Annotated in this window: 115 protein-coding genes and 2 pseudogenes (2 of these 117 cut by a window edge); 59 read left to right on the plus strand and 58 right to left on the minus strand. The window is 65.0% G+C overall.

Going from position 1 to position 111002, the window contains the following annotated elements:
• Together AC3IT0_RS19175 and AC3IT0_RS19180 are read right to left on the minus strand one after the other, a co-directional pair.
• A protein-coding gene (locus AC3IT0_RS19175) for a hypothetical protein (RefSeq protein WP_489321242.1) crosses the window boundary here: on the minus strand, positions 1-125 show its 5' end (the start). The gene continues 142 nt to the left of window position 1, outside the view; only the first 125 of its 267 coding nucleotides appear in the window; its start codon is at positions 123-125; the stop codon falls past the left edge of the window.
• Between the two features lie 268 nt (positions 126-393).
• Positions 394-966, minus strand: a pseudogene (locus AC3IT0_RS19180) (carbohydrate ABC transporter permease); the annotation flags it as partial.
• 57 nt (positions 967-1023) lie between these two features.
• Here AC3IT0_RS19180 and AC3IT0_RS19185 point away from each other — a divergent pair.
• Positions 1024-1518 (plus strand): annotated as a pseudogene (locus AC3IT0_RS19185) (IS1595 family transposase); the annotation flags it as partial.
• A gap of 278 nt (positions 1519-1796) precedes the next feature.
• On the opposite strand, the gene fmdA reads toward AC3IT0_RS19185, so the two are convergent.
• From fmdA to AC3IT0_RS19200, 3 genes are read right to left on the minus strand one after another with little or no spacing between them, the layout of a single operon-like run.
• Positions 1797-3053, minus strand: a complete 1257-nt coding sequence (gene fmdA, locus AC3IT0_RS19190; protein WP_489321243.1) for a formamidase — start codon at positions 3051-3053, stop codon at positions 1797-1799.
• Positions 3054-3088: 35 nt separating this feature from the next.
• Positions 3089-3376 carry an FmdB family zinc ribbon protein gene (locus tag AC3IT0_RS19195; protein ID WP_489321244.1) on the minus strand — a complete coding sequence of 96 codons (288 nt, stop codon included), beginning with the start codon at positions 3374-3376 and terminating at the stop codon, positions 3089-3091.
• A gap of 34 nt (positions 3377-3410) precedes the next feature.
• On the minus strand, positions 3411-4049 hold the full coding sequence (locus AC3IT0_RS19200) for an AmiS/UreI family transporter (RefSeq protein ID WP_489321245.1): 639 nt from the start codon (positions 4047-4049) through the stop codon (positions 3411-3413).
• Between the two features lie 265 nt (positions 4050-4314).
• On the opposite strand from AC3IT0_RS19200, the gene AC3IT0_RS19205 reads away from it, so the two are divergent.
• Together AC3IT0_RS19205 and AC3IT0_RS19210 are read left to right on the plus strand one after the other, a co-directional pair.
• Complete coding sequence (locus tag AC3IT0_RS19205; protein WP_489321246.1) at positions 4315-4980, plus strand: hypothetical protein; 666 nt, start codon at positions 4315-4317, stop codon at positions 4978-4980.
• A gap of 56 nt (positions 4981-5036) precedes the next feature.
• Positions 5037-5258, plus strand: coding sequence for a hypothetical protein (locus AC3IT0_RS19210; protein ID WP_489321247.1), 222 nt, complete (start codon positions 5037-5039; stop codon positions 5256-5258).
• A 239-nt stretch (positions 5259-5497) separates the two neighbouring features.
• Here AC3IT0_RS19210 and AC3IT0_RS19215 read toward each other — a convergent pair whose 3' ends face one another.
• Together AC3IT0_RS19215 and AC3IT0_RS19220 are read right to left on the minus strand one after the other, a co-directional pair.
• On the minus strand, positions 5498-7813 hold the full coding sequence (locus tag AC3IT0_RS19215) for an FdhF/YdeP family oxidoreductase (RefSeq protein WP_489321248.1): 2316 nt from the start codon (positions 7811-7813) through the stop codon (positions 5498-5500).
• 411 nt (positions 7814-8224) lie between these two features.
• On the minus strand, positions 8225-9514 hold the full coding sequence (locus AC3IT0_RS19220) for a LuxR C-terminal-related transcriptional regulator (protein ID WP_489321249.1): 1290 nt from the start codon (positions 9512-9514) through the stop codon (positions 8225-8227).
• A 39-nt stretch (positions 9515-9553) separates the two neighbouring features.
• On the opposite strand from AC3IT0_RS19220, the gene AC3IT0_RS19225 reads away from it, so the two are divergent.
• From AC3IT0_RS19225 to arr, 3 genes are all read left to right on the plus strand, one after another.
• Positions 9554-10366 (plus strand): class I SAM-dependent methyltransferase, encoded by an 813-nt coding sequence (locus AC3IT0_RS19225; protein WP_489321250.1) that lies wholly within the window; start codon positions 9554-9556, stop codon positions 10364-10366.
• Positions 10367-10820: 454 nt separating this feature from the next.
• Entirely contained in the window at positions 10821-11300 is a 480-nt protein-coding gene (locus tag AC3IT0_RS19230) for a helix-turn-helix domain-containing protein (RefSeq protein ID WP_489321251.1), read from the plus strand.
• 68 nt (positions 11301-11368) lie between these two features.
• Entirely contained in the window at positions 11369-11794 is a 426-nt protein-coding gene (arr, locus tag AC3IT0_RS19235) for an NAD(+)--rifampin ADP-ribosyltransferase (protein ID WP_489321252.1), read from the plus strand.
• Between the two features lie 22 nt (positions 11795-11816).
• On the opposite strand, the gene AC3IT0_RS19240 is transcribed toward arr, so the two are convergent.
• On the minus strand, positions 11817-12734 hold the full coding sequence (locus AC3IT0_RS19240; protein WP_489321253.1) for a helix-turn-helix transcriptional regulator: 918 nt from the start codon (positions 12732-12734) through the stop codon (positions 11817-11819).
• Between the two features lie 171 nt (positions 12735-12905).
• Here AC3IT0_RS19240 and AC3IT0_RS19245 point away from each other — a divergent pair, with 171 nt between their 5' ends.
• On the plus strand, positions 12906-13100 hold the full coding sequence (locus tag AC3IT0_RS19245; RefSeq protein ID WP_489321254.1) for a carboxymuconolactone decarboxylase family protein: 195 nt from the start codon (positions 12906-12908) through the stop codon (positions 13098-13100).
• 116 nt (positions 13101-13216) lie between these two features.
• On the opposite strand, the gene AC3IT0_RS19250 is transcribed toward AC3IT0_RS19245, so the two are convergent.
• The gene (locus AC3IT0_RS19250; protein ID WP_489321255.1) at positions 13217-13885 is read right to left on the minus strand and encodes a metal-dependent transcriptional regulator; all 669 of its coding nucleotides are present in this window, start codon (positions 13883-13885) and stop codon (positions 13217-13219) included.
• Positions 13886-13964: 79 nt separating this feature from the next.
• Here AC3IT0_RS19250 and AC3IT0_RS19255 point away from each other — a divergent pair, with 79 nt between their 5' ends.
• From AC3IT0_RS19255 to AC3IT0_RS19270, 4 genes are all read left to right on the plus strand, one after another.
• Entirely contained in the window at positions 13965-15023 is a 1059-nt protein-coding gene (locus AC3IT0_RS19255; RefSeq protein ID WP_489321256.1) for a multicopper oxidase domain-containing protein, read from the plus strand.
• The gene (locus AC3IT0_RS19260; protein ID WP_489321257.1) at positions 15020-16252 is read left to right on the plus strand and encodes a ZIP family metal transporter; all 1233 of its coding nucleotides are present in this window, start codon (positions 15020-15022) and stop codon (positions 16250-16252) included. The genes AC3IT0_RS19255 and AC3IT0_RS19260 overlap by 4 nt, the downstream gene beginning before the upstream one ends.
• Positions 16253-16555: 303 nt before the next feature.
• Positions 16556-16780 (plus strand): hypothetical protein, encoded by a 225-nt coding sequence (locus tag AC3IT0_RS19265; RefSeq protein ID WP_489321258.1) that lies wholly within the window; start codon positions 16556-16558, stop codon positions 16778-16780.
• A gap of 117 nt (positions 16781-16897) precedes the next feature.
• A complete protein-coding gene (locus AC3IT0_RS19270) occupies positions 16898-17470 on the plus strand; it encodes an MOSC domain-containing protein (RefSeq protein WP_489321259.1) in 573 nt (190 codons plus the stop codon).
• Between the two features lie 15 nt (positions 17471-17485).
• Here AC3IT0_RS19270 and AC3IT0_RS19275 read toward each other — a convergent pair whose 3' ends face one another.
• Positions 17486-18382 carry a LysR substrate-binding domain-containing protein gene (locus AC3IT0_RS19275; protein ID WP_489321260.1) on the minus strand — a complete coding sequence of 299 codons (897 nt, stop codon included), beginning with the start codon at positions 18380-18382 and terminating at the stop codon, positions 17486-17488.
• A gap of 79 nt (positions 18383-18461) precedes the next feature.
• On the opposite strand from AC3IT0_RS19275, the gene AC3IT0_RS19280 reads away from it, so the two are divergent.
• From AC3IT0_RS19280 to AC3IT0_RS19295, 4 genes are read left to right on the plus strand one after another with little or no spacing between them, the layout of a single operon-like run.
• Entirely contained in the window at positions 18462-19142 is a 681-nt protein-coding gene (locus AC3IT0_RS19280; protein WP_489321261.1) for an RraA family protein, read from the plus strand.
• Positions 19142-19807: an RraA family protein gene (locus AC3IT0_RS19285; RefSeq protein WP_489321262.1), complete on the plus strand. Its 666-nt coding sequence runs from the start codon at positions 19142-19144 to the stop codon at positions 19805-19807. The genes AC3IT0_RS19280 and AC3IT0_RS19285 overlap by 1 nt, the downstream gene beginning before the upstream one ends.
• The gene (locus AC3IT0_RS19290) at positions 19804-20394 is read left to right on the plus strand and encodes an RraA family protein (protein ID WP_489321263.1); all 591 of its coding nucleotides are present in this window, start codon (positions 19804-19806) and stop codon (positions 20392-20394) included. The genes AC3IT0_RS19285 and AC3IT0_RS19290 overlap by 4 nt, the downstream gene beginning before the upstream one ends.
• A 16-nt stretch (positions 20395-20410) precedes the next feature.
• Positions 20411-21220: an alpha/beta fold hydrolase gene (locus tag AC3IT0_RS19295; protein ID WP_489321264.1), complete on the plus strand. Its 810-nt coding sequence runs from the start codon at positions 20411-20413 to the stop codon at positions 21218-21220.
• A gap of 7 nt (positions 21221-21227) precedes the next feature.
• Here the strand turns inward: AC3IT0_RS19295 and AC3IT0_RS19300 are convergent, their stop codons facing one another.
• Both AC3IT0_RS19300 and AC3IT0_RS19305 read right to left on the minus strand, forming a co-directional pair.
• Positions 21228-21599, minus strand: coding sequence for a VOC family protein (locus AC3IT0_RS19300; RefSeq protein WP_489321265.1), 372 nt, complete (start codon positions 21597-21599; stop codon positions 21228-21230).
• 14 nt (positions 21600-21613) lie between these two features.
• Positions 21614-21766 carry a hypothetical protein gene (locus AC3IT0_RS19305; protein ID WP_489321266.1) on the minus strand — a complete coding sequence of 51 codons (153 nt, stop codon included), beginning with the start codon at positions 21764-21766 and terminating at the stop codon, positions 21614-21616.
• Positions 21767-21828: 62 nt separating this feature from the next.
• On the opposite strand from AC3IT0_RS19305, the gene AC3IT0_RS19310 reads away from it, so the two are divergent.
• Positions 21829-22149, plus strand: coding sequence for a zinc-binding dehydrogenase (locus AC3IT0_RS19310; RefSeq protein WP_489321267.1), 321 nt, complete (start codon positions 21829-21831; stop codon positions 22147-22149).
• A 15-nt stretch (positions 22150-22164) separates the two neighbouring features.
• Here the strand turns inward: AC3IT0_RS19310 and AC3IT0_RS19315 are convergent, their stop codons facing one another.
• Together AC3IT0_RS19315 and AC3IT0_RS19320 are read right to left on the minus strand one after the other, a co-directional pair.
• The gene (locus tag AC3IT0_RS19315) at positions 22165-22404 is read right to left on the minus strand and encodes a hypothetical protein (protein ID WP_489321268.1); all 240 of its coding nucleotides are present in this window, start codon (positions 22402-22404) and stop codon (positions 22165-22167) included.
• Positions 22405-22504: 100 nt separating this feature from the next.
• Entirely contained in the window at positions 22505-22780 is a 276-nt protein-coding gene (locus AC3IT0_RS19320; protein ID WP_489321269.1) for an SDR family oxidoreductase, read from the minus strand.
• Between AC3IT0_RS19320 and AC3IT0_RS19325 the strand changes: the two genes are divergently transcribed.
• Entirely contained in the window at positions 22766-23167 is a 402-nt protein-coding gene (locus AC3IT0_RS19325) for a substrate-binding domain-containing protein (RefSeq protein ID WP_489321270.1), read from the plus strand. The genes AC3IT0_RS19320 and AC3IT0_RS19325 overlap by 15 nt on opposite strands.
• A 39-nt stretch (positions 23168-23206) precedes the next feature.
• On the opposite strand, the gene AC3IT0_RS19330 is transcribed toward AC3IT0_RS19325, so the two are convergent.
• On the minus strand, positions 23207-23719 hold the full coding sequence (locus AC3IT0_RS19330; RefSeq protein WP_489321271.1) for a GNAT family N-acetyltransferase: 513 nt from the start codon (positions 23717-23719) through the stop codon (positions 23207-23209).
• Entirely contained in the window at positions 23716-24156 is a 441-nt protein-coding gene (locus AC3IT0_RS19335) for a GNAT family N-acetyltransferase (protein ID WP_489321272.1), read from the minus strand. The genes AC3IT0_RS19330 and AC3IT0_RS19335 overlap by 4 nt, the downstream gene beginning before the upstream one ends.
• Before the next feature lie 30 nt (positions 24157-24186).
• Between AC3IT0_RS19335 and AC3IT0_RS19340 the strand changes: the two genes are divergently transcribed.
• Both AC3IT0_RS19340 and AC3IT0_RS19345 read left to right on the plus strand, forming a co-directional pair.
• Positions 24187-24585: a GNAT family N-acetyltransferase gene (locus AC3IT0_RS19340; RefSeq protein ID WP_489321273.1), complete on the plus strand. Its 399-nt coding sequence runs from the start codon at positions 24187-24189 to the stop codon at positions 24583-24585.
• A 90-nt stretch (positions 24586-24675) separates the two neighbouring features.
• Complete coding sequence (locus AC3IT0_RS19345; RefSeq protein WP_489321274.1) at positions 24676-25176, plus strand: hypothetical protein; 501 nt, start codon at positions 24676-24678, stop codon at positions 25174-25176.
• A gap of 173 nt (positions 25177-25349) precedes the next feature.
• On the opposite strand, the gene AC3IT0_RS19350 is transcribed toward AC3IT0_RS19345, so the two are convergent.
• The 3 genes from AC3IT0_RS19350 to AC3IT0_RS19360 form a co-directional block, all read right to left on the minus strand.
• Entirely contained in the window at positions 25350-25661 is a 312-nt protein-coding gene (locus AC3IT0_RS19350; RefSeq protein WP_489321275.1) for a thioredoxin family protein, read from the minus strand.
• A gap of 273 nt (positions 25662-25934) precedes the next feature.
• Entirely contained in the window at positions 25935-26561 is a 627-nt protein-coding gene (locus tag AC3IT0_RS19355) for a type 1 glutamine amidotransferase domain-containing protein (RefSeq protein ID WP_489321276.1), read from the minus strand.
• Entirely contained in the window at positions 26554-27879 is a 1326-nt protein-coding gene (locus AC3IT0_RS19360) for a phosphoribosyltransferase family protein (protein ID WP_489321277.1), read from the minus strand. Before AC3IT0_RS19360 ends, AC3IT0_RS19355 begins: the two co-directional genes overlap by 8 nt.
• Positions 27880-28142: 263 nt before the next feature.
• On the opposite strand from AC3IT0_RS19360, the gene AC3IT0_RS19365 reads away from it, so the two are divergent.
• Positions 28143-29129: a CapA family protein gene (locus tag AC3IT0_RS19365; protein ID WP_489321278.1), complete on the plus strand. Its 987-nt coding sequence runs from the start codon at positions 28143-28145 to the stop codon at positions 29127-29129.
• Positions 29130-29251: 122 nt separating this feature from the next.
• Here the strand turns inward: AC3IT0_RS19365 and AC3IT0_RS19370 are convergent, their stop codons facing one another.
• Positions 29252-30601, minus strand: coding sequence for an MFS transporter (locus AC3IT0_RS19370; protein ID WP_489321279.1), 1350 nt, complete (start codon positions 30599-30601; stop codon positions 29252-29254).
• Positions 30602-30815: 214 nt separating this feature from the next.
• Here AC3IT0_RS19370 and AC3IT0_RS19375 point away from each other — a divergent pair, with 214 nt between their 5' ends.
• The 10 genes from AC3IT0_RS19375 to AC3IT0_RS19420 all read left to right on the plus strand — a co-directional run bounded on the left by AC3IT0_RS19375 (position 30816) and on the right by AC3IT0_RS19420 (position 40614).
• Complete coding sequence (locus AC3IT0_RS19375; protein ID WP_489321280.1) at positions 30816-31547, plus strand: GntR family transcriptional regulator; 732 nt, start codon at positions 30816-30818, stop codon at positions 31545-31547.
• Between the two features lie 135 nt (positions 31548-31682).
• Positions 31683-33029: an enolase C-terminal domain-like protein gene (locus AC3IT0_RS19380; protein WP_489321281.1), complete on the plus strand. Its 1347-nt coding sequence runs from the start codon at positions 31683-31685 to the stop codon at positions 33027-33029.
• Positions 33026-34513, plus strand: coding sequence for an aldehyde dehydrogenase (NADP(+)) (locus AC3IT0_RS19385; protein WP_489321282.1), 1488 nt, complete (start codon positions 33026-33028; stop codon positions 34511-34513). Before AC3IT0_RS19380 ends, AC3IT0_RS19385 begins: the two co-directional genes overlap by 4 nt.
• Entirely contained in the window at positions 34510-35715 is a 1206-nt protein-coding gene (locus tag AC3IT0_RS19390) for a fumarylacetoacetate hydrolase family protein (RefSeq protein WP_489321283.1), read from the plus strand. The genes AC3IT0_RS19385 and AC3IT0_RS19390 overlap by 4 nt, the downstream gene beginning before the upstream one ends.
• Entirely contained in the window at positions 35712-36554 is an 843-nt protein-coding gene (locus tag AC3IT0_RS19395) for a fumarylacetoacetate hydrolase family protein (protein ID WP_489321284.1), read from the plus strand. The genes AC3IT0_RS19390 and AC3IT0_RS19395 overlap by 4 nt, the downstream gene beginning before the upstream one ends.
• A 14-nt stretch (positions 36555-36568) precedes the next feature.
• Positions 36569-37318, plus strand: coding sequence for an SDR family NAD(P)-dependent oxidoreductase (locus AC3IT0_RS19400; protein ID WP_489323849.1), 750 nt, complete (start codon positions 36569-36571; stop codon positions 37316-37318).
• 280 nt (positions 37319-37598) lie between these two features.
• Positions 37599-38438, plus strand: coding sequence for a transporter substrate-binding domain-containing protein (locus tag AC3IT0_RS19405; RefSeq protein WP_489321285.1), 840 nt, complete (start codon positions 37599-37601; stop codon positions 38436-38438).
• Positions 38439-38523: 85 nt separating this feature from the next.
• Positions 38524-39195: an amino acid ABC transporter permease gene (locus AC3IT0_RS19410; protein WP_489321286.1), complete on the plus strand. Its 672-nt coding sequence runs from the start codon at positions 38524-38526 to the stop codon at positions 39193-39195.
• The gene (locus AC3IT0_RS19415; protein WP_058931152.1) at positions 39188-39877 is read left to right on the plus strand and encodes an amino acid ABC transporter permease; all 690 of its coding nucleotides are present in this window, start codon (positions 39188-39190) and stop codon (positions 39875-39877) included. Before AC3IT0_RS19410 ends, AC3IT0_RS19415 begins: the two co-directional genes overlap by 8 nt.
• Positions 39878-39885: 8 nt before the next feature.
• Positions 39886-40614 carry an amino acid ABC transporter ATP-binding protein gene (locus AC3IT0_RS19420; protein WP_489321287.1) on the plus strand — a complete coding sequence of 243 codons (729 nt, stop codon included), beginning with the start codon at positions 39886-39888 and terminating at the stop codon, positions 40612-40614.
• Positions 40615-40743: 129 nt separating this feature from the next.
• Here the strand turns inward: AC3IT0_RS19420 and AC3IT0_RS19425 are convergent, their stop codons facing one another.
• On the minus strand, positions 40744-41088 hold the full coding sequence (locus AC3IT0_RS19425) for a DUF3846 domain-containing protein (RefSeq protein ID WP_489321288.1): 345 nt from the start codon (positions 41086-41088) through the stop codon (positions 40744-40746).
• Positions 41089-41548: 460 nt separating this feature from the next.
• On the opposite strand from AC3IT0_RS19425, the gene AC3IT0_RS19430 reads away from it, so the two are divergent.
• The gene (locus AC3IT0_RS19430; RefSeq protein ID WP_489321289.1) at positions 41549-42340 is read left to right on the plus strand and encodes an IclR family transcriptional regulator; all 792 of its coding nucleotides are present in this window, start codon (positions 41549-41551) and stop codon (positions 42338-42340) included.
• Positions 42341-42361: 21 nt separating this feature from the next.
• On the opposite strand, the gene AC3IT0_RS19435 is transcribed toward AC3IT0_RS19430, so the two are convergent.
• Genes AC3IT0_RS19435 through AC3IT0_RS19455 form a run of 5 tightly spaced genes read right to left on the minus strand, consistent with a single transcriptional unit; the run spans position 42362 to position 48052 of the window.
• Positions 42362-43333, minus strand: coding sequence for a glycerate kinase (locus AC3IT0_RS19435; RefSeq protein WP_489321290.1), 972 nt, complete (start codon positions 43331-43333; stop codon positions 42362-42364).
• Positions 43330-44319 (minus strand): 2-hydroxyacid dehydrogenase, encoded by a 990-nt coding sequence (locus AC3IT0_RS19440; RefSeq protein ID WP_489321291.1) that lies wholly within the window; start codon positions 44317-44319, stop codon positions 43330-43332. The genes AC3IT0_RS19435 and AC3IT0_RS19440 overlap by 4 nt, the downstream gene beginning before the upstream one ends.
• Positions 44320-44321: 2 nt before the next feature.
• Positions 44322-45308: a beta/alpha barrel domain-containing protein gene (locus AC3IT0_RS19445; protein WP_489321292.1), complete on the minus strand. Its 987-nt coding sequence runs from the start codon at positions 45306-45308 to the stop codon at positions 44322-44324.
• Entirely contained in the window at positions 45305-46555 is a 1251-nt protein-coding gene (locus AC3IT0_RS19450; RefSeq protein WP_489321293.1) for a CaiB/BaiF CoA transferase family protein, read from the minus strand. The genes AC3IT0_RS19445 and AC3IT0_RS19450 overlap by 4 nt, the downstream gene beginning before the upstream one ends.
• 48 nt (positions 46556-46603) lie before the next feature.
• Positions 46604-48052 (minus strand): GntP family permease, encoded by a 1449-nt coding sequence (locus AC3IT0_RS19455; RefSeq protein ID WP_489321294.1) that lies wholly within the window; start codon positions 48050-48052, stop codon positions 46604-46606.
• Between the two features lie 222 nt (positions 48053-48274).
• Between AC3IT0_RS19455 and AC3IT0_RS19460 the strand changes: the two genes are divergently transcribed.
• Positions 48275-49501 (plus strand): NYN domain-containing protein, encoded by a 1227-nt coding sequence (locus AC3IT0_RS19460; protein ID WP_489321295.1) that lies wholly within the window; start codon positions 48275-48277, stop codon positions 49499-49501.
• Between the two features lie 110 nt (positions 49502-49611).
• On the opposite strand, the gene AC3IT0_RS19465 is transcribed toward AC3IT0_RS19460, so the two are convergent.
• The 3 genes from AC3IT0_RS19465 to AC3IT0_RS19475 form a co-directional block, all read right to left on the minus strand.
• Positions 49612-50214, minus strand: a complete 603-nt coding sequence (locus AC3IT0_RS19465; protein ID WP_489321296.1) for a TetR/AcrR family transcriptional regulator — start codon at positions 50212-50214, stop codon at positions 49612-49614.
• 116 nt (positions 50215-50330) lie between these two features.
• Positions 50331-51125, minus strand: a complete 795-nt coding sequence (locus tag AC3IT0_RS19470) for a strictosidine synthase (RefSeq protein WP_489321297.1) — start codon at positions 51123-51125, stop codon at positions 50331-50333.
• The gene (locus AC3IT0_RS19475; protein ID WP_489321298.1) at positions 51122-52024 is read right to left on the minus strand and encodes an alpha/beta fold hydrolase; all 903 of its coding nucleotides are present in this window, start codon (positions 52022-52024) and stop codon (positions 51122-51124) included. Before AC3IT0_RS19475 ends, AC3IT0_RS19470 begins: the two co-directional genes overlap by 4 nt.
• Positions 52025-52211: 187 nt before the next feature.
• On the opposite strand from AC3IT0_RS19475, the gene AC3IT0_RS19480 reads away from it, so the two are divergent.
• A complete protein-coding gene (locus tag AC3IT0_RS19480; RefSeq protein ID WP_489321299.1) occupies positions 52212-52643 on the plus strand; it encodes a DUF309 domain-containing protein in 432 nt (143 codons plus the stop codon).
• Between the two features lie 135 nt (positions 52644-52778).
• Positions 52779-54215, plus strand: coding sequence for an MFS transporter (locus AC3IT0_RS19485; protein WP_489321300.1), 1437 nt, complete (start codon positions 52779-52781; stop codon positions 54213-54215).
• Between the two features lie 56 nt (positions 54216-54271).
• Here the strand turns inward: AC3IT0_RS19485 and AC3IT0_RS19490 are convergent, their stop codons facing one another.
• Positions 54272-54910 (minus strand): GOLPH3/VPS74 family protein, encoded by a 639-nt coding sequence (locus AC3IT0_RS19490; RefSeq protein ID WP_489321301.1) that lies wholly within the window; start codon positions 54908-54910, stop codon positions 54272-54274.
• A 144-nt stretch (positions 54911-55054) separates the two neighbouring features.
• On the opposite strand from AC3IT0_RS19490, the gene AC3IT0_RS19495 reads away from it, so the two are divergent.
• The 6 genes from AC3IT0_RS19495 (at position 55055) to AC3IT0_RS19520 (ending at position 62589) form a co-directional block, all read left to right on the plus strand.
• Positions 55055-55951 (plus strand): MurR/RpiR family transcriptional regulator, encoded by an 897-nt coding sequence (locus AC3IT0_RS19495; RefSeq protein WP_489321302.1) that lies wholly within the window; start codon positions 55055-55057, stop codon positions 55949-55951.
• Between the two features lie 50 nt (positions 55952-56001).
• Positions 56002-56913, plus strand: coding sequence for an NAD(P)-dependent oxidoreductase (locus AC3IT0_RS19500; protein WP_489321303.1), 912 nt, complete (start codon positions 56002-56004; stop codon positions 56911-56913).
• Between the two features lie 47 nt (positions 56914-56960).
• Entirely contained in the window at positions 56961-58508 is a 1548-nt protein-coding gene (locus AC3IT0_RS19505) for an aldehyde dehydrogenase family protein (protein ID WP_489321304.1), read from the plus strand.
• 41 nt (positions 58509-58549) lie between these two features.
• Positions 58550-59776 (plus strand): amidohydrolase, encoded by a 1227-nt coding sequence (locus AC3IT0_RS19510; RefSeq protein WP_489321305.1) that lies wholly within the window; start codon positions 58550-58552, stop codon positions 59774-59776.
• On the plus strand, positions 59773-61149 hold the full coding sequence (locus AC3IT0_RS19515; protein ID WP_489321306.1) for a DUF3100 domain-containing protein: 1377 nt from the start codon (positions 59773-59775) through the stop codon (positions 61147-61149). Before AC3IT0_RS19510 ends, AC3IT0_RS19515 begins: the two co-directional genes overlap by 4 nt.
• Before the next feature lie 183 nt (positions 61150-61332).
• Positions 61333-62589 (plus strand): amidohydrolase family protein, encoded by a 1257-nt coding sequence (locus AC3IT0_RS19520; RefSeq protein ID WP_489321307.1) that lies wholly within the window; start codon positions 61333-61335, stop codon positions 62587-62589.
• On the opposite strand, the gene AC3IT0_RS19525 is transcribed toward AC3IT0_RS19520, so the two are convergent.
• The 5 genes from AC3IT0_RS19525 to AC3IT0_RS19545 all read right to left on the minus strand — a co-directional run bounded on the left by AC3IT0_RS19525 (position 62570) and on the right by AC3IT0_RS19545 (position 67790).
• Positions 62570-63331 (minus strand): GntR family transcriptional regulator, encoded by a 762-nt coding sequence (locus AC3IT0_RS19525; protein WP_489321308.1) that lies wholly within the window; start codon positions 63329-63331, stop codon positions 62570-62572. The genes AC3IT0_RS19520 and AC3IT0_RS19525 overlap by 20 nt on opposite strands.
• A 180-nt stretch (positions 63332-63511) precedes the next feature.
• Positions 63512-64297 carry an ATP-binding cassette domain-containing protein gene (locus AC3IT0_RS19530; protein ID WP_489321309.1) on the minus strand — a complete coding sequence of 262 codons (786 nt, stop codon included), beginning with the start codon at positions 64295-64297 and terminating at the stop codon, positions 63512-63514.
• Positions 64294-65382, minus strand: coding sequence for an ABC transporter permease (locus tag AC3IT0_RS19535; RefSeq protein WP_489321310.1), 1089 nt, complete (start codon positions 65380-65382; stop codon positions 64294-64296). Before AC3IT0_RS19535 ends, AC3IT0_RS19530 begins: the two co-directional genes overlap by 4 nt.
• 116 nt (positions 65383-65498) lie before the next feature.
• Positions 65499-66521: a substrate-binding domain-containing protein gene (locus tag AC3IT0_RS19540; protein ID WP_157768982.1), complete on the minus strand. Its 1023-nt coding sequence runs from the start codon at positions 66519-66521 to the stop codon at positions 65499-65501.
• A 246-nt stretch (positions 66522-66767) separates the two neighbouring features.
• Positions 66768-67790, minus strand: a complete 1023-nt coding sequence (locus AC3IT0_RS19545) for a LacI family DNA-binding transcriptional regulator (protein ID WP_489321311.1) — start codon at positions 67788-67790, stop codon at positions 66768-66770.
• Positions 67791-67965: 175 nt separating this feature from the next.
• Between AC3IT0_RS19545 and AC3IT0_RS19550 the strand changes: the two genes are divergently transcribed.
• The 4 genes from AC3IT0_RS19550 (at position 67966) to AC3IT0_RS19565 (ending at position 72389) form a co-directional block, all read left to right on the plus strand.
• Complete coding sequence (locus tag AC3IT0_RS19550) at positions 67966-69300, plus strand: cytochrome P450 (protein ID WP_489321312.1); 1335 nt, start codon at positions 67966-67968, stop codon at positions 69298-69300.
• Positions 69293-70267: an NHL repeat-containing protein gene (locus AC3IT0_RS19555; RefSeq protein WP_489321313.1), complete on the plus strand. Its 975-nt coding sequence runs from the start codon at positions 69293-69295 to the stop codon at positions 70265-70267. Before AC3IT0_RS19550 ends, AC3IT0_RS19555 begins: the two co-directional genes overlap by 8 nt.
• Before the next feature lie 56 nt (positions 70268-70323).
• Positions 70324-71316: a PDR/VanB family oxidoreductase gene (locus tag AC3IT0_RS19560; protein ID WP_489321314.1), complete on the plus strand. Its 993-nt coding sequence runs from the start codon at positions 70324-70326 to the stop codon at positions 71314-71316.
• Positions 71317-71489: 173 nt separating this feature from the next.
• The gene (locus tag AC3IT0_RS19565) at positions 71490-72389 is read left to right on the plus strand and encodes an alpha/beta fold hydrolase (protein WP_489321315.1); all 900 of its coding nucleotides are present in this window, start codon (positions 71490-71492) and stop codon (positions 72387-72389) included.
• A 10-nt stretch (positions 72390-72399) separates the two neighbouring features.
• On the opposite strand, the gene AC3IT0_RS19570 is transcribed toward AC3IT0_RS19565, so the two are convergent.
• The 5 genes from AC3IT0_RS19570 to AC3IT0_RS19590 all read right to left on the minus strand — a co-directional run bounded on the left by AC3IT0_RS19570 (position 72400) and on the right by AC3IT0_RS19590 (position 77916).
• A complete protein-coding gene (locus tag AC3IT0_RS19570; protein ID WP_489321316.1) occupies positions 72400-73182 on the minus strand; it encodes a GOLPH3/VPS74 family protein in 783 nt (260 codons plus the stop codon).
• A gap of 106 nt (positions 73183-73288) precedes the next feature.
• Complete coding sequence (locus AC3IT0_RS19575) at positions 73289-73852, minus strand: cysteine hydrolase family protein (protein WP_489321317.1); 564 nt, start codon at positions 73850-73852, stop codon at positions 73289-73291.
• Positions 73849-75360, minus strand: a complete 1512-nt coding sequence (locus tag AC3IT0_RS19580; protein ID WP_489321318.1) for an NAD-dependent succinate-semialdehyde dehydrogenase — start codon at positions 75358-75360, stop codon at positions 73849-73851. The genes AC3IT0_RS19575 and AC3IT0_RS19580 overlap by 4 nt, the downstream gene beginning before the upstream one ends.
• Positions 75361-75442: 82 nt before the next feature.
• Positions 75443-76873: a purine-cytosine permease family protein gene (locus AC3IT0_RS19585; protein ID WP_489321319.1), complete on the minus strand. Its 1431-nt coding sequence runs from the start codon at positions 76871-76873 to the stop codon at positions 75443-75445.
• Positions 76874-76977: 104 nt separating this feature from the next.
• Positions 76978-77916, minus strand: a complete 939-nt coding sequence (locus tag AC3IT0_RS19590) for a flavin reductase (RefSeq protein WP_489321320.1) — start codon at positions 77914-77916, stop codon at positions 76978-76980.
• Positions 77917-78055: 139 nt separating this feature from the next.
• Between AC3IT0_RS19590 and AC3IT0_RS19595 the strand changes: the two genes are divergently transcribed.
• From AC3IT0_RS19595 to AC3IT0_RS19625, 7 genes are read left to right on the plus strand one after another with little or no spacing between them, the layout of a single operon-like run.
• Positions 78056-78739: a GntR family transcriptional regulator gene (locus tag AC3IT0_RS19595; RefSeq protein WP_489321321.1), complete on the plus strand. Its 684-nt coding sequence runs from the start codon at positions 78056-78058 to the stop codon at positions 78737-78739.
• Positions 78740-78794: 55 nt separating this feature from the next.
• Entirely contained in the window at positions 78795-79403 is a 609-nt protein-coding gene (locus AC3IT0_RS19600; protein ID WP_489321322.1) for an amino acid synthesis family protein, read from the plus strand.
• Entirely contained in the window at positions 79400-79954 is a 555-nt protein-coding gene (locus AC3IT0_RS19605; protein ID WP_489321323.1) for an amino acid synthesis family protein, read from the plus strand. The genes AC3IT0_RS19600 and AC3IT0_RS19605 overlap by 4 nt, the downstream gene beginning before the upstream one ends.
• A gap of 12 nt (positions 79955-79966) precedes the next feature.
• Entirely contained in the window at positions 79967-80707 is a 741-nt protein-coding gene (locus AC3IT0_RS19610; RefSeq protein WP_489321324.1) for an alpha/beta fold hydrolase, read from the plus strand.
• Positions 80697-82184, plus strand: a complete 1488-nt coding sequence (locus AC3IT0_RS19615) for an aldehyde dehydrogenase (RefSeq protein WP_489321325.1) — start codon at positions 80697-80699, stop codon at positions 82182-82184. The genes AC3IT0_RS19610 and AC3IT0_RS19615 overlap by 11 nt, the downstream gene beginning before the upstream one ends.
• A 30-nt stretch (positions 82185-82214) precedes the next feature.
• Entirely contained in the window at positions 82215-82430 is a 216-nt protein-coding gene (locus AC3IT0_RS19620) for a tautomerase family protein (RefSeq protein WP_489321326.1), read from the plus strand.
• A complete protein-coding gene (locus AC3IT0_RS19625) occupies positions 82430-83497 on the plus strand; it encodes an LLM class flavin-dependent oxidoreductase (protein ID WP_489321327.1) in 1068 nt (355 codons plus the stop codon). The genes AC3IT0_RS19620 and AC3IT0_RS19625 overlap by 1 nt, the downstream gene beginning before the upstream one ends.
• A 92-nt stretch (positions 83498-83589) precedes the next feature.
• Here AC3IT0_RS19625 and AC3IT0_RS19630 read toward each other — a convergent pair whose 3' ends face one another.
• From AC3IT0_RS19630 to AC3IT0_RS19645, 4 genes are all read right to left on the minus strand, one after another.
• Entirely contained in the window at positions 83590-85236 is a 1647-nt protein-coding gene (locus tag AC3IT0_RS19630) for a serine hydrolase (RefSeq protein ID WP_489321328.1), read from the minus strand.
• Positions 85237-85437: 201 nt separating this feature from the next.
• Positions 85438-85686 carry a hypothetical protein gene (locus AC3IT0_RS19635; protein WP_489321329.1) on the minus strand — a complete coding sequence of 83 codons (249 nt, stop codon included), beginning with the start codon at positions 85684-85686 and terminating at the stop codon, positions 85438-85440.
• Positions 85683-86486: a putative hydro-lyase gene (locus AC3IT0_RS19640; protein WP_489321330.1), complete on the minus strand. Its 804-nt coding sequence runs from the start codon at positions 86484-86486 to the stop codon at positions 85683-85685. Before AC3IT0_RS19640 ends, AC3IT0_RS19635 begins: the two co-directional genes overlap by 4 nt.
• Entirely contained in the window at positions 86483-87838 is a 1356-nt protein-coding gene (locus tag AC3IT0_RS19645) for an MFS transporter (RefSeq protein WP_489321331.1), read from the minus strand. The genes AC3IT0_RS19640 and AC3IT0_RS19645 overlap by 4 nt, the downstream gene beginning before the upstream one ends.
• Positions 87839-88117: 279 nt before the next feature.
• On the opposite strand from AC3IT0_RS19645, the gene AC3IT0_RS19650 reads away from it, so the two are divergent.
• The gene (locus AC3IT0_RS19650) at positions 88118-88441 is read left to right on the plus strand and encodes a hypothetical protein (RefSeq protein WP_489321332.1); all 324 of its coding nucleotides are present in this window, start codon (positions 88118-88120) and stop codon (positions 88439-88441) included.
• 19 nt (positions 88442-88460) lie between these two features.
• Here the strand turns inward: AC3IT0_RS19650 and AC3IT0_RS19655 are convergent, their stop codons facing one another.
• On the minus strand, positions 88461-88859 hold the full coding sequence (locus AC3IT0_RS19655; RefSeq protein WP_489321333.1) for a RidA family protein: 399 nt from the start codon (positions 88857-88859) through the stop codon (positions 88461-88463).
• A 236-nt stretch (positions 88860-89095) separates the two neighbouring features.
• On the opposite strand from AC3IT0_RS19655, the gene AC3IT0_RS19660 reads away from it, so the two are divergent.
• Together AC3IT0_RS19660 and AC3IT0_RS19665 are read left to right on the plus strand one after the other, a co-directional pair.
• Complete coding sequence (locus AC3IT0_RS19660) at positions 89096-90460, plus strand: type I glutamate--ammonia ligase (protein WP_489321334.1); 1365 nt, start codon at positions 89096-89098, stop codon at positions 90458-90460.
• On the plus strand, positions 90460-91602 hold the full coding sequence (locus AC3IT0_RS19665) for an amidohydrolase family protein (RefSeq protein WP_489321335.1): 1143 nt from the start codon (positions 90460-90462) through the stop codon (positions 91600-91602). Before AC3IT0_RS19660 ends, AC3IT0_RS19665 begins: the two co-directional genes overlap by 1 nt.
• Before the next feature lie 91 nt (positions 91603-91693).
• Here the strand turns inward: AC3IT0_RS19665 and arfA are convergent, their stop codons facing one another.
• The 5 genes from arfA to AC3IT0_RS19690 all read right to left on the minus strand — a co-directional run bounded on the left by arfA (position 91694) and on the right by AC3IT0_RS19690 (position 97688).
• Entirely contained in the window at positions 91694-93232 is a 1539-nt protein-coding gene (gene arfA, locus AC3IT0_RS19670) for an arabinosylfuranosidase ArfA (RefSeq protein WP_489321336.1), read from the minus strand.
• Between the two features lie 56 nt (positions 93233-93288).
• Positions 93289-94185 carry a carbohydrate ABC transporter permease gene (locus tag AC3IT0_RS19675; protein WP_489321337.1) on the minus strand — a complete coding sequence of 299 codons (897 nt, stop codon included), beginning with the start codon at positions 94183-94185 and terminating at the stop codon, positions 93289-93291.
• Positions 94186-94187: 2 nt separating this feature from the next.
• Entirely contained in the window at positions 94188-95144 is a 957-nt protein-coding gene (locus AC3IT0_RS19680) for a carbohydrate ABC transporter permease (protein ID WP_489321338.1), read from the minus strand.
• 27 nt (positions 95145-95171) lie between these two features.
• Positions 95172-96503, minus strand: a complete 1332-nt coding sequence (locus tag AC3IT0_RS19685) for an extracellular solute-binding protein (protein ID WP_489321339.1) — start codon at positions 96501-96503, stop codon at positions 95172-95174.
• Between the two features lie 183 nt (positions 96504-96686).
• Entirely contained in the window at positions 96687-97688 is a 1002-nt protein-coding gene (locus AC3IT0_RS19690; RefSeq protein ID WP_489321340.1) for a LacI family DNA-binding transcriptional regulator, read from the minus strand.
• Positions 97689-97866: 178 nt separating this feature from the next.
• Between AC3IT0_RS19690 and AC3IT0_RS19695 the strand changes: the two genes are divergently transcribed.
• Together AC3IT0_RS19695 and AC3IT0_RS19700 are read left to right on the plus strand one after the other, a co-directional pair.
• Positions 97867-99126: a D-arabinono-1,4-lactone oxidase gene (locus AC3IT0_RS19695; RefSeq protein ID WP_489321341.1), complete on the plus strand. Its 1260-nt coding sequence runs from the start codon at positions 97867-97869 to the stop codon at positions 99124-99126.
• 102 nt (positions 99127-99228) lie between these two features.
• Entirely contained in the window at positions 99229-99513 is a 285-nt protein-coding gene (locus AC3IT0_RS19700) for a hypothetical protein (RefSeq protein ID WP_489321342.1), read from the plus strand.
• A gap of 193 nt (positions 99514-99706) precedes the next feature.
• On the opposite strand, the gene AC3IT0_RS19705 is transcribed toward AC3IT0_RS19700, so the two are convergent.
• Positions 99707-100111 (minus strand): coiled-coil domain-containing protein, encoded by a 405-nt coding sequence (locus tag AC3IT0_RS19705; protein ID WP_489321343.1) that lies wholly within the window; start codon positions 100109-100111, stop codon positions 99707-99709.
• Positions 100112-100826: 715 nt separating this feature from the next.
• Here AC3IT0_RS19705 and AC3IT0_RS19710 point away from each other — a divergent pair.
• Genes AC3IT0_RS19710 through AC3IT0_RS19720 form a run of 3 tightly spaced genes read left to right on the plus strand, consistent with a single transcriptional unit; the run spans position 100827 to position 103219 of the window.
• Positions 100827-101381, plus strand: coding sequence for a TnsA-like heteromeric transposase endonuclease subunit (locus AC3IT0_RS19710; protein WP_489321344.1), 555 nt, complete (start codon positions 100827-100829; stop codon positions 101379-101381).
• A gap of 36 nt (positions 101382-101417) precedes the next feature.
• Complete coding sequence (locus AC3IT0_RS19715; RefSeq protein WP_489321345.1) at positions 101418-101630, plus strand: hypothetical protein; 213 nt, start codon at positions 101418-101420, stop codon at positions 101628-101630.
• The gene (locus tag AC3IT0_RS19720; RefSeq protein ID WP_489321346.1) at positions 101618-103219 is read left to right on the plus strand and encodes a hypothetical protein; all 1602 of its coding nucleotides are present in this window, start codon (positions 101618-101620) and stop codon (positions 103217-103219) included. The genes AC3IT0_RS19715 and AC3IT0_RS19720 overlap by 13 nt, the downstream gene beginning before the upstream one ends.
• Here the strand turns inward: AC3IT0_RS19720 and AC3IT0_RS19725 are convergent.
• From AC3IT0_RS19725 to AC3IT0_RS19755, 7 genes are all read right to left on the minus strand, one after another.
• Positions 103107-104468, minus strand: a complete 1362-nt coding sequence (locus AC3IT0_RS19725) for an MFS transporter (protein ID WP_489321347.1) — start codon at positions 104466-104468, stop codon at positions 103107-103109. The genes AC3IT0_RS19720 and AC3IT0_RS19725 overlap by 113 nt on opposite strands.
• 24 nt (positions 104469-104492) lie before the next feature.
• Positions 104493-105542 (minus strand): 4-hydroxy-2-oxovalerate aldolase, encoded by a 1050-nt coding sequence (gene dmpG, locus AC3IT0_RS19730; protein WP_489321348.1) that lies wholly within the window; start codon positions 105540-105542, stop codon positions 104493-104495.
• Complete coding sequence (locus AC3IT0_RS19735) at positions 105539-106483, minus strand: acetaldehyde dehydrogenase (acetylating) (protein ID WP_489321349.1); 945 nt, start codon at positions 106481-106483, stop codon at positions 105539-105541. The genes dmpG and AC3IT0_RS19735 overlap by 4 nt, the downstream gene beginning before the upstream one ends.
• Positions 106480-107316: a 2-keto-4-pentenoate hydratase gene (locus AC3IT0_RS19740; RefSeq protein WP_489321350.1), complete on the minus strand. Its 837-nt coding sequence runs from the start codon at positions 107314-107316 to the stop codon at positions 106480-106482. The genes AC3IT0_RS19735 and AC3IT0_RS19740 overlap by 4 nt, the downstream gene beginning before the upstream one ends.
• A 97-nt stretch (positions 107317-107413) precedes the next feature.
• On the minus strand, positions 107414-108358 hold the full coding sequence (locus AC3IT0_RS19745; protein ID WP_489321351.1) for a 3-carboxyethylcatechol 2,3-dioxygenase: 945 nt from the start codon (positions 108356-108358) through the stop codon (positions 107414-107416).
• A 9-nt stretch (positions 108359-108367) separates the two neighbouring features.
• Positions 108368-109282 carry an alpha/beta fold hydrolase gene (locus tag AC3IT0_RS19750; RefSeq protein ID WP_489321352.1) on the minus strand — a complete coding sequence of 305 codons (915 nt, stop codon included), beginning with the start codon at positions 109280-109282 and terminating at the stop codon, positions 108368-108370.
• Positions 109260-111002: the 3' portion of an FAD-dependent monooxygenase gene (locus tag AC3IT0_RS19755; protein WP_489321353.1), read on the minus strand. It continues 66 nt past the right edge of the window; only the last 1743 of its 1809 coding nucleotides appear in the window; its start codon lies off the right edge, out of view; it ends in the stop codon at positions 109260-109262. Before AC3IT0_RS19755 ends, AC3IT0_RS19750 begins: the two co-directional genes overlap by 23 nt.

Genomic DNA, 111002 nt, shown 5'->3' on the forward strand with positions numbered 1-111002 from the left:
CCGCCGGCGGCCCGGTCAAGAGCGTCGAGTATGTCGCGGTCCAACTGCTGGTCGGGGCCGCGCTCCTGAAGTGCTGCCAGGGCATCCGGCGCGAGGGAACTGATGAGCCCTTGGATATTCGTCATTTCATGCACATCCTCGCCGGCACCACTCGGGACATGGTTGTTCGCTTCCCCCGAGGGCGTATCCGGGGGTGCCTGCGCCGGCTGCGTCCATCCCCCGATTGTAGGACCGGGGCTGGACGCTGGATAGATGGGGTTCTGCGCAACAAGGAGGTCCCGCCGTCGTCCGCTTCCGTGCGGTTGTGCAGCGCCAATCTCCCGGTTGCCGTCAGGTTTCTGGATTCATTCCCGGCAAGCGGACGACGGCGGGACTGACGAGAGCGGACCGAGTTCAGCCGAGTGGGGTGGGTTTGCCCCTGCCGGCGAACAGCACCGGGAGGGAGATCACGACGGCGGCGGCGCAGACCTTGGCGAGGAAGAGGCCCTGGCTGGAGACAAACCCGGTGAGGAAGACCGGCGCCGTTCCGGCCATGACGCCGGTGAGGACACGGGCCAGCAGCAGTTCGTTCCAGCTGAAGATGAAGCAGATCAGGGCCGTCGCGGCGATGCCGGGCATGGCCACGGGCGCGATGATCTTCCGCAGCGTCAGGAGCAGGCCGGCGCCGTCGATCTGGGCGGCTTCCAGCATTTCCACCGGCACTTCGGCGAGGAAGGAGCGCATCATCCAGACAGCAATGGGCAGGTTCATGGACGTGTACATCAGGATCAGGAACCAGATGTGGTCCAGCGCGCCCACCGTCTTGGCGAACAGGAACAGCGGCAGGATCGCCGCGACCACCGGCATCATTTTCGTGGAGAGGAAGAAGAACATCACGTCGGTCCACTTCTTGACCGGCCTGATGGACAGTGCGTACGCCGCGGGGATGGCCAGGACCAGGACAAGGACCGTGGACAGGAAGGGCGCGGCGAAGAGCAGGGCGACGAATGCGAGGTCGGCGGCCGCGAGGCCGGACGCCGCAGCGGCAGGAGCCTCACCGCCAAGGCCGTGCAGGTAGTGGTCGCAGTCGAGGTACGTGGGCAGGGGTCCGGACGGGTGCGGATGAGGATAATCCCGAACGCATCCGGCGACACGCTGGGCACCTTCGTGAAGGAGACTGTACATGCCGGCGCCATCGTCCACACCGACGGTTGGATGGGATACGCGCCGCTAACCAAGGCCGGCTACGAGCACCGGCCACGCTCCCAGCGGGCCGCCAAAAAGGCCGGCGACACTGACCCGGTGCTACCGCGCGTGCACCGCGCCATCTGCAACTTCAAGACCTGGTTACGGGGCACCCACCGCTCCGTGGGTAATGAACACCTGCAGGTCTACCTTGACGAATTCACGTTCCGTTACAACCGGCGCGGCACCCCGATGGCGGCGTTCCAGTCGCTGCTCGGCCTTGGAGCCCGGCAGGCCCCCGCCACCTACCGCCAGATCGTCTCGCACAGTTCGAATCCGAACCTCACGACCTGAGCTAACCGGATACCCACTACGGGTCTTTACGGGAATCGGACGGCCGCGGAAACGCGGCGACCGTGATTCGGAAATTTTGGGTGGCGCTTGCGCCGCTGGACGACCGGTTTACGGGACATTCAAAGAAGTTCTTGGATTTCCCTGAAAGGACGATCATCCCTCACCCCTTACAACAGGAGAGTCTGTTTGCTGTTCATCGAGGGGGCCGCCCGGCCAGCACAGTGCTGTCCGGACGGCCCCTGGATGGTTTGCCGGTCCTGGTCGGGGTTAGCGGTGGTCTATCTGTTGCTTGCCTTCGGCACGCCGATGCCTGGGTCGATCTTGTGGGGGCCGGCAGCCGAGGGTCGTACATCGAAGTCGAAGATGGCTGTCGGAATGTAGACCGTGGAACAGGAGTTCGGGATGTCCACGACGCCGGAGAGGCGCCCTTCGATGGGCACGGCACCAAGGATTATGTATGCCTGCTCCCTGCTGTAGCCGAATTTGCTCAGGTAGTCGATGGCGTGGAGGCATGCCCGCTGATAGGAAAGGTGCGAGTCGAGGTAGCGTTGTTCACCGTCCAGGGTCACCGACGTGCCGGAGAACGCCAGCCATTGACTGAACTGCGGGTCGACGTTGCCGGGCATAAAGATGGCGTTCTCGCTCACCCCGTACGTCTCCATGCCGCCCTTGATGAGCTCCACCCTGAGATCCATGAAACCGCCCATCTCGATGGCGCCGCAGAACGTGATCTCTCCGTCGCCTTGCGAGAAGTGGAGATCGCCCATAGAGAGGTTGGCTCCGTCCACGAACACGGGGTAGAAAATGCGGGTGCCCTTGGACATGTTCTTGATGTCCTGGTTCCCGCCGTTTTCCCGTGGAGGTGCGGTCCTGGCCGCTTCCGCGGCCACCCTGTCGAATTCCGACGGCGCCAGGTGCCCCAGAACCGCGTGCCCGGCCTCGGGCGGCAGCGCCAAGGGCGGGACCCTGTTCGGGTTCGTGGCGATCAGGTCGCCTTCGCGCTTGTTCCATTTCGCCAGCAGCTGGGCTGAGGGGGCCGTCCCCATCAGCCCGGGGTGGATCAGCCCGGTGAAGGAAACACCCGGTACGTGCCGGGATGTTGCGATTTGTCCGGTGAAGTCCCAGATGGCTTTGTATGCGTCGGGAAACTGCTCGGTGAGGAAGCCGCCGCCGTTGCTGGTGGCGAAGATGCCGGTGTAGCCCCAGCCCTGTCCGGCAAGTGGGCCGGAATCCTCCTGCGGGATGGGGCCGACGTCCAGGATGTCGACAACCAGCAGGTCGCCGGGCTTGGCGCCCTCGACGGCGAAGGGACCGCTGAGTTTGTGAACGGTCAGCAGCGGGGCGTTGAGGACGTCGTCGGCGGAGTCGTCGTTAACGATCGCGCCGTCAAACCATTCCCGGCAGTCCACCCGGAAGGAATCCCCCGGTTTGACCGTCGCGACGGGCGGAATCTCGGGGTGCCATCGGTTGTGCCCGATCTTTTCCTGATCCTCGAACTTCTTGCTGGAGTCCAGGGAAAATATCTTTGCTGGCATTTCATCTCCTTTGACTGGGCGCCGCGTTTTGCCGGTTAGGGTCGCGGCAGTGTCCGATGTAACGGGTTGGATGAATACTGCTGTACACGCCTGGGGCTGCCCGGAATCCGAGAGTTCACGACCTCGGGTTCGACTGCACTGCGTTTTGTGGAGTCAATGAGTCGGAAGGCTGGCGAACCGGCCCTGGAAAAGTGCGGTGCGCTGAATACCCGGCGGGATGGTTCACCGCAGGCGGGGCACGGAAGGGTGTCCGGTGCGTCCCCTATCGGGTGGGATGCTTCGAAAAGCGAACCATCGGAGCAGCGGTACTCATAAGTGGCCATGGATCGGTTCCTCTCCGTTCCCGGTGCGGGTATGTCAGGCGGGCCGGGTCACGTTCGAGACTTGGGCAGGTTGGGAACTGCTTCGCATCGCCTTCCGGCCGAGGAAGTAGGCAGCCGCCAGGGAGACCACGGCCAGCGCCCCGACCAGGGCCGCATAGTCGTTGTTGGTCTCGTAGCGGCCGAGCAGCAGGAAGAACGCGGGAATCGTGCCTGTCAGGTGGCTGATGAACACCGTGAACCAACCCGTCATCCGCGTCAGTGACTCCTTGTGCAGGCCGAGGACGAGGAAGAACAGGAACCAGAGCACGGCCCATACGAACCAGATGACGCCGAAGACCGGATCGGCGACCAGCGTGAACTGCAGGACCCCGATCGCCAGGGCGCAGGCGGTGACAAAGATGGAAAACCATCCCAGGCCTTCGCCGCTGATGCCGGTCATCTGCAGGACTCCGACATACAGGTACGTGAAGCCAAAGAGGTAAAGTCCTGCCGCGCCGAAGATGACCGACGGGTCGTTATTGGCCTGAAGGATGATGAGCGTCGGGAAGATCACCTGCATCGCACCGACGAAGAAATTGAGAATAGCGGCCGATTTACCCGGGATCACCCCTAACAACATCAGCCCGTTGATAAAGAGAACAGCCCCTACATACAGCAAACCCACACTGCCCATGTCAGCTCCATCAGGAAATACACGGCGACTACCAATGTTTGTCCGTTTCCTCTCCGCGGAAAGCGCCGTGGGAGGAAGTCGCGAGCGAGCAAAAGCTCTGGAACAAAGTACTGCCAGAATAGGCCGAGCCCCGGAACAGGGTCAAGGGCTCGACGAGACTCACCAATAGTGCTCGCGAAATGGGGTGCATGCCTCATTTGAGAAACGCTCGCGAAATCACGGGCCGCTACGGGCATGGCGGTGACGATGAGGGATGGACCTGTCGATGGCAACGCGTAGGGAAATCACGAAGAAGTACGCAAGCGATTATGCGAAGTCCTCAAAGCTCGCCAAGGGGTTGATTCTGGACGAGCTCGTCGCGGTCACAGGGTGGTCCAGGGCCAACGCCCGTCGGGCTCTGTCCACCGCCCGCAAGCGGAAGGGCCCCGCGAAGGCTTTGGTGCGGAAGCCGCGGGGGCGGACGTACGGCTATGACACCTTGACGGTCCTGATCAGTGTGTGGCGGCTCGCCGGGATGCCCTCGGGTAAGTATCTGGCCGCGACCATGGGCCTCTGGTTGCCGAAGCTTCAGGCCTTCGGGGAGCTGGACGCGAGGCGGCTCACCCCGGCTGTGAGGGCGCAATTGCTGAAGATCTCAGGGGCGACGATCGACCGGTTGCTCAAGCCCACCAAGGATGCAGATAGGCCCAAGGGCCTGTCTGCGACCAGGGCCGGGCCGCTGCTACGAAACTCGATCACGGTCCGCAAGGCAGGGGACGAACACGAACAAGCACCCGGGTTCGTCGAAGCGGACATGGTCGTCCACTGCGGCCCCACCCTGGCCGGGGAATTCGTCAGGACACTGACCGCCACCCGGTCGGCTACCTCCGTTACGACACCCCCGCGGAGCTGGAGAAACTCAACGAAATCTGGGAACTGGACCGGATCCTGACCAACTACCTGCTGCCCCAGCAGAAACTCATCCAGAAGCAACGGCACGGCGCGAAAGTGACCAAGAAGCACGACGCACCAGCCACTCCCCACCAGCGCGCCATCCGCCACGAGAGGATGCGTAAACGCCCGATCATCCGGATGAACGCCGCCTTCAAACAGATCAAACCCGGCGCACTCTCACGCCAGATCCTGGCCCTCACCGGCCAGCTGGAAACACTCTCCCGGGCAAAACAGCCCGCCGCCGCGAAGCCCGTCAACAGGGCATGGAACAACTGAAACCCGGAGGATTTTCAATGAGGCAACGAAGCCATCAACCGGAGGTTTTCAGATGAGGCAACGAATCACCCTTTCCTGAGGTATTGCAATGACGCAACAGGGGGCTTTAGGCCCTTCCCCAGGCCGGCACTGTCGGCCCTTTCCAGGCCTCCGTGACCGGCACGTCCGGAAAGGCTGGTGGCGCCGGGGCGGACTGCTTTCGCCGGGCTCCGGGCTGCCACCAGAGATGTACCGCGTGGTCAGAGGACGGCTTCCAGCCGCACGATCACCGACTTTGACGTCGGCGTCCCGCTCACATCCGCCACGGAATCCAGCGGTACCAGAACGTTCGTCTCCGGGTAGTAGGCGGCCGCGCAGCCTACCGGGGTCGGGTAGGCAACCGTTCGGAAATTCTCCGCGCGGCGTTCCACGCCGTCGCTGAACTCTGAGATCAGGTTCACCATCGTCCCCTCGCGCAGGCCAAACGCGGTCAGATCCTGCGCGTTCACCATCACCACGCGGCGGCCGTGATAAATTCCGCGGTACCGGTCGTCCTTGCCGTAAATGGTGGTGTTGAACTGGTCGTGGGTGCGGATGGTCTGCAGCAGCAGGCGCCCCGGCGGGACCTTCGGATATTCCAGCTCATTCGCGGTGAACACCGCCCTGCCCGAGACGGTCTTGAAGCTTCGGCTGTCCCGCGGCGGGTGAGGCAGCACGAACCCGCCGGGGTGGTCGATCCTGGCCTCATAGTTGTCAAAGCCGGGGATGACATGCTCGATGTGCCGTCGGATCAAGGAATAGTCCCCTTCCATGGCCGTCCAGTCCGCCCGCGGCGCGGCGGCCCCGAAAGGTGAGCTGCCGCCGTCGAACAAGCGCCGGGCGAGCCGGCAGACGATGGCCACCTCGGAGAGCAGGTCTCCGTCCGGCGGTTCCAGCCGGCCACGCGAGGCGTGGACCGCGCTCATGGAGTCTTCCACTGTGACGCGCTGGTCCCCGCTGGCCTGGGTGTCCCGGTCGGTGCGCCCGAGCGTGGGCAGGATCAGGGCCCGCCGGCCGGTGATGGCGTGGGACCTGTTGAGCTTGGTGGAGACCTGCACTGTCAGCCGCGTGTTGGCGATGGCCGCCTCGGTGACATGGGTGTCCGGGGTGGCCCGGACGAAGTTGCCGCCCATACACATAAAGACTTTGGCCTTGCCATCCCGCATCGCCCTAATGGCGCCGACGGTGTCGAAGCCGCGCGTCCGCGGGGAGATGAAGCCGAACTCCGCGTCCACAGCGTCGTGGAACAACGCCGGCATCCCCTCGAAGATGCCCATTGTGCGGTCCCCCTGCACGTTCGAATGCCCCCGCACCGGGCAGACTCCGGCACCGGGACGGCCGATATTTCCCTGCAGCAGGAGCACGTTGACAATGTCCCTCAATGTGGCCACCGCGTGCTTGTGCTGGGTCAGGCCCATCGCCCAGGTGACGATCGTGGCCTTGGACGCCAACAGCCGGGCGGCGAGGCCGCGGATCTGCGCCTGGTTCAGTCCGGTGCCGGCGAATACCTCCGACCAGTCCAAGCCCCGCACGTGGTCCAGGTAGGCGTCCAGCCCGGTTGTGCGGGCGTCGAGGAAATCCCGGTCAAAGACGGTTCCCGGAACTGCCTCCTCGGCCTCCAGCAGCAGCTTGCCCAGCGCCTGGAACAGCGCCTGATCCCCGCCGATGCGGATGGGCAGGTAATCATCGGCCAATTGGGTGCCGCTGCCGGCAAGCCCGTGCACGGTCTGGGGGTTGTGGAATTCCTGCCAGCCGGCTTCCGGCAACGGGTTGATCGCCACGATGCTGGCGCCGTTCTGCTTTGCCTTCTCCAGCGCGGTCAGCATGCGCGGATGGTTCCCGCCCGGATTCTGCCCGGCGATCAGGATCAGCTCGGCGTGGTAGAGGTCCTCCAGGCTGACCGAGCCCTTGCCGATGCCGATGGTAGCTGTCAGGGCGTAGCCGCTGGACTCGTGGCACATGTTGGAACAGTCCGGCAGGTTGTTGGTGCCGAGGCCGCGGACCAGCAGCTGGTAGGCAAACGCGGCCTCGTTTGAGGTCCGGCCGGAAGTGTAGAAAATAGCCTCGTCCGGGCTGTCCAGACCGCGCAGCTCCTCCTCGATCACGCCGAAGGCTTGATCCCAGCTGACCGGGCGGTAGTGCGAGCCGCCGTCGTCGAGCAGCATGGGATGGGTGAGGCGGCCCTGCTGGCCCAGCCAGAAATCATCCTTCTCCCGCAGCTCCGCGACGGAATGCTCGGCAAAGAACGACGGCGCCACCCGCCGCCGCGTCGCCTCCTCGGCTACCGCCTTGGCGCCGTTTTCACAGAACTCTGCATGGCTTCGATTCTTCGGTTCCGGAAAGGCGCAGCCCGGGCAGTCGAAGCCCTTTACCTGGTTGACGGCGAGCAGCGCCTTGGCGGCACGGACCGGGCCCATCTGCTCCTGGGCGATCTTCAGGGCATGGACCACAGCGGGCACGCCTACCGAGCTGGTTTTCGGCTTGCCCACCTTGAGTCCAGCCTCGTTGATGCCTTCCCGTGGCGCCTTGCTAGCCATGATGATCACATCCGTCCAGTCACATTAATCCATCGCCGTTGACAGTCGGTGCTTCCATCTTAGAAACGACGCGGCGTTGAGGGAACGGTGGAGGAAAATCTGTCCTTCTTGCTCGGTTGCAGCTCAGAGGCAGCACGCGAAGTGCGGCACCTTTCATTGGACTGACTTCGCCCATACAACGTCCAGCGGATGAGAGACGATCTTCCCCTCCTGCGGGAAGCTGCCGCCCGCCTGCCGGAGGGGTGACCCGTTCAAGGTTCCCCTTACGGGCTTCGACGGGTTGAGGTCGACGTCAATGGGGACGGGAGGGACCGCGCACGCTCAGCGGCATAACCGGCGCATGCCGCTGCGCGTGACGGTGGCAGCAGTACCGGATGGGGCAGTGCGCGGTCACGTCGTCGACATGGGTCGTCAGACGGGATGGCGCGGTGCGGCAGCCTGGCGGGACGCAAATGCGGCGGCCTCGGATCTGGACCGCAGACCCAGTTTGCGCAGGATGCTGCTGACGTGGTGCCCGACGGTGCGGGGGCTGAGGTAGAGCCGTTCAGCGATCTGCGGGTTGGTGAGCCCTTGCGCGAGGAGGCTAAGCACGTCGCGCTCTCGCGCCGAGAGCAGCTCCGCTCGTCGGGGACCAGGTGGTGGGGTCACGCCGAGCGAGCGCAGGACGGCCGCCGCCTCGGCGGCTTCGCGTCGAGCGCCGAGCGCCTCGTGCCGCGCCAGGGCAGAGCGCGCCCGGGCCGACGCGGCGTCGGTGTCGAAGGGCTGGAACAGCCGGGCCAGGTCGAGCTCGGTGCGGGCGGACTCAAAGGGCAGCTCCAGCCGCGTAAATACGTCGAGTGCGAATCCGAGGTGCCGGCGGGCGGTTTCCAGATCGCCCTGTGCGGCGGCCACCAGTCCGGCGGCGCGGGCGAGGAGTCCTGCGGCACGGGGGAATGCGGGCGCCGCCCACACCGGGGATTCGGGTCCGACCAGCCCGGCGGCGTCGCCGTGTCGGCCGGACGCCAGCTCCGCCTCCGCCAGGGTGGCCACGAGCGCCGGGAACGTGGGGCTGTCGTGTTCATGCACGGCCAACTCGCTCCTGAGGATCGCGCGCGCCTCTGCGGGCCGGCCGAGGCGGAGCAGGCAGTGGGCCCGGACGACCGCGCCGGACGGTGTGGCGTCGGCGTCGTCCAACAGCACAAGTGCGGCATCCGGGTCGCCTTGGCGCAGCCGGAGTTCGGCCAGCGCGGTCAGCGCCTCCGTCCGGGGACCGCGGCCGGTGTCGGCGGACATCGAGAGCGCATGTGCAAGCTCGCGCTCCGCCTGGTCCCAGTGTCCGGTCGCGACCAGGACGCGGCCGTAATGTGCACGGCACCGGGCCTGGAGGAACGGGCACCCGTAGGTCTGCATGAACCGGTCTGCCGCACGGCACCATTCCGTGGCACGTCGGAGGTCGTCCACCAGGCTGCACGCCGCCAGCATGTTGCAGCTGGACCAAACCACGACCTCGAGCATCCGACGTGGCTCCGCGAAGCTGGCGGCCATGGCTTCGTCCAGCATGGCCAAGCCCTGGTCTGCGTCACCGTTCCTCACATGCCACAGGCCGAGGTCCGCCAGGGCCATGGTGGACAGATCCCGATCCGAGAATGACGCTGCGCTCGATGCCGCGGCCTCGATGAGGCGCCGGCCTTCGTCTTGATCGGCGGCGACATATCCCGACACCAGGGTGACCCACCCATACGGAGCACAGGAGATGACCCGATGACCGAGACCTTCAACCTCAGCCTCGAACAGGCCCACGCCTACGAAGACCTGTTCGTACCCGCCCTCTTCGCGCAGTGGGTGCCGACCCTGCTTCAGCACGCAGCCGTAACCCAGGGCCAGCACGTCCTCGATGTTGCCTGCGGCACCGGCGTCGTCGCGCGGGCCGCCGCCGAACTGGTCGCCCCTTCGGGCCGGGTGAGCGGAGTCGACCTCAATCCCGCCATGATCCAAGTGGCGCGCGAACGCGAGTCGGGGATCGACTGGCAGGTCGGCGACGCGGCCAATCTGCCGTACGACGACGAGTCCTTCGACGCCGTGGTGTGCCAGTCCGCCCTGTTCTTCTTCCCAGACCCTGCCCAGGCCATCCGGGAGATGGCGCGTGTGTTGCGCAACGGCGGGACTGTCGCCCTCCAGACCTACGCCAACCTGGGGGACCAGCCCGGATACGGTCCGTTCGTCGACACCGTCGTCCGCCATGCCGGTGCCGAGGCCCGCAGTCTCTTGGGCACCTACTGGTCGATGGGCGACGTCGCGGAGTTGCGGTCACTGCTCAGGGAGGCGGAACTCGACCCGACCATGGGCCAGAGTGTGCTGGGACAGGTCACGTTGCCCTCCGTCGACGCGCTGGTGCATACCGAGATTCAGGCCACCCCGCTGGCCGAGCGGATCGACGAGTCGGTATACCTCTCCATCGCCCGGGACGCCCGGGCCGCCCTCGCGGACTACGTCGATGCGCAAGGCACGGTCAGGCTGCCCATCCGAGCGCAGTTCATCGCCGGCCGGAAGGCTGCGTCCTTCACGCTGAGCTGACGGCGAGACGACATGGGGAAGGTAAGTCCGTCCGTCTCGGCCCACCAGTACCTGTCAAAAGTTTGCATGGGCCTGCTGTCAGCTTCGGGATCTACTGCTATTGCTGCCGGCGACCCGAAACAATTCGCCAGCGCCTGACGGACGCTTACTCGCAGGTGTCGGGCTCCCGATGGGAGCATAAGTTCCCACCGTTGACATTCCCATTCAAAGTCCCTCATGACTTTGCCGATGTCAGCACTGGACGGGGATCGCACGTCAGCATGCTCGATCAGAATGTAAACCGGTCGCAAGGCATCAGCGACCTTGTCCACGGCCCGGTGCTGGGCCTCATTCGAGGCTCGGCGACGCTGATGAAGTTCTCCGCGGACCAAAGCCACAGCCGAGGCCGGCCACGTCTCCCTCGTCGGATCTGGAGCAGTCGGCGCGGGGGATTGAGTTCCTTGGCGGTTCAGCCGTGGCGGCGGCCGCAGCCATCGAGGCGATGGGCGGCAACAGCGGGCTGCAGCAGTTGCAGCACCTGTTTGCGCTGTTCGCGATCCTGACCCGGGCACCCCAGGAGGAGCGGCGCTACCTTGCCGACGAATGGTTCCGGCCGCAGCTGGACGGCCAGGCCGCCGCCGTCGTCGACCTTGTCCTGGAGTACGTGTTCAGCAACCATGCCGGCAGCGTCTCGATGGCCGAGGCCGCCGCGCTGGTAGGGATGTCCGAGCCGACGTTCTCGAAATACTTCAAGCGCGCAACCGGCCAGAACTTCAGCGACCTGGTCCGCAAACTCCGCCTGGCCCATGCACGGCGGCTGCTCGAGCGCAGCGACAAACCCATCTCGGACATTTGCTACGAAGTCGGGTTTTCCAACCGGTCCAACTTCAACCGGCATTTCCTGAACGACGCCGGCGAAACGCCCCGGAGCTACCGCCAACGAATGCAGGGGTGACCCCGCTTCCGGCGTGCCCAAAGCGCTGGGCGAGCTAGAGTGGAAGCCCGCATTCGAGGAGGCTGTGCATGGAGACCGAACCAGTGTCGCCGCAGGCCAAGGACCCCGGGCCGTTTTACCACGGCACCAAGGCCGGCCTGAAGCCCGGGGACTTGCTGAAACCCGGCTACACATCGAATTACGGGGAGCGGAAGACCGCGAACCATATCTACCTGACCGCTACCCTGGATGCGGCTACCTGGGGAGCGGAACTCGGCGTGGGCGAGGGGCCGGGCAGGATCTACCGTGTGGAACCCACGGGCCCCTTTGAGGATGACCCCAATCTGACGGACAAGAAGTTCCCGGGGAACCCCACCAGGTCCTACCGCACCCAAGCGCCGCTGCGCGTCGTTGACGAGATCCTGGACTGGCAGCCCCATTCCCCCGAGGTGCTTCGGAACATGCGGAACCACCTTGAAGGACTCAAACGGCTGGGCATCGAGGCCATCAACTAAACGCCCACGCAGGGTCTGGCCGTCAGAGCCGGGTGTCAGCTTCGGGCAGGGTGATCGTTGGTGTGTTGGAGTCACCGTGAGCCGATTCAACCGGGCGCTTGTTGGTGGAGCTCCACATGATGAGGAAGTCCAGTTTTTCCTGTGATTCGCTGCCCGGTTCGGCCGTGTAGGCGATGAGCGTCAGACCTTCTCCGGGGAGTTCAAGTGAATCGCCCGTGAGCTCGAGGTCGCCGGCTAACGGGTTGTGCAGTGTCTTGCGGGCTGAGCGGTGGAAGCGGACGTTGTGCCGGGCCCAGCGTGTCGAGAATTCCGTGCTTCCCGCGGCCAGGTCACCGATGAGGATGTTCAAGGCGCGGTCGCGGGGGTTGCGGCCCGATTCGGTGCGCAGTGCTGCGGCAAGGTCATCGGCGATGGTCTCCCATTCGAGGAAGAAGTCCCGGGATCGGGGGTCCAGGAACATGAACCGTGCGAGGTTCAGTGGCAGCGTGTCGGCATTGAGGATGTCCGCGTACAGGGCGAAGCAGAGGTTGTTGGCGGCCACGATGTCCATGCGCGAGTTACGGACGTAGGCGGGCGTGCCGGTCATACCGGCCAGGATCCTTTGCACACTGGGGCGGACTTCCGCCCGGACCTTGCCCGTTCGTGATGTTTGCGCGGGTGCCGCCGCGTTGGCCAGGTCAAGCAGGTGGGCTCGCTCGGCCTCGTCGAGTTGGAGCGCGCCGGCGAGGGATTCGAGGACACTGTCCGAGACTCCCCGCAGGTTTCCCCGTTCGAGTCGGGCGTAGTACTCCGTGCTGACGCCGGTTAGCATGGCCACTTCCTCGCGTTTGAGGCCAGCCACTCTCCTGGTCCCGCCATAGGCGGGCAGCCCGGCTTGGGCCGGGGTGATTCGCGACCGCCGACTCATGAGGAACTCGCGGACGTCCTTGCTGTTCTGCATGGCCTCTACGTTACGACGGCGATGGGCTGGCCTAACAGGAACTGGCAGTACACCGCACAGCAGAGACTCCCCCGCGCGGGAAAGAGCCGGTTTTCTTGAATGCAATGGACCCGCCGCAGCGGTCCCAACGCCTCGAAATCAATGCCGGGAAAGCCCATCAAGGACGACAGAATGCAACTCATACCCTCTGCCCCCACCGTCAAGGCCCCTGAGGACAGGTTCACCGGGGACGTCTACCTGGACATCCTTCACAACGGCCTGACCGAAGCCGAACTCAAGGAAACCATCATCCACCTTGCCTTCTACGCCGGGTGGCCCAAAGCAATGTCCGCCATCACGGTAGCCAAGGAAATCTTTCGCTCCTGAGTGCGCGCCCCGCCACGGGCGGACGACGGCGGCACCTCCCGCCGTCGTCCGCTCTCCGTTTCAGAGGGGTGCTTTAGCGGCGATGAACTGCCGGATCGCCATTGCTGCTCCAGGCCTTAGCTTGCCACTACCCAGATGGCTTCTGCGGCGGAGGGGCCCAGGTCGACGTCGCGGTCCCCGACCCGAATCGTGGTCACGTCCGCATACGGGCGGTGTGCCAGAACTTGAAGCCGGGTGTCCGGTCCCAGCCCGAGATGGGTGAAGTACCGAAGCATGTCCGGGTCCGCGTCCGAGATTCTTGTGATGGTGACCGTCCGTTCCGGCTCCACGGATGTCAGCGGATCCCCTTGAGGGCGGTGCGGTAGCCCGTTTCCCGAGGGGATCGGGTCGCCGTGCGGATCCCTGGTGGGGAAGCCGAGCTTCTCGTCGATGCGCTGGATCATGGTGTCGGAAACAGCGTGCTCAAGGATCTCGGCCTCGTCGTGCACCTCGTCCCAGCCGTACCCCAGAACCTGCACGAGGAATGTTTCCAGGAGCCGGTGTTTGCGCACCATTTCGACGGCGTGTGCCCGGCCGGCGGGCGTCAGCTCGATGCTGCCATAGGGGGCATGGGTGACCAGGCCCTGCTTTGCCAGCCGACGGATGCCGTCCGAAACGGTTGACGGTTTAACCGCCATCCGCTCGGCCATGGCGCCAACGGTGATGGTAGCCTCGGCCCATTCCGTTGAGGACCAGATCATCTTCAGGTAGTCCTGTGCGGAAGCTGTCAGCTCGGAAACGGTCATATTTTCATATTACCCGCCGAACATGAATGTTAGACTGGCCTAACAAAACTGTTTGATCACTGGAGATGAAATGGATGGCGTGCCGAAACCAGCGGAAACGACACTGCCGACCCGGCGTGCCATGCTCACGGGCGCGGCGGCCTTCGCGGCCGCGCCTGCGCTTGCCGGATGGGTGCCGTCGGATTCCAAGGATCCCGGGCAGCACGCCGGACACGGCGGTCCGGACCTTGGCCGCGTGACCAACCATGCCGGCCACGCTGGCTTCGCCGGCGGATCGGTCCTTCCGGACCGCGCCGGAATCGACCCGACCGCGATCCTGCACGATTTCGACCGGGGCAAAACCAGCACTCTTCCGGACGGCCGCACTCTCCGGGAATGGGACATTGTCGCGGTCGATCAAGACTTCGAGATCGCCCCCGGCGTGACATTCCCGGGCTGGAGCTACAACGGCCGGATACCCGGTCCCACACTCTGGGCGCAGGAAGGCGACGCCCTCCGGATCCACTTCACCAACGCCGGCGCGCACCCCCACACCATCCACTTCCACGGGATCCACCGTGCCGAGATGGACGGCACCCCGGGGATCGGCGCCGGGTCCATCACACCGGGCCAAAGCTTCACCTACGAATTCGATGCCACACCATTCGGCACGCATCTCTACCACTGCCACCAGTCACCACTGGCCCCGCACATCGCCAAGGGCCTCTACGGCGGCTTCATCATCGAACCCAAAGAAGGGCGGCCGAAAGCCGACAACGAGATGGTCATGGTGATGAACGGCTACAACACCGACGGCGGCGACGACAACGAGTTCTACTCCGTCAACGGCCTGCCGTTCCATTTCATGGACTTCCCTGTCCAGGTCAAGCAGAACGAACTGGTCCGGATCCACCTCATAAACGTGCTCGAATACGATCCCATCAATTCCTTCCACGTGCACGGGAACTTCTTCCACTACTACCCCACCGGGACCATGCTGACTCCCAGTGAGTTCACGGACACGATCTCGCAGGTGCAGGGACAGCGCGGCATCGTGGAGCTCCGCTTCCCGTACCCGGGCAAGTACATGTTCCATGCCCACAAGACCGAGTTCGCGGAACTGGGCTGGATGGGCTTCTTCGAGGTGGGCGCATCATGAGCGTTGAGGAAAAGTCCTCCGCCACGCTTGCGGCCGCACCCCACCGCCGGCCACCGGTGCCGCGGTGGCTGCTCGGATTGGGCCCCCTGGTCCTGATCGCGATCCTGCTGGGCCTATTCACCCTGCTCAACGCACCCGGGCTCAACAAACTCTCCGAGGGCGTTCCGCCGAAGGAGGAGGTCGCCGTCGAGGACGTCCGCCTGACATCCGGCCAGATCGCCGTTACTGTCCGGAACGCAGGACCGGACCCGGTGTCCATCGCCCAGGTCAACGTATCGGACTACTACGCGCTGTTCACCCAGACCCGCGAGACCATGGCGCCGCTGGAGTCCACCACCCTCACCATCACCTACAACTGGGTTGAGGGCGACCCCTACGAAGTGGCGCTGGTGACCTCGAACGGCGGCAAGATCGCGGCGGTTATTGAAGCTGCCGCCCTGAGTCCGGAGCGCGGCAGTTCCTTCTTCGGGCTCATGTTGCTCCTGGGGACCTATGTGGGCGTGATACCGGTGGCCCTGGGAATGCTGTGGATGCCGTTCGTGCGCCGTTCGTCCGCCTCCTGGGTCCGCGTCCTGTTGGGAGTCACCGTCGGGCTGCTGGCTTTCCTGGCCATCGACGCGACCCTCGAAGCCGTGGAACTCGTGGCTGGCAGCGGCGCATTCGGCGGCCCCATGGTCGTCTTCCTCGGCGCCGTGACCGCCTACCTCATCCTAGAGGGAACGGATGCGTGGATGCGCCGGCGCCAGAACCCGACGACCGCGGGCAAACCGGCAGCCCTGCCGCCCCAGCGCCTGGCGCTCTTGATTGCCATCGGCATCGGCCTGCACAACCTCGGCGAAGGGCTCGCCATCGGATCCGCGTACGCGGTGGGCTCACTCGCCCTGGGCGCGTCCCTGATCGTCGGTTTCGCCATCCACAACACCACCGAGGGCCTGGCGATCGTCACCCCGCTCGCCAAGCAGCCCCCCGGCCTGGGCCGCCTGGCAATCCTGGGACTCATCGCAGGAGGGCCCGCGGCCGCGGGTGCCCTCATCGGAGCGACCGTGTACCAGCCGGCCCTTGCGGCCTTCCTGCTTGGCATCGGAGCCGGAGCCGTCGCCCAGGTGGCCGTCAAGCTCCTGCCAATGCTCAAGGACACCGCGGGCAAGGCCTTCACCCCGCTCACCGCCGCAGGCATCGTCCTGGGAATGGGACTGATGTTCGCCACCGGCCTGCTCGTCCAGGCCTAAGCCAGGACGCGGACGACGGCGGGACCTCCCCGCCGTCGTATCCTGGCGTTTAGTCAGGCTCCCCAGGATTTTTCGACCTACCTATTGCCCCGGGACCACGGCCTCAGGCACACTGACTACAGATCCGCAGGAACAATTACTTCCGCCGATCCAGCCCGCCGGACAATTCGGCCGGCCACCGCCCCCTCAGAGATGCCGGGCAACCCCTCTGGAACCACCGCTTTCCGCCTCCCCCGGGTGCACCCGGCCCCGGAAGCCTGTGCACAGCCAGAGTCCCGGGATCCCGCCGAGAAAGAGACCACCATGATCAAGCGCCACTCTGACCTTGTCCTGGCAATCACCGCCCACGATCCTGACACGGTCGAAAACGACCTCAACACCGCCGTGGAAATGGCCCGCGAACACGCCATGAAGGAAAGCCGCCACGGCATCCTGGTCACACAGCACAGCTACACCAACTACACCGTCGCCGTCAGCCGCGACGTCCCCTACGGCCTGACACACGAGAGGCGTGAACTGTCCGCGTAGCACTACGGCAAGCGGACGACGGCGGGAACCTCCCGCCGTCGTCCGCTTACGTTTTGGACCGTTCCCCACTGCGCGAACGGACACTTAAGCCCCCGCGCGGCGGAGTAGCTTGGTGGCATGACGGAAACCTATCGGTACGACGTGGAGGTCCTGCATCTCCTGGTGTCGCCGGCGCACGCCTACTTCGGCCGGGCCCGTGAGGGTGCCGCGGATGTTCCCACAACGGATGCCAGCCGCGTGGAGCTCGTCGCCGGCAAGGGCATCGTTGGTGACCGGTTCTTCGGCAAGGCCGCGCACATGGACGCGGCCGTCACCGTGTTTGCCATCGAGGCCCTTGAAGCCATCGCCGCGGAGTTGGGCACTGCACCGCTTGACCCGCTACTGACCCGGCGCAACGTTGTGCTCCGAGGCGCCCACCTGGCTCCGCTGCTGGGACACGACTTCGCCTTGGAATCCCAGGGAGAGCTGGTGCGGCTCACGGCCGGGCGGCCCGCCCATCCCTGTGTTTGGATGGATGAGATGCTCGCCCCGGGTGCCCACAAGGCGATGCGCGGACGCGGCGGAGTGAGGTGCCGGGTACTTTCCGACGGCGTCCTGCACCGCGGGCCGGCGGTGCTGGTCAGCCCTGTGCCGCTTGAGCCCGAGCACGCGGGCGAGGCCACGGTGCTGCGGGCGTCGCGGCTGCCCTAGCTAGACGCCGCCGGATCAGTTCCGGCCGACGGCGGTTTGCTGTGCACAGTCGATGAAATGCTGGGTGATGGTCTCCGGCTCGCCAGCCCGGCTGACGAGGGAGAGCTCCACGAGGTCCACACGCTGTGACAGTTCCAGCCCTACAAAACCGCCGTGGACTGCACCAACGGAGGAGTTCGGCGCCAGCGTAACGCCCAGGCCGCAGCCCACCATGGCCAGCTGGGATTGGATCGAGTTGGCGAAGTGCTTGGCCTGCGGGCTGAAGCCGGCCTGGCGGCAGGCCGCCACCATTTCGTCGTGGTAATCCGGAGAAATGGCGCGGGGCAGCCAGACCCAGCTGTCATCCCGGAACCGGGCCAGGTCCACCGTGCCCTGTTCACCCGCCAAGGCATGCGAGGCGGGGATGGCGACGACGAACCGGTCGCGGCGCAGGGGCACTGATGTGAGTCCCCGGCCAGGTCCGGACTGGCGGATGATCGCGACGTCCAGCTCGCGCCGCAGCAGCCGGTCCCGGCCATGGTGCGTGTCGATTTCCGAGACCTGCAGCTCAACGCCGGGCCAGTCGTTCCGGAAGCGCCCCAGCACCTCCGGCAGCACCCGATCAAACGCAGAGGTCACGGAGCCGATGCGCAGCGTGCCCGCCATGCCGGACCTGGCCCGGGCGGCCACGTCCGCGGCCCGCTCCGACGCCTGCACCAGCAGCCGGCATTCATCCAGGAACAGCGTCCCGGCGTCCGTCAGCAGCACCGACCGGCTCGAACGGGTCAACAGGTCCGTCCCCAGCTGGCGTTCAAGCTGCAGGATGGCCTGACTCAGCGGCGGCTGGGACATGTTGAGCCGCTCCGCTGCCCTCCCAAAGTGCAGTTCTTCAGCGACGGAAATGAAATACCGGGCCTGCCGTACTTCGACCATCTGATCGAGTCGCCTTTCGTCTTTCAGCCATACCGAACTAGACCTTCACTATATCGATTGCGGCCTGTCTACTGGAAGCATGACGTGGCAAGCAAATCTTCTGGAACACTATGCAGCGCTTGACTCAGCAGCCGTGTCGGACGCCCTTGACGCGCTCGGCCTGCCGCCCGGGCAGGCCGGATTCGTGCCGGTCTGGGGAACCCCCAGGATCGCGGGATTCGCTGTCACCGTCCAGCTCGAGCCCTACGTCCCCGGCCCGTCCGGCGCCCACATCGGAGCGACGGCCGTGGCCGACGCGAACAGCACCAACGTGATCGTTGTGGCCAACGACGGCCGCACGGACGTGTCCTGCTGGGGAGGGCTCCTCAGCCTGGGGGCCTCCCTCAACGGCGTCCGCGGCGTTGTAGCCGACGGCGCCTGCCGGGACGTCCACGAGGCGCGCGAAATCGGCTTCCCGGTCTTCGCCACGGGACGCATTCCCGCCACCGCCCGCGGCCGGCTGCAGCAGCGCTCCACCGGCGAACCCGTCCAGCTCGGCGGGGTGACCGTCACCCCCGGTGACCTAGTCCTGGCAGACGAGACCGGCGTCGTGGTTGTCCCCAGCAGCCACCTCGACGAGATCCTGGAGCGCGCCCAAGGCGTGGCCGCACGCGAGCAAGCCATTGCCGCCGACCTGAGGGCCGGCGTCGCACTTCACGAAGCCATGCGCGACGCGCGCCTGGCAGGAACCCCCGGATCAGGAACAACAGAGGACCACTGATGAACACGACCATCGAAGCAAGCGTCATCGAGCGCCTGGCGGCCCTGCCCACCGCGTCCGTCTCGGACGCCATGGACTCCCTTGGCCTGCACGGCACGCTCCACGGACTGGCCGGCCTGGCGTACGATTTCCGGGCCACCGGACCGGCTTTCACGGTGCAGTACGCCCCTGCCGGCGAAGGCCGCGGCAGCGTGGGCGACTTCCTGGACGACGTCCCGCCGGGCGCCGTGATCGTCATCGACAACGGGGGCCGCACGGACGTGACCGTTTGGGGGGGCATCATGACTGAGGTTGCCGCCGAGCGCGGCATCGCCGGAACTGTCATCAACGGCGTCTGCCGCGACATCGCCATCTCGCTGGAGCAGAACTACCCGCTCTTCAGCCGCGGCAAGTTCATGCGCACCGGCAAGGACCGAGTCCAGCTCGTGGCCGTCCAGGCCGAAGTGACCATCAACGATGTGCGCATCGCCCCGTCGGACATCATCTGCGCCGACGCCGACGGCGCCCTGGCAGTGCCGCAGGCCCGCGCCGCCGAGATCGCAGGGATCGCCGAAGGCATCGAAGAGACCGAAGCCCGCATCGTGGCCGCCGTCAAGAACGGATCCACCCTCGTCCAGGCCCGCAAGGATCTCGGCTACCACGACCTTCAGTGGAGGGACAAGTGACCGACGCAGCCCGGGGACATTCCTCAGCCACCCTGTACGAAGCATCCAAACTGCCCTGCGCCTGCGATCCGGGGCTGAAGCCGGCCTGGCGCGGCGCCAAGGTGGCCGGACCGGCCTTCACCGTCCGCGGCGTGGGCGGGGACAACCTCGCCCTGCACCACGCAGTCCTGAAAGCACCGGCGGGCAGCGTCCTGGTGGTTGATATGCAGGGCGCCGAGCACGGCCACTGGGGCGAAATCCTCGCCGCCGCGGCCCAGCACCGCGGCATCGCCGGGCTGGTGATCGACGGCGGTGTCCGAGACAGCGACGAAATGGCCCAGATCGACTTCCCGGTATTCTCCCGCAGCATCACCGTGGTCGGAACCGCCAAGGACTATGCCGGCGACTTCTCTTCCCCGGTGCGGGTGGGCGGCTTGACCGTCCGCAGCGGCGACCTGGTAGTGGGCGACGCCGACGGCGTCGTGGTCCTTCCCCGGGATGCCGCGGAGACGGTCCTGGACAAGGCCGACGAGCGGGTGGCCGACGAGCAGCGCTTCCTCATCGAAATCAGCACCGGAAAAACCACCCTCGAGATCTACTCGCTCTGATGGGGAGAACCACGTTGTGACCGCGAACAAGCTCGAAGCATTCACGCTCTCACTCATCATCGCGGGCACCGCCGTCGAAATTTCCGGCATGTTCCGCGACGGCACCGGCGTCCCCCTGGTGTTCCTGCACGGCTTCGGGTCCACCAAGGAGGACTACGCGGATGTCATCCAGCAGGCAGAACTCGCCGCCCGGCCCATCCTGGCGTATGACGCGCCGGGCTGCGGCGCCACCACCTGCTCCGATCTCGACGCCATTTCAGTTCCGTTCCTGGTGTCTGTGGCACTGGAAGTCCTGCGGTTCAAGAACATCGGCCGGTTCCACCTTGTGGGACATTCGATGGGCGGGCTGACCGCGCTGCTGCTGGCGGACCAGGACCCGTCACGGGTGGCGAGCTTCATCGACATCGAGGGAAACGTGGCCCCGGAGGACTGCTTCCTGAGCCGGCAGATCATCAGCCACCCGCATCCGGACCCCGAGGACTTCTTCCGGGATTTCCAGGACCGCGTCTGGCAGTCCCGCTACTACTCCAGCAGCCTCTACGCCGCGAGTCTGCCCCAAAAGGTCCGGCCCGGAGCGGTCAGGCCGATCTTCGAATCCATGGTGGACCTGTCCGACAACGGAAACCTGATGGACCGCTTCCTCGCCTTGCCGTTCCCCCGGATGTACATGTACGGCGTGCAGAACAACACCCTGTCCTACCTGGATCGCCTTGCAGAAAAGGGTGTGGAATTGGCCGAGATATCCCGCTGCGGGCACTTCCCGATGTACTCAAACGCCCCGGAGATGTGGTCCCGGATTAGCGACTTCGTGGAGAGGGCAGGCTGACGGCGAATCAGACGTGCTGATCCACAAGAACCGGGTTGCCGTCCGGATCAACGACGATGAAACTGCCGGGCCCCGTGGTGGTCTCGTCCGCTTCGGAAACGAACTCCGCGCCCGCGGCTTTGAGTTCCCGCTGGAGGTCGCGCACATCGGTGAAGGAATCCAGCGCTTCCGCGTTCTGGCTCCAGCCGGGGTTGAACGTCAGCATGTTCTTCTCAAACATCCCCTGGAAAATGCCGATGACGGTCTCGCCGTTCTTGAGGATCAGCCACCCTTGGCTGCTGTCGCCGCCGAAACTGGTGAAGCCCAGTTTCTCGTAAAACGCAGCTGACGCCGCGATGTCCGTGACGGTGAGACTGATCGAAAAAGCGCCGAGCTGCATGAGTAACTCCACTCTCAAAGGGACGGGTGTTCCGATGATACCCACTGACGCTGGTGCAGCCGCTCGACGCCGTCCAGGAGGAGGTCCAGGGCGAACTCGAACTCGAACTGGTCGTCGCAGCCGCCGCCGACTACCGAGCCGTCATCGTGGCTGGCAGCAGTCGCCACTTGCAGGACATTCGGGCACCGCAGCGGATTTCACCGCAGACGGCACAACGTACGACGTCGTTATGGACTGCGTGGGGAACGCCCCGTTCGCGAGGGTGCAAGGGAGCATCGCGCCGGGAGGTGCCTTGCTCCTGGTCATCGCCGACCTCAAAGGCATGCTCCGGGCGCGGGGCCAGAGCCGCCGAAGCGGCAAGCTGGTCACTTTTGGCGGCCTCAAGCTCACGTACACCGCCGACGACGTCGCATACCTCGTGAGCCTCGCGGAGGAAGGCAAGTACCAGGCAGTCATCGACCGGACCTACAACCTCGCCGACGTCGTCGAGGCCCACCGATTTGTGGACACCGGACGCAAGCGGGGCAACGTGGTCCTGCGCTTCCCTTAAGCAGCGTGCCCCCGCTCAATTCTCCTCTGGGGATCCTTCGGACTGGCTGTCCACCGGACCCGCCCCTTCAGACTCAGGCACCGCATCGTGGTGCGGATCGTCTTTGTGGCGGGCTTCCTGGAGGTGGTGCTCCAGTTTCTCCTCCGACTCCCGGCGGCGTTGACCTACGGTCCGCATTTGTTGCGTTGTCGGAGCGGCGTGGGCGTGCTGGTGCGGGCCATGATCCTGCGGGCCGTCAGCGATCTTCTCACTCATACTGAAATCGTCCCACCATGCGTCACTGTCGGGAAGGCACCGCGGACGACGGCAGGAGGCCCCGCCGTCGTCCACTCGGTGGTTCAGCCCGTCGAAACGGTCAGTAGACGGCCCGGCCTCCGGAGAGGTCGAACACGAAACCCGTCGTGTAGGAGGCTTCCGGCGACACGATGTATTCGATCAGTGCCGCCGCCTCTTCCGCAGTGCCCAGGCGCCCCATGGGTATCCTCTGCAGGTCCTCGTCGGTCGGGGGTTTGCCGCTGATCAGAGGCGTGTCGATCTTGCCCGGCGCAATGGCGTTGATCGTGACACCGGTGGACTGACCGCGGTGGAACAGCGGACAGTCGGCTATCGCCGCGCGATGTATGAGGCCCACGCCCTCCCCGATGTGGTCGGCGGGACGGGAATGCGGCAGGAATCGGGGCGGGATGCGATGGCGCAGCTGGTGTCAGCGGGGCAGCTGCCGCAGGCGATCGTGTGCGCCAATGATGAAGTCGCGGTGGGCGTCCTCGCCTACCTCTGGACCAACGGCTTCAAGACCCCCGACGACGTCTCGGTCGCCGGCATCGGTGGCACCCGCGGCGGTGCCGTGTTTGGCTTAACCACGATGACCCTGCCGCTCGTGGAGCTCGGCGGCCTGGCCGCCGGCTACATCGCCAACGCCAGCGATTCTCCCGCCGTTCCTGAACCTCCGCGGTTTGAGCTGAGCCTGGGCGTGACCACGGCCAAGGCCACGTCGCTGACCGCGGCGTCCGGCGGCTGAGCCTCGTCCCGGTGGGCGCGAAGGGTATCGACTGCCTGTCTAGCCTCCAGCGAGGCGTCTTTTCATGACGATTCGTGGCCAGGCATCCAAACCATGAGCACATTCTGATTGCACGATCCGACGTAGACCGCCCGACCACTCGCCTTCGGGCACCGGCTGGAATCCCAGGCGGGCGTAGTACGGAGCGTTCCAAGGAACTTCTTCGAAGGTGGTCAGAGTCATTCCCTCAAGGCCGAGGGTCGCCGCCCAGAGGGCCGCTTCGTCGATGAGCTTTCGACCAAGACCCTGCCGCGCAAATAGCGGGTGGACAGTCACCTGCTCGATATGAGCAAACCGCTCGACCACGTCAACCAATATGTATGCCACCGCCTGGTCACCGGAATCGGTGGCAACCCATGCCCTGCCGTCGCGCTGATAATTGGCCAGGGCTTCCAAACTGGGTGGCGCATCATCAGCGACAGCTCCCATCCCAAGGGTTCGGAATGCTTCGCCGGCCGCGACTTCGATGTCACGCATCTTCGGGAGGTCTTCTACTCTTGCTTCCCTGATCATCCGGTCAGGGGCTTCTTATAAAAGGTGGCAGCGTCCTCATACGCGAGAGCACGATAGAAATCGCCGGCCCGCCGGCTTGCTAACGAAACATGGGCAGCGCCCTGGGACTCCGCCCAAGTCTCGACTTCATTCATCAGGGCCTGTCCCACACCCTGCCTGCGCGCTCGCTCGGCGACCATGACCTCCTCGACGCCGGCGATAGGGCCGTTCGCAAGAAACGTGGCGCGGCAATGGGCCAAAAGATAACCGACGACGGATCCGGAACCCTGTTCGGCCACGAGAACGAGTGTGTGAGTCGCCTCCACCAACGCACGGAACGTTAGCTCAAAAGCTTCCCGCTCAGGCCGGACCGTCGGCGCGAAATCCTGAACCAGACGCCAAACGTCGTCCGCGTCGCTGATGGCGGCGAGTCTGATGGTCAGGCCGAGGTTGAGCATTTGGCCACACTACCTGCAAGGCTGTTCAGCATGACGATCACCTTTAAATGGCGCGGAGCGGCTAGGAACGACGAAATCAACCAGCTGCACGCGGAAGGCTTCGACCATGCCTACGTTAACGACGATTGGACTGACCGGCTCTCGCGCTTCAGCCTGGGGTGGGTCACAGCGCGCGACGAACAGGGTCTCATAGGCTTCGTCAACGTGATCTGGGACGGCGAAGCACACGCGTTCATCGAAGACACGTTGGTGGCACATCGTGCCCGCCGTCAGGGAATCGGGAAAAGGCTGCTCGCCGTGGCCACCGAGAAGTCAAAGGAATCGGGCTGCGAGTGGCTTCATGTTGATTTCGACGATCATCTCAAGCGTTTCTACTTCGATGCATGCGGTTTCCGCCCCACCAATGCTGGACTAATCCAACTGCGCTAACCGGGACCGAAAGCCGGCCTTCGTACCGCCGCCTAGCTGATCTACGGCGCCGACCAGCCGCCGTCGCGTGGCACGTGGAAGTATTCAGGTATGACTATCGATAATGATGATGCCAACCTTCGGGCGTTAACGGACCCACAGGGCACAGACGCCTCAACCGATGCCAGCCGAGGTTGGGACCACATCGGGGCCATCATTGTGGATGCCACGTTGCAGCGCCGGCAGAACTACAACGAAACCGTCAAGCCTCGCGTCGAAGCCCTGGTCGCGGAATGGCCGGATGCCGCCACGACGAGTGGCTTCCGCCGGCACCTCGATACGGGGAAGCTCTCGGAAGTCATCGACTGGCCGTCGCCTGGCCGTCTGGCCCAGATAGAGGACATCACGCACGTGTTCGAGCGTGAGGGCATTGAAACTGTAGTGGAACTCCGCGGTGCGCTCGGTGACAACGCCAAAGGTGCCGCTTTCCGGGAAGCCCTTGGGCTCGTGCGGCACGTCAGTCCCAAAACCCTGGATTACATCGGCACGCTGAGCGGGATCTCAACGGGTGAGGCCGCCGACCAGGCTGCCCGCATCGAGGACTCGCCTTAAGGGCAGATGGCCTGTGATCCGCCGGTCAGTCACTGCGTTCTGGGCTGTCTGGCCGAAGTCTGAGGGCAACCCATAAACCGCAGCGCCGGCAAATGTAGGCGGGTTCGGTGCCGAGTGCATGAAGCTTCTTGCGACTCATCGTCCTGCCGCAGCAGGAGCATCTGCACGTGGCTTCAGAGTCCATTGTTTTTGAGCGCTTCGGTTATTTGGGTGATGGTTGGCTGGCCAGCCAGCCCGCTTGGAGTCGCGTATATCCGGCAGGCCAGGTCGTCTGCAAGTGCACCGGTCGGGAAAATATCGGACCCATTGAGAGTGATCGTGGGGGAACCTGCGAATCCTGTGCCTGCTGTATCGGCCGCGGACTCCAGGAGTCGCATCGTCACTGGAATGTCGCTGTGTCCCAATGCGGCCAGGGCTGATTCCAGGCGCTCCTGCGCCGTAGCAAGGTTGGGACAGTCGTCGATGTACAGCAGTTCGATCCTCATAGAATCATTTTCCACCCCTAACGTCAGCCCGCGTCACCTGCGGTGTCTCTTGCCAACAGCTACGTGAGCGAAACTTACGACAACCTCAAAATACATTTTGTTGTTTCATCAACTTCGCTCCTCGCTGCGCTTCGGTAAGCATCACCATCAATTTTTCAAGGGGGAAAAATGGAGTTTGCAGAAAAGCTCTCGGCTTTGGCGGCAAAGGTGCGCCAGCAGCGAGAGGTAATCCAGACCGAAGAGGAGGCTTGACCGGCGTAACCCTTCAAAACGTCACGCAAACAAGGGGTCAGAGGACGACGACCTGGCGCTGCCGTCTCCCTTTCCGGTTTGGTTAGGCAGTCTGGCCGGGTGCTCGCCCCCTGCGATCTCTTCCAACAGTTTGGCGTTGAAGGCGGGCAGGTCCCGCGGGTTGCGGCTGGTCACGAGTCCATGGTCAACCACCACTTCTTCATCGCTCCAGTTGGCGCCCGCGTTCTTCAGATCCGCCTGGAGTGTGCGGTAGGACGTGAGGTTCCGGCCGCGGACCACTCCGGCATCGATGAGGAGCCAGGGGCCGTGACAGATGGCTGCCACCGGCTTGTGCTGTTCAAAGAAGCTCCGAGCAAAGGCCTGGGCGTCCTTGTCCACGCGAAGGTGGTCTGCATTGACCACGCCACCGGGGAGCACCAGGGCGTGAAAGTCGGCGGCGTCAGCCTCCGCCGCCGTCATGTCGACGTGAAAGGTCTCGCCCTTCTCGGTACCGTTGTAACCCTGAAGCGTTCCGCTTCTGGGGGCCACGAGGGTAGGTTCACCGCCGCCTTCCTTGACGGCGTTCCATGGGCTCGTCAGCTCCACTTGTTCCACGCCGTCGGTCAGCAGGAAAGCAACCTTCTTGCCTGCAATATTTTGCCTAGACATGTGTCCTCCTTTGGCCTGGCAGCAGGTACTGCACAAACCAATCCCTGGCCAGAATCGCCGCCTCCTCCAGTGTCCCAGGTTCTTCGAACAGGTGTGAGGCTCCCTGGACGAGCTCCAGCCGGTTGGGGCAGCGCATCAGGGCTTTCGCCCGGCGGTTGAGTTCGAGGACCCTGTGATCCGCACTGCCGACAATCAAGAGCGTCGGGGCGCGGACAAGGGCCAGCCTCTCGCCGGCCAGGTCCGGACGGCCTCCCCTTGAGACGACTGCACCGATCCGTGCGCCCTGTTCGGCCGCAGCCCACAACGCTGCCCCGGCTCCGGTACTCGCGCCGAAGAATCCCACGCTGCATGACGCCGTGTCCGGCCTGCTGCCAAGCCAGTCCGTTGCCGAGGTCAGCCGGAGCGCAAGCAGTTCGATGTTGAACACGTTCGCGCGGTCGAGCTCTTCCCCGGGGCCGAGCAGGTCAAGCAGCAAGGTGCCCAGCCCTGCCCGCTGGAGCGTCGAGGCGACGAATCGGTTTCGCGGACTGTGGCGGCCGCTGCCGCTGCCGTGGGCGAACACCACCACTCCGGCAGCCGGCACGGGAAGGTGCAGGTGTCCTTGGAGCCGCACCCCAACCGATTGGATCTGCACGTCTTCATCGAGGCCAGGGTTTCCGGCCGCCGAAGACGCACGTTCCAGACGCTCGGCAGCAGCGTCGAGCAGCCACACCACTTCGTCGTCGCTCGTCGGCGCGAAGCTGCGGTAGTAGTAGCCGACAGCTGTGAGTTGCCGGGGCGTGGCAAGGCACACCACCTCGTCCGGCTCCGTCAGGGTGGCGAGGGTGTCGGCAGGGGCAACAGGAACGGCCAGGATCACTCTCGCAGCCCCCAGCTTTCGCGCGATGCTGCATGCCACCCGAGCAGTTAACCCGGTAGCGATCCCATCATCGACGACGACGGCGATGCGGCCGTGCAGATCCATGCGGGTCCGGCCTGTCCGGAATCGTGCCACCCGGGCATCGAGCAGAGCCCGTTCCTGTCTTTCGACGGCCCGCAGTTCTTCCTGCTTGACCTTCATGAGTGAGACGGCATGCTTGTCGAGCGCGTAGGTGCCGTCTTCCCCGATGGCTCCCATCGCGAGTTCGGGCTGAACCGGTACTCCAAGCTTGCGCACGATGATCACATCCAGCGGCGCGTCAAGGGCCGCCGCAACCTCGAACGCTACCGGAACGCCGCCCCGAGGCAGTCCCAGGACAACGGCTTCCTGGGCACGCAGGTACGCCAGACGCAGCCCCAGCTGCCGCCCTGCATCAGCCCTGTCCGAAAAAATGCCCATTGCCGCGACGTTCCCATCAGGACAGCGGCCGCAGGCCCCGTCCAAACCAGCGAACAGCACGGAATGAACGACGACGGCCGCCTGCTCCAACTATCCCTCAAGAATCGGGACCAAGCGAGAGTTTTTTGCGGCAACAAAGAACGTCAGACGACGAGCGTCCTGCCATCGGCCGCAGTTCCGTTGGGATTGAACACCGAACTGGCACCAGACCAAGAAGCGGTCCATCCTGATAGACAAGGGCCCTGCCAACGTGGAGGTGGAGCATGCGGATCGCACTCCTGGGGGACGTCATGCTCGGACGGCTGGTGAACGAGCAGCTGAAAGTGGCCGATCCCGCCTATCCCTGGGGCGATACCCTCCCAGTCCTCCGGCAGGCGGACATCAGGTTCGCCAACCTCGAATGTGTCCTGGCGGACGGCGGAACACCTGTGATGGGCAAGACGTTCCACTTCCGCTCGGACGTCAAGAACGTGGAGAGTCTGAGGTCCGCGGCGATCGATGTGGTGTCGCTGGCCAACAACCATGTGCTGGATTACGGGGTTGATGCGCTTCGGGAGATGTTGCCGGCGCTCGATCGGCACGGGATCCTCAGGGCCGGGGCCGGTGTGGACGCTGAAGCTGCCCGGCAGCCGGCGGTCCGGCGGGTGGGCCCAACTGCGGTCGGCTTCATTGCCTTTACTGACAACGAGCCGGGCTGGGAGGCGACCGCCCGGTCTCCCGGGATCCATTACGTGCCCGTGGACGCCGGTGACCAGCGGGTGACGGATTTGTTGGAACTGGTCCGGCGGACGAAGGGGCGCGTCCAGCTGCTGATCGTTTCGGCACACTGGGGCCCCAACTGGGGGGCCGCTGTCCCGACCGCGCATCAGAGTCTGGCGCGGGCGCTGATAGATGCAGGGGCCGACGTCGTGTTCGGGCATTCGGCCCACATTTTCCGCGGCGTCGAAATCTACAGGGACCGGCCCATTATCTATAGCGCCGGCGACTTCGTGGATGACTACGCCGTGGATCCAAGAGAACGCAATGATCAGTCATTCATCTTCCTGTTGGAAGCCCGCGAAAGCGCAACCCGCAAGCTACGCCTGCATCCGACGACAATCACAGATTTCCAGACCCGGCTGGCACGTCGGAGCGCGCCGAAAATTGCCGAGCGGATGCAGCGGCTGAGCGAGCAGCTCGGCACGCGGAGCGTCTGGATCGAGGGCGAGAACGTGTTGGAAATCCCGATCGACTCGATCCGAGAAGACTAAACGGGTGCGAGGACACGGGGGTAGATGCACTCTAAGAAGCCGCAGCACCGTCCAGCGGACGACGGCGGGAGCTCCCGCCGTCGTCCGCTCGGTGGTTGAGCTTGTCGAAACCTGCCGCTCGCCTACGCCGCGGCGGAAGCGGGAACCTTCAGTGGCTCCACCTTGCCCAGGACGAACAGGTAGTTCGCCGCTCCGGCCAGCGCAACCAATCCGATGACCGCGAGCGGCGCCGCGTAGGATCCCGTCTGGTCCACCAGGACACCGATCAGGACCGGGGTGAAGATGCCGGCAAGGTTGGAGGCGAAGTTCTGGAGCCCGCCGATGGATCCGACGTGGCGGGAGCTCGGGGCAACGTCCGCGGGGAGCGACCAGATGCCGGTGGCGGCGACGGTGAGGCTGGAGTAGGCCACCGACAGGAGGGCAAGTGCCATCCAGGCCTCCGGGACGAGGGCGGCGAACATGATGACCGAGCCGCCGATCAGACCGCCGGCGATGGCGGTCTTGCGGACCCGTGTTAGCGCGACACCGCGCTGGACGGCCTTGTCCGCGACGTAGCCGGCCAGCCAGCCGAAGCCCACCGCGCAGATGCCGGGGATGGCACCGAACATGCCGAGTTTGAGCAGGTCGAAGCCGCGTTCCTTCACGAGGTAGCTGGGGAAGAAGGTGATGAAGAAGTAGATGGCGCTGTTCAGGCAGAAGAAGCCGAACATCATGCTGAGGATGGTGCGGTATTTGAAGAGTGAGCGCCAGGGAAGCTTCGCTGCGTCGGCGTCGTCGCTTGCTTCGCCCCGGGCGCCGCCTTCCCGGATGTAGGCCCGCTCCTCGTCATTGGCCGTCGGGTGATCCTCGGGGCTGCGGTACATCTTCCACCACACGGCAGCCCAGATCAGGCCGGCCACACCAATGATGATGAAGACCGCGTGCCAGGAGGTGAATGCGACGATCAGCGTGACGATGGGCAGCGCGATGACCGCACCCACACGGGAGCCTGAATCCCAGATGCTGGTGGCAAAGGCCCGTTCGCGGACCGGGAACCAGGTGGCCACCACCTTGGCGGCGGTGCTGGGGGCCGGGCTTTCACCGACGCCGAGCAGGAACCGCGCGGCGAACAGCGACCAGAAATTCTGCGCAAAGGCGGTGACCATGGTGAAGACGGACCACCAGACCGCTGCCAGGGTGAAGGACTTCCGCGGCCCGACCTTGTCGACGTACCACCCGGCGGCCAGCTGGCAGAAGTCATACGCCCAGAAGAAGGCGGCGAAAATGAGGCCCTGCTGGGTGGCCGAGAGCTCAAAATCCTCACCCATGAACGGCAGGGCCACGCTGAGGCTGGAGCGGTCAAGGTAGTTAATGCTGAGCCCGACGAACGCGAGCCAGATGATCACCCAGCGCTTGCGGGTCATGGTGCGGGGAGCCTTGGACGAAAGATCGGGGGAAGAGTTGGGGGCGAGCCTGCTGTCTTGGACAGTCATACCGTCTCCTTTGACGTAAACGTGGCTTTCGGGTGCCTGGGCACCGGGGAGGACGCCGAGGATTCCGGCGCAAGATCATGTAGGAATCGGAATAATCATATAGTTAATGTGATCCAGAGCAACTTTTGGAAGAAAATGCCCCATCCCGGCCGCTCCCACCCGTGGAATATGATTCCCAAAGCGACTCCACCAACCAGCACAAAGAGGTAACCGCGTGCCCACACGTCAATCATCCGATGCATCCAAAGGCAAGGCCGCCGTGAGTGACGTCTACGCCTCCATGCGGGCCTCCATCCTCAAGGGCGAAATTGCACCCGGCGCACGGATCAATATTGATGCGGTCTCCCGCAGCCTGGGCGTCTCACAGACACCGGTCCGCGAAGTGCTGCAACGGCTTGAGGGTGACAACCTGGTGGTCTACAGTCCCGGCCGAGGATACAGCACCACGCCGCTGCTGGACCTGCCCGCGCTGCGATCGCTCTTTGAGTTCCGGCTGCTGGTGGAACCGTGGGCTGCGCGGTCCGCGGCCGTGGACCGCCTCGCCAACCCCGCCGCAGCCCTGGAGAAGGAGCTGTCGGCCATCCGCCGCTCCATGAAGACCACCAGCGGCGACGCGCGGCAGGACCTCGTGGCCCATGACACCCGCTTCCATGACACCATCCTGCTCGCCGCCGGGAATCCCGTAGTCCAGCACGCCTTCGCCCAGACGCACTGCCACCTGCACACCTTCCGCCTCTACCCGGCAGACATCGACGGCGCCATCACCATCGCCGAGCACGCCACCGTACGGGAGGCCATCGCGTCCTGCCAGCCCGACCGCGCCGAAGAGGCCATGGCCGAGCACATCAGGAACTCCTTCGCCCGGTTTGCCAAGGCCTTCGAAGGCACAGTAGACCTCTCGCCGCTGGAGAACGGCGGACCGCCAAGAAGGCATATCGTCACCTGAAAAAAGAAGCTCCGGCCTGCTGGCCGGGGCTTCTTTTTTCTCCGGCACTTGATCTGCGTCACCGTTCCTATATGATTATGAGAATTCATATAGGAATCGTGTCCACGAATTGAATTGACCAGAGAGAAGAAACCCATGACCTCCATCATTTCCATCCACACCCAAGACGTGCGGTTCCCCACGTCCCTGGAGCTCGACGGTTCCGACGCGGTCAACGTTGACCCGGACTACTCCGCCGCGTACGTCGTCATCCGCACCGACGCGGGCGACGAAGGCCACGGCTTTGTGTTCACCTGCGGACGCGGCAACGAAATCCTCACGCACGCCATTGACGCCTACGCCGGCCTGCTCCTCGGCCGGGACATCGATGAACTGATCTACGACCTCGGCGGCGCGTCGAAGCGGCTCATCCACGATTCCCAGCTGCGCTGGCTCGGCCCGGAGAAGGGCGTCACCCAGATGGCCGCCGGCGCCCTCGTCAGCGCACTCTGGGACATCCGCGCACGGCGTGAGAACAAGCCCCTGTGGCTCCTGCTCAGCGAGATGCCCGCCGAGGAAATCGTCGACGTCGTTGATTTCACCCACATCCGCGACGCGCTGAACCCGCAGCAGGCACTGGACATCCTGCGCGCCGGCGAAGAGGGCAAGGCCGCCCGGATCGCCGCCCTGAAGGTGAACGGCTACCCCGCCTACACCACCTCGCCGGGGTGGCTGGGCTACAGCGACGAGAAGCTCGTCCGGCTGAGCAAGGAGGCCGCGGCGGACGGCTTCTCCATGATCAAGCTGAAGGTGGGCGGCGACATCAATGACGACCGCCGCCGCATGGCCCTGGCCCGCAAGGCCGTGGGCGACCTCCCCATCGCCATCGACGCCAACCAGCGCTGGGAGGTGTCCGAGGCCATCGAGTGGGTCAACCAGCTCTCCGAGTTCAACCCGTACTGGATCGAAGAACCCACCAGCACGGACGACATCCTGGGCCACGCGGAGATCCGGAAGGGCGTTGCCCCCGTCCGCGTCGCCACGGGCGAGGCCGTCGCCAGCCGCATCGTGTTCAAGCAGCTGCTCCAGGCCGGTTCCATCGACGTCCTCCAGCTGGATTCCACCCGTGTGGGCGGCGTCAACGAGAACATCGCCAACCTCCTGCTCGCTGCCCGCTTCAACGTTCCGGTCTGCCCGCACGCCGGCGGCGTGGGGCTGTGCGAACTCGTCCAGCACTTCTCCTTCTTCGACTACGCGGCCATCACCGGCAGCCAGGACGGCCGGATGATCGAGTACGTCGACCACCTGCACGAGCACTTCGCCGAGCCGGTCCGCATCGTCAACGGCCGTTACGCCGCCCCGGAACTCCCGGGCACCGGCGCCGAAATGCTCAGCGCCTCGCGGTCCCGCTGGGAGTTCCCCGCCGGGGCAGGATGGCTCGAAGTGGGCGACCGCGCCGCGGTGACGGGCGCCTCCGTGACGGGAGCCGGTGCGCTCCGATGACAACCACGGTTGATGACCTCAACGCGAGTGTCGACGCCGCCCACGCCGCGTTCGAAAAGGGCCGCGCCGCGGACCCCGGCACCCGGGCATCCTGGCTGGAGGCGATAGCAGCCGCGCTGGAGAACGACGCCGATGCGCTGGTGGAGATCGCTTCTCAGGAAACCCATTTGGGTGAGCCGCGGCTCCGCGGCGAGCTGAAGCGCACGGTCTTCCAGCTCAGGCTCTTCGCCACGGAGGTCCGCGAAGGCGAGCACTTCGACGCCACCATCGACCATCTGGACGCGGACTGGGGCATGGGCCCGCGGCCGGACCTGCGCCGACTCAACGTGCCCATCGGCGTCGTGGGCGTCTTCGGGGCCTCCAATTTTCCCTTCGCCTTCAGCGTGATGGGCGGCGACAGCGCCTCGGCCCTGGCCGCCGGGTGCGCTGTGGTGCACAAGGCACACGACGGGCACCGGAACCTTGCGCGCCGCACCGCCGAGACCGTCACCGCCGCGCTGGATGCCGCCGGGGCACCTTCCGGGCTATTCTCGCTCGTCACAGGCCGGGCCGCCGCGGAGGCCCTGGTGGACCATCCTGCCGTGAAGGCGATCGGGTTCACGGGTTCGACGGCGGGCGGCCGGGCTCTGTTCAACCGTGCCGCCTCCCGGCCCGAACCGATTCCCTTTTTCGGCGAACTCGGCGGCATCAACGCCGTGTTCGTCACCGAGAACGCCTGGGCGGTGCGGCGCGACGAAATCCTCAGCGGCTACGCCGCTTCCTTCACGATGGGAATGGGCCAGTTCTGCACGAAGCCGGGGCTGCTGTTTGTTCCTGGTGGAGAGGCCGACGGCGTCCGGCAGGTTCTCGGCCGCGCGCTGGCGGACTTTGCCGCGGCACGGCTGTTGAGCCCGCGCTTGCATGAGGGCTACCGGCAGTCTGTGCAGGATCTGCGCGGCACCACCGGCGTGGAGGTTCTTGTGGAAGGGGACTTCGACGAGGCGCCGGCGCCGACCGTGCTCCACACGACCTCCGCGGCCGTCCGCAGTGACCCGTCAATCCTTCGGCAGGAAATGTTCGGGCCGGCCAGCCTGGTGGTGGAATACGGCGACGAATCGGAGCTCCTGGAGCTCACGGGACTTTTGGAGGGACAGCTGACCACCACGCTCCAGGCGGAGCCGGAGGATGACATATCCGAGCTTGCCGCACGGCTGACGGATATCAGCGGCCGGGTCCTCTGGAACGGCTGGCCCACCGGGGTCACGGTCAGCTACGCCCAGCACCACGGCGGACCGTACCCTGCCACAACATCGGCCACCACGTCTGTGGGAACTGCAGCGATCCGGCGCTTCCTCCGGCCGGCGGCCTACCAGTCGTTCCCGGAGGCAAGCCTGCCCGAACCCCTGCAGGATGCCAATCCCTGGCGCGTTCCGCAGCGGGTGGATGGCGTGTGGCAGCGGCCCACCCGGCAGGGACAGACTTCCGGAAGCGAGGGAAAGCCATGAGCGCCGCACTGGATATCGGCGGAGCCTCGGTCCTCCCGGAAGACGCGGCAAGGGCACTCCTGATCGGCCGCGTCTGGGACGTTGAAACCGGCGGACCACGCGTGGTCGCCGTCCAGGAGGAGGTCGTTTTCGACCTCCCGCATCTGGCCGGAACCGTCTCCGAGCTTCTGGAACGGCCGGACCTCGTGGCCGCCGTCCGCGCCGCCATGACACTGCCCCGGTGGAAGACCAGCGAGATCGTCCACGCGTCGCTGACGCAGGACGCGGCCAGCCCGCATTTCCTGGCACCCGTGGACCTTCAGGTCATCAAGGCCTGCGGCGTGACGTTTGTGGACAGCATGATCGAACGGGTCATCGAGGAGCGCTGCGGCGGGGACGCCAGCCGCGCGGCCGAGATGCGGGAGCTAGTGGGCCGTGCCCTCGGCGGCAGCATCAGCTCCATCCGGCCCGGCTCCCCCGCGGCAGCCGAAGCCAAGAAGGTGCTCATCGCCGAAGGGCTTTGGTCGCAGTACCTGGAGGTCGGGATCGGTCCGGATCCCGAGGTTTTCACGAAGGCCCCGGTACTCTCCTCGGTCGGGCTGGGCGCGGGAATCGGCATCCCGTCGTTCTCCTCCTGGAACAACCCGGAACCGGAACTGGTGCTGATTGCCACGTCGGCCGGCGCCGTTGTGGGCGCAACCCTGGGCAACGACGTGAACCTCCGCGATGTGGAGGGCCGGAGCGCCCTGCTGCTCGGGAAGGCCAAGGACAACAACGCGTCCAGTGCCTTGGGTCCTTTGATCCGGTTGTTCGACGGCGGTTTCACCCTGGAGACGCTGCGCCAGGAGGAGATCCTGCTGCGCGTTGAAGGCCAGGACGGCTACTCACTGGAGGGACGCAATTCCGTATCCCGGATCAGCCGTCCGTTCGAAGAGCTCGTCGCCGCGACGGTTGGAAGGCACCACCAGTACCCGGACGGGTTTGCCCTGTTCACCGGCACGCTGTTCGCGCCGACCCAGGACCGGGACCACCCGGGCCAGGGGTTCACCCACCACCTGGGCGACACCGTGACCATCCGCAGCCGCCACCTCGGCGCCCTCGTGAACGTCGTAGGGGCCGCAGAAGAGTTGCCGGAATGGTCGTTTGGACTGCGGCAGCTGTTCGGCTACCTGCAGGACCAACGCGAAGTCCGCGAATCAAGCAGTAAGGAATATGCCTCATGAAGTTCGCCCAGATCGGCGCCCCGGGCGCCGAACAACCCGTCCTGGTCCACGGGGACCGGCACTACTCGCTCCAAAGCATCACCCAGGCCATCAACGGTGACTTTCTGTCCAACGGTGGCCCCGCGGCTGCCGCCGCCGCACTGGCCGCAGGCACACTGCCGGACGTTACCTCCGACGTCGTACGCTACGGCGCCCCCGTGGTGCGCCCGTCCGCCGTCGTCTGCGTTGGCCTGAACTATGCTGCCCACGCAGCGGAATCAGGGGCCCAGCCGCCTGAGCATCCGGTCATCTTCCTCAAGACGCCCAATACTGTCGGCGGGCCGGACGATGCCGTGGCCATCCCCCGGGGCTCGACCAAGACTGATTGGGAGGTGGAGCTCGGGATCATCATCGGCAAACGTGCCTCCTACCTGGACTCCCCCGAAGCCGCCCGGGACCACATCGGCGGGTTTGTGGTGGTGGATGACCTCTCCGAGCGCGACTTCCAGCTGAACGTTTCCGGCGGCCAGTGGTCCAAGGGCAAGAGCTCACCCGGGTTCTGCCCCACGGGTCCTTTCCTGGTCACCCCGGACGAGGTCGACGCCGGCAATCTGCGGCTGCGCAGCTGGGTCAACGGCGAAATCCGCCAGGACTCCTCCACGGCGGACATGATTTTCGACGTCGAAACCATCGTCTGGAACCTGAGCCAGTACATGGTGCTTGAGCCCGGCGACCTCATCTGCACCGGCACCCCGGAGGGAGTCGCGCTGTCCGGGCGGTTCCCGTACCTGAAGGCCGGCGACGTTGTGGAAATCGAGATTGACGGGCTGGGGCGCCAGCGCCATGAATTCATCGCATGAACGGAGACCCAGCCATGGAGTTTGAAGGCATCCGTGCCATCGTCACCGGTGGGGCCTCCGGCATCGGAGCGGCCACCACGGCGCATCTGACCCGGCGCGGGGCGAGGGTTGCGGTGCTGGACCTGAATCCCGAGGCGGCGTCCGGCTCGGCGCTGTCGATCAGGTGCGACGTGGCCGATGACGCCTCGGTGCGCGCCGCCGTCGAACGCGTTGCCCGGGAATTCGGCGGGATCGACGTCGTGGTCAACAACGCAGGGATAGGCGCGCAGGGCACCGTCGCGGACAACGACGACGCCGAGTGGCAGCGCGTTCTGGACGTCAACGTGATCGGCGCGGTGCGGGTGAGCCGTGCCGCCTTGCCCCATCTCCGGCAGTCCCCCGCCGCCGCGATCGTCAACACGTCCTCCATCGCCGCCACGGCAGGGCTGCCCGCCCGTGCACTCTACGCGGCCACCAAGGGCGCCATCCGGGCGCTGACGCTCAGCATGGCGGCCGACCACGTCCGCGAAGGGATCCGGGTCAACTGCGTCAATCCAGGCACGGCTGACACGCCCTGGATCAACCGGCTGCTGGGCCAGGCGGATGACCCGGTGGCGGAACGCGCGGCGCTGGAGGCCCGGCAGCCGCACGGCCGGCTGGTGACGCCGGAGGAGGTTGCGGCGGCGGTGGCGTACCTGGCCAGTCCGCTGGCCGGTTCGACGACGGGCACTGAACTGGCGGTCGACGGCGGCATGCAGGCGGTGCGCCTGCATCCCGTCGAGTAACGCCCGCCGGGGTAGCGCCCTGTCGAAGTAGGAAGCTGCGAGGCGCCGTCGTGTCCTGATTTATCGGGGCACGGCGGCGCCTCTGGCGTGTCCGGCGGAGGCACCCGGCCGGGCCCCGGCGAGCGCGCGCAGGCGGTAATTCAGAAGGGGCTTGACCTGTGTCACATCCCCTATATGATAGTGCGTATTCCTATATGATCCCCGACGGCGAACGACCGGGATCCCCGGACTCCGTCACCTCCGCATCCGAACCGCATCAATATTCCCCAGGAGAGCACCCATGTTCAAAGCAACACCGAAGTTGCTTCTTGTCCCGGCTATCGCGTTGGCCCTCACGCTGGGAGGCTGCTCCTCCGGCGGGGCCTCGGCCGGCGCTGCAAGCGCAACAGGAGCCGTGGCGGACAGCCACCTCACACAGATTCTCAAGACGAAAACGATCAAGATCGCCGTCAGTGCCGACTCTCCGGGATACGGCGTGATGACGTCGTCCGGTGAGCACGAGGGTTTCGACATTGACGTCGCGAACGCGCTCGGCGTCTCGCTGGGCGCCAAGGTTGAGTTCGTCACGGCCACGAACGAAAGCCGCATCCCGCTGCTGCAGACCGACAAGGCGGACGCCGTCATTGCCACCTTCACGGCATCGGATGCGCGCGCCCAGGTGGTGGACATGTCCGAGCCGTACGCCGCCAGTTCCACGGTCTTTATGGTGCCCGTGGGAAGCCCCATCTCCAGCTACGCGGATCTGGACGGCAAATCCGTGGCCACGTCCCGCGGAAGTGTGGGCGAGCAGATCCTCAAGGCCACTTTCCCGAACGCCAAGATCGCCGGCTTCAACACCACGGCCGATTCCATCCAGGCCCTCAAGAGCGGCAAGGTGGACGCGCTGATTGAAAACAACGCGATCATCGGCGGGCTCGTGAAGAGTGAGCCGTCCGCGTTCCAGGTGCTCAAGGGCGACCCGATCAGGCCTGCGCTGTTCTCCATCGGCGTCAAGCAGGGCGACCAGACGTGGGTTAACTACATCAACAACTTCATCCGGAACTACACCATCTCCGGACAGAACGAGGCCTCCCTGCAGAAGTGGTTCGGGCTGGAGCTTCCGCCCTTCCTGGCCCACTAACAGTATTCGGACGCACTCTCCGGCGCGGGTGAAGGACAGGCAGTTGTTCACCCGCACCGCCGTTCACGGATAGGACCCTTTGCTCATGGCTTTATATTTCGGAGACCTTCTCCCCTTCAGCTCGCTATTGCTTGAAGGGCTCTGGACAGCTCTGTACATCACGCTCGTGGCCATGGTGGCGGGAAGCGCACTCGGCGTCTTCCTGTACCTGGGGAAGGTCGGGCCCGGAAAAGCAGTCAGCATCTTCTGCACCTGCTACATCGAGGCCATCCGCAACACGCCTCTGCTGGTGCAGCTGTACCTGATCTACTTTGCCCTTCCCGCGCTGGGCATCAACCTCGAACCCATCTGGGCCGCCGTCATCGGCCTGACCCTCAACAACGCGGCCTACACTGCGGAAATCTACCGGGCCGGCTTCGAATCCGTGCCCCACGGCCTTCGCGAGGCGGGCAAGGCGCTGGGCATGAAGCCCGCCCAGATCGTGCGCTACATCGTCCTGCTGCCGGCCACGCGGAACGTTTTCCCCGCACTGACCAACCAGCTGATTCTGCTGTTCCTGGCTTCGTCGATTGGATCCATCATCTCGCTTCCTGAACTGACCAACGCGATCATGAGCGTCAGCAACACCACGTACCGGACCGTTGAGGTGCTCGCAGTGGGCGGGCTGCTCTACCTTGGTGTATCCGCCCTGCTGTCCCTGGCCTCGAAACGGGCCGAAACGACGCTGTTCCGGTGGGCGGTGGGCGCACGTGTTTAGGGCCTTTGATTGGCAGGACCTCATTCCGCTGGCCAAGGGGGCCTGGCTGACCATTCAGCTCTGCGCCATGTCCGGAATTCTCGGCATCATCTTCGGACTGATTCTTGGTATTGCCAGAACCTCCCCCAGCAGGATCGCGCGGTGGATCAGTACCATCTACATCAGCTGTGTACGCGGCATCCCGATTCTGGTCATCATCTTCTTCATCTTCTTCGGGATCCCGCTGCTGTTTCCCGGCCTGGAACTGGACAAGTTCGCCTCGGCAGTCATCGCGCTGACCTGCTTCGCCGCCGCCTATGTGGCAGAGATCGTGCGGGGCAGCATCGAGGCGGTGCCCCGGGGGCAAAGTGAAGCGGCAGACGCCCTCGGTCTGAACTACTGGGCGAAGCTCCGGTATGTGGTCATGCCGCAGGCCAGGAAGATCATGGTTCCGCCCGGCGTCGGCTTCATCATTGGCCTGGTGAAGGATTCCTCCCTGGTGACCGTGACCGGGCTGGTGGAACTGACCCACGCGGGCAACATCGTCACCAACCTCACCGGCGACCCCATCATGACGTTCCTGACCGTCGCCGCCATGTACTTCGTCATTTGCTACAGCATCTCCCTGCTGGGGCGCCTGTACGAGAAACGGACCGGCATCCAGGTGGACCCCCTCAAACTTCCCGAGCCCGCGAGCGTTTAGATCGGAATATGACTGTGATTTTTGTTGAGAATTTGAATAAGAAGTTCGGCGCCAACCATGTCCTCAAAGGCGTTGACTGCCACATCCGTGAGCGCGAGGTGGTGTGCGTGATTGGCCCCTCGGGTTCGGGCAAGAGCACGTTCCTGAGGTGCATGAACGGCCTGGAATCAATTACGTCCGGCAGCATCGTGATCAACAAGCACCGGTTGGACGATTCGAAAACGAATATCAACCTGGTCCGGCAGGAAGCGGGAATGGTCTTCCAGCATTTCAACCTGTTCCCGCACCTGAAGGTCATCGACAACGTCATGCTGGCCCCGCTGAAGGTGGCCAGGGTCAACAAGGATGAAGCCCGCGCCAAAGCCGAAATGCTGCTGGCAAAGGTGGGACTGGCCGAAAAAATGGAGGCCTTCCCCGGGAGCTTGTCCGGCGGTCAGATGCAGCGCGTGGCCATAGCCCGGGCGCTGGCCATGGGACCGAAGATCATGCTCTTTGACGAGCCGACTTCAGCACTCGACCCCGAAATTGTCGGCGAGGTGCTCACCGTCATGAAGGACCTGGCCAATGAGGGCATGACCATGGTGGTGGTCACCCACGAAATGGGCTTCGCCCGGGAAGTGGCCGACCGCGTGCTGTTTATGGACCAGGGACTGATCGTCGAGGAAGGCTCCCCCGATGAGATCTTCTCCTCGCCGCGGAACGCCAGAACCCAGGGGTTCCTGAGCAAGGTTCTGTAACCGGGGCAGGCAGTGAGCGGACGACGGCGGGAGGTCCCGCCGTCGTCCGCTTTGCGTTTGGTGCCGGACCCGGCTTGGCGCCGTACCCGACGTGGTGCCGTACCCGACGTGGTGCCGTACCCGACGTGGTCAGGCCGCCAGCGGCAGGTCGAAAAGCTGCTCGGCGAGCCGGATGAGGTGGCGGGGTGCGTCGGATTCGTCCCCGCGGCTTCCGTTCCCGAGGAACACCGCCGTCCCGTTGAGGGTGTCATCGAGATGGACGCCTGCTTCGCGGACGAGCACTTCGGCCCGTGCGTTCTGGGGCAGGCGGTTTCCCTCGTCGTTCAAGTAGACATGCCAGTCTCGGCTGGTGATGGATTCGATGTTTCCTGCAACCAGTTTCTGCAGTGCTGCCATGACCGTGTCCACCGTCTCGATGCGCACCGGTTCAGTGAGGTGCGCCGGGACGATCAGGGCGTTGTAGGTCGTGTTCATGGTCTTGTCCTTGTGACTGAAACGAATGGCGGGCAGCCGAACGCGGCTAGGAGTCTCGCATTCGGCCGCCCGCAGTTTATTAACGCTGGTTTTTGCGCGGCTTTACGAAAAGACTTTCACTGGTTTCGTTTTTAGCTCTTTTATCGGCTCTTTTTTCGAGAATTGACTTTCCCGCTTTTTTGGCACTGACGCTCTTGGGCGATTTTCCGGACAATGGAATCACACCTTTCTATTCTTTGTGTCTACCCGACACCTTACACACTTATATTTTTAATGCCAGTTTCCAGAAAAAAGCACGATAAACCCCTGCAAGTTAATCCCTGCTGAGAAATTGCACCCCGCACAAGTGCGCATCCGTCAGCCGGCAGGGTTTCGCAACGAGGCCTGCGCGGCACCCGCCAGCCGCCCCGCGCGGAGGGGCGAGTGGATTCGGATGCGGCCACCGTCTAGCGTGAGTTTCATGTCAGCGTCCGATGCAGCAGCCAAGTCCAGCAACAACCCATTGCTTGTTCTTGGAAAGATAACCTCGATCCTCGATGCGTTCTCCCTCTCAAGGCCGGTTTTGTCGCTGAGCGATATCCGCGAGCACACGGGGATGCCTACGTCGACGGTGCAGCGGCTGGTCACGAACCTGACCTCGCAGGGATTCCTTGACCGCGAGGAGGACGCCTACCGCATCGGAATGCGGATGGCTTTTTGGGCGGCCCCGGCAACCCGCGGTATGGAAGTTGTGGACATCCTGAGTCCGTTGCTCAAGACCTTGCGGAACACCACGGGCGAGACCACGTGTTTCTTTAAATCGGAGCAGCATAACCGCGTGTGCGTGGCCATGGCGGAAACCCGCCATGCGCTTCGCCGCGAGATGCACCTGGGCAAGGTTGCCCCGCTGTATGCAGGTTCGGCCGGCCGGGTCCTGCTGGCGTGGGATCCGGAGCTGATGGACGCCGTTCTGCACGATCCCCTGACGCCAATCACCGAATCCACCATCACCACCACCGAGGACCTGGTTGTTGCGGTAAAACAGACGCGCCGGGACGGGTTTGCGATCACCGTGGGCGAGCGTGAAGACGGCGCGTCCGGCCTTTCCGCCCCGGTCTTCGACTCTGCGGCCGGATTGGTGGGAGCCGTGACCATCAGCGGCCCCACGCTCCGGATGCCGCTGGATACCTGCCAGGAATGGGTGGAACCCCTGCTCAACACGGCGGAGCATATGACCAGGCTCATTGGCGGCCGCTTTCCCGGCGAGTCCTAAGCCCCTGCGGGAGACCAGGAGCTACAGCGCAGCAATCACCTTGCCGGCGGCCCGCATCGCGGCAGCATCGGTGGCGATGATGATCTGCGCGAAGTTCTCCGCATAGCTCCCCAGGTCGTCGGATACGGAACCGACCACAGCAATGACGGGGATCTGCCGGCCGGACTTCCGCACCCGTTCCAGGATTGCGGAGATGATTTTTCCTTCGCCGGTTTGGGAGTCCAGGCGACCCTCTCCCACCACGACGGCGTCAGCCGACGTCAGCAGCGCGTCGAACCCAGCGGCGTCGAGGACTGCGTCGGCCCCGGACACCAGCTCGGCCCTAAAGTGCGCCCATAGGCCGCCGGACAGGCCTCCCGCAGCGCCGGTCCGCGGCACGTCGGCCGGGTTGCGCGGATGGGAACCCGCAAGCAGGGCCAGGCGGGCTTCCAGCACTTTGACCGTCTCGGGATCCGCGCCCTTCTGGGGTCCGAAGACGCGTGCTGCGTCAAGGAAGCTGGTGGTGACGTCGGACAGGACAGTGATCCTTGCATCCCCAAGTCCGCCGTTTTCGGTGATGGCGCGGACGGCCCCCGCCCCGCCGTCGGTAGTGGCAGAACCGCCTGCCGCCACCAGGATGTGCGAGGCGCCTGCACCGGCAGCGGCCGAAATGAGCATGCCCGTGCCGTACGTGCTGTCCGACAATGCGTCGTCGGGGCTGTTCCGCGCTGCGGTCAGGCCGCTCGCCTGCGCAACCTCGACGACGGCGGTCCCGTCCGCTGCCATCCCGATGGTCGCCTGGAGGGACTCACCCCAGGAATTGACGACGTCGGCAGTCACCGGCGCGGTCCGCAGGCTCCGGCAGAGCGCGTCGAACGTGCCCTCCCCGCCGTCGGCGACGGGCAGTTGCGTGGCCGGGCGTCCGCCGTCGTGCACGCCCGCGGCGATGGCCGCCGCGACCTCGGCCGCCGTGTACGTCCCCTTGAAGCTGTCCGGGGCAACGAGGATCGTCATGCCCTGACGATGGTGTTGACGGCATGGAGCGGCGATCGGCCCTCGGCGATGGTGATGGCGTTGAGCGCGCTAATGCGGGCCATTTCACTCCGTACCCGGACGGTGGCACTGCCGACGTGCGGCAGCAGCACCGTGTTGGGCAGTTCCGCGAGCCCCGTCGCCAGGCGCGGTTCGTCCTCGAACACGTCCAGTCCGGCACCGGCAATCACGCCGTTGCGGAGAGCCTCCACCAGGGCCGCCTCATCCACCACCGGCCCGCGGGCGGTGTTGATCAGGATGGCATCCGGCTTCATCCGCTCCAGCACTCCGGCGTCAACGAGGTGCCGGGTCTGCTCATTCAAGGGCACGTGCAGGGACAGGAAGTCGCTGCGTTCCACGAGCTCGGTCCAGGGCACTTGCCGGACCTTTCCGGCGAACTCGCCGAGTTCCTCCTGGCTGACGGGACGGTCTCCGGGCGGCCGCGGCGCGAAGACCACGTCCATTCCGAAACCCAGCGCGCGCCGGGCGGTGGCGCGGGCGATCCGGCCGAATCCGGCCAGGCCCAGCACGGCGCCGGAGACGTCCCGTCCCAGCAGGAGCTCCGGTTCCCAGCCCAGGAACTTGCCGTCGCGGACCAGCCGGTCGGCCTCCACCACACGGCGGGCGGCGCCGAGGATGAGCAGCATGGCGATGTCCGCCGTCGCGTCGGTCAGGACACCGGGTGTATTGCCGACCAGGATGCCGTGCCGGGTGGCGGCGTCGACGTCGATGTTGTTGTACCCAACGGCGTAGTTGGAGACGCCCTTTACCCGGGCGTCAGCCAGCAGCGGCGCGTCGATGACGTCGCGCAGCTGGGTTAAAACGACGTCGTAGTCCCCCGAAGCGCACAGCGCAGCCAGAGTCCCGTAGTCCGGCGGCTCGGGCAGCACGGTGACCCGGCCGGCGTCGGACAGCAGTTGACGGCCCGGATCCGGGATCGCCGTGGTGACCAGGAAATGGTTCCCCATATTCAGTTGCCTCCCGTGGCGCTGTGCGCAGGGACGCTGTCGAAGGGCAGCACCCAGTTAAAGGCTTCGGCATTGGACCGGGCACCCTGGGCCGCCTTGGAACGGTTGGGTTCGCCCAGTTCGGCCAACAGCTTCTCGGACAAGACCACGAGGTCCGCGAACCTTTCCGTCGTCAGCCACTCCGGACGCGTGGCAAAAAGGATGTCTTCGCTGGAGGTGTTGCCGCTGGCACCCGGGGCGAACGGGCAGCCGCCGAGGCCGCCGAGGGCGCCGTCCACCATGGCTGCGCCGGCCTGGATGGCGGCGAGCGTGTTGGCCACTCCAAGCCCCCAGGTGTCGTGGCCGTGGTAGACGATCCTCCGCGCAGGCGACTCGTCGCGGACGCGGGCGATCAGCCCGGCTACCTGGGCCGGAATGGCCTGGCCCAGGGTGTCGCAGATGACGATGTCCGTGGTGCCCTCGGCCCGGGGATCGTTGGCGATGGACAGGATGCGCTCCTCCGGAACGTAGCCTTCGAACGGGCAGGTGAAGGACGTCGCAATGCATAGCTGGATCTGTCCATCGACTGCGCGGGCGTACTCCACCGCCTCGGGCAGGGCTGCCAGGCTCTCGTCCGTGGTGCGGCCGATGTTCGCCTTGTTGTGCGAATCCGATGCCGACAGACAGTACTGGAAGTTCCGCGCTCCGGCCGCTGAGGCCTTGGCCACGTGGCCCGGCGTGGCTACCCAGATCCAGCAATTTTCCAGCTCCTCCGGAGTGAGGGCCTGGACCACTTCCAGCGTGTTGGCCATGGTGGGGACCAGGTCCGCGCGGGCCATGGAGCCCAGCTCGATGGCCGGAACGCCCAGGCGCAGCAGCTCCCGCACCGTGTCGACTTTCCGCTCGGTGGAGAGCATCTTCCCGGTGAGCTGGAGCCCGTCCCGGAGGGTCACATCCCGAAGGATCGTGTTGCCGAGGGTGGCGGCGAGGCTGTGTTGGTGGTGGTTCATGGCTGGAGTGCCTCCTCGCGGCCGGCGGCCGCACTGATCTCCGCCGGGTCCATGTTGAGGAGCCCGCTGAGGATTTCGTTGGTGTTTTCGCCCAGGTCCGGTCCGAGGTTCCGGATGGGAAGCGACTGGTCGCCGATGACAGGGACGATGCCGGGGAACCCCACACCGGGCAGGATCTCGTCCCCGGTGGAAACATCGAACTTCTGGATCATGTTGCGGGCCGCGTACTGGCTGTCGCTGCTGATGTCGGCCGCAGTGTAGATGGGACCGGCCGGAACACCGGCGGCGTCCAGGGCTGCCAAGGCGTTGGCGGCATCCAGCTCCCCGGTCCAGACTCCGATGGCCTGGTCGAGTTCTTCACGCCGCTCCCAGCGTCCGGCGTTGGTCTGCAGCGACGGATCCTCGGCGAGATCGGGGCGTCCAATGGTGTCCATGTACCGCTGGTAGATGGAGTCTCCGTTGCCGGCAACCACGATGCTGGCGCCGTCCTTGCAGATGTACGCATTGGAAGGAGCGATCCCTTCCATCCGGCCGCCGACGCGCTGCCGGTCCACGCCGTACGCCTGGTAGTCCGGGATGAGGGATTCCATCATGGAGAACATCGCCTCGTTCAGCGCGACGTCGATGATCCGCTCGGTGAGCGGGACAGCTCCGGCCGCGTCCCGGCGTCGTGCTTCCCGTTGGTACAGGCTCATCATGGAGCCGAAGGCGGCGTAGAGGCCGGCGATCGAATCTCCGATGGAGACCCCTACCCGGACCGGCGGGCGGTCCGGATCTCCCACCAGGTTCCGGAACCCGCCGTAGGCTTCGGCGACGGCGGCGAAACCGGGCCGTTCGGACAGCGGGCCCGTCTGCCCGAAGGCGGAGATGCGGGTGATGATGAGGTCCGGGTTGGCTTCGTTGAGCACGTCCGGGCCGAGGCCCCACCGTTCGAGTGTTCCTGGCCGGAAGTTTTCCAGCAGGATGTCCGACTTGGCGACGAGCGCGAGCACGGCCTTTTTGCCTGCCTCGGTCCTGAGGTCCAGCACCACGGATTTCTTGTTGCGGTTGATTGTCCGGTACAGCATGGAGGTATCGCCCTTGTGCAGGCGCCAGTTGCGCAGCTCGTCCCCTGTTCCGGGGCGTTCAACCTTGATCACTTCGGCTCCGAAATCGGCGAGCAACCTGCCTGCGGTGGGAGCTGCAATGTAGTTTCCGAGCTCCAGGACGCGTACACCTTGCAGGGGCGCGATGCGTGTCTCTGTCATGTCATTCTTCTTTCGTTGGCGTGTGCCGGGCCGGACGGGTGGATCCGGTCAGAACAGCAGGCTCATGGGTAGGATCAGGAGCATGGCGACGACGGAGGCCACCGAGACCCCGACAGTGACGGATTTCAGGGCGCCCCTCACACTCTGCCCCAGCAGTGACTGCAGGAGCCAGAAGGTGTTGCTGGTGACGTGGACCATGAAGAGGGATCCGGCGCCGGCGGAAAGGGCCAGGAGCACGGGGTCCAGCCCGATGGCCGGAGCAATCGGGGCCAGCAGTCCGGCCGCGGTGATGGCGGACAGCGTGACGGAGCCGACGGCGATGTGCAGCACTGCGGCGATGGCCCAGACCACGAGCAGCGGGGCGACAGTGCTGGCCGAGAAGAAACCACCCAGGATGTCGCCGAGGCCCGCTGCGGCGACGGTTGCGGCGAGGGACCCGCCGACGCCGGTGAGGATCAGGATCTGTCCGCTTTCCTTGAAGCCCACGGTGATGGCTTGTTCGACGCGTTCCTGGCCGATGGCGGAGCGGGTGACGAGGCAGGTGCCGATCAGTCCGATGAGCAGGGCAATGACGGGCTCGCCGAGAAGCTGGAGCCAGGGCATGTCGATGTTCAGGATCTGCAGAATCGCGCCGGCGCCGATGAGGAGCAGCGATGTCAGGAGCGGGGCGAACAGCAGGATCAGCGGTGCCTGCTTCCGTTCCCGTTCGGCCACCGTGATGATTCCCCTGCCCGGCTGGGCGCCCGCTGCGCCGGTACCCTGCCCGCTGCCCCCAGGCTGGCCGGCTGCAGGCTGGCGGGTGCCGCCGTCGTACTCTTCCTCCCCCTCGCGGTCCTCCTCCTCGACGAAGGTGTGGTCCTCGTCCTTGGCTTCGTTCCAGAAGCCGCGGCGGAAGAGGAAGGTCATGATGGCGATGGAAATGATGATGGTGGGGACCACCAGGAGGAGCCCGAACAGCAGCATTTTGCCCAGGGGCACGTTCAGGAGGCCGGCCAGGGCGAGGGATGCGACGCCGGGAACCGTGAAGACGATGCCGCATTCGAGGGCGATGGCCATGGCGGTGGCCATCCGGGCGGTGCCGAGCTTGCCGATCTTCGGTGCCAGCTTGCGGGCCAGGGGCGCCGAAATGACCAGCAGCACGTCCAGGAAGATCGACTGGAGGACCGTTCCGATGGCCAGGCCCATGGTGTAGGGCAGGCGCTTGGGGCCGAACGTGTCCAGCAGGTGCTCCACGAGGCGGCGGATGGCGCCGCTCTGGTTGAGGATGGATCCCATCAGCACGCCGAAGGCGATGAGCAGGCCCACGTCCACCATGATTTCACCGAAACCGGACGTGATGGTCTTGACGGTCTTTTCGACGCCGAAACCGGCGGCGAGGCCCAGGTACACCGACCCGATGACCAGGGCAATAACGGGGTTGACTCTGAAACGGACAATCAGGACCACGGCGGCAAGGACCGCCACGGCCGTATTGATCAGGACAGCTATGTCTGACATGGGGGGAATCCGATCGTTGGGCCTTCCGCGTTGAAGGCTTGGGAACAGATGTGCACCGTGAGGAGGGCCACATCGCTAAACCCATATTATGGGATGCGACTCACAATGCAAGGCATTTTCAGAATTTAGTTGGCGGATGACGTCGGTCTGGCTGGTCTACAGGAGTGGCGTGGCGCAGCCGGAGCGGTCGCCAGTTCGCACCGTTACTGGCACACTGAGCCAATGAATGACGCGCTCCCACCGTCCCGCAGGCCCGGCATCCGCGCTGCGATGTTTGTTGATTTCGACAACGTCTTCACCGGCCTGCAGGCACTGGACCCGCTGGCGGCGAAGCGCTTTGCCGAAGACCCGAAGCACTGGGCGGACGCGTTGTCAGCAGGCGGTTCCGGCGAGGACGCCCGCAGGTTCCTGATCCGCAACTGCTACCTGAATCCGGTGGTGTACTCGAAGTACCGGACGTACTGGACCCGCGCCGGTTTCCGGGTGATCGACTGCCCGTCTCTGACGCAGCGGGGCAAGAGCAGCACGGACATCAATCTGGTGCTTGACGCCATGGACGCGCTGTCCGGCAACGTGGGCATCGAAGAGTTCTTCATCGCCTCGGCCGATGCCGACTTCACGTCCCTGATCCAACGGTTCCGGGCCGCTGACCGGATGACCACAGTCATCGCAGCCGGCGCCGTGGCCTTCGCGTACCGGGAGATGGCAGACCATGTGGTGGAATCCCACGATTTCGTCGCCATCCTCAACGGCTCAACGGTGGAGCCAGTTCATGCCGCGGCGCCCGGGAAACAGCAGCAGGCGGCGAAGACGAAAACCAAGTTCGCCTCGCCCGCGATCCGTGAGGTCCTCGAGTTCGTCCGCACCGCTCCGGGACCGGTGGTCGGCGCGATGGTGGCCCACCGGGCACTCACGGCAGAGCCATCCCTGAAGACGGACTGGGGCGGCTGGGGAAAGTTTGGGACGTGGGTGTCCCAGATCGGCCAGGGCGTCGAATACTCCCCGGCACAAGGCGGCTGGGTCTGGGACGCGAAGCGGTTCTCGAGCGAGGACCTCCCGGCGCCCGCGGACCTCCAGCCGGGCATCGAGGAACAGGTCAGCCGGGTGACGGACGTGCCGGCACTTTCCGCAGCCCAGTTCCGGCAGATGTTCCAGGCCATGGAAGCCAGGCTCCGCGAGCATCCGCTCAACCGCACCGAACTGTCCCGGATGGTGCGGGATGACTGCGTCAACGCGGGCCAGCCGGTCTCCCGCAACGCCGTGAGCTTTGTCCTTCAAGGGCTGGCCTACGTTAATTTCCCGCTCACTGACGAAGCGACCGCGGAAGGCCTCGCGGCAGCCTGGACCGCGAACGTCGAGGAACTCTGCCGGGTGGCACTGCTGGAGTTCGACGCCGGCGAGAAGCTCGCCGTCCGGCGCTGGGCCAGCGGCGGCCTACTGGACGCCTGACGCAGGTGAAGCGAACGACGGCGGGACCTCCCGCCGGCGTCCGCTCCCCTGGTCCTGTTGCGGCGCTGTCCGAGAACGAGCCCCACAAAGTGCGTCGCAGCGACGCGCTGTCACTCCGGCAGTAGAACGCGGACTTGGTTCCTGATGTCCTGCAGGAGGTCGTCGACAGTGCTGGCGATGTTGATCGTGGCCGCCATGCTGAGGAACATGATCGCGGAGACGGTGCGTGCCCGCGTCACCGCGCCGCGTGCGTTGATGCGCTTGTCACGCCGCAACACAGCAGTGATCGCCTCCTCCGTCTGCGCTGTCAGGGCGAGGGCGTCGCGGTGGTGCGGTTCCTCTGGGTCGCCGAACACGATCTCCCGCAGGTACGTTCGCCCATTGTCGATTTGGATGCGGTTGCATTCCACGACCGGGCGGACGATCGCCATCACAGCATCGAGGACGTCGGGCGTACGCTCGGCTACCGCCCTGCCTCGTTCGAGCGCATCGACATAGCTGGAGTTCTGCACAAGCAGGAGGAGTTCGCCCTTGGACTTGGCGTAGAGGAACAGTGTTCCGGCGCCGACGTCGGCCTTGTCGGCGATCTGCTGGGTGGTGACCTCGTCGATGCCGTGCTCGGCGAAGAGCTCTCGGGCGGCGGCGGTGATGCGTTCGAGCTTCTGCAGCTTGTTCCGCTCGCGCCGACCGACCGTCTGGGGTGTGCCGGGCATAACGTGTCCTTCCGGAAACAGAATCTGACCATACTCAGTTATGAGCCAAGTCACTACCGTGTGGGCTCGGATGTGCCTTCGCTCATTCTCCCACGACGACTCGAAACTCCAGATGGCTACGCCTGGTAGTGCGGGAGGACTTTGCCTTCTTTCACGTAGGTCAGCGCTTCGGCCACCTCGTAGGCGTGGACGGCGGAAGCGAAGGCCGGCAGCCTGTCCGCCAGCGCTCTGATTTCATCGCTGTCGAAGAAGGCCGCTCGTGCGGATCCGCCTGTGAAGCCGAGGATCAGCGAGGCGTGGAGCCGCGTGTCGGAGGGGTTGTCGTGTGCGACGTTGGGTGTATCCCAGAGCTTCTGGTTCCACGGCATGAACACCTGGCTTCGCAGCTCCCTCAGCACGCCTGTATTGGCGAGAGCGGGCACGAGTTCGTCGGCGATGTACTTCCGGAACGGGCCGGTGCCGACGCCTTCTCTTCTCCTGAGGTAGACCAAGGCGCGAGCTCCCGTTCCCTCGCCGGGCCGGGCGACGTCATACCAGCGGGCCGATCTTGGCGGCCCGGCATAGAGCAGAGAGCGCCGGAACACGTTCTCTTCGTCTTTGTACGCGAGCCTGGCCTGTTTCCGGCCCCGTAAGGGCGAGAGCGCGGAGGCGAACGTGACCTCTGCAACCCCATCGATCCTCCGGTCGGCGGGAATGGCCGTCTCGACACCGCGGATGGCGGGCCACAGCCCTGGATTCGTCTCGGCGAGGTGGACCTGCCGGTACTCGTCGAACCCCGGGGTCGCGGAGATGATCTTGGAGTGGGGGCCTTTCCAGTAGTCCATCCCGTGCTGGCGGGGCCGGTCGGTGCGCATCCACAACAGGATCGATGACGCGAACAGCTTCTTCGTGTGCTGGATCGCGGCCGTCACTGCCCGTCCTTTGGGTGACTTCGGATGCCGGTCGGCCGGTCGAGGAACTCGACGGCGATGGGGGCGAACTTGTCGCTGAACTGGAAGATGCCGCCGTGGCCGGAGTCGGGGTATATGATCAGCTCGGATCCCTTGATGCTGCGGTGCAGGTCTTCGGAGAGCACGGAGGGGACCATCCGGTCGTTGTCGCCGTTGGCGATCAGGGTGGGCTGGGTGATCTTCGACAGGTCTGCGGGCGCCGAGCGACCCCACTTCCTGATGGCCCTAAGCTGCGCCTGGAACGCCTTCACCGTGATCGGCTCGTCGCGGTCCACTGTGCGCTCCTTGAGACGGCCGACGAACGCACGGGCGGCGCGCTTGCCGGCGGCGTCGCGGTTGAAGAACAGGAACTCCTTCGGGTCCGACCTGGTCAGGGCTGCCCGCACCATGTCGCAGTACGTGGTTCCTGCGACCTTGTCGATGCCCCTACCGCCGGCGGGGCCGGTGCCGGTGAGAATGAGCTTCCGGACGAGCTCAGGGTGCTTGGCCACGAGGGCCTGGGCGATCATGCCGCCGAGCGAGAAAGTGAAGACGTCGACCTTGGCGAACCCGAGCGCCCCAATGAAGGACACGGCATCATCGGCCATCGCCTCGATGCTGTCAGGAACACTGCCAGTGGAGGCTCCGACGCCACGGTTATCAAAGGTGATGACGTGGTGCTGCTTGGCGATGGGGTCGATGATGCGCGGATCCCAGTTATCCAGGGTGGCGGCGAGGTGGACGAAGAAGACCACCGGGACCCCGCCCTTCGGTCCCAGCTCGCGGTAGGCGTAGGTGACGCCCCCGACGGTGATGGTGCGAGTCGGCGCGTCCTGTTGGGACGTGATAACGCCGTCTTGTGTGTGATTGCTCGTGCCCATGTTCTCCTCCTGGTAGTGGTTTGTGGATCTCGTAAAGAGCCAACCTGAATACACTCAATTATGAGCATACTCATAATTGCTGTCAAGAGAGTCGTCGTGCGGCGGAATGGATGTTCGAACGGCCCGGTCTTAGCATTGGGCGTATGAAGGTCGGTAAGGTCCATGGGCACTCAGGGCGGAATCAACAATGACCGGTGACAGGGATCGGGATGCCTCACAGCGTCCGCGGCAGGCCCGGCCACGCGACGCTCTGGGGCGGCCGCTGCCATACGGAAGCGCGGGTGTCGAGCCGGTGTCTGAGGAGCCGCTGCCGCCGGCGGAGACTTTGGTGTCGGCCCGAAGCCTGGTGGATGCTGGCCGGCCCTTCGCCGCCCACGAGGTACTTGAAGCCCGCTGGAAAGCTGGGCCGGCCGAAGAACGAAACCTTTGGCAGGGTCTCGCCCAGATCTGTGTCGCGCTCACTCACGCCGCCCGGGGAAACAGCCTTGGCGCGCTCAGGCTCTTCGAACGCGGTGCCGCCCGGCTGGAGGAGTACGGATCCGGCCAAGGGCCGACGTACGGCCTTGAGTTGTCCGCCGTCGTGCGTTGTGCACGTGATCGGATACGCACCGGCCCCTGAGCCGGTGTAACAACGCGCAACGGACGACGGCGGGACCTCCCGCCGTCGTCCGCTTCCGTTTGTCCGGGGTCGGCGGGGTTACTGCCGGCGGTCAGGGGGTGCCCACGACCGTCGACTGTCACTAAACTGGGACGCATGACCGAGCACGAACCGGCCCCGGCCGGCGTCGCAGCGGCTGCAGATCTGGCCGATTCCGACGCCATCGACACGTCCTTACGCACTTCGGCACAGCGGTCCCGCACCTTCGCCGGGATCCTGGTGAACACCGCCCTGGCCAACATCACCACCAGCTACCTGTGGTTCGCCCTGACGTTCTGGGTGTACCTGGAGACGCGAAACGTGATCGCCACCGGCGTGATCGGCGGCGCGTACATGCTGCTGATCGCCGTTTCCAGCATCAGCTTCGGCACCTTCGTGGACCGCTACCGCAAGCTGGCCGTGATGCGCTTCGCCGCCGGCTTCACCCTGCTGATGTTTGTGCTGTCCGGGGTCATGTTCCTGCTGACACCCGCCGCCAGCATGCTGGACCTGACCCAGCCATGGTTCTGGATCTTCGCCGTGATCATCTTGGTCGGCGCGGTGGTGGAGAACATGCGCAACCTCGCCCTCTCCACCGTTGTCACCATCCTCATCGATCCGGACCGGCGGGCCAACGCCAACGGCCTGGTGGGCATGGTGCAAGGGCTGGCATTTATCGTCACCTCCGTGCTCTCGGGGCTGTCGGTGGGGCTGCTGGGCATGGGCTGGACGGTGGTAGTCGCCATCGTGCTTACGGCCCTGGCCTTCGTGCACCTGCTCATGCTGCGCATGCCCGAGGAAGTGCGGGTGGCCGTCACGGACGCCCACGGCGCGTTCGACCTGCGCGGTTCGCTCGCCGCAGTGCTGGCCATTGCCGGGCTGTTCGCCCTGATCCTGTTCTCCACGTTCAACAACTTCATCGGCGGCGTCTACATGGCGTTGATGGACCCCTACGGCCTGGAGATGTTCCCCGTGGAACTGTGGGGAACCGTCTTCGCAGTCGGCGCCACCGGGTTCATCCTGGGTGGCGCGGTGATCGGCAAGTTCGGGCTCGGGTCCAACCCGTTGCGCACCATGCTTATCGCAGTAGTCGTGATGGGGATCCTCGGTGCGGTGTTCACGGTGCGTGAATGGGCATGGCTGTACATCGCCGGCATCTGGCTGTACATGCTCCTGATCCCGTTCGTGGAGGCCGCCGAACAGACGGTCATCCAGCGCGTGGTGCCCCTGCCGCGGCAAGGCCGGGTGTTCGGATTCGCCATGGCGTTCGAGTCCGCGGCAGCGCCGATCACCGCTTTCCTCATCGCGCCGATCGCCCAGGTCTGGATCATCCCGTACGCGCGGTCCACGGACGGCGCTGCCCAGCTGGCTCCGCTGCTGGGCGAGGGCGTCTCCCGCGGCATCGCCCTGGTGTTCCTGGTGGCCGGGATCATCATGATCGTGGCCGCGCTGCTGGCCTTCCTGACCCCGGTCTACCGCCGGATCTCGGCGTCGTATGCGCAGGCGGCCGCAGAAGCGCCGGAGACGGCCGCATCGCCCGCGACGGACGAGTAAGGACGCACCCGCGGTGAAGCGCACGACGACGGGACCTCCCGCCGTCGTCCGCTTGCCTAGGTGGCGGCTTCCGCCTCCGCCAGCCTGATCATGCGGAGCTCGCCGGCCACCGCGCGGGACGGCCAATAGTCATTCGCCAGTTCCCTTGCCCGGCTTTGATCAGCCGCCGGGAACGCCTTGCCGAGCAGCTCCGTCGCGTATAGCAGGCCCACTAGCGCCGTCGTCCTGGGATCGGACGGCGCACCGCCGAGTGCCGGCTGGATTTTCTGCAGGAGCGCCGCCTCCGGGGCGTGGTCCTTCTCCGGGTACCGCGTGGTCCTGAACAGGCCAAGGTGCCTTTCGCCGACGTGTTCCACGATGCCCAGCGAGGCCATGCCCTCATAGACACGGTGCAGTTCGGCACGGCTCTCCAGCATGGAAACGCACTTCTTGGGAGTATGCAACCCCGGCTTGTCCCGGATGATTTCCAGCTGGTGCTGGAAGTCCGTTTGCGGGGTGGCGCCGGTTGCTACGACGTGCTTTCCCTGCAGCTCGATGGCGCCCAGCAGATCCAGCTCAGCGAGGATGGCCCCCGCCAGACCGGCCTTGAGGACGGCCTGCGGCACGTCAGGTTCGCCGTCGTTGTCATTCGTTGCCAGAAGGAGGAATGCCTGGGGAAGACTGAGCTCCACGGCCTCCGGTTTTTCAGCGTTCATACGATCATGGTGGCGCAGTTGACCCGCCACCACAACGATGATCTAAAACCGGAAACCCAAACTACTGGCCGCAAACAGAATTGCAGAGTACATTTGATGCAATCAGCCTTGCAGAGTGATCTGCGTTACAGAACGGGTCCGGATGTGAACACCAGCACGGTCGATTTTGAAGCCAACGCCGCAGGCGCCAACAGCGGGAATGTCACCCATGCCTGGCTCGGTGACGCTCTTCCGGACGTTCCGCTGTCCAAAGCCCAGAGCCGCGTGGTCGATGTGATCGGCCGCAATCCGCAGCTCTCCTCGTACGCGGACATCGCCGAGATCGCCCAGCGCGCCGACGTCAACAACTCCACGGTGGTCCGCGCAGCCCAGCATCTGGGGTACCGGGGCTGGCCTGATCTCCAGCGGGAACTGCGCTCCCGGTACCTCGTGATGATCTCCACCGAGGACACCCTGACTGAGCACGGCGAACACCGCAGTCCCCTGCACGACGCGCTCAACCACGACATTGAGAACCTGCGCCTGACGCTGGACTCAAACACGGCCGACGACGCCGAGGCCGCCATTGCGGCGATGGCCGCCGCCAAGTCCATCACCGTCGTCGGGCTTGGCTCGTTCGCCGGTCCCGCCAGCGTGATGGCTCATCTGGGTTCGACGATGGGCTACCCCATCACCCTGGAGAACCGCGGCGGCGTCCACCTCGCATCCAGCACCAACACCCTCGGTGTTGGGGATGTCCTGGTGGTGATCAACATGTGGCGCTCAATCCGGCAGATCATTGTCACCGCCGAAGTCGCCAAGCAGGCAGGCGCCACAGTTATTGCCATCAGCGACATGCGCCGCGGCCGCCTCGCAGCTGCGGCCGACCACCTCCTGGTGGTGGCCTCGGAAGGAATCTCCTTCTTCCAGTCCGTCACCGCAGCAAACTCCCTGGTCTACGGCCTGCTCGCGGGAATGGAGGCGGCGCATCCCGAACGGAGCCGCGCCGCCATCCGCCGCACCCAGCAGCTGTGGAAAGACCTCGACATCTACCTCGACTGACCTCTGCCCCCATACCTCCCCCCAGCCCGCAGACATATTCAGGAGCATTCATGAACAGCCAGATCAACCGCCGCGTGGCCGTCATAGGCCTCGGCGCCATGGGCGGAGCGATGGCTGCCACCCTCCACCGCGCCGGCTGGGACGTCACCGGGTTCGATCCGTCCGAGGCTGCCCGGACCGCCGCCTCCGAAGCAGGAATCGCCATTACCGCCAACCTCGAAGACGTCGCCGGAACCCCCTACGCGGTCCTGTCCCTGCCGGCCGCCAGCATCGTGGAAGCCACTGTCCCCCAGCTCCTGGCCGCTCCGGGAACCGTCGCGGTCATCGACACCACCACCTCCGAACCGGCCACCAGCAAGCGGATGGCCTCCCTCGCCGAGGCCCAAGGGGTAGCCTTCGTGGACGCACCGGTCTCCGGCGGCCGCGACGGTGCAGCCACGGGATCCCTGAGCGCCTTCGTCGGCGCAACCGACGCCGCCCTGGCCGCGGCCGAGCCCGTCCTGCTCGCCCTCACCGGCGGCAAGTACAGCCACATCGGCGGCCCCGGCAGCGGCAACGTGGTGAAGCTCCTGAACAACGTCCTTGCGGCAGCCAACCTGGTCTCCGTCGGTGAGGCCCTCGGCGTCGCCAAGGCCTACGGCATCGATCCCGCCAAGGCCGCGGCCAGCATCAGCGAAGCCTCCGGCGGAAGCAAAGTCTCTGCCAACATGTACCCCAACTGGGTGCTCAGCGGAACCCACGATTCAGGCTTCTCCCTGGGCCTCATGGCCCGCGACGCCGCCCTCGCCGTGGACGTCGCCGCCCAGATCGGTGAAAATCCGGCCCTGCTTGCCGCCGTGGCCAGCCAGTGGCAGGACGCCCTCGCTGTGCTCGGACCCCGCGCGGACTTCACCGAAATCGCGAGGACCGTCGCCCCCGCCATCACGCCCGCCGGCGCCCCCAGCACCACACCCCTCGGCTAATCCGGCCAACCGCGGCGCCTAATCCCCCAGCCCAAAGGAACACCATTTTGAGCCTCACCACAGCACCCACCGCCTCCTCGGCAGCCACCGCCCGGGCCGTCCTGGACGCAGCCTTCCCGGCCGGCCTCGGCGCCTTCCTCGACGGCCGGACCGTCACGGGCAGCGGCGAGAGCATCACGCTCACCGCGGCGGCCACCGGGGAACCCTTTGCCACTTACGCGGACCCCGGCGCCGAGGGCGCCAACGCCATCCTGGAAAGCTCGACGGCGGGTGCGGCCGTTTGGGGCGCGCTGAACGGCTTCGAACGGGCGGCCATCCTCCGCAACGTCAGCCGCGTTGTGGAAGCGCACGGCGAGGAACTCGCCATCCTCGAGTCCGCCACCACGGGCAAGCCCATCCGTGACGCCCGCGTCGAAGCCGCCAAGGTGGCCGAAATGTTCGGCTACTACGCCGGCTGGGCGGACAAGCTGACCGGGCAGACCATTCCCGTTCCCGGGCCGTGGCACACCTACACCGAGCGCGTGCCCTGGGGCGTCGTCGTGGCCATCACGCCTTGGAACGCTCCCCTGTTCACGGCCGGCTGGAATTCCGCCGCCCCACTGGCCGCCGGCAACGCCGTGATCATCAAGCCCAGCGAATTCACCCCGGCCTCCTCCGTCCGGCTCGCGCAGCTAGCCCACGAAGCGGGGCTCCCGGCGGGCGTGTTCAACGTCGCCGCGGGACTGGGCCAGACCGTGGGAGCCACCCTCACCACCGACCGGCGCGTCGGCAAAATCAGCTTCATCGGCTCCGTCCCCACCGGGCGCCGCGTGGCCGTCGCGGCCGCGCAGGCCGGGATCCCGGTCCTGCTGGAGCTCGGCGGGAAGAGCGCCAACATCGTGTTCGCCGACGCCGACCTGGACCGTGCCGCCGACGGCGCCATCTCGGCGATCTTCTCCGGCGCCGGCCAGTCGTGCGTCGCCGGGTCACGGCTTCTGGTGGAGCGCAGCGTCCACGCGCAGTTCGTCGAGATGGTCGCCGCGAAGGCCGCGCGGCTGCGCGTCGGCGATCCGCTCAGCGCGGACACCGAGGTGGGCCCCATCATCACCGCCCAGCAGTTCGCCACCGTCAACACCCTCATCGAGGCGGGAATGCACGACGGCGGACGCCGGGTCACGGGGGCGGCGCTCCCGGAGGCGCTGGCCGGGTCCGCCCTGGCCGGCGGGCACTGGGTCATGCCCACCCTGCTCGACGGGGTCACGCCCGCGAACCGCCTGGAAACCACAGAGGTTTTCGGACCGGTGGTGGGAGCGGACGCGTTCGACACCGAGGCGGAGGCCATTGCCCGGGCCAACAACACCAACTTCGGCCTGGCCGGTGCCGTGTGGACATCCGATGTTTCCCGGGCCCACCACATTGCCCGCGAGGTGAAGGCGGGCACGTTCTGGATCAACTCCTACAAGACCATCCACGTGGCAGTCCCGTTCGGCGGCTTCGGCGATTCCGGCCACGGCCGTTCCTCCGGCCCCGGCGTCCTGGACGAGTACACCCAGACCAAGGCCATCTGGGTGCCCACCCGCGCGGCAGGCTCCCCCTTCCCGTCGCTGTCCTACTAGCGCGTCCTCCTCATGCGTCCAACTGAAGCAGGCAGGTACTTATGGAACTGACAGACACAACCCCCGCGATGGCGACCATCCGCAGGGCCCTCGCGGACGGCGTCGAACGCTGGAAACCCCGGGTCCATGCCCTGGCGCGGGAAATCCACGCCCACAAGGAGGTCTCCTTCGAGGAGGTCCGCTCGGCCGAGGCCGTAGCGGCGCTGCTGGCCAGCGGCGGCTTCGAGGTGGAGCGCGGCACGAGCGGACTGCCCACCGCCTTCACCGCGAGCGCCGGCAGCGGCGAGCTGACCGTGGCCTTGTGCGTGGAATACGACGCGCTGCCGGACATCGGGCACGCGTGCGGGCACAACCTGATCGCAGGGGCATCTGTCGCCGCCGCCCTTGCCCTCGCGCCGTACGTCGACGAGCTGGGCATCACGCTGAAGGCCATCGGAACGCCCGCGGAGGAGCATGGCGGCGGCAAGGTGCTCATGCTGGAACAGGGGGCGTTCGACGGCGTCGGGCTGGCTTTGATGGTCCATCCCGTCCAGGACGGCCTGACTTATAACCCCGCGGGCACCAGTGCCCAGGCCGTGGGCCGGTACAAGGCGACCTTCACCGGAAAGGCCGCGCACGCGGCGGCGGCCCCGCACCAGGCCGTCAATGCCGCCGATGCAGCCGTGCTGAGCCAGGTGGCCATCGGCTTGCTGCGCCAGCAGATCCCGGCGGACCACCGCATCGCCTGCTTCGTCGCCGAAGCCGGGCACGTCACCAACATCATTCCGGACCGGGCGGTAGTCCAGTTTGAGTGCCGGGCCTTCACCCTGCCGGAGTATGAAGCGCTGCTGGAGCGCGTCCGCCGCTGTTTCGAAGGGGCCGCGCTGGCCACCGGAACCACGCTGGAAATCGAGGCGACGGAACCGCTCTATGAGCCGCTGCTGCAGGACAACGAACTCGCTGCGCACTGGACCGCGGCGATGGATGCGTTCGGCAAGGACACGTCGCGCTCGTCCGGACTCACCGGCGGGTCGACGGACATGGGCAACGTCTCCCAGGTCATCCCGTCCCTGCACCCCTGGCTCAGCATCCCCGGGGCCAACGTACCCATCCACTCGCACGCGTTCGCCGCGCTGGCCGACACCCCGGCGGCCTACAGCGTGATGTTCGAGGCAGCCACCGCGCTGGCCTGGACCGTCGCCGCTGCGGCCACAACCCCCACCGAACGGGAACGCTTCACCCAAGCGGCATACCGACGTCGTACTTTCACCCAGGAAGGCACATCATGAGTACCAGCACCACAACTCCGCGGATAGACAAAGCTGGTGCCCGGCTGACGCTTCCGGTCGCCGCGCTGGCGTTTGTCATTGCGCTGGCCGTGCAGTTCATCGGCCAGGCCAAGATTGACGTCGGAATCGGCGCAATTGTCATCTTCCCCATGGTCTGGGGCCTCATCCTGGGCCTTTTGGTCTCCATCCAGAAGTTCAAGCCCCTGGGACTGGACCTGCAGCGGATCGCGGCGGCCCTAGTGGGCGTGGCCGTGCTACTGCTGGTGGCCAGGCTGGCGTTCAACATCGGCCCCAGCCTCCCCAGCCTGATCAAGGCCGGTCCTGCCCTGCTGCTGCAGGAAGTGGGCCACTTGCTGGGGACCATCATGCTGGCTCTCCCCCTGGCCGTCCTGCTCCGAATGGGCAAGGCAACGGTGGGTGCCACGTTCTCCCTTGACCGCGAGCCGTCGTTCGCCATGGTCTCGGAAAAATACGGACCGGATTCGGACCAGTACCGCGGCGTGCTGGCCATGTACGTGTTCGGAACGCTGTTCGGCGCCGTGTTCATCACCCTCCTCACGTCCCTTGTGGCCAACTGGAAGATCTTCGATCCCCTGGCACTGGCCATGGGCGCCGGCGTGGGTTCCGGCTCCATGATGGCGGCCTCCGCGGCCAGCATCATTGCCGCCTACCCCGCGGACCAGGAAGCCATCCTGGGCATGGCGGCCGTATCCAACCTGATCACCACTATCCTGGGCGTCTACGTTGGCATCTACATTGCGCTGCCGCTGGCCGACCGGTTCTACAAGGCGCTCACCCGCAAGCAGACCACCCGCGAAGCCGCAGCCGTGACCGCAGGCGCGCCCGCCGAGCGCAGCGCCGCCGACATCGAGCGGGAAGAGGCCCAGGCCGAGGAAAACCGGCGGTTCCGCGAGAAGGTGGCCGAATCCTCGGCCGCCATCAGGCTCCCGCTGTGGCTGTCGCTGTCGGTCCTGACGGTCCTGGGCATCGGCACCGCCTCGGTGGCGGCCAAGGGGTTCAGCCTGTCCATCGTTGCCGGGTACGGAATCATGCTCGCCTTGGTGCTGGTGAGCATTGCGCTGGCGAAGCTCACGAAGAAGATTTCGGCCATTGTCTACATCACCACCATCGGCGCGTACATCTCCAGCCCGTGGTTCTTCGGGGCGGAAGCACTCACGGGAATCATCAAGACCGTCGACTTCCTGTCCATCGCCACGGTCATGCTGACACTCGCGGGCCTGTCTTTGGGCAAGGACATCCCGTTGCTGAAGAACATCGGCTGGAAGATCATCCCCGTGGGCCTGGTGGCCATCACCGCGTCCTTCCTGCTCTCCACCGTGATCGCGCAGTTCGCGTTGGGGCTCGGCAGCTGAGCAAGCAACGCGGGGTCACTTTTCGCCCAATGATGCGCACTTTATGGGCATCAAGTGACCCCGCGTTGGGCCACCCCTCCGCGCTGCTGCGGCCGGGAAGGTGAGCGGACGACGGCGGGACCGCCCGCCGTCGGCCGCTTGCGGCAGCGATTTGCCCCCAGCCCCAGCCGAAAGGAATGAACCATGCTCATCACGAACGTACGCCCCTGGGGCGGGGACGCCGTAGACCTTGAGGTCCGAGAGGGACGGATTGCGGCCATTCACCCCGCGGGGACCTCCGCCGCAGTGGCAGACGCAGTCGCAGACGCCGGCGTCGGGGAAGTCGACGGACGCGGCCGGATCGCCCTGCCTGCGTTCACTGACGTGCACGTCCACCTCGACTCGACCCGGATCGGGCTGCCGTTCCGGGAGCACACAGCCTCGCCCGGTGTGTGGAACATGATGTGCAACGACAGGGAAAACTGGCGCGACACCCCCATCCCCTATAGGGAGGTGGTGGCCGGAACGCTGGAACGGATGATTGCGCGGGGCACCACCCGCGTTCGTTCCTACGCCCAGATCGACGTGGACTGCAAGCTTGAGCGCTTCGAGGCAGTCATGGCCGCCAAGGAACGCTTCGCCCACGCCGCCACGGTAGAAGTCATGGCTTTCCCCCAGGCGGGCCTCCTGCTCGAGGAGGGCACTGTCCCACTCCTCGAGGAGGCCCTTCGCACGGGTGCGACGACCATCGGCGGCATTGATCCCTGCCAGCTGGACCGGGACCCGGTCCGCCATCTGGACATCGTCTTCGGTCTGGCTGAGAAGTACGGGGTCGACGTCGATATTCACCTGCACGAGCCCGGCCACATGGGGGTCTTCAGCGCGGAACTGGTCTTCGAACGAACCCGCGCGCTGGGCATGCAGGGACGCGTCTCGCTGTCCCATGCTTACGATCTAGCCAACGTCCACCCCGACGTGACCGCTCGGCTCGTGGAGCAGATGGCGGAGCTTGACGTTGCCTGGGCGACGGTCGCCCCGGCAAGCGGCGGCACGCAATTCGACTTGGCCCGGATGACCGAGGCGGGGATCCGTGTCGGTTTGGGCGAGGATGGGCAGCGGGACTATTGGAGCCCATACGGCAATTGCGACATGCTCGACCGCACGTGGCAGTTGGCGTTCACACACCGGCTGCGGAAGGACCGGCTGATCGAGCACTGTGCGGCGATCGCCACCATCGGAGGCGCGTCCATCATGGACCGTACCGTCCAGCGCCTCACGAGTCCCGACGACCGGCCGGGCCTGGCTCCCGGAGATCGGGCCGACATCGTCCTGGTTGACGGCGAGACCATCACGAGCACCGTCATGGACCGAGGCACCGACCGCACCGTCATCCACGAGGGCAGGCTCGTCGCCGACAAACTGGTCGTTCTGCCGAACCCAGCTACTTGTCGACCAGCGTGATGTCGAATGAGTACAGGTCCGGGCGGTAGGAATGGCGGCCGATGTCGACAGCCTTCCCGAGGCTGTCATAGACCCGGCGGTTGACGGTAAGCACGGGAGCTCCGGGAGGCATTTCGAGGAGCCGCTCCTCGTCTGGCTCGGCTGTGCGGGCGCCGATGTTCTGCTTGGCCACCCGCATGGTTGCGCCGCGGGCTCGCATCAGCCGGTAGAGGCTGCCTTGCTCCAACTGTCCGCGCGTCAAGGCGGCGAACCTGTCCGGCAGGTAGTTCTCGAGTATGGCGAACGGAACGCCGTCTGCGAGACGTATTCTGCGCAGGTGCAACACCTTGGCGCCAGGTCCCGTGCCGAGGGCTTCGGCAACGTGCGGAGGGGCGGTTACGAGCTCGTGCGTCAGGACGCTTGAACTCGGGCGCTTGCCAATCCTGGACAGGTCTTCAAAGAGGCTGGACAGTGCCACGTCCCGGGTGAGCTGGCCGTGGACAACCTGGGTGCCGATGCCACGGTTTTTCACCAGGAGTCCCTTGTCGACGAGTTCCTGGATCGCGTGGCGGATGGTTGGCCTTGATAGGCCAAGCCGTCGCCCCAGAACCATCTCGTTCTCCAGGCGTCCACCGGCGGGCAGGTGGCCGGTGAGAATTGCCTGCTCAATGCAGGACGAGACCTGGAAGTAGAGGGGAACGGGACCTGCGCGGTCGACATCCACGAAAAGGTCCTCGGGCAAGACAATGTGATCCTGCAACATTATGGACCTCCAGAATGACGTTGCGAACGGGTCGGGGCAGGAAGCCGGCCGACGTCCGTTGAGCAGGAGAAACCGTGACGTCTGCTCGGCTCGACGGCCCTGCCGCCCCATGGACAGGGCCGTCGACGAGCAACCTCTTCCGAGGCGGGAGCCGGATCTCGTGATCACCGGCTTGTCGGGTCAGGCCGCGGTGGCGTTCTCACGGTATCGGCGGATGCCGAGTTCACCTTCGACGACGGCGGCAGTCAGTTCTTCGACGCTCGTGTCTTGGCGGCGAACGTCGAGGATCTTGCGCCCGTGGTTCATGACGATGTGCCGATCGCAAACCTCGAAGGCGTGGTGGAGGTTGTGGGTGACCAGCACGGAGCTGATTCCGTCGACCTTCAGTGCCCGCAGGTAGTCCAGCAGTGCTTCCGTGGCACGCACCGCGAGCGCGGACGTCGGCTCGTCAAGGATCAGCAGGCTGCGCTTGAAGTGGACAGCCCGGGCAATGGCCACCGCTTGCGCCTGACCTCCGGACAGCGACGAGACAAGCTGCTTGGAGCTCTTGATGCCTTCAATGGTCACCACGGAGTCCAGGATTTCCGAGGTGATGGCATCCATCTCCTTGATCTTCATCAGACCGAGGCGGTTCGTGATCTCACGGCCCATAAAGATGTTGCGGCTAATGGACATCTGCGGGACCAGTGCCGAGTCCTGGAAGATTGTTTCGATGCCCAGGCTCTCGGTCAGGGCCCTGTTCACGTGCGGGTGCTTGGTGCCGTCCCAGGAGAAGTCGCCTGCGGTGGCCGCGACCACGCCTGACATGATCTTGACCAGGGTCGACTTGCCGGCACCGTTGTCGCCAAGGAGGCCCACAACCTCGCCTTTTCCGATGTCGAAGGACACGTCGTCCAGGACGGTGTTGACGCCGTACTTCTTGGTGATGCCCTCAATCCGGAGCAGGTAGTCCTCGTTGATGGTCATGATGCTTTGCCTTCCATGAGCTTGTTGAAGATGGCGGCGACCACGATGATCAGGCCGACGAAGAGCTGGATGTAGAAGCCGGGCGCCTTGCCGAGGATCAGGCCGTTTTCGATGATGCGGATCAGGGCTGCGCCGACGACCATGCCGATGATGGTGCCCCGTCCTCCGAGGAGAGAGGTTCCGCCCACCACGGCAGCGGCTATCGCCATCAGGGTGTAGTCCTCCGTGGAACCGGGCTGCATGGAGGAGGTCCGGACCGAGATCAGGATGCTGGCCAGGCCCACCATCGCCCCGAACAGGGCGTAGGAGAGGAGCTTGACCTTCAGCGGGTTGATGGAGATCGCCCTGGCGGCCGACGCGTTACCGCCGACGGCGAAGATGTGGTTGCCGAGCTTGTGGCGGTGCAGGAAGAACCACGCCACGACTCCCACCACGATCATCCAGACCAGCTGCGAGCGGAAGAAACCGAAATCGCCGGCGAAGAGGGTGACGAGTGCTTCGTCTTTGCCCTTGCGCAGCAGCGCCGGTGCCGTGCCGTTGATGAAGATGCTGGCGCCGGTCCAGAAGAACGCCATGCCAAGAGTGGCGATGAAGGATGGGATGCCTGTGATTACCACGATCAGTCCGTTGATCAGGGCAATACCGGTGGCCGCGGCAATTGCGGCCAGGACCCCCCAGCCCCAGCCGAACGAGTTGGAGACGTGAATGAACGTGATGGAAGAGAACCCGATGCTCGCGCCCAGGGAGAGGTCGAATTCGCCGGCGATCATCAGGATCCCGACTCCGATGGCAAGGATGGCCAATACCGGAATGCTCTGGGAGATAACGCCCGAGAGGTTGTTGGCCGAAAGGAATGGGAAGGCGGGGCTGGCAATGCTGGCGATGACGAAGCCGATGATGACGACCGCCAGGATCGCGCCGATTTCGAGGGCTCCGCGGCCACGGGTGTAGCGGATGTAGTCCTTGAATTTCTCGGCTGTTGTGACGGGTTGGTTATCGGCAAGACGGCGGACTTTGGTGATGGCCCCTGTTTCCAACGGCGCCGTGAGGACGTGTTGGTCGGTGCCTGTGTCTTGTGGTGACATGACCTGATCTTTCGATGGCAGCGGCGTCGATGCCGCGGAATGGGAGAGGTGGGCGCTGGGGCCCGGAAGGGGATGGGGCGGAGGCATGGCCGCCGCTCCATCCCCCTATGACGCAGTTACCAGCGGACGCCCTGGAGGTCCGGCGCTTCGAGGTTTTCCACGTTGGTCTTGTCGATGAGGGAGACGCCGCCGGAGTTGATGTTTGCCGGTGCCAGGCCGAAGTCGATGGCAAGGGCGCTCTGCATCAGCGACTGGAATCCCTGGACGAAGCCCTGCTGGTCAGCCGTGGCGATGATGTCCCCGGCCTTGATGCCGTCGATGACCTGCGGGGAGGTGTCAAAGCCGACGATAGGAACCTTCACGCCGGCCGCCTCCATGGCAGCCAGGATGTTGCGGTGCGGGGTGCCTCCCAGAGGCGCCACTGCCTTGACGTCCTTGTTGGCGATGAGCCACGAGGTGAGGGAGTTTAGAGCTTCCTCATCGGAAGCGGAGGTCCGGAGGTACTCGCCCTTCGCACCCACCTTGTCGAGCGCTTTCTGCACGCCGCCGCCCCGCTGGATGGCGTAGTTCTGCTCGGGCTCTTCCGCTGGGAAAAGGACCTTGTCGCCGGCGCCCAGCTTGGCCTCCGCAGCGAGACGCTCGCCAACGAGCGTGCCGACCTCGAAGAAGTCCTGGCCGACGAAACCGCTGACGCAGTCGGCGGCACTCTCGGGTGCCGGCACGTTGTAGGCAACAACCTTGATGCCTGCCTTGGAGGCGTCACACGCCACCTTGACCCACTTCTCGCCTTCGTTGAACGGCATCACGATGACGGCGGGCTTGGACGCGGTGGCTGTTGCCACGAGGTCCACCATCTTGTCCGGATCGGCGTCGGCGGTCTGATGCGTCAGCTGCAGGCCGCCGAGAGTGGAGGCGTCTTCCGCTCCCTTGAGGATCTGGGCCCAGAAGGCGTCGCCGGCAGGGTTGTAGTAGGTCAGGAAGTACACACTGCGGTTTTCGGCGCGGCTGCCGAACTTGTCGGCCAGGCCGGTGGTTGATGATGCATTGGACGTTGCGGTGCAGCCTGCCAGCGCCAGCGTTGCCACGCCCGCCATGGCAATTACGCCGAGTCCTCGCTTAAACGTAGAAATAGGTTTCACTTCGTCGTGTCCCTCTCATAGGTGCCGAAGCCTGCCTCCATCCAGAACTGATGCTCGTGGGGAGTGCCGATCTTCGACTTATTGTCAGGACATTCTTACGCCCAATAACTGGCACGTGCAAGACTTTTTCCATTAAATCTGTCTCGTGCCAGTTTTGTGACGCAGGGCACATGGTATGGATTTGCGGCTGCGGGCATACACCTCCCGCGAAAGACACTGCGCCGGGACGTCGACGTCAGCACCGGCTCACCTGGGGTGCAGCTGCGCCTCTGACCGGGGCTGGCCCGTACTTCCCCTGATGACCAGCGTGGGAACGATCATGCGTTCCTGGGGCGCCGACTCCTGGTCTGACATCATCTGAACGGCGGCCTCGACGGCCGCCGTGCTCATTTCCGCGGGATCCTGGCGGACGCTCGTCAGGTCAACAAACGACAGCCTGGCGATGCGGCTGTCATCGTAGCCCGTGACCGAAACATCCTCGGGCACCCGCAAGCCGGCACGCAGAAGCCTATTGATGAGGCCCATGGCAGCATGGTCATTGGAGCAGACCACCGCGGTGGGCATGACTGGCTCGGCGAGAAGCGACTCGGCGGCACTGGCGCCGGATTCCTCGGTGAAGTCCCCGTCAATCTCCCGGACCCGCGAGGGCAGTCCATGCCTGTCCATGGCTGTCACGTATCCCTGGTGGCGGGCAGCGAATTCAGGAAGTGACCGCGTCAGGACGTAGGCAATATCCCGGTGCCCGAGTTCCACCAAATGGTCCACGGCCGCCGCGATCCCCCGCTGCCCGTCTGACCGGACAGCACTGCAGACACCCTGCGGCAGAGGTCTGCCGATGCTGATCACGGGCAGCCTCTTTGCCAGTTTCCGCAGCTCGTTTACAGGCGTTTCCGGCGAAATCAGGATGACGGACTCAGTGCGGAACCCGAGCAGTTCCGTGATGGCATCCCGCTCGTCCCGCGTCGCCGTCAAGGCACCGAGAATCAGGTTGTAGCCACGCTCGTGGGCCGCCGCATAGAGGGCTTCCACAATGTCGTCGGCGGATGAGTGGGCGGGATTGAAGAGCACTCCGATGTAGTTGCTGCTCCGCCGGCGAAGTGACCGTGCTGCTATGTCCGGGCTGTATCCGAGCTCGGAAGCCGCCTCAAAGATGCGTTCCCGCGTCGAGGAACTGACGCCCGCTTCATTGCGGAAGGCGAGCCCCACAAGCTGCCGTGAAACGCCGACGCGAGTGGCGACGTCCATCATGGTCGGCCGTTTAGAGATCACTTGGACATCCTATACGCGGAGGGTTGATGGCTCTCCGCCGGGTTTGTCAGGACATACCTTGACGAAAAACTAGCACGTGCTAGTCTTTAGGAAAATCCCGCTCAGATCCCCCTTCCTCACATGGCTGAGGCCTCGTTCCCTCATCCACGCAAACCCACGAAAGCAGGGCCTACCAATGTCGCTAGCCACTGATCCGAACACCACCGACGTCCAGCAATGCCCTTTCAGCGGCGCCGCACTCGCCGGCGAACAAGCACGCATGCCGGACCCTGTCGCGGCGCCAAGGTTTGGCCCGAATCCCGGGCTGGAGACAGATCCCGGCGTCTTCTACGATCCGCTCTCCTACGCCGCGTACGACCATCCCTACGAGCTGTACAGAATCCTGCGGGACAAGGCGCCGGTCTACTACAACGAGCGCCGAGACCTCTACGTCGTCTCGCGTTACACCGATGTCCAGGCAGGCCTGCGAAACCACGGGCAGCTCTCCAGCGCCCTGGGCAATGACATGGACGGTACCCATGCGTCCTACGGGGCAGGCAACCTGATCATGGTCGACGCTCCCCGGCACACCTCTCTGCGATCGGCCGTCCGTCGCGTCTTTGTCGGACGCGAGATACTGTCCAAGGAAGACGGCATCAGGGAACTGGCCCGCCACCTGATCACGGAGCTCCGCGCGAACGGCGGCGGTGACTTTGCCACTGAGGTGGCGCTTCCGTTGGCTATCGGTGCGGCCACGAAAATGATCGGCATGGCCGTCGAGGACAGCGGAATGCTGCAGGAACATCTCCTGCGCTCCATGGTGCGGACGGTGGGCGAGTTCGGCGTGCCGGACGACGCCGCCGTCTCAAATCAGGAAGCCGAAGAGCACCTCGCGGACATGTTTGGGAAGCGGAGCGAAAAGGTCAAAGCCGGCGGCACCGCCACAGGGTCGGATGCCATCACCCAGATCATCCTTGGCATGCACGCCGGCAAGGTGGAGCCGGATGAACAGGTGGGCCTGGCCCATCTGATTCTGTCGGCAGCCATCGACGCCCCCGCCGCCCTCCTCACCAACCTCGTGGCAACCCTCGACAAGTTCCCGGCCTTCCAGCGCTGCCTTGCGGAGGACCCGGCCGCAATTCCCGCCTTCGTGGAGGAGACACTCCGCTTTGACACCCCCGGCCAGAACCTCTGCCGGCAGACCACCGCCGAGATCACCATCGCCGGTGTGACCATACCGGCGGACTCCCGGGTGATGTTCCTGCTGGGCTCCGCCAACCGGGACGAAAGGGTCTTCCAGAACCCGGACTTTTTTGATATCGGCCGCGAGTTGACGCCGGAGAACCGCATCATGACCTTCGGCGACGGTATCCACGCTTGCCTGGGCGCACCCCTGGCCAGGCTTGCCGGACGCGTCCTCGTGGAGACTCTCCTCGAGGGCCCTGAGATCCGCGTCGTCGGGTTGCCCGAGCGCTGGGCAAAGCAAATGGTCCGCGGATTCGCAACGCTTCCGGTGAAGTTCGTTGACTGAGGTCAAAGGCTGGGAGGACCTCTCCGGCCTCCTGCCACAGTCACGCGGCTGGATGCACTCCGGTGTCGCAGTCCTCAGCGACGGCAGAGTCCTCTGCGCCCACCCGGAGGGCCGCGACCTGTTGGTTCTCGACCCTTCAGGTGGCGCCGAAACCATACCAACGTCCCTGACCGAAATGCACAGCATTGTCACCTGCGAACGCGACGGCGAGGAAGTCATCGCCGTGGCCGACCCCGGGCACCGCTTCGTCGAGGATCCCGCCAATGCGTCGGCCTACGCCGATCAATTCTCGCCCGGGCGTGCAGTCATCCTGAACAGGGACGGAAGCGTCCACCTCGAACTGGAATGCCCTCCACTGCTGGACTATGCACTCGAGTTGTGGCGCCCGACGTCGATCGCCGTCGACGACTCCCGATACACCGGCAGCGGTGACATCTGGGTAGCCGACGGGTACGGCGCCAGCCTGGTGCACCATTTCGCCGCCTCGGGCCACTACCTCGGAACGCGGGACGGGGCAGAAACGGGCACCGCCTTCGCCTGCCCGCACGGGATAATGCTGCGAACCCACCACGGGCGCCTCGAAATCTACGTGGCGGACCGCACCAACCGCAGAATCGTAGTCATGGAGCGGAACGGAATGCAGTCGCGGATCCTGGGCGAAGGAGTCCTGGACAGCCCGTCCTCGCTCGTTCTCGTCGGAGACCGGATCTACGTCACCGAGCTCTTCGGCGGAGTCGCGAGGTTCGACGGCGATGCGTTCATCCGCGTCCTGGAACAGACACGGCCCCGGTCGAACGAGGACGATGCCTGGCCCAACCGCCGCACTCCCGAGGGCCTGGACGGACCGGTTGTGGACCCGGGGTTCTTCAACAGCCCCCACGGAATCGCTGCTGACGGTCACTGGCTCTACGTCACCGAGTGGATCATCGGCGGGCGGCTCAGCCGCCTGGCGCTCACGCAGTACTAGAACACACTTCCCCTCACCGCATCCCACGCGACGACTTTCAGATTGAGAGCAGGACCATGAGCACAACAGAGACCATCTCCGGGCCGATTTCGGACCTCACCCTCGAAGAGGCCCATTTCTTTGCCCGCGTCGCGGCGAAGACATACGCCGCCGACGACGTCGTACTCCTCACGCTCCAGCACCAGGACGGCGAAGACCTTCCGCCGTGGCGACCCGGCGCCCATATCGACCTGGTTCTTTCCAACGGCCTGACGCGGCAGTACTCCCTCTGCGGCGATCCCGCAGATCGGAGCAGCTACGTTGTTGGTGTCCTCGATGCGCCCAACAGCCGCGGCGGCTCGCGGTTCGTTCACGAGTCGCTGGCTGCCGGCGATTCGGTGACCGTCCGCGGTCCGCGGAACCACTTCCGGCTGGTCGATTCCGCCAGCTACCTTTTCGTCGCCGGTGGTATCGGGATCACTCCCATTGCCGCGATGATCCGTGAGGTACAGGAGCAGGGTAAGCCCTGGACCCTCGTCTACGGAGGCCGGACACTTTCCTCCATGGCCTTCAGGGATGAGCTGACCGCCCACGGCACCCGAACCACGCTGTGGCCCCAGGACCAGAAGGGGATCATCGATCTGCCCACTGTCCTGGGCTCCCCCGACCCCCACACAGCCGTCTACACGTGCGGTCCGGAACCGCTCCTGGCCGCCGTCGAGGCAATCTGTGCCGAGAAATGGCCCTCCGGGTCCCTGCACCTGGAACGGTTCACGGCACAGAAGGTGGACACCACACACGATGTGGCGTTCGAAATCGAATTGGCAACGAGCGGCGTGCGCCTGACCGTCCCGGCGGATAAATCCGTCCTGCATGTTCTCGAAGAAGCCGGTGCACGCATCCTTTCCTCCTGCGGCGAAGGGACCTGCGGCACGTGCGAAACCACGGTCGTCGAGGGAACCATCGACCACCGCGACTCCGTCCTCACCCACGAAGAAAAGGCCGAGAACAGCTGCATGATGGTCTGCGTCTCCCGCGCCACATGCCCCGTCCTGGTCCTGGACCTCTAGCCTTCGTGCCACCCAGTTAAGCGGACGACGGCGGGACCTCCCGCCGTCGTCCACTGCGTTGGGTGCCCAAACCAGGCAGCTGTAGTCGCCACATCCGGTCCGGTCCGGTAACGCCACGGCTCCGAATCCTTAGTAGAGATCAACAACGGTAGAGATCCCAGCGGAAGGCGGGCATGAGCGTTCGGCAGGAATCCGCGACGCGGGAGACCACGCTGCGGCGTCACATCATTCCAACCGGGCTGGGCCCGTGCACGGTGCGTGTCCAACCGGCCTCCGGTGGCGGGTCGCCGGCGTCCGGCATACCGGAGGTGTATCTTCACGGCGCCGCGGGCTCCTGGACCACATTCCGGCCGCTGCTGTCCGAAGCATCGCCCCACGATCGTGTCCTGATTGATCTGCCGGGGTGGGGCGAATCCACCAAGGACGCCAGGCTGGAACTCTTCGGCATCGAGGCCATGGCATGCGCCGTCACCGAGGTGCTGAACTCGCTCAGCTACCCACGATGGAACCTCGTGGGCCACTCCATGGGAGGCTTCCTGGCGTTGCATATTGCGGCGGCGTGGCCGGAGCGGACCGCGAGCGTTGCCGCCATTTCGGCCACCACATTCGGCGTGTCTGAGGCCGCCCGCGAGCCACTGCGCAGCCTGTCTAGGTTCCCGGCGTTTGTCGGCATGAGGCTGCTCATGCGCTCACTGGCGTCCCTAGGTCCAGCAGGGCCGGCCCTGGTCCGTGCAGTCGGCGCCACCCCTGTGATGGGACCGTTGACGTCACCGCTGTTCGCCGATCCCGCAGGCATGTCCGCAGGGCTCAGCCATGACGCCCGTCCGGCCAGCTTCTCCGCGGCTGCCCGGGCAGTGGCGCCCTACGACTTTGACCAGTGGCGCGGCATCCGCTGCCCCGTGCTGGCGAGGCGTGGGGACACCGATGTGTTCACTTCCCGTTCCGACCTGGACCGGCTGGCCGCCACAGTTCCGAACGCCCGGACTGTTACCATCCCGCGGTGCGGCCACTTCGCCAATGTCGAGCAGCCGGAAGTGGTGCGACGACTTCTCGAGGACCTCTGGTCACTGTGAAGTGGTCGAATCACAAATTTGCGGCTTCTTGCTGTGCCAGTCTGATCATCCGAAGTTCGTCCTCCACCGCGCGGGACGGCCAGTAGTCCTTGGACAGCTCCGTTGCCCGGGTTAGGTCTGCTGCGGGGAAGAGCTTGCCGAGCAGCCCGGCTGCCTGAAGCAGGGCGATCAGCACTATGGTCCTGGCATCGGATGCCTTGGAATCGGGCTTGGGATCAGGCGCTGCAGCCTTCGTGGTCTCGGACGCCACGGCATCAGCCGTCTCCGCATCAGCGGTCCCCGAATCGGTCGTCCCGGCATCGGCCCCAGTGGTATCAGGCGCCTCAAGTTCGGACGGTGCACCGCTGAGTGCGGCCTGGATCTTTTCCAGGAGTGCCGCCTCCGGAGCATGGTCCTTCTCCGGGTACCGCACGGCCCGGAACCGCCCCAGGTGCTTTTCGCCGACGTGTTCCACGATGCCCCGTGACGCCATCGCCTCGTAGACACGCTGCACTTCGGCGCGGCCTTCCAGCATGCCCACCCACCGCTTGGGAGTGTGGGGCCGGGATTTGCCACGGATGAGTTCCAGCTCGCGCTGGAAATCCGTTGTCGGGGCGTCGCCGGTGGTCCTGACGCGCTTGCCCTGCAGCTCGATTGCACCGATCAGGTCCAGTTCGGCCAGTATTGCCCCTGCCACCGTGGTCCTGAGTGCGAACACCGGCACTTCAGGTTTGCCGTTCGCGTCGTTCGTTGCCAGAAGGAGGAAGGCCTGGGGGAGGTTCAGCTCCGCCGCCTTCGGTGTTTCAGCGTCCATACGAACATGGTGGCCCTGTTCGGCGCCCACCACAATGAGGATTTACGAGCGCCCGGCGTCGACGTCTATCTGCGCCGCCGCCGGAGGCCAGGATGGCGACGTTGAATCAATGAATCAGTGTGTGGCTCTTGACGATGTTGATCATCGGCGACAGCAGATCCATCAGAGCCAGTGCCTGCTGGTGCGCCACGTCGCTCTGGCCAGCGCAAGCGTCCTCGACCACCGTGACATATCGGCCTGCGTCGACGGCACCCAGGGCGGTGGAGAGGACGCAGCAGTCGGTAGCAACGCCTGCAAGGATAAGCTCTCCGCCGATTGGAACCAGGTCCGCCAACGCTTCCCCCCATTTGGAGAACGTCGGCAGGTCTATGGAGCCGCGGGCCTGGACGTGCGGAAGCTCTACCTGCCATATCGGATCGGCCGGATCCCGGCGCATGCTTTGCCAACGGTCGTAATACGAGGACCAGGAGCCCTCCTCCGTGGGATCGGGGACAAAACGTGTGATGACGGGTTCCAGACCGGCGGCCACAAGGCTCGCTATGGTTCCGGCCGCTTCGTCATACCGCGGCACGTGCCATTCCCCCACTTCGCGGAAGGCGCGTTGCATGTCAATCACCACCAGATAACGCTTTGCCCCGGGAGTTGAGGGGCTGGTCTTGCTGCCGATCACGATTTCTGGCCTTCCTCGCCTGCGTAGGGATCGGCGATGCCGATGTACTGGGTGGTGGTGTATTCGGCGATGCCCTCGGAACCGCCCTCGCGGCCCAGGCCTGACTGCTTAACGCCGCCGAAGGGTGCTGCGGCGTTGGAGATGACGCCGGCGTTGAAGCCCACCATGCCGAATTCGATCTGCTCGGCCACCCGGAACATGCGCGCGTAATCGCGGGTGTAAAGGTAGGCGGCAAGGCCGTATTCGCTGGAGTTGGCCATGGCGATGGCCTGCTCCTCGGTGCTGAATGTCGTGATCGGGGCGACCGGACCGAAGATCTCGGTGCGCAGAATCTCGGCGTCGTTTGGTACGTCCGCAAGGACTGTGGGCTGGTAGAAATAGCCGGGGCCGTCGATGGGGGCACCGCCGGCGACGGCTGTTGCGCCGCTGGCCACTGCTTCCTGGACCAGGGCGTGGACATCCTTGCGGGCGCCGCCGTCGATAAGTGGGCCCACCGTCACGCCGGCCTCGGTGCCACGGCCGGGGCGGAGCTCTTTCATCGCCCCGGCGAACCTGCGGGTGAACTCCGCCGCGACGGATTCGTGCACCAGGAACCGGTTCGCGGCCGTGCAGGCTTCGCCCATGTTCCGCATCTTGGCCAACATCGCCCCCTCCACCGCCTTGTCCAGATCAGCGTCGTCGAACACCATAAAGGGCGCATTGCCGCCGAGCTCCATCGACGTGCGCAGCACGTTTTGGGACGCCTCCGCCATCAGGAGCTTGCCAACCGGCGTGGACCCGGTGAAGGAGAGCTTCCGCAGCCGGGCGTCCTTCAGCAGGGGCCCGGAGATGGATGAAGCCGACGACGACGGGACCACGTTCAGAACCCCTGCCGGGAGGCCGGCTTCCATCATCACCTGCGCGAAAAGCTGCGATGTCAGCGGGGTGAGCTTTGCCGGCTTGAGCACCATGGTGCACCCCGCCGCCACGGCAGGCGCCACCTTGCGCGTAGCCATCGCCAGCGGGAAGTTCCACGGCGTGATCAGCAGGCACGGTCCCACCGGCTTGTGCTGGACCAGGATCTTGTTCTTTCCCTCCGGCGTGGTCAGGTATCGGCCGTAGTCGCGCACCGCTTCTTCGGAGAACCAGCGCAGAAACTCGGCCGCATAAGCCACCTCGCCCCGCGCTTCGGCCAGCGGCTTCCCCATTTCCAGGGTCATCAACAGGGCAAAATCCTCCGAACGCTTGGTCACCAGCTCGAAGGCCCGGCGCAGGATTTCTGCCCGCTCACGCGATGCGGTCCGGGCCCAGGATGCCTGGGCCCTGTCGGCCGCATCCAGTGCGGACAGAGCGTCTTCGGTGGTCGCGTCCGCCAGCGCCGCCAGCACTTTACCGGTTGCGGGGTCTTCGACGTCGAACGTGCCCCCGCCAGAGGCGTCCCGCAATTCACCGTTGATCAGCAGCCCAGCTGGCACTGACTCAAGCAGTCCGGTCTCGCGTTCAACGGTCACGGTCTTTTCTTCAGCCACATCGGGCTCCTTGCTATGCGTAGCTCATTCTTGGTTGGGGAGGATCCTCTGCGGACCCTCCCCAACCGCTGTGGGTGGTTGCTCAGAGGGTCTGGGCCGCGGGGCTGCGGTCGAGCATTTCCCGTCCGGAGAGGCGTCGGCGCCGGTGGGTGGCGAAGTAGATACCGGCTGCGACGGCGGCACCGACGTAGTAGGAGAGGTCACCAATCTGCGGGAAGGCCGCGGCGATGGGGCCGGTGTAGATCGCGGACATCCAGAACGGGGAGGAGAGTGCGACGCCGACGGCCCAGGCCACGAAGCCCCATTCGAACTTCCGGCTCTTGTCGAAAAGTTCGCGCAGGCCCTGCTCGGTCCGCCGGCCTCCCACCAGGTAATCGCACACGAGGACCGCGACATACGGGGCGATGCAGTATGCGGTCAGGTTCAGGAAGGCGGTGAAACCCTGGTTGAACCCCGTCTGTCCCCACAGCGCCACGAAGTATGAGGCTACGCAGATAAAGACGACCGCTGTGTGGCGTTTGACGGGGACGCCCATGGTTTGGATGGAAATGGCGCCGCCGTAGACGTTCAGGAAGTTCTGTGTGAAGGAGGACAAAGCGACGACACCGAGGCCGACGACGGCCCAGGGACCCATGAGCTCCTTGAGGGCGCCGATGCTGTCAGCTGCGGTAGTGGTCGATCCCAGGAGCGTTCCGAGGATCCCCATCCAGACGAGGGTGACGAAGTTCCCGAGCATGGTGGCCCATCCCGCGCCGCGCCGGTTGCCGGGGGTGTTGGGCAGGTAGCGGGAGTAGTCGGAGGCGAACGGCATCCAGGCAACGATGAAGGAGAAGAACCAACCGAAGAAGATGATCCAGCCGCCGATACCAGCAAAGCCCGGGGCGGCTTCGTTGGCGGTGTTGACCACACGGCTGTTGGTGGCTGCCACGATGGTGATGAAGATGAAGCCGATCACCAGGACGAACGACAGGATGCGCTGCAGGAAATGGATCAGGTTGTAGCCGATGACGGCCACGCCGAGCTGGATGCCCATCAGAATCAGGGATGAGAGCCAGAACGGAATGTCGGTCAGGAGGGCGATGGCCTGGCCGCCGAGGATGACGGTCACGGCGGCCCAGCCGATGCCGGCAAACACGTTCACGTATGCCACCGGGAACAGGTTGCCGATGAAACCGAGTGGTCCCCGGGCCTGCATCTGCTGAGGGACGCCCAGCCGGACTCCCATTGACGACAGGAATCCCATTCCTGCAGAGGAGATCACTCCGGCGAGGACAATCGCCAAGACTGCAGACCAGAAGGGGAGTCCGAAGTATGTGGCGCTGAAGCCGAGGACCACGATGGGGAAGTTCATTCCTGCGGCGAACCAAAGGAAGAACTGGGAGCGGGGCTTTCCGTGGCGTTCGACGTCGGGGATGTGCTCGATGCCGTAGGGCTCGATTTTGGTGAGGCTGTCGCGGTATCCGCGGTCTTCGGCGACCCTGGTTTCGGCGTCGCGCATGGTGTCTGGGCTCATTTGTGTCCTAATGTGGGATGCGCACCTTGGTGCGCTGCTTGCGAGCAGATTGGGTCGGCGCGGCTGGTTTCCTGTCCGAGGGTGGTCAGCCGCGCCGGAACTTTTTAAAGCTCGGCGAGTTCTGCGCCGTCGAAGAACCGTCCGGCCTTGTAGACCATCGGTGCCGTGTTGCTGATTTCCGCGTGGCGGACCCTGCAGATAAAGACCGTGTGGGTCTTGGCCTGGAACCGTTCCTGGATTTCGGCCTCAAGGGAAGCTGCGGAGCCGTCCAGGAGTGGGCTTCCCTGGGGCCCCTCATGCCAGTCGAGCGCCGCGAACTTGTCCGGGGTCTTCGAGGCGAAAACCTTCACGGTGTCGAGCTGCTCGGTTCCCAGGATGTTGATCCCGAGGTGGCTGGAAGAGAACAGAGCAGGGTAGGTACTGGACGTCTTCTGGACGCATACCAGCACCAGAGGCGGTTCGAGCGAGACCGAGCAGTAGGAGTTGGCCGCCAGCCCCTTGGGGGTTTCGCCTTCCTTAGTGGTCACGACGGTGACCCCGGTGATGAACTGCCGGTTGAAGGCCTTCATCAGGTCCGGGTCGAGTTCGGCGAATTCTTCACCGGCGGGAACGGCAGGTGCGGCTATGCCGCGCAGGGGCCGGATTCCGAGGCCGGCCAGCAGTTCGCTCCCGTCCCAGGTCACTGATTCCGTGGCGATCTTTCCGTCCTCGAGGACCAGGATGTTTGACCCGCGAGTCTGAACCGTGAGTCCTGTCGCCGGAACCCCGAGGTATTCATGCGTGTGTGTGCCGGTGGATGTCCAGAAGACGGCCACGGTGCCGTCACCTTCGACGACGTCGTCGACTGTAGTGCGCAGGTCCGGGAAAGCTTCCCGGACCGCGGCGATCTCTGATTTGAGGCCAGCAAGGTTGACGGTTGCTCCCGTCGCCTTGCTGGTGCGCGTGTAGCCCGCGGCTACGAGGCCATCGAGGGCACCAAGGTCTCCCTTGTCCCAGGCCGCGAGCCAAGCCGATGTAATAAGCGGTTCCAAGGTCTGTTGCATACCAATAACGGTAAGCCAGCTCACATCACCAGGTCAATAGGAAGCTGAAAATCCTTGAAATCCCCGAACATTTGGGCTTTTTGAAAAGAGCAGCCACGCCTATTGACTCTCCTGATGCATGCATCATAAGCTTTCATGTATGCAAGATGAACTGGAATTAGCGACTGACGCGGCTGACCGGGACGGGCTCCTGGACCGGATCCGGCGCCTCGTCCTGGGCGGCAACTTCCCCCCGGGCGCAGGTCTCCCCGAGGCTTTCCTCGCCCAGGAGTTCGAAGTGAGCCGGACCCCCATCCGGGAGGCACTTAAGCAGCTCCAGCACGAAGGCCTCGTAGAGATCCGGCCCAAGGTCGGCACCTTTGTGCGGGAGCCCACCCGCAGGGAGATCATCGAGCTGTTCCAGCTCAAGGAGTCACTCGAGGGACTCGCGGCGTCATTGCTCGCCCGCCGCGGGGAGGTCCCGGAACTGTCCGTGCTGCGGAGGAACCTTGAGAAGTCCGAAACGGCTGCCCTCACCACCGACACCGGCGCCTACGCCCGGCTGGTGCACGAGTTTCACTGGACCATTGTTCGCGGATCGGACAACCGCAAGCTTGTTGAACACTATGAGCGGCTGATGAACCAGCTCGCCTACCAGCGGCTTGTTCTGAGCACGGTTGAACATCCCGGCAGGATCGAAGCCTCCACCCGGGAACACCGCGCAGTCCTCGAAATGATCGAGCATAAAGACCCGTTCGGCGCCGAATCCGCTATGCGGAACCATGTTCACGCCTCATCCCGAGAGGCCCTGATGACCAACCCGGCACACGACGGCCGGAACTGAACCCACCAACACGAAAGGACGCCATGCGCCTCTCACTGACCAAAGCGCCCAAACGGTGAACCACCAGATGCCCGGCATCCGCAAGATCGTGTATTACAGCGAGGAGATCCTGCTCGAAAACGGCCTCTCCCCGGCCGTTCCCGCGGTCCGTGCAACGGCAGCGGCGGTAGTCACCAACCCTTGGCTGGGCGGGGAAGCCACCGATGACCTCGGGCCGGAAATGGTCCAGATCGCGCCGGTACTGGCGCGCAAACTTACCGATGTGCTCGCTGCCAACCTCGGGGGCGTGGAGGCAATCCAGGCCTTCGGCAAGGCGGCGATTGTCGGCACCGACGGTGAGATCGAGCACGGCGCCGCGCTCATCCACACACCGTACTTCGGCAACCTCGTCCGCGAATTCTTCGAAGGGGAATCGATCATCTGCTTCGCCGATGACCGGGCCGACGCCGGTGCCACGCTCGTCGTACCCCTCTGGCACAAGAACGCGGCAGCAACACGTACCCACTACCAAACCATCACCGCACGAATCGGTGACGCACCACGGCCCGGTGAGATCGTCGTCGTCCTCGGCGCCTCAACCGGGCCACGCCCCCACTCTCGCATCGGGGACCGCCTCACCGACCCCATCGTCAAAGCAAACACAGTAGGAGAACTAGTTTCATGAGCATTCGTAAAATCGTCACCCTGACCGAAGACATCCTCGTAGAGGGCGGCCGGGACGTCACGCCCAACGCACGCGTCGCCGTCGTCGCAGCCATCGTTAAGAATCCGTGGGCAGGCCAGGGCTTCGTCGAAGACCTCTCCCCCGGCATCGACGGCGTCGCATCCGACATCGGCGCGCTGCTCGCCCCCCGCGTACTCGAAGCCCTCGGATCCCCGGCCGAAGCGTACGGCAAGGCCGCCATCGTCGGGCTTAACGGCGAAATTGAGCATGGTTCCGGACTGATCCACACGCTGGCCTTTGGAAATCACTTCCGCGACGCCGCCAAGGCCACCACGCTCCTGCCCGCGGTGGAGAAGCGCGGCCCGGCCGGTGTTGTCTTTGACATCCCGCTCAAGCACATCACCGATGCAACCATCCGCTCCCACCACCAGAGCATCGAGGTCCGGATCAACGACGCACCGCACGCCGATGAAATCGTGATCGCCCTCGCTGCTGCTGCCCAGGGACGGCCGCAGCAGCGCCTGGCGGCGTTCGCCACCGAAACGAAGTAGGTGCCACCCGCCGTGAGCCGCGACCGCATAGCTCTCATCCACGGCGTCGGCCTCGACGGGTCGATGTGGGGACCCCTTCGCGAATTCCTCGAGCCGGAATATGACGTCCAGGTCCTTGAACTCCTGGGACACGGACGCCGGCCACAGACTGCCCCCGAAGGGGTGACGCTGGCCGGGCTCGCGGCGGACGTCGCCGAAAGACTTGAGCCGAAGACGCATCTGGTGGGGTTCTCGCTAGGCGCCCTGGTTGCCCAGCACCTGGCCAGGTTCAGGCCCGACCTGGTGGCCAGCCTGGTTTCGGTCGGCTCAGTATGCGCGCGTACTCCTGAGGAGCACGCCGCCGTCATGATGCGGCTGGCGGCAGCTGAATCCGATTTTCCGGCAACTGTGGAAGCATCAATCCGCCGATGGTATCCGGAAGGGTCCGCCGTCCCGGCGGAGCTGGTCGAAGCAACGCGGGATGTCCTGCTGAACAACGACCGGGAGTCCTTCCTGGCCTGTTATCGCGTGTTCGCGACAGCAGACGTGAAAATCGCCTCCGAACTGCCGCTGATCGCGGTTCCTTCCCATGCCGTGACCGGTGAGCTGGACCCAGGATCAACGCCGGAGATGAGCGTCCGGCTGGCCGCAGCCATCCCCGGCTGCACCTACTCCGTCATCAGCGGCGCCCGCCACATGATGCCTGTAGAACGTCCCCAAGAGCTCGCCAACACGCTCACCGCCTTCATCAAGGAGCACTCAAATGTCCGTTGAACGCCGCTACAACCACTTCATCAACGGGGAGTGGGTCCCGCCGTCCAGCGGGGCCTACTTCGAGAGCACCAACCCGGCGACCCTTGATGTGCTGTACCAGGCCGCACGGGGAAACGAGGCCGATGTGGCCCATGCTGTCTCGGCGGCGGCCGCAGCCTTCGAAAATCCCAACTGGAGGAACCTTAGCCAGACCAAACGCGGGCACCTGCTCCGCCGGCTGGGGGACCTTGTGGGTGAGCACGCTGACGAGCTCGCCCGAATGGAAAGCCAGGACAACGGCAAACTCCTGCGGGAGATGCGGGCCCAGCTGGCGGCCATGCCGGAGTATTACTACTACTACGCCGGCCTGGCCGACAAAATCCAGGGCGATACCATCCCCGGTTCCACGCCAGCCATCCTCAACTACACGCTCCGGGAACCCCTGGGCGTAGTTGGTGCCATCACGCCGTGGAACTCACCCCTGACGCTGACCACCAGCAAGCTCGCTCCCGCCCTCGCGGCCGGCAACACCATCGTCATCAAGCCCTCCGAATACACCTCGGCCACCGTCCTCCGCCTGGCCGCCCTTGCCGACGAGGCCGGGTTCCCGGCCGGTGTCATCAACGTCGTCACAGGCTTCGGTACAGAAGCAGGCGCGGCCCTGGTGGATGACGCCCGGTTGGCGAAGGTCTCGTTTACCGGCAGCACCGCCACTGGCGCGCGGATCGCCTCGTCCACGGCATCCCGTTTCATCGGCTCCACCCTGGAACTGGGCGGCAAGTCGCCGAACATCGTCTTCGCCGACGCTGACATAGCGAATGCGTCCATGGGTGTTGTGGCAGGAATTTTTGCCGCAGCAGGCCAAACCTGCATCGCGGGAAGCCGCGTCTTCGCCCACAAATCCGTGTACGACGAACTGCTGGACCGCGTTGCTACCCGCGCCCGCAGCATCGTGATCGGCGATCCGCTCCTCGACGCCACCGAGCTCGGCCCGCTGGCTTTCCAGGACCAGCGCGATAAAGTAGCCAGCTACGTTGACCTGGGCGTCTCCGAAGGCGCCACCGTCCTCACCGGCGGCGGGCGGCCCAACACCGGCCTCAACGGCTACTTCTTCGAACCCACCGTCCTGACCGACGTCGACAACTCCATGCGTGTGGTCAGGGAAGAGATCTTCGGTCCCGTTGCGGCCATCATGCCGTTCGAAACGGAGGAAGAGGTCCTTCGGCTCGCCAACGACACCACCTACGGGCTCGCCGCCGGCGTCTGGACCACCAACCTTGCCAGGGCGCACCGGATGGCCCGCCAGTTGGAGGCGGGAACGGTCTGGGTCAACACCTACCGCGCTATGTCCCCGGCGTCCCCGCGCGAAGGTTTCAAGACCAGCGGCGTCGGCGTTGAACACGGCATGGAGAGCATCCGTGAGTACACCAGGCTCAAGAGCGTCTGGATCAACACCGACGAGTCCCCCATCGCCGATCCCTTCATCATGAGGTCCTGACCCGTTCCTCCGCAGCTAAAGGAGCACCCTTTGCCTCTTATCGAAGTCTCCATCGCCCGGGGCCGGACCCCCGAGCAACTCCGCTCGCTCATCAGCGAGCTTCACCGCGCCGCCGAGAATTCGGTGGGCGCGGCACCGGAAAACACCACCGTCGTCGTCCGCGAAATTGAGCACGAACACTGGTCACGCGGCAACCAGACCATCGCCGAACGCAACGCGGCAGCCGCAGAACGAAGGAGTCACTAATGCGCTTTTCCCTCTTCGCCCACATGGAGCGCTGGGACGAGACCGTCTCACACCGCGAGTGTTTCGAGAACCTGACGGAACTCGCCCTCATCGCGGAAGCCGGCGGGTTCAGCACCATCTGGATTGGTGAGCACCATTCCATGGAGTACACCATCTCCCCGAGTCCCATGCCCCAGCTTGCCTACCTGGCAGCGCGCACGTCGCGCATCCGCCTGGGTGCCGGAACGATCATCGCGCCCTTCTGGGACCCGCTCCGCGTGGCCGGCGAAACGGCGCTCCTGGATGTCATCAGCAACGGCCGGATGGAAGTTGGGCTGGCACGCGGTGCCTACCAGTTCGAGTTCGACCGCCTCAAGGGCGGCATGTCAGCTGTCGACGGCGGAAAGCACCTGCGCGAGATGGTGCCGGCCGTGCGCGCGCTCTGGGAAGGTGACTATGCACACGACGGCGAGGTCTGGCAGTTCCCCACCTCGACCAGCGTCCCCAAGCCCCTGCAGAAGCCGACGCCGCCCATGTGGATCGCCGCACGGGACATCTCCTCGCACGAGTTCGCCGTCGCCAACGGCTGCAACGTGATGGTGACGCCGCTCATGAAGGGCGACGAGGAGGTCCAAGACCTCGCGCACAAGTTCAACACCGCTGTGGAGAACAACCCCGGCGTCCCCCGCCCGGACCTCATGGTGCTCCGCCACACCCACGTCCATCCCGCGGACGAACCCGAGGGTTGGCGGCGTCCGGCCGAAGGTATCCAGAAGTTCTACAGGACGTTTGATGCCTGGTTCGGAAACAAGACCACTCCGAAGAACGGATTCCTCGAGCCCAGCCCTGCCGAGAAGTTCGCCGACCGCCCGGAGTTCACGCCGGAGTCCCTCCACCGGACGGCGATGATCGGGACACCCGCTGAGGTGATCGAGCGGCTCCGCCACTACGAGGCGCTCGGTGTGGACGAGTTCAGCCTCTGGTCCGACAACAGCCTCACCCACGAGGAAAAGAAACGCTCGCTCGAGCTCTTCATCGAGCACGTCATGCCGGCCTTCCAGGAGCAGCCCGTTGCCGCGGCACTGTGACTCAACTGGTGGCTGAGGAGGGACAAAGGCTCCCTTGAGGTGAGCGGACGACGGCGGCACCTCCCGCCGTCGTCCGCTTGCGTTTGGTGCCGCTACGAGGCCCGCGTGAATGTCCCCAGCCCGGTTCTGTCGTAAAAGTCCAGGGTGACACTTGGCGAGGAGCCGCTGCCTGCTCCTGCAAACAGTGCACCGGCCAGGCCGTTGGCGTTTTCTCCGATGGATTCGAAGCTGAACGTGTCGCCGTCAAAGTGGGTGAGCGGGAAGGTCGTGGGACTGCCAGGCGGCCCCATTCTCATGGCCAGTTTCCCGCCGTCTTCGAGGACCACCAGCTGGCCATAGTAGGGGTTGTCATAGGTGCCTGTGTAGGCACTGTTTGGTTTGGCAGGAGAGGGGTTGGACGGAACCTTGGTGTAGTCGACCTCAGGTTTCTCGGACTCATCAATTTGTTTGAAGACGGCAGCGGTGAAGGCCAGCCAATCGACCGTGGGCGATCCGTGCTGGGCTGCATCCAGGAAGCCGGCGTTGATTGTTTCAGGAATTCCCTGCGGGCGCCCGTTGGTCAGGGCCACGATGGCCAGTTGTTCGCCGGGAAGCATCGAGACGGCGGTGGCTGCACCAAGATTGAATGCCCCGGAGTGTCCCAGCTGGACACGGGCCTGGTCGTCGTAGGAGACGTTCCAGCCCAGCCCGTAGAAACGGGACCGGGCAGCCGGAGCCGACGCCGGACCGGAGAAGGCATGGGGAACGCGGGTTGCTTGGAGGGCGGCCGGATCAATTACGGGTTTGCCCTCGTAAGTGCCGTTTCCGAGCTGCAGCCGGAGCCATTGGGCCAGGTCCCGCACCGACGAACTCGCGCCCCCGGCCGGAGCCTGGGAATCGGCGTTGCGACGGTATTTCGCCGCCCACTCCTTGTTCCCGAGCGGCACATGAAGGATGGCCTTGTTTGTGGCTCGCTCATAGTCCGCGTGACGGTAACTGCTGGCGGACATGCCCAGCTTCCGGAACAGGACCTCGTCGGCCAGATCCTCCCAGGTCATTTTCATCGCGTCGGCTGCTGCCTGGCCGGCTTCGGTGTAGCCGAAATTGCTGTAGTTGTAGCTGGACCGGAAGGTATCAAGGGGCTCCTGGTTGAGATGGCCGAGGATGTACGCCTGATCGAATCCGAGGTCCTCCAGCAGATCACCCGAACCTGTTTTCAGACCGCCGCGGTGGGACAGCAGATCAGCGAAGGTCGCATTCCGCGTGACGTAGTCATCCTTAAGCGCGAAGTTCTGGTTGTGCTCAATGACGGCGTCGGTCCAGTTGATGACCTCTTGCCCCACCACACCTGCCACCACTGTGGACGCCAGCGGCTTGGACACGGAAGCCACCTGGAACACCGTGTCAGGATCGATCTCCTCGGGCTTTCCGACCTCCCGGACCCCAAAGCCCTTGGCGTACACCACCTCGTCCCGGTACACCACAGCTACGGCCATCCCCGGCAGCCCGGTGCTCTCCATGGCGTCCCGGATCAAATCGTCGAGCTTGGCCATGGCGTTATTAACTTTCGCCCGGTCCAGCAGTGGTTCGATCTGTCCCGGCGGGGCGGGGAGCAGTGCTGCCGACGCCGATGACGCCAGCCGCGCAGGTTCGCCGGTGCAGGCGGACAACAGGGGCATCCCGGCAAACCCGGCCGCCCCAATCCCGGCCGCCTTCAGCAGCGTACGTCGGTTCGGGGAAATAGCACCGGGGCTGTCCATAAACTCTCCCTTGAGCCGTCGGGCGGTGAACGCGCGGTCCGTGCCGGCCGTCCCGTTTCCCTCTATAGTGAACCGCGCGCTGCAACCAGGCAATGGATCGGGTGCTGCGCCTGTCGTAGCACCCCGCTTAAACGCCAGCGGACGACGGCGGGAGGTCCCGCCGTCGTCCGCTTGCCTTTGCGGCATCTACTGTCTGTGGTGTTAAGCAGTGGCCAACTGGGCCGTACGCGAATCGGCCTTGTTTGCCGGGAGCCCCGCGTACGTCCAGAGGCAGGCCCGGCCGGAATCGCTCGGAACGAGCTGGCCCTCGTAGAGCTGGATGCTCGCTCCCGCCGGGCTCCGCCAGACGCCGGTCAGCTCGCAGTGTGTGCCGGTGGCCTGCTGGCGTGGCACCGAGTGGTTGATGACGCGGCGGGCCCGCTTCTCGGCTACGGGGAGTCGCCGCTTCACGATGGCGCTCCCGCCGGTTCCCGGTAAGTGCTTTCGGGAACATCAGTGATGAACATGTGCCCGGGGGCGTGGCTGATGGCGAAGGACGGCCTGGATGCCATCACTGCACTCTGCGGTGTCACGCCGCAGGCCCAGAAAACCGGCACCTCCCCTGGCCGGATCTCCACCGCGTCCCCGAAGTCGGGGCGGTTGATGTCCGCAATGCCCAGATCCTCCGGTGACCCGACGTGAACCGGGCTGCCATGGACCTTCGGCACTTCCGACGTCACCCGGATGGCCGTGTCCACGAGTTCGGGAAGCATGGGGCGCATGGAGACCACCATGGGGCCGTGGATCCGGCCGGCCGGTGTGCACTCGACGGTGGTGCGGTACATGGGCACGTTGCGGCCGGTTTCGGTGTGCCGCAGCGGGATCCCCGCACTGGCCAGCGCCGCCTCGAAGGTGAAGCTGCAGCCGATGAGGACGCCCACCATGTCGTCGCGCCAGACGGACGCGACGTCGGTGGTCTCCTCGGCCAGTTCGCCGTCCACCCAGACGCGGTAGGCGGGGATGTCGGTGCGGATATCGGACCCGGGCGCCAGGGCGCTTTCGTACTGTCCCGCCGGAATGACGTCGATGACGGGGCAGGCCTGGGGGTTCAGCCGGCAGAATTCGATGAATTCATCGGCGTAGTCTGCCGTGACCGCTATCAGGTTGGCCTGGGTGTAGCCGTCGCTCCAGCCGGAGGTGGGGGTGACCAGGCCGTTGCGGAACTTCAGGCGTGCGTCGGCGGGGGCGAGGAGGGCGTGTGGCTGGCTCACTTGGACTCCACAAGTTCAGCCGAGGACTGCAGGTATTCCTCGTCCTCGGCAACGTTGGAGTCGCGGCCCAGGGCCAGGCCCACGAGGGTCAGCAGGCAGGCGACGCTGAGGTAGATGGCCACCGGGACCCAGCTGTCATAGGTGCTCAGCAGGAGGGTGAACATGAACGGTGCGATGGCGCCGCCGATGATTCCGGCGAACGTGTAGGCCAGTGAGCTGCCGGTGGAGCGGAGCCGCGGCGAGAACTGCTCGACGACGAACGCCGCCTGGGGCCCATACATAAACGAGTGGCAGAGCAGGCCCAGCACGATGCCAACGATCAGCATGACCGGGGAGCGTCCTTCGAGGACGATGAAGAACAGGTAGGCCCAGACGGCGGCGCCCACTGCGGCGATCCCGTAGACCAGGCGGCGGTTGATGCGGTCCGAGATGGCGCCGGCGAGCGGCATGGTGAAGATCTGGAGGGCGGACCCGATCAGGACGGCGACAAGAACCTGCCCGCGGTCGAAGCCGAGCTCCTGGATGCCGTAGGTGAGCGTGAATACGGTGCACATGGCGTAGAGGACGTCCGGGCCGACGCGGCTGAGCATGGCCGCGATAAGGGGCCGGCGCTGGGTGGCGAGGACTTCGCGGATGGGGGCCTTGGGCGTGTCGCCCCGGGCTTCCATGGCCTTGAAGACGGGGGTGTCCTCGAGCTTGAGCCGGATCCAGAGGCCGAAGGCCACCAGCAGCGCGGAGATCAGGAACGCAATGCGCCAGCCGTAGTCCAGGAAGGCTTCCTCGGACAGCATCAGTGTCAGGATGGCGAGTGCACCGTTGGCCATGAGGTTGCCGGCGGGCGGGCCGATCTGTGCGGCAGAGGCCCAGAATCCGCGGCGGTTCGGGTCGCCGAATTCACTGGACAGCAGGACCGCGCCGCCCCATTCGCCGCCGACGCCGACGCCCTGGGCGAAGCGGAGGAAGACCAGGATGGCGGGGGCGATGATGCCGATGTTGTCATACGTGGGCAGCAGGCCGATGAGGAAGGTGGCCACGCCGATGAGCATCAGCGTGATGACCAGGATCTTCTTGCGGCCGATCTCATCCCCGAGCCGTCCGAAGATGATGCCGCCAACGGGACGGGAAATGTAGCCGACGGCATAGGTGGAGAAGGCCAGCAGGGTTCCGGTCACCGGGTCCGAGGCCGGGAAGAAAATGAGCGGGAAGACGATCGCAGCCGCCGCGGAGTAGACGGCGAAGTCGTAGAACTCCAGCGCGGTTCCGGTCAGGCTGGCCGCGAATGCCTTGTACATGTCCTTGCGCCCCACCGGGGGCTTCGGGTCAACGGGGGCCATTACTTGGGGAGTGGCCATGTTAATCCTCCATGAAGAGAGTTGATGTCATCCGAGTTCGGGATGGATGGTGCTGGCGGGCCTGCTTCTGCCTCGCCTGCAGCGTTGCGGGACGGGACATTTGGGCGTTTGGGGCGGCTTGCCGTCAGGATGGCTGCGGAAGTCGAAACTGCGGTGATCGTTGGATCGTTGAACAATCCGCTTGTTGAACAATTTACGCGACGCAGATCACACCGTCAAGGGGGGATCAGCAGGCATAAGCTGATAACAGCACGTCTCTTCCAGCGCCGGGAGGTCATCATGGATTCTGAAACCGCCGAAGTGATCGGTCATGATGTCACCACTATCACCTGCGTGTGCGGCAACACTGTCAGCAAGGACGGGCTGATCCAGGCCAACTCACAAGGCGTCCCCGTCCATAACGGTGAAGACACCCCGGTCCCCGCGGAGCTGGCGGCATGGCCTGCCGATGGGGAGCTCTACACGCTGTGTCCCGCATGCGGCCGCGTGTACAGCGACTCGGTCATCGAAGAGACAGGGACCGCGCCCGTTGCATTCCGGGTCGACGTCGCCGCTGGCCCAATTGCCGAGGCAATCCGAGTCCACTGGAACCTCAGCACGTGACGTCGACTCGCCGGTCCGCCTATCCGGGCAGGACTACTGTCGTCTCGATTTCGATGAGCAAGCCGTCCAGGGCGAGGCCGGTGACGCCCACGATCGTCTGGGCGGGATGGTCCGACGAGCCCTGAACTTCCTCGATGGCAGCGGTGATCGTTTCGTATTGCGTGGGCTGCAGGGTGTAGATGGTCCGCCGGTAGACGTCCTCCCACGTAGCCCCGATGGCGTCGAGTGCCGTCTTGATGTTCCGCATGGCGGCCTTGGTCTGCTCACCCAGGTCATCACCGCCGACGATGGCGAAGTTGGCATCAAGCGCGACCTGCCCCGACAGGAACGCCAGTCCTGCGGCAGGTGCCGTGACAACGTGCGTGAATCCGGGTGCCGCGTGAAGCTCGGTGGGGTTCAGTAACTTGCGGTCTGACATGGGAACGTTCCTTCCATCTGAGCACGGAACGGGTCCCAATGGCTCCCGTGCGCTCATGTTCTCGAAACTAGCCATCTGGCGTTACTGGGACGTTACTGGCGATGAGCGGACGACGGCGGGACCTCCCGCCGTCGTCCGCTTGCGTTGGGTACCGCTCCCCCTGCAGCGGCGTAAACGAAAAGCCGGCAGACTCTCCGAACCTTTCATTGGACGGGGAGTGGCCGCATGATAGGCGCATGACCGAAATCGCATCAGCCGACGAATCCGCTGTTGCCAAGGCCCAGCGCGAGCTCGAAGCGGCCGGCGTCCGCACCGTGATCGGCACGGTGGTGAATGCTTCGGGCATCACGCTGGCCAAGAGCGTTCCGTTAGCCCGGCTCAAAGCCTTCCACCAATCCGGGATGGGCGCTGCCCCCGTCTGGCATGTCTTCACCATCGACGGCGGGATAGCGTTCACGGACAGGATCACCCCCGTTGGCGATATGCGCCTGAAGATCGATATCGCGGGACTCCGTGTCCTGCAGGGTGGCCGGGCATGGGCACCGGGCAGCCTGTTCGAACAAGACGGGGCCGCGTCTCCGGCCTGTGCCCGCGGCCTCCTGGCCGGTGTCGACGGCAGCCTCGGCAAGGCCGGATACCAGGCACTCGTGGGCCACGAACTTGAATTCTTCCTCGTCGCCCCAGACGGTTCAGCGCTGGAAACCGCACCCTGGGTTCCGTACGGGGCAACCGGCCTTCTGGACCGATCGGAATTCCTTGATGATCTGCTGTCGGTGCTGAACCATGCCGGCATTCCGACGGAGCAGATCCACGCCGAGTACGGCAGGAACCAGTTCGAGTTTTCGCTTCCCCCTGCTTCGCCGGTTCAGGCAGCGGACACCGTGGTCCTGTCCAAGATCGTCGTTGGCATCGTCGCCCGGGCCCACAGCATGCAGGCCTCGTTCTCCCCGTTGCCCTTTCCCGGCACCGTCGGAAACGGTGCCCACCAGCACTTTTCGCTCCACAAGAACGGCCTGCCGCTGTTCTCCGGCGGCAGCGGACCGCACGGCATCCGCGCCGAGGGCGGCGCGGCCATTGGCGGAATCATCGCAGGACTCCCCGATATCCAGGGTTTCCTCACGGGATCAGTTTTGTCCGGAAGCCGCCTGACACCCGGCACGTGGTCGGGTGCCTACTTGTGCTGGGGCCTGGAAAACCGGGAAGCCTCAGTGCGCTTTCTGAACGAGGGCAACAGCAATCCGCACGGAGCCAACGTCGAGGTGAAAATCGTCGACCCGTCGGCAAACGTGTACCTGGCCTCCGCCTCCATCCTCGCGCTCGCCCTTGACGGCATCCGCGGCGGGCGCAGGCTTCCGGCAGAGATCCCGGGTGACCCCGGACGGCTTTCGGAAGGCGAGCGGCACCGGGCCAACGTCCGGCTGCTCCCGGACTCCCCCACCGCCATCATCGACACGCTGGACACGTCACCCCTTGCACGCGGGCTTCTCGGCGACGCCATCGTCGACGCCACGGTGGCCGTCCGGCGCTATGAACAGCGAATCGCCGCGGAACTCTCGCCGGACGAGCTTGCTGAGCGCTTTCGACTTGCCTGGTCGATCTAATGGCGGGCGGTTCTTTCCCGGACTTCGTCGAACAGGTCAGCCTTATTGATCACCACGTGCATGGTGCCTTTCGCGCTGACGGTGATGAGGCACGCTTTCAGAACTCGCTCAACGAGGGAAACACCGAACCACTGGCCAAGCCCGAGGACGCCTACAACACTCAAATCGGGCTCGCCATCCGGCGCTGGTGCAGCGGCATTCTTGATTTGCCGCGGCACGCCTCACCGGCGGACTACTGGAGCCGGCGTTCCGACCTTGGAGAACTCGAGGTCAGCCGGCGCATGACCCGCGCTGCTGGCGTGAGCGATTGGCTGATCGAAACAGGCTTGGATGCAGCTGGCTACCTCGGCAAGGCCGGCATGGCCGACGTCTCCGGCGGGCGAACCCACGAGATCGTTCGTCTGGAACTGGTCGCCGAGTCGCTGATCCGGGAGCTCACCAACCCGGCAGATTACGTCGAAGAGTTCGGTCAGCGGCTTCGAGAACTCACCCGCAGCGCCGTGGGCGTCAAAACAGTTCTCGCCTACCGCGCAGGATTCGACCAGGATCTCAGCCGACCGGCACCGGCTGCGGTGGTTGAAGCAGCCCTCCGCTGGCAGAAGAACCAGCCCGCCGGCACCAACCCGAAGCTCACCGATGTGACACTCATTGCCCACGGGATCCACACGGCGGTGTCGATGAAGCTTCCGCTGCAATTCCATGTTGGATTCGGTGACCGCGACCTGGACCTCCACAAAACCAATCCCCTGTACCTCTTGGATTTTCTGCGGTCCCCCGAAGTCCGGGACACACCGATCATGCTGCTCCACTGCTATCCGTTCGAGCGCGAAGCCGGCTATTTGGCCCACGCCTTTGAAAACGTCTACATCGATGTGGGCCTTGCCGTGAACTTCACCGGGTCACGGAGCCGGGATCTGGTGGCCCGCTCATTCGAACTGGCCCCCTTCACGAAAATCCTTTACTCCTCCGACGCCTTCGGCCCGGCCGAACTTCACTACCTCGGAGCGAGACTGTGGCGCAACGCAATCACCCAGGTAGTCGGCGGATGGATCGACGACGACGACTGTTCCGAGGCGGACGCCCGCAAGATCGTGCAACTCGTCGCACACGACAACGCCCGCCGTGTGTACGCGCTCCCCTGAGCGCCGGCGGCGTCCCCAGTCCCAGAACCTGGCTGAGCGGACGACGGCGGGACCTCCCGCCGTCGTCTGCTCAGTACCGGTGCGGCAAGAGTCAGTTCTTGACGACGTCCAGCTCAATCACAGCCCAGGACAGCGCCGGCAGAGTTAGCCGGAGTTCGGAGCCGCTCGCCTTCGCCCCTTGCAGGGGCTTGAGCCCCACCTGGTCCGGGCTGGCTTGGGTATTGGCCGTGAAACGGTTCCCGCCGTCCGGGATTTCCAGGACCTCGGCACGGACCACCCGGCGGGCGTCGAACCCGCGCAGGGCAACCTCGACGTCGGCAGCTTCCTCGAGGCCGCGGTTCGCGAAGAACAGTGCCACGCGGCCCGTTTCCTCGTTCCACGTTGCGCTGACGTCCACCAGGTCGGTGCTGCCGAAGCGGGCGTTCTCGTACTTGTCCGAGTCCACGGACAGGCGCAGGATCTGGCCCTTGGCGAGCTCTGCCATCCGGGCGAACGGGTGGAAGATGGTCTGCTTCCAGGCAGGCCCGTTCTCCTCCGAAAGGATCGGGGCAATGACGTTGACCAGCTGCGCCTGGTTGGCGATCTTGACGCGGTCGCCGTGGCGGAGCAGCGAGTTCAGCAGGGTTGCCACCACCACGGCATCCGTCACGTTGTACTTGTCCTCGATGACCCGGGGGTGCTCGCGCCAGCCCGCTTTGGCGACGTTGTGCGGCTGGTCCTCGGTGTCCAGCCCGCGCTGGTACCAGACGTTCCACTCGTCGAAGGACAGGTTGATGTGTTTCTTGTGTTTCCCCTTGGCGCGCACGGCGTCAGCGGTGGCGATCACGGACTCGATGAAGTAATCGGTGTCGACGGCGGAAGCGAGGAAGCTGCCGACGTCGCCCTCGTGCTCCTGGTAGTAGGCGTGGAGGGAGACGTAGTCCACCTCGTCGTAGGTGTGCGTCAGGACCGTCTGCTCCCAGTCGCCGAACGTGGGCATGCTGGAGCTGGAACTTCCGCAGGCCACCAGTTCGATGTCCGGGTCCACGAAGCGCATGGCCTTGGCGGCTTCCTGGGCCAGGCGGCCGTATTCCTCGGCGGTCTTGTGCCCGATCTGCCACGGCCCGTCCATCTCGTTGCCCAGGCACCAGAGCTTGATGTCGAACGGATCCTTGTGGCCGTTTTTGGCTCGGAGGTCGGACCAGTAGGTGCCGCCGGGGTGGTTGGCGTATTCCACGATCTCGCGGGCCGCGTCCACTCCCCGGGTGCCCAGGTTGATGGCTTCCATGATTTCGGTGCCGGCCTGGCGGGACCAGTCCACGAATTCGTGCAGGCCGAAGGCGTTGGTTTCCACGGTGTGCCAGGCGCCGTCCAGCCGGCGGGGACGGTTCTCCCGCGGGCCGATGCCGTCTTCCCAGTTGTAGCCGGAGACGAAGTTGCCGCCGGGGTACCGGATGACGGTGGCACCGAGCTCCTTGACGAGCTTGAGCACGTCCTGGCGGAAGCCGTTCTCATCGGCCTCCGGGTGGCCGGGTTCGTAGATGCCGGTGTAGACGCAGCGGCCCATGTGCTCCACGAAGGAGCCGAACAGGCGGCGGGGGACTTCGCCGATGGTGAAGTCGCGGTCGAGGGTGATCCGTGCGCGGGACATGTGCGGTATCTCCTTGTTTGTTGTTCAAAAACTGTTGGCAAGCGTTAGGTGCCGGTTCAGGTTCCGGCGAGTCCCGTCGTCGCGACGCCCTTGATGATCTGGCGCTGGAAGAACAGGAAGACGAGGATCAGGGGCAGCGCCGCGAGGAGCGCGGAGGCCATGTTCTGCGCGTACTGGATGCCGTACGCGCTCTTGATGGTTTGCAGCCCCACCGGAAGGGTGAGGAGCGCGCCGTCGTTCGTGGCGATGAAGGGCCACAGGAAGTTGTTCCAGGCGCCGATGAACACAAAGATCGCGACGGCGGCCAGGATGGGCCGGGACAGCGGCAGGATGATCTGCGTGAAGATCCGCAGGCGGCTGGCACCGTCCATCACCGCGGCTTCCTCAAGTTCGCGCGGAATCTGGTCGAAGAACTTCTTGAGCACGAACACCATGGCCGGGTGGATGACCTGCGGCAGGATGATGGCCCACGAGGTATCGATCATGTGCAGGGCGAGCATCTGGTAGAAGAGCGGGATGATGAGGACCGGCGGCGGGATGATGATGGAGGCGATGATGACCGTCATCAGCACCTTCTTGCCCTTGAAGTCGATCCGGGACAGGGCGTAGGCCACCAGCGCCGAGATCACCAGCGTGATCGCCGTGATGGCTGCCGAGGTGTAGAACGAGTTCCAGGTCCAGAGCGGGATGTTGCCATCCTGGAACACCTTGACGAACGCTTCGGCGGTAAAGCCCGACGGCGGCAGCCAGCTGACCTTCGGAGCGGCGGCATCCGTCTCGGTCTTGAAAGCAGTGGCCGTCGCCCACGCAAACGGAATCAGCCACAGCACTGCGATGAACGCGGCAACGGCGAGCGCGGCGATCTTGCCCGCGGTCATCTTCTTGCGCGGGCGGCGGATCCCTGCGCTGGTGCTGGTGCGTGGCGTGGGACGGGTGAGGGTAGGGGTTGCCATTTTCATGCACTCCTGCGGCGGGTGATGACGAACTGCATGACCGAAACGAGCACGATCAGTCCGAAGAAGATGTAGGAGATGGCTGCGGAGTACCCCAGCCGGTAGCCGGTGAAGCCGGTTTCAAAGATGTACTGCACCACCGGGCGGGTTGATCCTCCGGGCCCGCCTGCGGTCATCTGGTACACCTGATCGAAGATCTTCAGGGACGCGAGGATCTGGAGGAGCACGATCATCACCGTGGTGGGGGTCAGCTGCGGCAGGGTGATCGAGAAGAACTGCCGCCAGGCTCCGGCACCGTCCAGGGACGCTGCTTCGTAGTGCTGTGCCGGGATGTTCTGCATCGCGGCCAGGTACAGCAGGAAATTGAACCCCACGGTCCACCACAGCGTGGCGATGACGATCGCCCACATGGCCACGTTGGGATCGTTGAGCCAGGCGACTTTGGGGAGGCCCATCTTGGACAGGAAGTCATTGATCAGGCCAAGCTGCGGGTTATACATCCAGGCGAAGAACAGCGAGACCACTGTGGAGGCCAGCAGGTACGGGGCAAAGTAGGAGAGCCGCCACAGCCACTGGGCGGGCAGCCCCACGTTCAGCAGGGCCGCCATCACCAGGGCCACGAGGACCAGGGGGACGGTGCTGATGACCGTGAAGTAGAGCGTGTTGCCCAGGGAGCGCCACATGTCAGCGTCGGCCAGTGCCTCGGCGTAGTTGGCGAAGCCGATCAGGCTGTCATTGGCGCCGGTCAGGGACTTGCCCGTGAGGCTCATGTAGATGCCGTAGAGAATGGGCCACACCAGGAAGACCAGGAAGAAGACCAGGAACGGGGTGGCGAATCCCCAGCCGCTCAGGTTGCTCCGGGTACGGCTCTGTGAGGGGCGGCGCGGTTGTTGGGGCTGGCTCGCTGTGGCGATGTCCGGCTGGCCGGTGCTGCGCCGGGACGCTAGTGAAGAACTCATGAAGGACTCCTTTGTCGCTCGGTGCCGTTAGACCGGGTTGGGCCGGGAAAGAAGGGTGTTGGTGCGGCGCTCAAAGGCGTCCCAACCTGCCGCCGCCTTGTCGCGGCCCAGGAGCACGTTCTGGACGTTCTCCGCAAAGTAGGTCTGCCAGTCCGAGCCCGAGCCGCTGAACCAGGCTTCGGGATCGTAGGCGATGATGTCCGCTGCGTTGGCGTAGTGGATCTGCGGCGTGAGGTCGCGGTAGGCCTGTGACTGGACCACGGGTTGGTAGGCCGGAATGTGCCCGGCTTCCGCCCAGGAGAGTGATCCTTTGAGGACATCGCTCACGAACTTGTAGACGTCCCGCCGTTTCGCTTCATCCACATTCAACTGCCGCGGCAGGACGAACGAGTGCGAGTCTGCGTAGGCTGCCGGCGTTCCGTACAGCGTGGGAATGGTGGCGGCGTCCACCGGAAGTCCGGCTTTCTTGAGCGTGGGCAATTCCCACACTCCGCTGAACAGCATTCCCGAGCCGCCGCGGGCGAACTCCGCGATGCCCGTGCCGATGTCGCCGCTCTTGGCAGCGATGGTGTCATCAAAGAGCGACGCCATGAATTCCAAGGACTCAATCGCGGCGTCGCGGTCCACTTTCATCGGCTGGCCCGGGATCAGTTCTATGTCCGCGCCATGCTGCTTGTAGAGCGTGTAGAAGAGCCGCCACATCTGGGATCCGCTGCCGAGGTAGCCGAAGGACAAGCCATGGGCCTGGGTGACCTTTTGCATTTCCCTGGCCATGGCCAGGAACTCCTGCGGAGACGTTACTTCCTGCAGTTGTCCGTTGCCGCCGAGGACGCCGGCTGTGCGGGCGATGTCCGTGTTGTAGAACATAACGAACGGGTGCGAATCCAGGGCGATGGAGAACACCTTGCCGTTCTGCTGGCTCTTCTCCCAGATGCGCGGGGCAAAGTTGCCTCCAGTGACGCCGTGCTCGGCCAGCAGGTCAAGGTCCCAAGGGTCAATGAGCCCGCCGGGGGCGTATCCGGGAACCCGGCTGGCATGCATGATCGCCACTTCCGGCGGCCGCCCGCCGGCCGATGCCATGGCCAGTTTGGTGTAGTACGGTGGGCCCCAGGCCAGGACCGTGGGGTGCACCTTGAAGCCGGGGTTGGCCTGGTTGGCGCTGTTGATCATTGCCTGCATCTTGATGCCGTCACCGCCGGACAGCAGGTGCCAGAACCCGATGTCCCGCACGGTTGCCGCCTGCGCACTTCCGCCGCAGCCGGTCAGGCCGCCTGCTACCAGGACGCTGCCTAATGCTGCCGTTCCTGTCAATAACTGCCGTCGGGACAACTGCTTCCCTAAAAATTCAAACTGCTTCACCCGTCACTCCTTTGGATGGGTCCGCGGAAAGGTCACTTCTTGTTGCTCAAAACTCCGGTTCCGGCGCGTCCCCATTCCCGGGCCGAGGCCTCCAGGGGGTGACGCACGCCTCACATTACATCGATGTAATGGACAGGGCAAGAGATTTTTGTTAGCGCACACAATTGGTGGGCGGCTCTCGTTTCAGGTGCGGCTGCTGTCCCGCTCATCGATGGTGTAGCCCAGGGAAACCACGCGCTGCGGGTGGCCCCTGTCGGCCATCCGCTCCGTGAGCAGGCGCAGGGCTTCGCTGGCAATTGCGCGCTTGTCGAAGGAGACCGTGGTCAACGACGGAACCGCGTAGCGGCCGTCGGCGATGTCATCAAAGCCCGCCACGGCGATGTCCTCCGGGATGCGCAGGCCCCTCTTCCACAGAACGCTCAGGGCGCCGATGGCCATGGAATCCGTGAAGCAGAACAGCGCCTCGGGAAGGGGGTGGGAGTCCAGGTATGCGGTAAGCGCATCTGCAGCAGTCTGCGGCGTCCACTTTTCGCAGGGAATCAGCAGTGACTCATCCCGTTCGATGCCGAGGATCTTCAACGCCTCTTCATAGCCCTGGGTTCGCTGTATCGCCGCAGCCGATCCCCTGCCTTGGGTGGTTCCCAGGACGGCGATCCGCCGGCGCCCGGGCTGCGCCAAGGCGAGAGTCATGTCGCGGGCGGCAGCGGCGCTATCGACGAAGACGCGGTCGGCAAGGCTTTGCGTGACCTCCCCGAGCAGGACCACGGGCGGAAGGGCAACGCCCACCCGGACGGCGCTCTCGTCCAGCACCACAGGATTGAGGATCAGCCCGTCGATCAGGTTGGAGCGGGCGCGCACCATGAGTTCGTGCTCGCGCTGGGGATCGGAGCCGGTCTCCTCGATCTGTACGATCCAGCCCTGCTCGTGCGCCACCTCCACAATGTGGTGGGCAATTTCTGCCGAGTACGGCGTGCCAAGATCGGGCAGGGCCAGCGCAATCACACCGGACCTCCCGTTGCGCAGTCCGCGGGCGGAGAGGTTGGGCACGTAATCCAGTTCGAGAATGGCCTGCTCCACCTTGGTCCTGGTGGCGCCACTGACCGGAATGATCCCGTTCATGACGTTCGAGACAGTCTTGGGTGAAACGCCGGCACGACGCGCGACGTCCTTGACCGTTGCGCGCACTGCTCCCCTTTCCAAGCCTTTTAGGCCAAAGCCGGCGGCCAGTGAATGCCGCGGCGGATGACCTGCTGACGATGTTACCGCCCTCCTCGGCGGGAGGCGGCGGAAGCGTCTTGACAGGGAAATTGTTAGCGCTCACAGTTGGTGGAGCGAAACTTACCTTCACCCGAAAGCCGAGCACATGAAGAACTGGGCAGGAAACCTCAAGTACTCATCAGCGGAGGTCGTGCGCCCGGAGTCGGTGGCTGAGCTCGCCCAGGTGGTGGTGCGCGCCGGTCGGGTCAAGGCCCTGGGATCGCGGCACTCCTTCAACCGCATCGGGGACACCGACGGCGTTCACGTGCTGCTGGATGCCCTGCCGCAGCACATCGAACTGGACTCCGAACGGCAGAGCGTCCACGTCAGCGGCGGAGTGAGCTACGGCGCCCTGTGCCGCACGCTGCAGCAGTCCGGCCTGGCCATCCACAACCTGGCGTCACTGCCCCACATTTCCGTGGCAGGGGCAGTCCAGACCGGCACCCATGGATCCGGTGTGAACAACCCCTCCCTGGCCGGAGCGGTGGAGGCCATTGATCTGATCCGGCCCTCCGGCGAACAGGTATCGCTGTCCCGCGCGGACGGCGGGGAGTTCCTGGGCAGCGTGGTGGGCCTTGGCGCTCTGGGCATCGTCACCGGCCTCCAGCTGGCCGTCCGGCCAAGCTTCAGCATGCGCCAGCGAGTTTTGGAAAACCTGCCGTGGGAACGGGGTTTGGCGGATTTCACGCAGTTAATGTCCAGCGCCTACAGCGTGAGTCTTTTCACCGATTACACGGGCGATTCCATCAGCCAGGTCTGGCTCAAGGCGCTGGACTCGGAGCCTCCCCTCGGCGAACTGTTCGGCGCCACGGCAGCCATCGGCCCGCGGCACCCGCTGCCGGGGATGTCGGCCGAGAACTGCACAGTCCAGATGGATGAGCCCGGGCAATGGCTGGACCGGCTGCCGCACTTCCGCCACGAGTTCACGCCCAGCAACGGTGAGGAACTGCAAAGCGAATTCATCCTGCCGCTGGAGCAGGCACCTGCCGCGATCCAGGCGGTGCGGAGCCTGGCGGACAAACTTGCGCCCCTGCTGTTTGTCTCCGAAATCCGGACCGGCGCCGCGGACGAGTTCTGGCTCAGCCCCTTCTACCGGCAGCAAAGCGTTGCGCTGCACTTCACCTGGAAGCCGCTCCAGCCCCAGGTGGAAGCCGTTCTCCCGCGGCTCGAGGACCTGCTGCGGCCGTTCGGGGCCAGGCCGCACTGGGGCAAGCTTTTCACGCCGGACGGTCACGACTGGGAGTCCCTCTACCCCCGCTTTGCGGACTTCCGCTCGCTGGCATCGGCGCATGATCCGGAGGGAAAATTCCGCAACGGGCTGCTGGACAGCATCCTCGGCGTCCCGGCGGTGAGCTCACGCCAGTAGGCAGTTGGCGGACGTATGAAACTCCGCTGGCGCGCTTGAGCCCGGCCTAACCGGCGGGAACGCGCAGCATACCTGCTCATCGAGTCGCTGAGGTGGGGCCTCGTGTCGCCGACGGCGATCCGCGAGGAGGCTCCATTGGGAGTCGGCTCGCTGCAGTGGTTCATCGAATGTGACTTCCAAGAGCATTCCTTCACCCTGTTCACCTACGCCCCAGAAGCCCATCGCGAGCAGGCCCGAATCGCACTATTCGACTACGTCACCAAAAACACCGACCGCAATAGCGGGCACGTGCTGCGCGGCGAACACGGACGGGTGTGGCATCGACCACGGCCTGTGCTTCTCCGCCAACTTCAAACTGCGCACCGTGATCTGGGGTTTCGCCGGTGAACCCATCCCGGATGCCTTGCGTGGCTGATCCGGCATTCGTAGGCCCGGTCGGCCTGGTGGATCGGGTCCTGCACCGCAGGACGGGGATTGAACCGGTAATGCCAGGTCCCGCGCGACACGCCCGCCAGCTCGAGCGCTGTCCGCTGGGAGCCGGTGATCACATGCAGCGCCAGGACAAGACTGTTCTCGGCCGCTATGAATCGTTCTGAGCGCTCGTCGGGGTTGTATCGGGCTCTGGCGCGCTCAACTCGTGCAAGAGCCCTATAGCTTTTCCCAGCGCGGAATTCGTATCCTCCAGCTCCTGGACCCGCTTCCGGAGTTTTTCGACTTCGGCACGGTGGGCAGCCAATTCCTTCGCGCGTGCCTTTTCAAACGCGGAGAGCTCACGATTTGTAGGGACCATGCCTCCATGCTCTCGCGGAATCAGGCCCCGGTCGATATCGCCCTGGACCATCATCGTGCGCCACCTGCGGAACGTCCAGTCGGAAATGGACTTCGAGGCAAGCCACTGCTTCCTCGTCCCGTGCGGCTGCAAATAGTACTCATGCATGAACTCACGGATCTCTTCACGCGTAAAACCCTTGTTATCAACGGCCATCGCTGGCTCCTTCAATCAACGGTCAATGAATGACTCACAACCAGCTTGACGGAGAGGGTTCTGGGACCGGTGGTCCAACTAAAGTGAGACAGATTGGCCTAATGCCTCATCTGTAGTGAGATTGGGTCACTTTAAGTGAGACGGGACACCCGGCCGGCGCCGTCGTTGTGCCATAGCCGGACGCGGGCGTAGCTTGACGGAAGGTCCATTATCGGCGTTTCGAACACTGGAAAATAGGGCGCCCGGGCTGCCGCTGTCCGGTCTCAATTTAGTTGGCCAGTTTCGCAACTTACCTGGCCACCTACCGGTTTCTTGGGTTTGTCTCAGTTAATGTGGCCACCATGGATGCTGCTGGTGCTCTGAGGTCGGGCAGATGGCCCACCGGCCACGGCACGCCGCTCAGCGACGCCGGGCCTCAATACCGCCGCCCCGGAACTCCACCCCCTGTGGTGCAAGGAGGCCGGGCGTTCCATACGGAATGGCCAACTAAATTGAGACGAATCCGACCCGGTCTGTCTCAATTTATCTGGCATTTTCCCACGTCAGCGCGGCCAACTTAACTGAGACCGGACAGCCGCGCTCAGTGTGGATTGCCACTGTAGTTGGCGAATTGCCAGACGATGTGGCGAATCCTGTCAGCTATCTGGCGAGTCATCCTGTGATTGTCGGTCGCATCTGACATAGTCGGACGCATGTTTCGTCATCGTTCTGGCTTATGGCGGGTGTTGACGTGAGGGTAAAAGCGCCTTCCGCCGCCAAATTGCTGCCGCGGACGAGTTCTGGACTGGACATGGTCCAGTGGCGGTTTCGTGAATCCGTTGTGACTCAGGATGCCAGTCGGAAGTTGCTTGAGCTGCCGATCGTCGAAGGCGAACCTGTTCGTCTCGGCAGTCAGTGGCAGAATCGCCCCAACCAGCATGGAGTCTACTTTTGGCAACGCACGGGCCGGCATATCTGGTATGAGAGCCCCCTGGAGGCGTCTTGCCTGGTTGAGCTGGACCATGGCGGAGAGGTCGACCAGATCCTCGCCCAGCCGTTCCGGGTGCTTTTCCGGCATGGCTCGAAGGTTGTCCGTCATGATCCGGACTTCTTCGCTGTTCTTCGTAACGGGGATCAAGTGGTCTATGACGTGAAGCCGGCCAGGCGGATGACCGAGGCGGTCCGTGATCAGTTCGAGGAGACGGCGCGTGTTTGCGAGATGGCCGGTTGGCGTCACGTGGTCCTCCACGAGCCGGATCGGATCCTGGCCGCCAATCTCGCCTTCCTGTGAAATGCGCGGCATTCACGCGCCCATCCCGACCCTGTGATGTCCGAGCAGATCGGCAATGTCTTCTCAGGTGGACGAACCCTCGGCGAGGGCCGGGAGATGGTGAACCGACGGTTTCCCGCATTGGCGATGCCTTTCATCAAGCACTTGATCTGGCACCGGCGGCTGTCTGTTGATCCGACCGAGCGTCTGGACTTCGACACCGTCGCGACGACAGTTCCCCAACCCGAGGAGAATCGATGCTGCGCCTGAACCTGGGCGACCTGTTGACGTGGCAGGACGAGGAATACCTCGTCATCGCGGCCCGGCCACAGGCGGCGATGCTACGCCGCCTTGCCGATAACGACACCGTATGGGTGGACGTAGCCTCCCTTGCCGACGAAATCACCGTGACTGACCGACCTGAGCCCGTTGACCACACGGCGGACCGCCCGTTGACCGCCACGGTCAGCAAGACCGACTTGGAAACCGCCCGCTGGTGGGTCGAACACCTCAACGAAGTCACGTTCGGTGTCCCGGACCCCGATGCACCGGGCGCAGTCCCCCGTCCCGGCTACGGACCTGGCACCTCCAAACAAAGCCGCGAAGCCCTGAAGGTCAGCGAGCTGTCTGCCGCCGGCCATAAGGCATCCGTGCGTAGCCTCCAGCGCAAACAGCAGCAATATGAGAGGCATGGTGTCCACGGACTCATCGACCGCCGGACCCTCACCGGCAATGGGACTCCGCGGGTTGAGGACCGGATTCTTGAGGCAGTCCTCGCAGTGCTCGCAGCAACCCGGAACGACTCGACCGTCTCGGTCTCCACGCTGATCGAGAAGACCCGTGTCCACCTCGCGCACCGCTACCGCGGTGAGGATGTCGGACTTCCGTCGGACCGGACGATGCGGCGGGTCTTCGCAGCCTACGACCGCCGCGGCCTGGCCACGGGCAAGGCCACCACCCGTCGAAGTGAAGCCAACCGGCACGACCGGGGACCCAGGCCTGTCGCGGCGACAACTCCGGGACAGTACGTTGAGATTGATTCGACCCCAATCAATGTCATGGCGCTGCTCTCTGACGGCACCCCCGGCAGGGTGCACCTGACAGTGGCGATAGACGTGGCCACCAGATCGATCCTGGCCTTCGACATCGTCCCCTCCGGTGCATCTGGAGTTGAGCACGCAGACCTTCTCGGACGGATGCTCCGTCCGCGCGCCTCCAGGGCGGGTGCACCTGAGGACATGCGCCTGGACCGGGCCCGGGACCTCCCGTCGGCTGCAATGGCGGCCGCCGACGAACGCCAGGCCTGCGCTGTCGCAGTGCCATATATCGTCCCGGAGACGATCACGACCGACCGCGGCAAGGACTACCTGTCCGAGACCTTCGTCTCGGCGTGCCGCCACTTCGGGATCAGCGTCATCCCCTCCCCTCCGCACTCCCCCACCTACAAGGGCCACATCGAACGGCTGATGGGCACAATTGAGACTTCCTGGATGCAAAAGCTTCCCGGCTACGTGGGCAACAGCGTCTCCAACCGGGGCCGCGTGATCGATCATGCCAGCCTGCTCACGATCCGTGAACTGCGCGGGTCTTTCGAAGAGTGGTGGGTGCGCGTCTACCAGAGGACCCCACACAGTGAGCTCCCAACCAGATGTACTCCGCGCTCTTCGACGCCGGAGCAGGCATTCCGGTGCCGATTGACCAGGCCACGTTCATCAGCCTCATGCGGCCCTTACGGCCGCACCTGGGTCAGGCTTCGGCGACGCTGGGCTCTGGGGTCCGTTTGGTGTCCTGCAGCTCTCCGTTTTGGCGTGCTGCTTCCTTTCTTCCCCAGCCGCCGGGGAGCAGCGCAACGGAGATGACCGAGATGGCGGAGACGATCACCAGGTATACGACGATGGAGTCGCTGGTCTTGGTGGCGGCGAACAGGGCGGTGGCGATGGTGGGGGCGAAGGCGGATCCGCAGATCTGGGAAATGGTGTATCCGACTGATGCTCCGGTGTAGCGGACTTCGCGGGAGAAGACCATGGAGAACAGGGAGCCGGTGACGCCGGCGGCCGGTGCCATTGCGATGCCGAAGATCAGGACCACGGCAAGGATGAAGTTGGCGGCCACGCCGGTGTTGATCAGCATGAATGCCGGCCCGATGAGCGCGCCCATGGCCACGGCGCCGGTGAGGTACATGGTCTTGCGGCCGTATTTGTCCGAGAGCGAGCCGAAGACCGGGTATAGGATGACGGCGACGAGTCCCGCGAGGAAGACACCGAGCAGGACGCTGGTGCGGTCGATCCCGGCGACTGCCGTGGAGTAGTTCACCAGGTAGGACATGGTGATGTAGGCGAAGACGCCCTGGCTGAGGTAGGTGCCGGCGACGAGGAAGATTTCCTTGGGGTGTCTGCGGAAAGCTTCCTTGATGGGGAGTTTGACGAGTTCCTGCTTGTCGCGGGCGGCGGCGAAGGCGGGGCTTTCGGCGATGGTGAGACGGATGACGAGGCCGACGATGACCAGGACGGCGCTGACGAGGAAGGGCAGGCGCCATCCCCAGGTGATGAACTGGTCCCCGGGGAGCTGGGTGGCTCCGAGGAACGCGACGGTGGCGAGGCTGGTGCCCGCCGGGGCTCCCATCTGAGGGAACGCTCCGTAGAAGCCCTTCTTGCCTTTGGGTGCGTGCTCGACGGCCATGAGTGTGGCGCCGCCCCATTCGCCGCCGACCATAAATCCCTGGAAGATCCGCAGCACGGTCAGCAGGATGGGGGCGGCGATGCCGATCTGGGCGTAACCGGGCAGGAGGCCCATCAGGAACGTTGCGGCGCCCATGCCGACGAGGGAGATGATGAGCATTTTCTTGCGGCCGACCCGGTCGCCGAAGTGTCCGAAGACGATGCCGCCCAGGGGCCGGGCGAGGAACCCGACACCGAAGGTGGCGAAGGAGAGCAGGGTACCCATGAGCGGGCTGGCCTCGGGGAAGAACAGCTTGGGGAAGATCAGGGCGGCTGCGGTTCCGTAGATGAAGAAGTCGTAGTACTCGACGCTGGTCCCGATGAAGCTTGCCAGGGCAACCTTCATCGGGCTCGTGTGGCCGGCGGCGGCCGGGGATGTCTTCATTGACATGTGGGTTCCTTGGAAGAGGTGGGGCTAGCGGACGGAGACGGGTTGGGGGTGGTTGTCGGCGGCTTGCTGGAGGTCCAGGGCGACGTCGGTGATCATGTCTTCCTGCCCGCCGACGAGCTGGCGGCGGCCGACTTCGACGAGGATGTCGCGGGTGTCCAGGCCGTAGCGCGCCGCGGCGCGTTCGGCGTGGCGCAGGAAGCTGGAGTACACGCCGGCGTAACCGAGGGTGAGGGTTTCCCGGTCGACCTGGACGGGCCGGTCGTGCAGGGGCCGGACGAGGTCTTCGGCGGCGTCCTGGAGGGCGAAGAGGCCGGCGTTGTGCTGCCAGCCGTGCAGGGTGGCGACGGAGACGAACGGTTCCACCGGGGTGTTGCCTGCTCCGGCCCCGTGGCCGGCGAGGGAGGCGTCCACGCGGTACGCGCCTTCTTCGACGGCTACGACGGAGTTGGCGACGGCCAGGGAGAGGTTCTGGTGGGCGTGGATGCCGATCTCAGTTTCCGGGTTCAAGACCTCGCGGTAGGCACGGACCCGCTGGCGGACCCCGTCCATGGTCAGGCCGCCGCCGGAGTCGGTGACGTAGACGCAGTGGGCGCCGTAGGATTCCATGAGTTTGGCCTGGGCGGCGAGCTTTTGGGGCTCGGACATGTGGGACATCATGAGGAATCCGGAGACGTCCATGCCCAGTTCGCGGGCGTAGGCGATGTGCTGGGCCGAGACGTCCGCTTCGGTGCAGTGGGTGGCGACCCGGACGGAGCGGACTCCCAGGTCGTAGGCCTGGCGGAGTTCTTTCAGCGTGCCGATGCCGGGCAGCAGCAGCGTCGTGAGCCGGGCGTTTTTGACGACCGAGGCGGCCGCCTCTATCCATTCCCAGTCGGTGTGGCTTCCGGGGCCGTAGGTGAGGCTGCTGCCGGCGAGCCCGTCGCCGTGGGCGATTTCGATGGCGTCGACGCCGGCGGCGTCCAGTGCCGCGGCGATCCTGGCGACGTTCTCGGGGCTGAGGCGGTGGCGGACGGCGTGCATGCCGTCGCGCAGGGTGACGTCCTGGATGTAGACGCGGGTGGGTGTCTGGCTCATGATGCTACTTCCTGTTTGGTGGTGACCAGCCGTTCGGCGACGCGGAGCGCGGCGGAGGTCATGATGTCCAGGTTTCCGGCGTACTCCGGGAGGTAGTGTGCGGCTCCTTCGACTTCGAGGAAGACGCTGACCCTGGTGTATTCCCCTGTTCCACGGCCTTCGGGTATGAGTCCGCTGACTTCGGTCCCTTCGTTCTGGAACTGCACGGCCTGCTTGAGCCGGTAGCCGGGGACGTAGCCGGCGACTTCGGTGACCCGGTCCCGCACGGCGGCGGCGACGCGGTCCTGTTCGGCGTCGGTGAGCCGGTCCACCAGGCACAGGACGGTGTCGCGCATGATCATCGGCGGTTCTGCCGGGTTCAGGACGATGATGGCCTTGCCGCTGGCCGCCCCGCCGACGGCGACGATGGCGTCGGAGGTGGTTTCGGTGAATTCGTCGATGTTGACGCGCGTCCCGGGGCCGGCGGACTTGGAGGAGATGGAGGCGACGATTTCGCCATAGTGGACGGGTGCCTCGCTGTTAATGGCGGCGATGACCGGGATGGTGGCCTGCCCGCCGCAGGTGACCATGTTGACGTTGCCGGCGTCCAGATGCTGCTCGAGGTTCACGGAGGGCACAACGTAGGGCCCGATGGCGGCCGGGGTGAGGTCGACCAGTTTTTTCCCGTAGGGGGCCAGCACTGCCGCGTTGTGCCGGTGGGCGCCGGCGGAGGTGGCGTCGAAGATGACTTCGATGTGCTCGAATTCGGGCATGCCGACCAGGCCTTCGACTCCTTCGGCCGTGGTGGCGATGCCGAGCCGGGCGGCCCGGGCAAGGCCGTCGGAGGCGGGGTCGATGCCGACCATGATGCCCATGTCCAGCTTGTCGGTGAGCCGCATGATCTTGAACATGAGGTCCGTGCCGATGTTTCCTGAGCCGATGATGGCTGCTTTTGCGCTCATGAGAGTTCCTTAGTAACTGTTGCGGTGACGGTACCCAGTCCGCCGATGCGGGCTTCGACGATGTCTCCGGCGTTGAGGGGGGCCATGAGGCCGAGGGCGCCGGAGAGAATGATCTCCCCGGCGCGGAGGGGCCTGCCCAGGGCCGCAGCGGTTTCCGCGACCCAGACCAGGGCGTTGACTGGGTCGCCGAGGCAGTCTGCCCCTGTTCCCGCGGATACCTGGTTTCCGTTGATGGTCATGACCATTTCCGCCCCGGCCGGGACGTAGCCGTTGAGTGTCGCCTTGCCGTTGCCCAGGACGAAGTAGGCGCTGGAGGCGTTGTCGGCGACCGTGTCGACGATGCCGATGTCCCATCCGGCGATGCGGCTGTCCACAATTTCCAGAGCCGGGGCGACGTAGTCCACGGCGGCCACGACTGAGTCACGGTCGGTCGCCTCGACGTCGCGTCCCATAATAAACGCGATTTCCGCTTCGACGCGCGGCTGGATCAGCGCCGAGTGCGGGATGTGCTCGTCCTCTCCCCGCTGCATGTCGGCGAGCAGGACGCCGAAGTCGGGCTGGTCCACGCCGAGCTGGCGCTGGACGGCCGGAGCGGTCAGCCCGACCTTGCGGCCGACGCGCCGGTTCCGGATGCTCACCTGGCTCTGGATGATGATTTCCTGCACGGCGTAGGCCGAATCCAGATCGCCCTCCAGGAGATCACGGACGGGCCCGCACGGCCGGCCTGTCTTCAGTGCGCCCAAGAGAGTGTTCGCCACGCTCCTGAGCGTGGCCGGAGGTTTGCCGATCGAGACGGCTCCGCCGTCGTTGGCGGCAGTGGGGTGGTGTGTCATTACGTCGCTCTCTGTCGTGCAGTCAAAGACTGTGGCGAGAAGGTGAGGGAGGAAAACAGCTAGCATGTAGCAGGATAAATCTTTGATGCGGGATGTTTCAGCTGTCGAGGGTCGCAGTAGTGACGCCGAAGCCTGCGATGTATTCGCGGATCGGGCGGTAGTAGCTGTATTGGACGGTGTAGTCCCCGCAGGCGCCCAGGGCCGCGTAGGCGGCAATCCAGCTGCGCACCTCGTGCGAGGAGTTGCCCGCGATCTCGGTCATTTCCTGCGGTGTCCATGCGTCGAGGGGCGACAGGTCCCCGGAGGCAAGGATCTTCATCAGCTGCTGGTCCCATTCCGGGGCAAGGTCCTGGATGTCTGCCTCTCCGCGGGCGAAGGCGTCGGCGGTGTCGAACACCCGTTGTTGCCGGGCGGCGCGTGCCTCCGCCGTGGCGTGGCGGTTGGCGCCGATCAGCATCCGGCGTTGCGCTTCGGTGGCGGTTGCCAGCCTGGGTACCGGCGGGTCGTGCGAGAGGCCTCCGGAGGCGATGAGCAGGACCTTCTGGTCCAGTGTCTTCAGGTATTCGCCGATGGCTTCGCCGAGGAGACGGACGCGTTTGAGCGGGGTGAACGGCGGCGCGACGGAGTTGATGAAGACCGGCACGAAGGGCTTGGCGGTGATGTCGCCGTACATGAGTTCCATGGGCTGGACGGCGCCGTGGTCGACCTCCATCTTCAGGGAGATGGCGATGTCGATTCCGCGGTCGATCACGGACTGGGCCAAGCCTTCCGCGATGTCTTTCGGGACGTTCAGCGCTCCGGCCTGGCTTCCGTAGTCGCCGATGCTGACGGCGTCGTAGCCGATGCAGAACGGCGGCATGAGTTGGTAGAAGAAGCCGTTGTAGTGGTCCGGGCCGAGGTTGATGATCAGGTCCGGGTCGTAGTCGTGGACGAAGCTGCGGGCTGCGACGAAGGCGGCCTCGACCTCGGCCTTGATTTCGGGTCCGGGATCGCCGTGTTCAAGCAGCGGGCTGTGGGACATGGCAAGCAGTGCAACGGTCATGGCGGTCTCCTAGCCGTTCGCGTGTTCGGGGGTCAGTTCCGTGCCGGCACCGGCGTCGAGGCCGAGAAGGAAGTCCAGGTGGATTTTGTTGAAGATCTCGGCCTGTTCGTACTGGGGCCAGTGGCCGGCGTTTTCGATGACGGCGAGGCGGCCGTCGGGGATGAGGCCGGCGATGCGGCGGCCTTCGTCCACCGGGCCGGAGGGATCCTTGGTGGTCCAGACGACGAGAGCGGGTGCCTGGATGGAGCGCAGGTCATCGTCGGTGAGCATATTCCGCCGGCGGGTTTCCGGGTCCTGCAGTGCCATGTTGGCTTCGCAGGCGCGCAGCCAGTCGGGCTGCTGGAAGATGGCCTGGCGGGTGCGGATCAGGTCATCGGTCACCATGGCGGGGTCCGCCATGAGCCATTCGAGCCGTGTTTTCACGCGCTCCCAGGACGGGTCTTTCGCCGCTTCCATGGACAGCGTGTAGAGCCGTTCCATCACGACGGGGTTGGCCATCGTGCCGCCCATGGTGTTCAGGACGATGCGTTCGACCCGTTCGGGATGGTCGATAGCGAAGCGTGCCGTGACCCAGCCGCCGAGGGATTCGCCGGTGAAGTAGGCCTTTTCGACACCGATGGCATCGAGGAAGTGGTTGACCTGGTCGATGTAGTGCTTGATTTCCAGTGGGTGTTCGGGTTTGCTGCTGTAGCCGTGGCCGATGAAGTCGATGGCGTAGACGTTGAAGTGTTCGGCGTGGGCTTTGAGGTTGCGGACGTAGGCTTCGGCGTGGCCGGTGATGCCGTGGAGCATCAGCAGGGTGGGCTTTGAGCTGTCGCCGGCGTGCAGGTAGCGGGTGCGGTAGGGGCCGGCCTGGAGGAAGCCCTGGCTGAATTCGACCTGGTTGAGGTCGGACCAGACGCTAGTGTACGGGTGTGAATTCACGGGTTTCTCCTACGTTTTCGGGGGTGGTCTGTTCGGTGTGGCCGAGCATGGCGTCCAGGGCGGAGCGCAGTTCGGCGCGGGCTGTCTCGACGTCCCACACGGGGGCGCTTTGGCGCCAGGCGATGTAGCCGTCGGGGCGGACGAGCAGGGCGCCGGCTTCGTGGATGTCGCGGACCTTGCACCAGGCGCCGTAGGGGTCTTCTGCACCCTTTTCGCCGACCACGACGGTGCGCAGGAAGGGCTCGTCCAGCTCCGCGGCTGCCGCTTCCCAGGCCCTGCCGGCGAGTCCGGTGACGAGGCTGAATTTGCCGTGGCCGGTGACGTCCAGGGTGGAGGTGCGGTTACCGTTGCGGTCCACGAGCCAGGCGTGCGGGATTTTCGCGCCCGGCCGGGTGGTCGGCTGGACGTAGAGCTGCGGGTCTTTTGCCCACTGCTCCTCCCCCGTCGCCGGGTCGGGGATGACCGCGGCGGATTCGTAGCGCTGGTTGAGCTCCACTCCGTGGGCGTTGAATTCGTAGTTCTTCAGTTCCAGGGCTTCCTGCAGTTTCTGGCGCAGTTCCACGCCTTCCGGGGTCGGCGCGTGCAGCCGTGCCAGCCCGGCCTCGATGCTGTGCTCCTGGCCCGGGACGCGGAAGGTCTCGTTCAGGGGGCCGTAGTCCTTGCGGGACTGGTTGGCGCGGGCGACGATCTGCCGGCCGACGGGCGCGCGTTCGAGGGTGTAGGAGTCCAGCAGGCTTTCAGCGGCGTAGCCCTTGATGACGTAGGCGAGTTTCCACGCGAGGTTGAAGGCGTCCTGCATGCACGTGTTGGAGCCCAGGCCGCTGCTCGGCGGATGACGATGCACGGCGTCTCCTCCGCAGAAGACCCGTCCAACCGAGAAGTGGTTGGCATGCTGCTGGTTCACATACCAGGTGGACGTGGTCTGGACATCGACGTCAAGATCCGGGTCGCCCACGAGGGTGCGGATTTTCGCCAGCACGGTCTCTTCGGAGAGGTCGGGTTCGCCGTCGGCCATGTTGAATCCCCAGCCGGCGATCCACTCGTCCCACGGTCGCACGGCACGGAGCAGGCCCATGCCGATTTCGCCGAAGCCGGCGACCGGGTTCATGATCCAGTGCAGGATGCTGGGGCGGTGGGCGACATACTTGCCCAGGTCCGCCTTGAAGAGAACGTAGGCGGTGGCGGCGCGGGCCAGCTGGCCTTCGAACGGCAGGCCGATGTCTTCGGCGATCTGGGACCGGGCGCCGTCGGCGCCGATCAGGTAGCGTGCCCGCAGCGTGTAGTCGGTACCCGTCACGTGGTTCCGGAACGTGACGGTCACTCCGTCGCTGTCCTGGACGTGGGAGAGGTATTCGGTGTTGAAGGTGACCTGTGCGCCGCGTTCGCCGGCGTTCTTAAGCAGGATCGGTTCCATCAGCGGCTGCGGAACGTCGAGCATGGTGCACGGGCTGGCTTTCAGGTAATCCCCGTGCCGCTCGTCCCCGGTCCCCCAGGTGCGGAGCCGGGCTATTTCCTGGCCCGCAAGGCTGGTGGTGAACAGCGTGTCACCCATTTCCCCCCAGGGCACCGCGTACTTTGCGGCCTCCTCCTCCACCCCCAGATCCCGGAGTACTTCCACGGCACGCTGGTTGGTGATGTGCGCACGTGGAGTATTGGCCAGCCAGTTCCACCGCGAGAGCATGTGGACACGCACGCCGTGGGTAGCCAGCGCCAAAGCGGC

Source organism: Pseudarthrobacter sp. KH_020_B (assembly GCF_057840185.1).

Bases quoted from the DNA above. Each gene is read 5' to 3' on its own strand.
- fmdA (WP_489321243.1), bottom strand. From the start codon at position 3,053: ATGCCAGCAAAGATATTTTCCCTGGACTCCAGCAAGAAGTTCGAGGAT.
- AC3IT0_RS19195 (WP_489321244.1), bottom strand. From the start codon at position 3,376: ATGGCCACTTATGAGTACCGCTGCTCCGATGGTTCGCTTTTCGAAGCA.
- AC3IT0_RS19200 (WP_489321245.1), bottom strand. From the start codon at position 4,049: ATGGGCAGTGTGGGTTTGCTGTATGTAGGGGCTGTTCTCTTTATCAAC.
- AC3IT0_RS19205 (WP_489321246.1), top strand. From the start codon at position 4,315: ATGGCAACGCGTAGGGAAATCACGAAGAAGTACGCAAGCGATTATGCG.
- AC3IT0_RS19215 (WP_489321248.1), bottom strand. From the start codon at position 7,813: ATGGCTAGCAAGGCGCCACGGGAAGGCATCAACGAGGCTGGACTCAAG.
- AC3IT0_RS19225 (WP_489321250.1), top strand. From the start codon at position 9,554: ATGACCGAGACCTTCAACCTCAGCCTCGAACAGGCCCACGCCTACGAA.
- arr (WP_489321252.1), top strand. From the start codon at position 11,369: ATGGAGACCGAACCAGTGTCGCCGCAGGCCAAGGACCCCGGGCCGTTT.
- AC3IT0_RS19240 (WP_489321253.1), bottom strand. From the start codon at position 12,734: ATGCAGAACAGCAAGGACGTCCGCGAGTTCCTCATGAGTCGGCGGTCG.
- AC3IT0_RS19245 (WP_489321254.1), top strand. From the start codon at position 12,906: ATGCAACTCATACCCTCTGCCCCCACCGTCAAGGCCCCTGAGGACAGG.
- AC3IT0_RS19250 (WP_489321255.1), bottom strand. From the start codon at position 13,885: ATGACCGTTTCCGAGCTGACAGCTTCCGCACAGGACTACCTGAAGATG.
- AC3IT0_RS19260 (WP_489321257.1), top strand. From the start codon at position 15,020: ATGAGCGTTGAGGAAAAGTCCTCCGCCACGCTTGCGGCCGCACCCCAC.
- AC3IT0_RS19265 (WP_489321258.1), top strand. From the start codon at position 16,556: ATGATCAAGCGCCACTCTGACCTTGTCCTGGCAATCACCGCCCACGAT.
- AC3IT0_RS19270 (WP_489321259.1), top strand. From the start codon at position 16,898: ATGACGGAAACCTATCGGTACGACGTGGAGGTCCTGCATCTCCTGGTG.
- AC3IT0_RS19275 (WP_489321260.1), bottom strand. From the start codon at position 18,382: ATGGTCGAAGTACGGCAGGCCCGGTATTTCATTTCCGTCGCTGAAGAA.
- AC3IT0_RS19280 (WP_489321261.1), top strand. From the start codon at position 18,462: ATGACGTGGCAAGCAAATCTTCTGGAACACTATGCAGCGCTTGACTCA.
- AC3IT0_RS19285 (WP_489321262.1), top strand. From the start codon at position 19,142: ATGAACACGACCATCGAAGCAAGCGTCATCGAGCGCCTGGCGGCCCTG.
- AC3IT0_RS19300 (WP_489321265.1), bottom strand. From the start codon at position 21,599: ATGCAGCTCGGCGCTTTTTCGATCAGTCTCACCGTCACGGACATCGCG.
- AC3IT0_RS19310 (WP_489321267.1), top strand. From the start codon at position 21,829: ATGGACTGCGTGGGGAACGCCCCGTTCGCGAGGGTGCAAGGGAGCATC.
- AC3IT0_RS19315 (WP_489321268.1), bottom strand. From the start codon at position 22,404: ATGAGTGAGAAGATCGCTGACGGCCCGCAGGATCATGGCCCGCACCAG.
- AC3IT0_RS19325 (WP_489321270.1), top strand. From the start codon at position 22,766: ATGTATGAGGCCCACGCCCTCCCCGATGTGGTCGGCGGGACGGGAATG.
- AC3IT0_RS19330 (WP_489321271.1), bottom strand. From the start codon at position 23,719: ATGATCAGGGAAGCAAGAGTAGAAGACCTCCCGAAGATGCGTGACATC.
- AC3IT0_RS19335 (WP_489321272.1), bottom strand. From the start codon at position 24,156: ATGCTCAACCTCGGCCTGACCATCAGACTCGCCGCCATCAGCGACGCG.
- AC3IT0_RS19340 (WP_489321273.1), top strand. From the start codon at position 24,187: ATGACGATCACCTTTAAATGGCGCGGAGCGGCTAGGAACGACGAAATC.
- AC3IT0_RS19345 (WP_489321274.1), top strand. From the start codon at position 24,676: ATGACTATCGATAATGATGATGCCAACCTTCGGGCGTTAACGGACCCA.
- AC3IT0_RS19350 (WP_489321275.1), bottom strand. From the start codon at position 25,661: ATGAGGATCGAACTGCTGTACATCGACGACTGTCCCAACCTTGCTACG.
- AC3IT0_RS19355 (WP_489321276.1), bottom strand. From the start codon at position 26,561: ATGTCTAGGCAAAATATTGCAGGCAAGAAGGTTGCTTTCCTGCTGACC.
- AC3IT0_RS19360 (WP_489321277.1), bottom strand. From the start codon at position 27,879: ATGGGCATTTTTTCGGACAGGGCTGATGCAGGGCGGCAGCTGGGGCTG.
- AC3IT0_RS19365 (WP_489321278.1), top strand. From the start codon at position 28,143: ATGCGGATCGCACTCCTGGGGGACGTCATGCTCGGACGGCTGGTGAAC.
- AC3IT0_RS19370 (WP_489321279.1), bottom strand. From the start codon at position 30,601: ATGACTGTCCAAGACAGCAGGCTCGCCCCCAACTCTTCCCCCGATCTT.
- AC3IT0_RS19380 (WP_489321281.1), top strand. From the start codon at position 31,683: ATGACCTCCATCATTTCCATCCACACCCAAGACGTGCGGTTCCCCACG.
- AC3IT0_RS19385 (WP_489321282.1), top strand. From the start codon at position 33,026: ATGACAACCACGGTTGATGACCTCAACGCGAGTGTCGACGCCGCCCAC.
- AC3IT0_RS19390 (WP_489321283.1), top strand. From the start codon at position 34,510: ATGAGCGCCGCACTGGATATCGGCGGAGCCTCGGTCCTCCCGGAAGAC.
- AC3IT0_RS19395 (WP_489321284.1), top strand. From the start codon at position 35,712: ATGAAGTTCGCCCAGATCGGCGCCCCGGGCGCCGAACAACCCGTCCTG.
- AC3IT0_RS19400 (WP_489323849.1), top strand. From the start codon at position 36,569: ATGGAGTTTGAAGGCATCCGTGCCATCGTCACCGGTGGGGCCTCCGGC.
- AC3IT0_RS19405 (WP_489321285.1), top strand. From the start codon at position 37,599: ATGTTCAAAGCAACACCGAAGTTGCTTCTTGTCCCGGCTATCGCGTTG.
- AC3IT0_RS19410 (WP_489321286.1), top strand. From the start codon at position 38,524: ATGGCTTTATATTTCGGAGACCTTCTCCCCTTCAGCTCGCTATTGCTT.
- AC3IT0_RS19420 (WP_489321287.1), top strand. From the start codon at position 39,886: ATGACTGTGATTTTTGTTGAGAATTTGAATAAGAAGTTCGGCGCCAAC.
- AC3IT0_RS19425 (WP_489321288.1), bottom strand. From the start codon at position 41,088: ATGAACACGACCTACAACGCCCTGATCGTCCCGGCGCACCTCACTGAA.
- AC3IT0_RS19430 (WP_489321289.1), top strand. From the start codon at position 41,549: ATGTCAGCGTCCGATGCAGCAGCCAAGTCCAGCAACAACCCATTGCTT.
- AC3IT0_RS19435 (WP_489321290.1), bottom strand. From the start codon at position 43,333: ATGACGATCCTCGTTGCCCCGGACAGCTTCAAGGGGACGTACACGGCG.
- AC3IT0_RS19440 (WP_489321291.1), bottom strand. From the start codon at position 44,319: ATGGGGAACCATTTCCTGGTCACCACGGCGATCCCGGATCCGGGCCGT.
- AC3IT0_RS19445 (WP_489321292.1), bottom strand. From the start codon at position 45,308: ATGAACCACCACCAACACAGCCTCGCCGCCACCCTCGGCAACACGATC.
- AC3IT0_RS19450 (WP_489321293.1), bottom strand. From the start codon at position 46,555: ATGACAGAGACACGCATCGCGCCCCTGCAAGGTGTACGCGTCCTGGAG.
- AC3IT0_RS19455 (WP_489321294.1), bottom strand. From the start codon at position 48,052: ATGTCAGACATAGCTGTCCTGATCAATACGGCCGTGGCGGTCCTTGCC.
- AC3IT0_RS19460 (WP_489321295.1), top strand. From the start codon at position 48,275: ATGAATGACGCGCTCCCACCGTCCCGCAGGCCCGGCATCCGCGCTGCG.
- AC3IT0_RS19465 (WP_489321296.1), bottom strand. From the start codon at position 50,214: ATGCCCGGCACACCCCAGACGGTCGGTCGGCGCGAGCGGAACAAGCTG.
- AC3IT0_RS19475 (WP_489321298.1), bottom strand. From the start codon at position 52,024: ATGGGCACGAGCAATCACACACAAGACGGCGTTATCACGTCCCAACAG.
- AC3IT0_RS19480 (WP_489321299.1), top strand. From the start codon at position 52,212: ATGACCGGTGACAGGGATCGGGATGCCTCACAGCGTCCGCGGCAGGCC.
- AC3IT0_RS19485 (WP_489321300.1), top strand. From the start codon at position 52,779: ATGACCGAGCACGAACCGGCCCCGGCCGGCGTCGCAGCGGCTGCAGAT.
- AC3IT0_RS19490 (WP_489321301.1), bottom strand. From the start codon at position 54,910: ATGAACGCTGAAAAACCGGAGGCCGTGGAGCTCAGTCTTCCCCAGGCA.
- AC3IT0_RS19500 (WP_489321303.1), top strand. From the start codon at position 56,002: ATGAACAGCCAGATCAACCGCCGCGTGGCCGTCATAGGCCTCGGCGCC.
- AC3IT0_RS19510 (WP_489321305.1), top strand. From the start codon at position 58,550: ATGGAACTGACAGACACAACCCCCGCGATGGCGACCATCCGCAGGGCC.
- AC3IT0_RS19515 (WP_489321306.1), top strand. From the start codon at position 59,773: ATGAGTACCAGCACCACAACTCCGCGGATAGACAAAGCTGGTGCCCGG.
- AC3IT0_RS19520 (WP_489321307.1), top strand. From the start codon at position 61,333: ATGCTCATCACGAACGTACGCCCCTGGGGCGGGGACGCCGTAGACCTT.
- AC3IT0_RS19525 (WP_489321308.1), bottom strand. From the start codon at position 63,331: ATGTTGCAGGATCACATTGTCTTGCCCGAGGACCTTTTCGTGGATGTC.
- AC3IT0_RS19530 (WP_489321309.1), bottom strand. From the start codon at position 64,297: ATGACCATCAACGAGGACTACCTGCTCCGGATTGAGGGCATCACCAAG.
- AC3IT0_RS19535 (WP_489321310.1), bottom strand. From the start codon at position 65,382: ATGTCACCACAAGACACAGGCACCGACCAACACGTCCTCACGGCGCCG.
- AC3IT0_RS19550 (WP_489321312.1), top strand. From the start codon at position 67,966: ATGTCGCTAGCCACTGATCCGAACACCACCGACGTCCAGCAATGCCCT.
- AC3IT0_RS19560 (WP_489321314.1), top strand. From the start codon at position 70,324: ATGAGCACAACAGAGACCATCTCCGGGCCGATTTCGGACCTCACCCTC.
- AC3IT0_RS19565 (WP_489321315.1), top strand. From the start codon at position 71,490: ATGAGCGTTCGGCAGGAATCCGCGACGCGGGAGACCACGCTGCGGCGT.
- AC3IT0_RS19570 (WP_489321316.1), bottom strand. From the start codon at position 73,182: ATGGACGCTGAAACACCGAAGGCGGCGGAGCTGAACCTCCCCCAGGCC.
- AC3IT0_RS19585 (WP_489321319.1), bottom strand. From the start codon at position 76,873: ATGAGCCCAGACACCATGCGCGACGCCGAAACCAGGGTCGCCGAAGAC.
- AC3IT0_RS19590 (WP_489321320.1), bottom strand. From the start codon at position 77,916: ATGCAACAGACCTTGGAACCGCTTATTACATCGGCTTGGCTCGCGGCC.
- AC3IT0_RS19595 (WP_489321321.1), top strand. From the start codon at position 78,056: ATGCAAGATGAACTGGAATTAGCGACTGACGCGGCTGACCGGGACGGG.
- AC3IT0_RS19605 (WP_489321323.1), top strand. From the start codon at position 79,400: ATGAGCATTCGTAAAATCGTCACCCTGACCGAAGACATCCTCGTAGAG.
- AC3IT0_RS19615 (WP_489321325.1), top strand. From the start codon at position 80,697: ATGTCCGTTGAACGCCGCTACAACCACTTCATCAACGGGGAGTGGGTC.
- AC3IT0_RS19625 (WP_489321327.1), top strand. From the start codon at position 82,430: ATGCGCTTTTCCCTCTTCGCCCACATGGAGCGCTGGGACGAGACCGTC.
- AC3IT0_RS19630 (WP_489321328.1), bottom strand. From the start codon at position 85,236: ATGGACAGCCCCGGTGCTATTTCCCCGAACCGACGTACGCTGCTGAAG.
- AC3IT0_RS19645 (WP_489321331.1), bottom strand. From the start codon at position 87,838: ATGGCCACTCCCCAAGTAATGGCCCCCGTTGACCCGAAGCCCCCGGTG.
- AC3IT0_RS19650 (WP_489321332.1), top strand. From the start codon at position 88,118: ATGGATTCTGAAACCGCCGAAGTGATCGGTCATGATGTCACCACTATC.
- AC3IT0_RS19655 (WP_489321333.1), bottom strand. From the start codon at position 88,859: ATGTCAGACCGCAAGTTACTGAACCCCACCGAGCTTCACGCGGCACCC.
- AC3IT0_RS19660 (WP_489321334.1), top strand. From the start codon at position 89,096: ATGACCGAAATCGCATCAGCCGACGAATCCGCTGTTGCCAAGGCCCAG.
- AC3IT0_RS19665 (WP_489321335.1), top strand. From the start codon at position 90,460: ATGGCGGGCGGTTCTTTCCCGGACTTCGTCGAACAGGTCAGCCTTATT.
- arfA (WP_489321336.1), bottom strand. From the start codon at position 93,232: ATGTCCCGCGCACGGATCACCCTCGACCGCGACTTCACCATCGGCGAA.
- AC3IT0_RS19675 (WP_489321337.1), bottom strand. From the start codon at position 94,185: ATGGCAACCCCTACCCTCACCCGTCCCACGCCACGCACCAGCACCAGC.
- AC3IT0_RS19680 (WP_489321338.1), bottom strand. From the start codon at position 95,144: ATGAGTTCTTCACTAGCGTCCCGGCGCAGCACCGGCCAGCCGGACATC.
- AC3IT0_RS19695 (WP_489321341.1), top strand. From the start codon at position 97,867: ATGAAGAACTGGGCAGGAAACCTCAAGTACTCATCAGCGGAGGTCGTG.
- AC3IT0_RS19705 (WP_489321343.1), bottom strand. From the start codon at position 100,111: ATGGCCGTTGATAACAAGGGTTTTACGCGTGAAGAGATCCGTGAGTTC.
- AC3IT0_RS19710 (WP_489321344.1), top strand. From the start codon at position 100,827: ATGGCGGGTGTTGACGTGAGGGTAAAAGCGCCTTCCGCCGCCAAATTG.
- AC3IT0_RS19715 (WP_489321345.1), top strand. From the start codon at position 101,418: ATGTCCGAGCAGATCGGCAATGTCTTCTCAGGTGGACGAACCCTCGGC.
- AC3IT0_RS19720 (WP_489321346.1), top strand. From the start codon at position 101,618: ATGCTGCGCCTGAACCTGGGCGACCTGTTGACGTGGCAGGACGAGGAA.
- AC3IT0_RS19725 (WP_489321347.1), bottom strand. From the start codon at position 104,468: ATGTCAATGAAGACATCCCCGGCCGCCGCCGGCCACACGAGCCCGATG.
- dmpG (WP_489321348.1), bottom strand. From the start codon at position 105,542: ATGAGCCAGACACCCACCCGCGTCTACATCCAGGACGTCACCCTGCGC.
- AC3IT0_RS19735 (WP_489321349.1), bottom strand. From the start codon at position 106,483: ATGAGCGCAAAAGCAGCCATCATCGGCTCAGGAAACATCGGCACGGAC.
- AC3IT0_RS19740 (WP_489321350.1), bottom strand. From the start codon at position 107,316: ATGACACACCACCCCACTGCCGCCAACGACGGCGGAGCCGTCTCGATC.
- AC3IT0_RS19745 (WP_489321351.1), bottom strand. From the start codon at position 108,358: ATGACCGTTGCACTGCTTGCCATGTCCCACAGCCCGCTGCTTGAACAC.